Genomic DNA, 115,343 nt, shown 5'->3' on the forward strand with positions numbered 1-115,343 from the left:
TTTCATTTGCACCTTCTGCTGTATTAAGTGCGATTTTCACAGTTTCAGCTGCTATATTACAAGGAATTGATTATCAAAGAAAAACAATGATTGCATTCTCAGTCGGTATTCTCGTTAAAATTGTGGTGAACACACCGCTCTTACATTTATTCGGTGGACATGGTGCTGTACTTGGAACAATTCTTGGATATCTCGTTTCAAATATTATTATGCTGTACTGCATCGTTAAGTTTGCGAAATTCAAAATTGGTGAAACAGCAAAAACAGTATTTCTAATTACGATTTACTCCGCAGCAATGTCTGCTGTTGTAATCGCATTAAGAGCATTTATAAGCTGGATTATTCCTGGACAATCTTATATAGAATCACTGATCATTGTGTTTATATGCGCCGCAGCAGGAGGACTTGTTTATCTTTTATTCGTATTAACGAGTGGACTTGCTTCGCATATTCTCGGTGATAGGATTCAACGATTACCCATACTAGGAAAATTAGTAAAATAAAAAAGGAAGAGATGTAACTCGTTGTTACATCTCTTCCTTTTTTACTTTGCATATTGAATACGTTTTTGTTGTTCAGCAATATTTAATTCTGGAGCATATTGTTCTACTAAATGTAATACCTCTTCGATTAACACTTCTAACTCCTGTACACTATACTCCGGTTCCCCTATCAACGTATTCGCCATACGCTCATATAGATTTTCAGGTTTAATACTCATTCGTTCCACATTATATGGCATCCATTTAAATGCAGGATGATGCACGTACATTCGGTTCATTCCAAACAAGACCCCAAATATATTTCTTTGTACTTCACAAATAACATCATAAAGCATAAGCCAATCTTTTCGTTTCAAAAGAGCCTCTCGATTATGCCAACGATTGCTTAACCAAAGGTTTTCTGAAATCATCCTTTTCGCCAGTTCTTCTGGATATGCTTCAACTCTATCTTTTAGAGCATGTACTTTCACTTCTCCATACAAATTCACACCATCATGAACCGATGATACAATACATTGTTTCTCATAATTTATATCATGCTGCTCTATAACTTCTGAAATAACCTTTTCTACGGTCACTGTTAAAAAATTACTAATCTCTAGTTTAATTCCTTCTTTCGTCAAATATGTTTCCGACCATTCTTCTTCCTCGTAAGGATGATACGACAAAATCGTTCCACCAATATTGTTAATAGGTCCTTGACGATCCTCATCCTCTGGCGGTGCTGACCATAAAATATGTAATTCAATATCAGAATGTTCATCTTCTAACTTTCTTGCTACAGAGCCTGCTAAAATAATAGCTTCGACTTTCGGGTTTTTCCTATAAATTTCCGACATTTCTATCGCTTTCTCTAGTAATCCCATTTCATTTCCCCCTAAAGCTGTAACATCCCTCTCTATTTATATATTTCAATACCACATCTTATAATCCCTTTACAACTTACACCTTTTCAAATCTCACTAATTCATATTTCTACCCAATAACGATGAACAATTTCACCAGTATGAGTAGAAATCACTTCATTTTCTAACACACCTCCAACCTTTTGAACTGTTTTAGCCGAACCAATATTCGCTTTATCACAAGTTATTAACACTTTCTTCAAACCTAACTTTTTCGCCTCAGCTAATGAAAGTTGAAGTTGTTTAGTAGCATATCCTTGGCGACGTTTATTAGGATGCACACTATAACCGATATGACCGCTTTCCAGCAATAATTCTGAATTTAATCGATGTCTAATATTCACAAAACCTATAAGTTCTCCTTTTTCAAAACTTAAAAATTGACTAGATGGTACTCGATTGAGTGGTAAGCTCTCTCCTATTTCTTGTATACTCACTTTTGCAAACCATTCATCAAGAGAATCAAAATTTTGTAAAGAACTACTACCGTGTGGTTGTTCCTCAGCATGTAAAAATGCCTCCCGATACTCCATGATCTCCCCACTATATTTATGTATTGGTTTTAATAGTTTCATTGTGCTTCTCCCCTCTTAATAACCTAAAACAAACACCTTAATAGCTCTATTTCACTATTAAGGTGTTTTCATCACTTTTATTCAAATAGCCCCATACTCAAATAACGTTCCCCTGTATCAGGTGCAATACATAAAACTTTTTTACCAGCACCTAGACGCTTCGCTATCATAATTGCGGCGTAAACAGAAGCTCCTGAAGATGGCCCTACTAGTAATCCTTCTTGCCTTGCTAAGTTCCTCATTGTAGTTAATGCCTCTTCATCCGCAATTTGAATAATTTCGTTATACACTTCTGTATTTAAGTTTTTTGGAATAAAACCAGGACTTGTTCCTACTAGTTTATGAGGGCCTGGAACACCACCAGATAACACTGGTGATCCTTTCGGTTCTACTACTGCAATATATAAGTTTGGTAGTTTTTCTTTTAATGTTTCACCGGTTCCTGTAATTGTCCCACCCGTTCCTGCCGTTGCTACAAATGCATCAAGCTCTCCATCCATTTGTTCATAAATTTCAAGTGCAGTCGTATAACGATGAATATTAGGGTTTGCTGGATTTTCAAATTGCTGTGGAATGAAACTATTTGGAATTTCTTTTTGTAACTCTACCGCCTTCGCAATTGCTCCTGGCATTCTTTGTTCTGCCGGTGTTAAGACCACTTCTGCACCGTATGCTTTCAATAAATTAATACGCTCTTTTGACATATTATCTGGCATAATTAAAATAGCTTTATATCCTTTAGCAGCCGCATTCATCGCTAAACCAATTCCTGTATTTCCACTTGTCGGTTCAATAATTGTATCACCAGGTTTAATGAGACCGTGCTCCTCAGCAATATGAATTAAATTATAAGCAGCACGATCTTTCACACTGCGTGACGGATTAAACATTTCCAGTTTTACATACACATCCGCTGCGTCTTCTGGAATAAATTTAGATAATCGGACGACAGGTGTATCTCCTATTAATTCTGTAACGTTTTCACATAATTTCATAGCGCATCCCCTATTCTATCGTTTTCTTATCATTTGGCAGTAACCATGAAGTAAGCCCAATTAATGGTAAACAACTACATAATAGCATAATAAACTGAAGACTATACATATCAGCCAATTTCCCAAGGACTACAGCACCTAATGCTCCAAGTCCAAACGCAAGGCCGACAATTAAACCAGATACCATTCCAACTTTCCCTGGAACAAGTTCTTGTGCATATACAACGATTACACTAAAACTACTAGAGCTAATAAATCCAATGCATAAAAATAACGGTACAACCCACATAAGAGAAACGTGAGGTAACAATAGTGCTAGCGGCGCTGAACCGAGCATCGAAAAGACAATGATCTTTTTCTTACCGAATCGATCTGCTAACGGACCACCAAAGAAAGTACCTAATACACCAGCAATCATAAAAGCGAAGACGAAATACTGTGCATTTTTTATCGATAAACCGTAATGCTCTATTAAATAAAATTGATAGAAATTCCCAATGCCAGCACCGTACCAAGAACGCACGAATGTTAGAAAAACAAGAAGTATAATAACAAATTTAATGTGCGTACTTACAATCGCATTTTCAGCCTCAAGTGCAGCCCTCTTTTTCCTTCTTACAGCGCCAGTTGCTAATTCGTTTTTATACCAATTTGAAACGAAAATTAACAATACAATCCCTACCGCTGCGAAAGCAGTAAAACCTAGAGAACCAATTTGACCTAGTGGAACGAAAATGAGCGCTGTAAAAATAGGTGCTAGCGAATTCCCTGTATTTCCTCCCACTTGATAAATCGCTTGTGCTAAACCACGTTTGGCACCTGCCGCCATATAAGCAACTCGGGCACCTTCTGGATGAAAGACTGCGGAACCTAATCCAATAAATAAAACAGAAATAATAACAATAAGAAAATTCGGGGCAAACGCGAGCCCAATCATCCCAAGCATGCTCGAAAACATACCGAGTGGTAATAAAAATGGTGACGGCTTCTTATCTGAATACATACCAAAAACCGGTTGCATAATCGATGACGTCATATTTAACGCGAACGCTATCCACCCTACTTGCATGTAGGATAAATTCATCGTTTTTTCCAAAATAGGAAACAACGCTGGCACAACTGCTTGCATCGAATCATTCAAAAAATGTCCGAAACTAATCGCAAATAATATTCGATATATCGTCGGTGTTTCCACTGCACCTTTTTGTGAAACTGCCTGCATATACGAATCTCTCCTTCCTGTACAAAATATATATTTATTACAGTAAGTGTAATAAATTCTGAGTTTTGAAACATTTCTATTCTATACTGGTTTCGTTTCTTTTTCCAGAAATTCAACTTCTAAAAAAATATATTTTTTCTATATGCTTTGTCGGATTTATTTATATGAACTCTCTGTGTTTTCTTTTATACTGGGACAGGACGAAAGGTAGGCTTGCAACTATGAAGAAAAAGACGACCCTAAAGCATATTAGGATCGCCTTTTTTATTAAATAGAAAAACGCTTATACTTCTCGTAATCACTCGTCTTACATTCTAGTGCCATTTTCGTACCTTCGTTTTCATAACTCGTAGATAAAACGTGTGCATGATTGTTGAAATACGAAACTACCTGTCCTTGATCATATGGAATTAACATTTCACACTTCGTATACTCTTTATAAATGTGTGAGCGAACCATTTCTACAAGCTCTTCAATTCCAACATGTTTCTTCGCAGATAGATAAACGCGATCTTCTTGCACTTTCGGAATTTCAACATCTACCATATCTGATTTGTTATATGCATAAATCGTCGGGATATTTTCCACGCCAATTTTCTTTAACGTTTCATTTGTAATATCAATTAATTGCTCATAATTGGGATTTGAGTAATCTACAACGTGAATAAGTAAATCTGCTTCCGCCACTTCCTCTAGCGTTGAACGGAATGCTTTCACAAGATGATGCGGTAGTTTACTTACAAATCCAACTGTATCCGTTAATAAAAATGATTTATTATCTGGCAAATCAATATTTCGTACAGATGTCTCTAACGTCGCAAATAACATATCTTTTTCAAATACTTGTTTCTCTACAGTACCATTAAAAATTTCAAGCATCGTATTCATTATCGTTGATTTACCTGCATTCGTATATCCTACTAATGACACAACTGGAATTTCATTTTTCTTACGTTGTTTACGCTGCGTTTGGCGTTGTGCAACAAGTGCTTCTAATTCTTTATTTAGAGCTGCAATTTGTTCTTCAATTTTACGACGATCTAATTCCAACTTCTTCTCACCGACACCTTTATTTTTCGTGCCAACTCCCCCGCTTTGTCTTCCTAAAGATTCACGAAGACCGATTAAACGAGGCATCATGTACTGAAGATGGGCCACTTCTACTTGTAACTGTGCTTCTTTCGTTTTCGCACGCTGCGCAAAAATATCTAAAATTAAAATGGTACGATCAATTACTTTACAATCTAAATCCTCTTCTAAATTTCGAATTTGTGAAGGAGATAATTCATCATTAAAGATGACCATATTTGCATCTGCTTCTTTCACATACGCTGCTACTTCTTCAATCTTCCCTTTTCCAATATAATACGACGGATTTACTCGTTGTAAATTTTGCGTCACTTGACCGATTACTTCCACATCACAAGCTTCCGTAAGATTTGCTAACTCTTCCATCGAATATGCAAAATCAGCTTCATTACCTAAATTTACTCCAACTAATATTGCTCTTTGTAATAATTCTTCCATATATTTATTCCTCCATTTCGATTACGCAAAATAAAAAACACAGGTCACTGCCTGTGCTTTCGTCCTATAACATGGTCAAAAAGTCCCAAGATAGTATACGTATCCAACAAGTGTTCACCTATACTATCCCATTCTATTTATAAAGGCAAAACAAAAAGAGGGCGTATTCGTCCCTCCCTCTTTTTCACATATAAGCTTAATAAAGGGTTCCTTTAAAATAGGCAGACCAATCCCGTTCACTCTGCACACAGACAGAGCCTTTGAGCGCTATTCAATTATCGGCACAAAGTATTGAGACGTAATCTGATTAAGATCAAAGGAAGCCCCTCCGTTCATTTTAAGTTACATAAAGTGTAGCATAAGTAATTCGCTTTCACAAGATTAAACCACCTATAGAAACAGAAAGAAAATCTTTGTATTTTTACTTTAATCGTCATTTTTTGCGAGTTCTTCTCACAATAAAAATAACAAAAGCAATTATTAATAACACACCTATAGAAATGATAGCAACTTTCCACCAACTTAAACCGTTAGCCATATCCCCTTTTAAATTCACCTTCTTCGATGGAACAGACTCTTTTGCAATATGGCTTAAAGCATTTTTCTCAATCTCTGCCCCATCTAATCTCTTCGTTCTACTGCAGATAGATGTCTCTAACTTTTCTTCTCCTCTGTAAGAAGAAAAGACTAGGTACTCTCCTCCCTTTGCAAAAGGAAATGCACAGCTACTAACACCTGTATATATAATAATTTGCGAAGAACTTGTCCCTTTCCAAATGTTCTTCACTTCAAATAATACTTCAGTTCCAACTCCCTCTTTCCTTCCAATTTCAATTACTTTCCCCTCAAACACCACATCATTTTTTTGAAATGCATCCTCTGGAGATTTTTTAATACAGTCACAAGCATAAGATTTATCTGGAAAAACAATAAGAATAAAGCTACAAATAATGATAACAGGCAACATGTGCAAAATTCTTTTCAAGGAGCTCAACTCCCTTCATTATCAATTTTAGAAGCTTCTCGTATATTATTTTTACGCCACTCGCCAAATTCCTCCATAGTAAATTAAACATTATCGTTTCCATACAATAAAAGTCTTTATCGACATTTCTTATAACCTGGTATTAGTATCAGGTTATAAAAATATGTTAGGAGATGTTCCTATGAATTCTAAATCTCGTATTACCGCAATTGGTACTTATGTTCCAAATCAAATATTGTCTAATAACGATTTAGAAAAGAAGGAAAATTAAATAATGGAGATACACTTTTACTGTACGGATTTGGCGGTGGACTTACGCATTTAGGGCTTATTGTGGAGTGGAGTTTAAACTGAAATTTTCTTTTATACAACTAACATTACGGTAAATGAAATTATATCAACGATTTTTCGAATATATCTATCACGAATTATAATATATCAACGATTCCAGTTAAACTATTAGTTAATCACAAAAAAGCGACATTCAAAGATTGATTATCTCCCTTTGAACGCCGCTTCTTTTATCTAAATTTTATTTACCTATCCGAGACCCTATCACAACAGGAATTAGCAATAATGCTAACACTCCTCCCGCTAATGATAATACGGCATAACTGGAATTAGCTACTACCATTCCTGACATCGCTCCACCTGAAGCTCCGGCTAACGCAATAAAAACATCTATTTTCCCTTGCGTTTTAGCACGTGTAGAAGGAGTTGTGGAATCAACAATTTGTGCTGTACCACTAATCAATCCGAGATTCCATCCTAATCCAAGTAAAGAAAGAGCAACAATTAATAATATTAAAGAATCACTCGGTGCTACCGCAGCTATTACACCCGCTGCTAGTAAAATCACCCCACCAGCTATACTCATCGTAGTTCGGCCAATTTTATCAATTAACATTCCCGTAACGAGAGATGGAAGATACATTGCACCTACATGAAAACCAATCACAAGGCCTACTGCACTTAAACCATGACCGTGGTGTCCCATATGAATTGGAGTCATCGTCATAATCGCAACCATCACTATTTGAGTAAGTATCATAACGATTGCTCCAACAGTAACACCACGCTTATTTTCTATCATTTCTTCTGTTACTGGTTGCCCTTTATATGTATGTTCTTGTTTATATGTTTCTATTATGTTAGCAATAATTAACGGATCTGGACGAAGCATAACAAAAAGGACAAGACCCGCAAGTATAAATGCTGCTGCTGATAATATGAACGGACCTGCAAGGTTAGGAACTCCAATTGAATGGGCAAAATCTCCCATTACGCCTACTAAATTCGGCCCCGCTACCGCACCAAAAGTCGTCATAACCATAGTAATACTAACAGCAGTTGCTCGCTGCTTCTTATCTGCTAAATCGGTACCAGCATAACGAGCTTGTAGATTCGTAGCTGTACCCGCACCATAAACGAGCAAAGAAATAAGTAAAATCATAATACTATTTGTTACAGCTGCTATTACTACTCCAATAGCCCCAAGTCCACCTACTATAAATCCTGTTGCAAGTCCTACTCGGCGTCCATATCGTTGCGAAAGCTTTCCTACTATGAAAGCTGCTACCGCAGATCCCAATGTAAACATAGCAGCCGGCAATCCTGCAAATGCATCTGTTCCAAGCATTTGCTGCGCAAGAAGTGCACCTACTGTAATTCCAGCAGCTAATCCCGCTCCACCAAACATTTGTGAGATGCTTACGATTACTAATGTTCGTTTATATAACTTTTGTTGGTCTTCTCGTGTATACATATGATTACTTATTGAAGCATCTGCTGTATCTATCATTTCCTCACCCTCTCTATAAAACTAATATCTCTTGTTAATGTACTATAGAACAACAAAATCCCCAAATTTAAAATGCTGCAATTTATTTATCCATGTAAAGAACCCCACGGTTTATGTTTCGCCCATTACCGAGGAGTTCCCAAAATAACTATACTAATTTTTTGACAGCCAACGTTCCATCACTAGAACACAATTCATATTTAGCCTATTTCCCTTACAATTCCTCTACCACTCTTTTCCCCTCTTCTCTTACTTAAAGCTTTCCCTTCCCAAAAGAACAAACTTACTAAAGCACAAATTAAAATAACTGGAACACTTGCTTTATATAAATCTGTAAAACTCATAGCCATCTTATTTTGGGCATACTGACTTACATCTTTTGAAAATGCGAGTACTTCTTTCTTTATACTTTCCTCTTCCTTTTCAACTTCTTTTGTTACTTGATTCGTAATTTCTTCTCTTTTTATATCTCTATATTCTACTGGAACGCCACTTAATACTTTATCCACTTTTTGGTGAATTAGTTCGGCTTTTTTCTCTTTACTTAACCCCACCAATGTTTCATTTTGTTTCTTTTCCACATGTGCTTCTATACTTTGTTTCTCTATTTTTTCTTTTGTTACTTGTAATATCTCAGCTTGCTGAGCACTATCCACATGAATATTACGCACTTTTTCTTCTGCATAACGATATACATTCTCTTTATTTACAGATAAGTTGTGTGTTAAGTTAGATACAAATATCGCTACTGCTAATACAATACCTACTTGACGTAACATCGATACGACAGTTTGAGAAGCAGTTAATAATTCCCCTTCAAACGAAGATGCACTTAAAACTGTAATTGGCCCCACTACTAAACCATATCCAACACCTAATATCATACATGGAATAATAACTTCTATATTTGTTGAATTAACGTCAATCATTTGCAACCAATAGTAGGATAGGCCCATAACAAGAAACCCTGACAAAATAATAGTTACTTTTCCAAGTTTTTTAATTAAAGTTGCTGCAACAGGTGAGATGAAAAATATCATCGCTGAAATAGGTGTCACTAGAAAAGCAGCTTCAATTTCCGTTCGGTGCTGTATTTTTGTCAAAAAAGTTGGAAGCAATACAGTAACGCCAATTAAAAATAAATTACTTAATATAACAGCGATAGACGCTCCGACAAACATTCGATCTTTAAATAAATTTAAATTCACCATTGGATTATGAATCTTTCGTTCCACTAAAACAAATAGAATAAGAGAAATAGTGCTAATTACATAACAAGACAAAGCAATATTACTTTGCCATCCCCATGTATTACCTTTTACTAGTATGAGAGTAAAAGAGAAAATCGCTGAACTACTTAATATGAGCCCAATCCAATCAATTTTTGAGATAATGCGTTCTTCATTTTTTATTTGTAGCATGATACTGCATAAAATGATCCCAATAATACAAATTGGAACATTGACGAAGAACACCCATCTCCATCCTAAATTTTGCGTAATAATCCCGCCTATTACTGGACCAATTGCAGCTGACAACCCCTGTGTTACTCCTAAAATGCCAAGTGCAACATGCCTCTTTGCTAATGGCATAGCTGATACACCTATTACCATACTCGTTGGAAATAAAATTGCAGCACCAATACTTTGTATAAAACGAGAAAAAATAAGAAAATCGCCTGTATTAGCAAAAGCACAAAGCACTGATCCACCACCAAAAATAATTAAACCGAGAATATACACCTTTGCTTTCCCAAAAATATCAGCTATCCGTCCTAGCGGGATTGCGAGTACTGCAATCGTCATTGTATAAACATTTAATACCCAAGACATCTTCTCTAATGAAGTATTTACACTCGATTGTATTGCTGGTAAAGCTATATTCATAATCGTTGTATCAATCATACAAAGAAAAATACCTAAGCACATTAAAAAGACAATCTTAATACCCTTCGACTGCTCCATGTTAATCTACCCCTTTATTTATTGTGAACGTGTTTTTCATTCTTCTGTTTTATTGTTTTCTTTCGCTTCTAATTGCTGTAACTTCCTCTTCAACATCTCTACTTGTGCACTATATGATGCAATACCTACATCGAGTGAAATTTCTTCAACGAAAGTAATACCTTCTCTCCATTTTTCATATTTCAAACGAAGATCCGCAATGTACGCTTCTTTCCTTTCAATTTCGTCTTCAATCCATTTTTTTATCGCCTTATCATCACTATAATTACCAAAATACATCCTCATTAAAAAATCTGAACGTAAAACGTCTTTCTCTACATCCGTTTGCATGTATTGATAAAACTCTTCACGCCCTTCATCTGTAATAAAGTACATTTTCTTATTCGGTTTCCCTTCTTGCATGACAATTTCTTTTTTAATTTTCCCCTCCTTTTCCAATTGTCGTAACGTTGGATAAATCATTCCAAAGCTTCCATCAAAAAAGTAAGTAAATACATCCTCAAACACAATTTTAATATCATAACCAGACAATTCTTTTTCCATTAATAAACCTAAAACAACATCTCTTCCCTTCAAAATAAGACCCCCACATAGTATATAATCAATAATCATATTAACGTTGTTAATATGATTATTGATTATATACCTTATTCTGCAAATTGTAAAATGTTTCCAAATAAAAAACCATCCTATAATTCGGTTTCCCAAAGTTACAGCATGGTTCTTCTTTATATTTCATATGTAAACTTTGTACTATTTTATAACTACATCTTGATTAGTTTCAACGTCCTCTGTCTTACCTTCTTTTATTTCATAATAATACGAAGGTAATTCTATATTATGCTCTAAGAAATAGTCCTCAATTAATGTAATAATTACTTTCAATGTTTTCAAACGAGCGTACAATTTATCATTACTCGCAATAATATTCCATTTAGCATTCGGCTTATCTGTTTCTTCAAACATGTCTTCCATTGCTTCGACATACTCATCCCATTTTTCACGATTACGCCAGTCTTCATCTGTAATTTTCCATCTTTTAAGAGGATTGTTCTCTCTTTCTTTAAATCGTTTCAACTGTTCTTCTTTACTAATGTGATAGAAAAACTTTCCTATTATGTAATGATCATCTGTTAATAGCTTCTCGAAATCATTAATTTCACCATATGCCCTCGTCCACTCTTCTTTTGTGGCGAACCCTTCAACACGTTCAACTAATACACGACCATACCATGAACGGTCGAATATAGTAATTTGCCCATATTGAGGAAGTTTCCGCCAAAAACGTTGTAAATAATGATACCGTTTTTCATGAGGAGCAGGCGCTCCGATTGGATTTACTTGGAATCCACGCGGATCAAGATGTTCAGTTACTCGCTTAATCGCTCCGCCTTTACCTGCTGCATCCCAACCTTCCATAACAAGCATAACAGCTATTTTCTCTTCTTTTAAAATTTGCTGTAGTGCTAATAAACGCATTTGATATTTTTCGAGTTTCTTATTGTACTTAGATTTCGAATCAATTCTTTTCGTTAAATCTACTTTAGCAAGATGCTCTTTTTCCATAAAACAAATCCCCCTTATTATATGACAATGTTATTTTAACATATTTATTGGAATTTTTTTCATATTCACATTCCTTTTGATTAATACTCGTACCTCTCCACCTGTATCTATCCTTTGTAAGTTGGACTCTTCTTTATATTGATAAATTAATCCTCCTGATATGCTTTTTAGTATCCATTAGCAAGCACTTATTATTAATCACAAAACAAGGAAACTATGCCGAAAAATCTCTACACAGTTTCCTTGTTTTGTTTTTATATGCGTGTGGCATACTTAGGAAGATTAATAACGAAAAAATAGGGGCTCTATCGAGTTACTTATACTACAAACGAATGACAGGCGGAATACCTCCTTCTGGTAAAAAGTAAGCAAACACTGTAAATCCAATAATTAATATTGAAAATAATGTTATTCCAATTCCACCTGGTAGTGTTAGAAAAATAGTATTCGATCTTCTCTTCATAGAGAAAACAATCGAGTATATTCCTAGAAGAAGACTTATTATAGCAATAGCCACATAAACCACTACCGCATACCATGGATTGAGCTCCAATAATACACCAGAAATAAATATATACAAAAATAACAGTTGTAAAAAAATGCCAATTCCCATATTTACTAGTTCTTTCAATATACCTTCCCCCTAAACTGTATGGTATATTATCTTAAAAAGAGAAGATAATAACAAATAAATCCATTAAAGAATGGGAGCTCTCAAAAATGAAACGAAAAATAATAACTCTCTTTACGCTTATATGTTTAGCACTACCAATGCAAGCTAGTGCCTACACATTTCAATCACTACCAATTGCGTCAAAGTCTAAACAGTGGTATATCGAAATTGACAAATCTCATAACTCAAACAAGCAAGCAGTGCAGCCAAAACAAGGTGTATATGATACGTATAGTTTATTCGTAAAAAACATCGGTAATGATGTATCAAATGTATCGGTGGAAATACTTGATAACACACCTACATCTAAAGCAACTTTTAGTCCTACTACATTAAATAACAACGTTTCAAAAAGTCATACAAGCTTTGACTACATGGTATTCCCATTAGACTTTAATAGCCATAATTTTAAAGTTGTCATTACTTGGGAAGAAAAGAATTTCTCTTACAACGGTCATCCAGTAAATGAGGGTAAAAAAATGAAGCAAACATTTGTGTTTAATGAAGAGTAAGTCCTAATTTGATTAGGGCTTACTCTTTATTTACAAAACCCGATTGAATTGCTTCTGTCACTTCTTTTGCAATATCTATTTTTGTAGCGTCTACACAAATTTTTTTGTCCCAAACATGTACGGAAGGCTCTTCATTAGACAAATGCTTAATTAAGATGAATCGATTATATGTCATTTTATTTTCTATAGGAGTAGCAATATACACCGTAAAATTCTTTGCTTCAAATACCTTTTCTTCCAAAACGTATTTACATCTCAACTCTGCTACTACTAAATCGTTTAGGTTTTCTATAGTCATATACCATATCCCCCTTTTAGCCTACATAATCAATCGAACCGCCGAATACTTGGTACAGACAATGCCATTCCAATTGTTATGAGTACTAAAATAGCTAGCATTATAATTGTTATCTTTCCACCTATTACAGTAGCTAACCAGCCTACAACCACATACCCTAATGGTAATAAAGCAAATGAGCCTAACATATCAAGGCTTGCCACTCTTCCAAAAGCTTCTTCTGGTACAAGCTCTTGTAAACTTGTTTCCCAAATGAGCCCAAATATCATAATACCGAATCCTTCAATTGCCATTAATCCAATTAAGGCGGGTGCCCAAGAAACGAAAGGCATAATTAATAACGCCATTCCACTAATTAAAACACCACCATACGCAAGTAATCCTCTCTTATGCCACTGCTGCTTCCCACCAAAAATTAGTGCAGCAATTACAGCTCCACCACCAGAACAAGCCATTCCCAAGCCATACACGTAAGCTTCAAAATGATGATGAACATTAAACAACCACGGAATTAATACAACTATAATGCCAGCATAACAAATATTAACGAAAGAAAAGACTAGAATTGTAATCCATAACCATGGATGACTTTTGAGAACGAGGAAACCTTCTAGAAAATCCTTTTTATAATTCACATTATTTTTTTCTAGTTTCTGTACTTTATTAAACTTTATTTCTTTTAAAAATAATAAACAAAAAAATGATAGCAAATATGTTACTGCATCCAATCCAAATCCTATTCCAGCCGATGCAACTGAAACGATTAATCCTCCCAGGGCTGGTCCAATTAGTCGTATACCTTGATTACTCATTTGCGTTAATGCGTTAGCTGCATTTCGAATTTCTGGTACAAATACTTTCGCTCTTACAGCTGAATACGCCGGCTGAAATATACCTTCCATAAGTCCATATAATGCAACGAGTACATATAATAGCGTAATCGTTAACAAATCCATAAATATAAGTGTTGCAAGTAATAGCATTAATATGCAGCGGATTATATCTGTAAATAACATTAATTTCACCCGGTCAATCCGATCCACGACTAATCCAGCAAACGGTAACGCAAGAATATTAGGAAGCATGTACATTGCCATAGTCATTCCCATTACAACTGTTGAGCCCGTTAATGAATAAACAACGATAGGAAGAATGACCATCGTTATTGAACTGCCTAAAGTTGAAAGTAATTGTCCGATCCATAAAAACTTAAAGTGTGGTGAAACTTTAACTGGTAATAATAATTTCCCTACATAACCTAACTTTTTCTCTGTTTGTATTTCTCCTTGCATAGCTCTCTCCTCTTTTCAAATTAAGTTAATACCCGAAATTAAATACAGAAAATTCAAACTCCAATAACTTAAATTATATATGAAACAATTAAATTATTGGTAAAAATATCAAAATATAAAAGAGAAAATCATAATGAGTCTATAAATATTACGTGTTGAATATAAATAAAAAAGGTGTTTTCATTTATGAAAACACCTTTTTTATTTATAATTTTAAGTTCTTCTTCAATGTCCAATATTTTTCTGGAGCATTTTCAAGTGAGAATTCTACCCATCCATTTGGATCTTCACGATATACATTTACTTTTTTACCATTTTCTAATTTTCCAACTTCATTTTGTGTAACATTTGGTACACTCTTAATTGGATTGTTAAACGGGAATGGAACTTGATAGTAAGATCCTACCGATTGAACGGTAGCTGTTGCATCTTTTGCATAATCTTTATACGGAATTGCTTCGCCTAATGCATTTACATTTAATGTATTAGGGTTTTTCGGTAATCGTTTTACATTTTGATAATCTTTCTTATTGAAAGGCTTAATACGCTCCATAATATTAGCAATTTTCCCAGCCCATTCTTTATCGGTTGCATACTTAACATTCATATCAGGTAATGTGTAACCATTGAAATGAGCAGCACCTTCTTCTAAGTAGTTCTTTCTTACATAATCAGCATTGTACGAAATACTTTGCCCGTAAGACGGTAAATATTTTGCATTTGCAAATGGATCCCAATCAAATGCCTTTAGCCCAAATAGATTGTGTTTACGATATGCAATTTCTGATTTCCCGTACCCAGATTCTAAGATAGCATGAGCTGCTAAATATAAAGCATTCACACCATACTCATTTTGTGCTTTAATAAAATCTTGTCCAGTCCCGACAAGTGGGCTGTCTGAATGATACTTTCCAATGAAATTATCAATCTCTTGCGCTGTTATATTAGATGGTAATGTTACATCTAAATTAATATACGATGCCATAGCGTTATATAAAAATTGTGCATATTCTTCACGTGTTACAATACCAGATGGATTAAATGCACCTGCTCCGTTACCTGCCGCAATGCCGTTAGATTCTAATGCACTGATTGCATTATTCGCCCAATGCTTGCTCGGTACGTCATTAAACGTATGTTGAGCCTTTACTTTCAATTTAAAAGCATTTTGTATAATTACTGCCATTTCAGCACGAGTTAAAAATTCTTTCGGTCTAAATGTTCCTTTACCATCCCCTACAAAAATCCCCATATCTGTTAAAGCTAAAATTTCATTTGGAAACATCGTTGTCTCTGCAGAAATATCAGAATATGGATTTGTATATTCACTCTTTAACTCTGGTTTAAGTACACGATACATTAATGCAGCTACTTGCTCACGAGTTACAACATCACCAAACCCAAACTTACCGTTATCATATCCAGCAATAATTTCTTTTGACGTTAAATTAGTAATTGCTTCAAATGACCAATGATCTTTCGGAACGTCCGGAAAATCCTTTTTAGCTGCAAATGCAGCTGCTGGAGCCATCACTACTTGAAGTGCGACTGTCGCTGCTAAAACATTAGAAATAACTTTTTTCATATTTTTTTAACACGTTATGTATATGCCTGTCCCGTGTTAACTTGCCTCCCTTTATACTAAACTTTTCCCTATTAAACTAACAAACTCTTAATTAAATTAATTAGTCAACAGTAAAAGTATACGTGATAAAAATGAACTAATCTACCATTATTTTATTTATAATCAGCATAATACGATATATCTTTTTATTTCGATACAAAATTATATAAACTCATATAAAAAGCCCATCTCTATATAAACGATGTGCTTAGCAAACAATGTTTTTTATTTAGCTAAACGATACTTTGAAACATTGAAACCTTTCCACTCATAATAATCTAAAATACCAGCATAAACTGCCTCTGCAGCAATTTGTCTTCCTGATTCAGTAGCTAATTTGCCATTATCTATATTATTATCTATAAAGGCAAGCTCTGTTAAAACTGCTGGTACTGTATTTTTATCTACTACATAAAATGAAGGACTTTCTTTTATATCTCTATCTTTTGTATGTAGTGCTTCTACTACTCGTTTTTGAATTTTTTGTGCTAATACTTTGCTATCCTTTTCAAGCTGTGTCTCTTCCCCAGACTTTGATTTTTTATAATAATATGTTTCCGTTCCGTGACCATCATGATTTTTAGAAGAGTTTGCATGAATGCTTACAAATATATCTCCATTGTTCTCTTGACCAAATTTCACTCGATTCACAAGAGATTCATCCTTATTACTTCCTGGATTTCCATTCTCTTCACGTGTTAACAAAGCTTTTAAAGGTGTATTTTTTTCTAGCAATTGCTGTAATCTTAAAGATGTATCAAATACAATTTCACTTTCCTTTACACCTTGCCCTGGATTCCCTGGATCAAATCCTTCATGACCAGGATCAATAATAACTACCTTTTCCACTAATGGATTTCCAACTTGAATTGAATCAGCCTTTGCAATAAATTGAGCTGCTTCTGCTTTAGTTAGAGTTTTTTCAGGCTCCCATTTGCCACCAGTACCAACAGAAATCCCCAGTTCAACTAGGATGTTAGCTTTTGCTTTCCCCCAGCTTTTTTCTAAATCACTGAATTTAGTTGCTGGAGTACCGTTTACTTTAGAATCTAATTTGTAAGCTTCTACAAGTAGAGATGCCATTGAAACGCGGTCGATTTTTCCGTCTGGATCGAATGTGCCGTTATCTTTACCTTTAACAACGCCAGCTTTTTCTACAGCTGCGATGATTGGAGTAGCCCAGTGTTTTTGAGCATCAGCGTAAGATGGTTTAGCATTTGAATCGATTGGTAAGTTTAAAATTTTAGCAATCATTGTAGCTGCTTCTGCACGCGTGATTTCTTTTCCAGGCTCGAACATTCCTGTATCATTACCTTTAATTGCACCTTTCTCTACTAAATAGTAAATAGAATCTTCTGCCCAGTGCTTCGCTGGGACATCTGGAAATGTTTTTGTTTGTGCGAGACTGCTAGATGAATAAGATAATATACTAGCTGCTAATACTCCTGCTGCGATTATTCTATTTTTCATAGAATATATTCCCCTCTCAATTACAAATAATTTTATATAACAGAATAATTATAGTTCTGAAAATTAGTAATAGTCAATCGTGATTTGTATATTTTTGTATTATTATTGTATTTTTTGGAACAAAAAACTATAGTTAAATTATTAAATACTTATTTTATAAGAGGGAGAGTTTCGTATGAGTACGAATTGGAAAAATATCGAACACCGTATTTATACAATGTGCATGATTCAACGTAATAACGAAGTATTACTAATTCAGCGCCCTGATCATCTAGGATTCCCTGGTTACATCGCTCCTGGCGGCAAAGTAGATTTTCCAGAAAGTATCGTTCAAGCTGCTATACGAGAAGTGAAAGAAGAAACTGGATTACTTGTTTCCAATTTAATTTTTAAAGGATTAGATGAATACGTAAATCCCAGGGGAAATGTTCGTTATATGGTATTCAATTATTGGACAAATTCATTTGAAGGTAACCTTCTTCTCCAGCCTCCAGAAGGAGAATTGGTGTGGGTTCCAATTGACTCCGCGTTACATCTTCCTATGCAAAACTGGTTTAAAGAAAGGTTCCCCTTATTTTTTGAAAAAAGCACTTTCGAAATCCAACGTGTTTGGGATCAAGACTTAGATAAACAAGTTGCTATGACAATTACCCATACGTAAGAAAAGCTTGGAATCTCTCCAAGCCTTTCTTACTTCTCCTCTATTTTCTTAATCTCATAATCAATTTCTAAAAACTTGACTCCGAATATCCACATTCTATGGTTAGCTGTTAACATTTGATCCGTTCCCTCTTTAATGATAAAAGTCTCTGCTAATGGTAAGCGTATTGTAAAGAAGCGAGTATGTAAGTATATCCCTTCATCTCCCTTACCACTATTTCTTCGCTTACTAGTAATAATTAAGCGGTTAGCTTCATTGTACAATTTCAAAATACCAGTCATATTTGCATATGGTAAAGGCAATGCGATATTCATATATGTCTCGTTCTTATATGTATGCCTTGAATATAGAGCTACAAAAATTGTATCTCCTACTTCATTTTTTCGCAGCCAGGCTCTTACGTTATCCCTTCCATCTCTTTCATCTTTTATCCCAATAATAGAGCCTTGCATCGCTTCCCACTTACCGCCCATCCCTAAATGAATTTGGGCTACACACTTACTCATTTTTTCATAAAAAAATGCAAATGGACGGAACCAACGTGACCAGTTAATATTCGCTTGCAACTGATAATCGCTCGTATTCTCATAAAAATGAATAATACTTAAAGGGAGCTTCACTTCATCAAATGTGTCACTATGAAAATCATTCATTTTATCAACTAGACCACTGTATTCCTTGCCATCTACTAAATTTCTACTATGTAAAAATGCCTCACCAATCGACACATTTCCTCTTAATTGACTCATTGGTTTCCCGTAATATTTATAATTCGGAACACTCTTTTCAATCATCCAGCCAACAAATGCTGGTAACGCTACTCCAATTCCATTTACAACACCGTGAATCCAAACCATTTGTGCAATTGTAATCGTCATTACTTGTTTGAAATTTCCGTATGAATATATGAGTGAAAACATTATTGTTACCATAAGTGTGCTAGAAGAAAGAACTAAAAGTACCTTCGCACTCATAGCATTGAATTTCGTTCTCCACACGTAAACTCCATATCCGTAAATGGCACATAAATATATGAACACTGCAAAAAATTCAAATACCCTCGAGTATGTAATTCCTATTGCAACTGTCATTGGAGAAATGACGATAATAAACATTATGGAGTCATAGAGTTTACTTCTCTTTTCTCTTTTCCTTCCAAGCAAACCAGCTGATAACGGCAATAGAAATGCCGAGTAATGAAAGTGTGCCGCTGTGAGCAAAACAATGTCAGAACTAAAGTGCATAATTGAAAGTTTTGCTACAGAAGCAAAAAACCAAAAACCACCTAGGAACAAATAAATAAACGCACTATCTATAGCTGCTTCTTCTAAAGGCTTCCATCCTCTTTCTAGCAATCTACTTATACCAAATAATGCAAGAATCCCAGTATACATAAACCAAAGAAGAGCAAAGACAAAATGATTTGTTACGAAAGCTAGCACCGCACTAACTGCTGCGATTGGATATAAAAACGATACAAATTTATAAAATAATAAATACGATCCATTCCTCGTTTCTTTGTCAATAATGCAAAATGACATTGGTATAAATAACAAAATAGATAATAATATAATTGCTTCAACAGGATTTACATTAGACCACTCAAACATAAGAAAAGTCGTATAGCAAGCAAGGCCAAATATTATATTTTTCATCTCGTTTATTTCCTTTCCACAAATGTTCCCTTATATGAAAATAATGAACCAATTAACGGATTTCGTACTTGTACATGAATCCGAAAACATTGTAGTGCATCATCATAGCTTTCAACAATTTTTGCCTCTCCGTATAAAAATTTAGGTAACGGTATTTTTCTTCCAAACATATAAAACCATTGCTTCTTTGAAGAAATATGCATTCCACCTTTTTCATCAATATAAAAATTCAATGTAGAAACGAGTAAATGTGGTTCACCAAAATAATCAACAATTTCATTTTCTTCTTCATCCAGCTTCATAACAGCGTTAAAATACCTTTTCTTATTATGAAAATAAAAAGTACGATTCCACCTTACAAATTCTTTCCCATGTGCATCTCGCTCAGCGGTATTATGTATCACAAACGGAACTTTTTCCCCACGCTCAGAGAAAAACATACGGAACTTCGATGCAATTTTTAAAATCAATTTAACGAAAAAAGATCCTCCGTAAATTCCATCCATCTCCCCTTCCCCAATAAAACTATTTTCCTTTGTAATCGCATATCGCTTCTGTAATTTTGGATGAAGTTTTTTATAGGATTCACCTAATAATTTTTCATAAATATTAACCATATCCTTATCCCTTTCTCGTCCTCTTGCAATTTTTTGCACTTGGTAAATTAGTGCTATTTATATAACCGACAATCGATAACCCTATTAGAAGAAAATTTAATGTAATCGGATTAAACGGTTGCATAAAACTTGTGATATTCGTAAGTCCTGCCACTATAGTTAAGCCTATTAACATAACAATATGCACTATAAACAACTTTCGTTTTTGAAGTGGCAATAGCCACATAACACCCCATATTATTTCTAAAAATCCAACTAGTTTAAGTATAAAAATACTACTTTCATTCGATCCAATTAACTCAAAAAGCATCTTCACTTCCTCTGGATGAGTAAAAATCACTTTCGGTACAATTCCTTGATATAACCATACGAAAGCAAATAAAAAGCAAATGAGCCAATAGGTCATCGTTCTTCTAATTAACATACTAGGATGAAGTCCCTTTTCTAACCATAATTTTAAAGCATCAAAACTCCATGCTGTCGCCCAACCTAATAAAGGCCGAAAAACATATGAATCTATCACATTCCCTATACGACCAAACCTTGTATCATAATCATATTGCGTTTCAAAATGAATATGTTCTCCATTCGGTGTATACTTCCAATAACCTCGTCCTATTTGTATAAGTGATAGCTTATTGTCTGTCCAAAATTTCAAAGAAGAAATGCGTTCCCCAGTGTCTTTTCTTATTTCACCTATCGATTCCCCTTCTCCGGCTATTTCAAGTCCAAATCCGATCTTTGTTTTATATAAAAACTTCTGTGGTTCTCCTTCTTTTTTCTCCAAATACGAAATTTCAGTAAAACGAACATCCCACTCTGTATGTATATCAGGCTCTTGTGTATATGCCCATAGTTTCTCCATTGTTGTGTTCATCTCTGTTGCTACATAAATAGGCTTTTTCTTCCCCATCCTTCCACCTCCCATGCGCTATATTTTCAATGTACATGCAATGAATTGATTTTGCTACATTTTTCACAAACTAATCTAAATAAAAGATAGAATTTTAAAAATATATACAAAACACTTGATTCCCTGAAAAATTTAAATTATTATAAAACAAATGTTACCAACAACTTCATAAATTATACACTCTCGCCTAAAACGTGAGATAGAGGTTGCAACGCTTATAAGTATTCTAAAGGAGACACAGAGATGTCTATGATCTTAGAGGAAAGGAAGTGTTGCCGAAATTGATAAATTTCTCTGTATTTATCAATTGGGGCTGTTTTCGAATAGAAACAGAACTGTCATATGTACAGACGTGTACGTATGAAGAGCTATCTACAAAAAAGAGATATCATTTTTATGATATTCCTTTTTTGGCGGTTTTTTTATTAGCTCCGTTTTCTGTTTCCCTTTTCCTGTAACAGCACCATCCTCACTTATTTGAGATGGTGTTTTTTATTTTTCTCTCTGGTAACTACAGGAATATTGGGATTTGTATATGTCCTAACCTATTCTTAAAAATGGACGAAAGAAGGAATTCGTAATGGAAACGATTGTACAAAAATTTGGCGGTACTTCTGTCGGAAGCGTCGAGCGCATTCAACATGTAGCAAATTTAATTATTGAAGAATATGAACGAGGACATAGTATTGTCTCTGTCGTTTCAGCAATGGGAAAAAGTACGGATAAACTTGTAGCACTTGCTAACGCTATTACTGAAAATCCAAGTAAACGTGAAATGGATATGCTCCTATCTACAGGAGAACAAGTAACCATTTCATTATTAACAATGACACTACAATCAAAAGGTTATAACGCAATTTCATTAACAGGATGGCAAGCTGGTATTACGACAGAATCTGTACATAGTAGTGCACGGATTACTGACATTAACACCAATCGTATTCAGTCTTATCTTACTGAAGGCACAATTGTTATCGTAGCTGGATTCCAAGGCATAAGTATAGAAAGTGAAATTACAACGCTTGGCCGCGGTGGCTCTGATACGACTGCTGTCGCATTAGCTGCGGCACTAAAAGCAAAAAAATGTGATATTTATACGGATGTGACTGGCGTATATACGACTGATCCACGAGTTGTACAAGATGCTTATAAATTAGATACAATTTCTTATGACGAAATGTTAGAGCTTGCCAATCTCGGTGCTGGCGTATTACACCCACGCGCTGTTGAATTTGCTAAAAATCATAATGTAGTTTTAGAAGTACGATCAAGCATGGAACAAGAAAACGGAACAATTGTAAAAGGAGAATGTAACATGGAACAACAATCAATCGTTAAAGGTATTGCATTTGAAGATAACATTACACGCGTCACAATTAAAGGATTAGAGCAAGGTGCACTTTCAACAGTTTTCTCTACATTAGCAGCAGCACATATTAATGTAGATATTATTATTCAAAGTATTACAAATGAAGGAACTGTTCATCTTTCCTTCTCTATCCATTCTAATGACTTACGAGAAACACTAGAAGTATTGGAACAGAATCAAGAAGCACTTCACTATGAATCTGTAGAGTATGAAAATCATTTAGCAAAAGTATCAATTGTAGGATCTGGTATGGTATCTAATCCAGGTGTTGCAGCGAATATGTTCACTACTTTAAAAGAAGAAGATATTCATATTAAAATGGTAAGTACATCAGAAATTAAAGTATCTGTCGTTATTGACCGCCTTCATTTAGTAACGGGTGTTGAAGCACTTCATCAATCATTTATGGCGAAAATTGAACCTTTAGTGCAAATGGGCTAATTTTATATTTATTATTCAGCAGTAAAGCTCACAAAAAATTTTACTAATCTATTTCTTTCCTATTTAAATAGAAAAAAGCTGTTCACATAGATTTCAATACTCTATGCAGACAGCTTTTTATTATGATTTCTATTCAACATTCTAGATAGAAGAATTAATTTGCTCACTATAGGCTTTTCCTAGGAAATATAACAGACTCTTCTCACTTTTTTCATATATATCCTTTCGCTCTTTCCCTTGAATTCCTTCATAATCGATAAAAGAAACTATTAATACAACTCACTGTAAACCACTCGTTTACACAACAAAAAAGGGAGGGTAGCTCTATTCCTGAGCTACTCTCCCTCATATTTCTATTAAAACAGATGAATGTTTTCTTTCTTGCAAGCTTCACGTAAATCGTCAGGCCATACAGAGGATTGAACTTCACCGATATGCGCTTTACGTAAGAAGTACATACACATTCTTGATTGGCCGATACCACCACCAATTGTTAATGGTAGTACGTCTTCTAAAATTCCTTTATGGAAATCATATTCACGTTTGAAATCGTCACCAGTTTTCGTTAACTGTTCGTCAAGTGATTTACTGTCAACACGAATTCCCATTGATGATAATTCGAATGAAGCTTGTAGTACTGGGTGCCAGAATAAAATGTCACCGTTTAATTTCCAATCGTCATAATCAGCTGCGCGCCCATCGTGTTTTTCACCTGAACGAAGTGCATCACCAATTCCCATAATAAAGACTGCACCGTGTTCTTTTGCAATTGCATGTTCACGATCTTTCGGTGTTAACTCTGGATATTTGTCTTCTAGTTCTTGGGAAGTAATGAAAACTACATCTTCTGGTAAATACTTTCCAAGAAACGGATATTTCTCAAACAAGTGATCTTCTAAATCTTTGAATATTCCATAAATTGTTCGTACTGTTTCTTGTAGGTAATCGACAGTACGCCATTCTTTTTGAACGATTTTTTCCCAATCCCATTGGTCAACGTAAATGGAATGTGTTGCATCAAGTTCTTCGTCACGACGAATCGCGTTCATGTTTGTATATAAACCTTCACCAGCTTCATATCCGTATTCATGTAATGCGGACCTTTTCCACTTCGCTAGTGAATGAACAATTTCTAATTCTTCTCCTGAATGTAACATATCAAATTCAATTGGACGTTCCACACCGTTTAAGTGATCGTTTAGTCCTGATTTTTTCGTTACGAATAATGGTGCAGATACGCGGAATAGTTCAAGGCGTTTCGCTAATTGATCCTCGAAAAATGTTTTAACTTCCTTAATTGCGATTTGAGTCTCTCTTACTGTCATTAATGATTGATACATGGTGGTTTCCCCCTAAAATGTTTGGATGTTGTGGAAAGAAGCCAACAAAAAAAGCCCTTCTTCCCCAAAAAACTGGGACGAAAGGCTTTGGTTCCGCGGTACCACCCAAATTAGCAACAGAGGTTGCTCACTTATACAGTACGGAGATTAAAAATCTCGATACTGTTCTTCTTGTAACGGCGAAGTTCCCGGCTAAGTCTACTTTCCTATAAAGGATTTCGGTTAGCGACTCCAGGAGGTTCTTCATAATAGGCTTCGTATCAGGCTCACACCGTCCCTGACTCGCTTTAACTACATCCTACTACTACTCGTCCTTTCATAGTCGTTTGTTATCACATCTCTGAAACATTTTATTAATGATTATTCTATACAAAAAAATGAGAAAGTCAACAAAAAAAATAAAATATTTTTCAATTCTTTATTTTACGCCTTTACGGACTGTTCATAATATAACATCTTTACTTTCTTTGTCTCTTCAATCCAAAAAACATTTCACTAACTGAAACTAACATATACACAACCAGTAATGTGATCGTTCGAAAAATAGAATCCGCAGTATTTCTTATTATTTTCATTTTATTTGTAATTCCTTTCAGTTTACTCGCCATTTCATGATATACTATAGCATTCAAGCAGTTTGTTTTTACTTAAAACAAACATAGTCATTTATCGAGAGTATTTTTCTAAAACATTGGCTATTATCAAATAAGATTTTTTATATAACGGAGTGATCATATGAGTAAAACGAAAGCGAAACCGAAAAAAGGTGTAGGACAAGGTACAGGAAGTAAGGGATGGAACCGTTGGCAATCTAGTGCAAAGAAAAAGAAAGCTGCAAAACCATACAAAAGTAAAGGCACAAAGAAGTAATCTAAAAAGCATTTGATTTCTTTACTTTGTACAAAACAAAATATAATTATTACAACAAAAAAGCTATGCTCTCATAAATTTGAAAGCATAGCTTTTTCCATATTAAATCATAAGAATATCTCGAATTTCTTCCTCAGTTATAGAGGATAATTTCTCTTCTCCTGGCTCAATTACTTCAGCAATTAAATTTTTCTTAGTTTCTTGTAGTTCATGCATTTTTTCTTCAATTGTTCCGTGGGCTACTAACTTAATAACTTGCACTGTATTTTTTTGTCCCATTCGATACGCTCTATCCGCTGCTTGTCGTTCAACAGCTGGATTCCACCATAAGTCGTACAATATAACTGTATCTGCACCCGTTAAATTTAACCCTGTGCCACCAGCCTTTAAAGAAATCAGGAATAACTCCCCTTCTCCTTCGTTAAACCGATTGCATAGCTCTACACGTTCTTGCGAAGGTGTACTCCCATCTAAATAAAAGTATGGAACTGCTTGACGATTTAATTCACGTCCGATTATCGAAAGCATCTTCGTAAATTGAGAAAATATAAGAATTCTCTTCCCTGTACTTCTGCATTCCTCCAAAATTTCTAGAAGTTGTTCAAATTTAGCTGAACTTCCTTTGTAATCATCAACAAACAAAGCAGGGTGACAACAAATTTGCCTTAGCCTCGTTAAACCAGCTAAAACCCGAATTTTATTTTTACGTAACGTATCTTTATCCAAATGTTTTAATGTTTCTTCTCTTAACTTCGCTAAGTAAGCCGCATAAAGCTTCTTCTGATCTGGTAATAACTCTGATGATTGTAAGTGTTCAATTTTTTCTGGTAGCTCCTGTAATACATCTTCCTTTAACCTTCTTAACACGAAAGGTTTTACCCGCTTCGCAATATCTTCACGCCTTAAATCACCGAACTCTTTTCTTCCTGGTAATAATTCCGGGAAGACGACATGAAAAATCGACCATAGTTCTTCTAATGAATTCTCTACAGGTGTTCCCGTTAATCCAAAACGGTACTCCGCTTGAATCGTTTTTACTGCCTTCGCAGTTTGCGTTGTATGATTTTTAAATGCTTGTGCTTCATCAAGAAATAATGTATGAAAAGGCTGTGCATACAATCTTATATCTCGTCTAAGTAAAGGATATGACGTAATCACTACATCAAATTTCGTTACATCTTTTAAAAATTTCCGGCGCTCTACTTGGTTTCCATCTGCAATAACCGCTCTTATATGTGGTGCGAATTTTTTCAACTCGCTAAGCCAGTTATACACGAGGGAAGACGGAGAAACAACTAATACAGGCAGTTTCTTCTCTCTAATTTCAGGCAAAACAGAATCTATAAAAGCAATGCTTTGCAGCGTTTTCCCAAGTCCCATATCATCTGCTAAAATACCACCAAAACGGTAATAAGCGAGTGTTTTCATCCACCCGAATCCATATACTTGATACTCTCTCATAACAGCATTTACAGTATTTGGCACAGCAAACTTTAATCTTTTCGGATTTTGAATGTTTTCTACTAACTCTTGAACAGACGCATCTAAACTTAAAACATTTCCTTCGTTAAGTCCGTTCATCCATTTCACACTCCGAATAAGCGGAACATTCACTTCTTCCCCATGTAAAAATTCTTTCCGAATACCCGATTCTTTTACAAACTGATTAATTTCATTAAACTCTTTGCTCTCCAGTGATAGTAAAGAACCGTTCGCTAATCGGTAATATTTACGTTTCTCTTCAAGAGCCACTAATACACCTTTAATTTCCGCTTCCGGTATTCCTTTTATATCAAAGCGAAATGACAACCAGTCTATTCTTTCTTTTCTTCTCACTCTAATAAGAGGAGCTGTATCCCCTTTATGAATTCGTAATTTGATTGCTGTCGTCGCATAAATATCAACTAAACCTTTTAACGTTGGAACGACGTGATATAAAAAATTGTACTCAGCTTCTTCATTATGTATAAAGTAACCGCCTTCCGTTTTCGCAAAGGCACTTTCAGTCATAATGTCTAAAATCTCTTTTTCCTTTTTCTCATCACGATTAAAAACAGACGGCTGTCCATCCTCTTCTAGCGGATTAATTACGACGTTTCCATAGTGAAATTCAAGACCTGCTAACAAACGATTTTTCACTCGATCTAAATACAACTTCGCTTTTAGCGAAAGCGTTTCAACACGATCTGATATAACTTCATCAATGCGTACAGTTCCGAGTTTCATTAACCCTGGTACAACTTTCGCTACGAAATGCTCCATCTTATTTTCTGGAATATAAAACTGATTGCTATTTGAACGATTCATCATCTTTTGTAGTTCAATAAGTCGCATACAATCTTCAATAGGTAGATGATATAATTTCCCATCGTAAAGAGCGTTGTTATACATATTCATAACTTGTACACGCTTTAGACCGTCTATATGAAGTGTAAACCCGCCATTATTCCCTTTCGTAAATTCAAAATGTAATGGCAATAAACCTTTTGAAACTTCCAGACCATGAAACAGCTGTTCATTTTGTTTCAGCTGCACATACTCAATTTTAGAAAGTAAAGAAAGCATATCACTCCATGAAGCTGGCGGTATTAATATCATACTTTCATCTTGTTTTGCATGTACTTCTAGCGCATCCTCATACATTTTTTCATTATGATAAATTTTAATAAGCTGCTGAATAATCGCATCAGTTTCTTGTTTAAAACTATGTACATCTGGTGTATATGTAAATTCGTTGGAACAATGAAAAGACTCCCTTTTCTCCACTTTAGAAAGAAATTCTCTAATATGATTTATGAAATATGTTTTCGCCAGTTTCAATTGAATTCCAAGAAGAGCCCCACCATTGTTCGTAGCTACTGGTGTACATATAAACTCAACATAAAGTATTTCACGTGTATCAAAACGGTGTTGCTTACTTTTAGGTCTCAGTGGTTTCTCCGTAAATAACTGAAACATACCACTTGTTAATTGTTCATTTTCGCTCATGTTTCCGCTACTAATAGGTAACATTCCACCGGTTTGCTGATTATAATTTATTTGTATAAGTACTGCTGCAACATGTTGACAGTACGTTTGAAAAGACGCTAACGAAGGACAACTACATCTCGCAACAACATTACCTTTTTTAGCTTTTTCTACTGTAACATAAAAATCTTCATTCCCTTTTACCGTAGCCTCACAAATTTCTTTATTTTCATCATAATGATTCACGATTACTTTATTTGCTTTATAATAAGCTTCGCCTCTTTTATATGAGGTTTCTCCGCATACTTCTTTAATAATTGATTTATTTAATGTAAAACTCATTGTTTTGACACTTCCTTAATGTAAAACCATTTCTCTTACTTAACATTTTACATGCTATAGGCAAAAATATAAAATGTAGATTTAACAAAAAAAGATGATTACTTATAAGCATCTCAGACTGTAGACAAATAGGGTTTCAGCGTGGAGATGTGTGTGCCAAATTTTGAGGTGGGAGTCTTACTGCCCATAAATAGCGAGATAACGTAGGTAATTTATATATTTACGTTGGTACCTTTATACAAAACTGCTATTGCGGTTGCTATAAGGATCATTCCCATAAAAGCGGGTGCGGCATGACCAAGTGATACATAAATTTGTCCTCCAATGATAGGACCAAGCATTCTTGCTAAGGCCTGAATAGATTGGCTACCTCCTTGAATCCTTCCTTGTTCACTAGAATCGACAGACTTTGAGAGCATCCCATTGAATGAAGGTCCAAAGATTGAATCACCAAAACCAAATATAAACATTCCAGCAATAAGAAACGGATAAAATGAGAACAAAGCCGATGCTGCAATAAGACTGTAACCTATAATCTCCGAAACCATTCCGAGAATTGCTATCTGTTTATCAGTAAGTTTTGTCAAAAGTTTTGGCATTATGAAACCTTGTGAAATGATATCTTGGAAGCCCATAATTGAAAACATAAGTCCGATTAACGCAGGCTTCCAACTGAAAGTATCCATTGTAAATTGTGAAAAAATTGCCTGTAAAGATCCGTTTGGTATCCAAAGTAAAAACGCTGAGACAAGTAGCCATTTTAAATTTTTCATGGAAAGTATGTTTGCAAGCTGTGTAAATGGATTCAATCTTACAAAGGTAATCTCTTTCAGTCTATTATTTTTGTCAAGGCTCTCAGGCATATATAAGATTCCATAAACAACATTTAATAAAGTTATTATTGCTCCAAAATACATAGGTACAGAATAACCAAACTTGGCAAGGTATCCGCCTATAGTTGGTCCAATGACAGTGCCTACACCTACAACCGCGCTTACCCATCCAAAGTATTTCGTTCTCTGTTCTGGAGGAATGATGTCTGCAAAATATGCAAAAATAGTACTTATGCTTCCGCCTGTTATACCTTCTATTATGCGCCCAGCAAATAGTACCCATAGAGCTCCTCCTATGCCAAAAACTAAGTAACCGATTGCAGAACCGAAAAGGCATACTAAGAGTAATGGACGACGACCATATTTATCGCTCAAAGCTCCAAGTACGGGGGCCGCAAAAAATACGCAAACTGCATAAACAGAGGTTAGCAGCGTAACAACTATAGCTTGTTCTCCCGAATTACTTGTATAAGGCTGCACTAAGAATGGAACGACAGGTATTATAATACTGAAGCCTATTCCGCAAAGAAACACAGAGATAAGTCCGAATATTAAAGCGTGTTTATCTATGGTTTGTTCCGTACTATGTTCATCATGTGATCTAAATTTGGACATTTAAATTCTCTCCCCAAAAGTTATTGTTTTGTTTCCTTATCAACAAAACAATAACTCTTTTTTGTTTTCTTGGCAACAAAATTACAACAGTAAAAAGGCAGTCCATTCTTGGACTGCCTTTAGTGTCATTTTCATTATTCAAATTTATTACGACTTAATATGTACACCTTGTTTCTTTATTTCTGCATCCAAATGCCTACTATACTTTTCCACGAAGTTAAGTATACTATCAAATTCTTCCTCATTCACCTGCTCAAACACGGCTTTATCCCGCTCTTGAAACTCGTTGTGCAGGTCCTCATGGATTTTATAAATTACTTTCCCTTGTTCAGTAAGCCTAAAATAGATTTCTTTCTTGTTATCCGACTTCTGATAGCTTTTGATAAGGCCTTTTTTTATGAGCTTCTTAGTTATTCTACTTATTGCACCGCGAGTCATATAAAAGGACTCCGCAAGTTTTGTCACGTTGGAATCTACATTTTTTTCAATGTATTCGATGCAATGTACTTCAGAAGAATTATAACCCTTAAGACTCTCTTCCATCTTATCCTTATTAAGCCAAACTATCTTGTTATATAAGTCCCTGAAACCCACTATGACTTGTTCTTCTTTGTTCATGGCCTGTCCTCCTACCCGTTGGTGCATTAACAATATTATATTTATTTTTTGTTTCTATTCCAACAATATTAAAATAATTATTTTAGTAATTGAACTATACGTGAAAAAAGAGAACCAAAGGCGTTTAAACACCGCGTAACTAAACGCCAAGCCGGGCAAGTGTATTGACACTTGAACAAGACTTTGTCTACAGTCTGAGATACTTACTTATACGCACCCTTTTTCACTCTATCTCCATCAACCGTTTCGCTTCAAAATACAACACTTGAATAAACTTTTTCGTGTTAATCCGTGTATGGCCTGAAGCCGCGACTTCTTCCTTTGTCATTTCTGTCATCCGTTTTCTAACTACAGTGAAATCAAAAAATTTCGGAGCATAGCTTTCAAATTTCGGATTTGAAAAGTCCGTTAATCCTAAGGAAGCTAAATGATTTAACGATTGATAAATTGCTCTACGTACCCTTTGCTCAGATGCTTTTTTCTCTTTATCAATATCCGTATCTAAAGCTATAGCCCCTAATTTCTTTATCGTAATATGATGGAAAATATCTTTTAGCGCAGGAAATCCAAATTCAAACGTTTGCTCTTTTTCTTGGCCATATAAATATTCCAACATACTAAGTAAGTCTTTACTTCCATTCTCTCCCGCAATACCAAGTTCTGATAATAAATAGCGTCCTGAATCCGCTATTTTTTTCCCTTCTTGCATTGGCTCATTTCGAACTTGCGGCTGTTCCCACTTGAAAACGTTATTCAATGATTTTTGAATATCATGTATAGAGCGCTCTAAACGAATACGTTCCATTACTTTTCTTACAACAGATACAACCTCAATTTTATTTAATGGTTTTGTAATATAATATTCCACTCCAAGTGTATACGCCTCACCAATAAGCTGTTTCGATTCAACTTGAGAAATCATAATAATTTTCCCTGTAAAAGAGGACGCAATATGGCGAACTGTTTCAATCCCGTCTCGCATCGGCATTAATAAATCAATAAATAATATATCTACTTTTTTAAAATTTAGTTGATCTGCTTCAATAAAAGCTCCATCTTCCGATTCTCCAATTACTTCCCCAAGATCACCATCTTCAATAATTTGCGAAAGCATAGAGCGGAAAACTTCATCATCATCTACGATATAATAAAACAACTTTATTCCCCTTCCCGCTTTAAACTGCACTCCGGTAAACAAACTACAAACTTACACCCTCTGCCAATTTCTCGGTCTTCTAATCTTACTTCTCCTCCGAGTTCTGTTACCATTTCGTTTATGTAAGAAAGTCCAATTCCTGTTGATGGTGTTCCCGTTTGATCATACTTCGAAGTAAATCCAGGTTTAAATACTAATTTCTTATATTTTTGTACAATACCAGGTCCATCATCAATTACTTCAAAGAATATATGTTTTTCAATTTTATATAGCTTAATAATAATAACACCATTATCCTCAATTGCTTCAACTGCATTTGCAACTAAGTTGTTGAAAATTGATAAGACTGTATACACATGATATTCTGCATGTTCACCTTCTATATGCTTTAAAAAACGTATATCTTTTTCCAACATGTCAGCGTACTTCTCATTTATTCTCACAATCATTTCCGCAAGCTCATGACCTTCTACATACTCAGCCACATTTTTATCTAATAACAATTTAGATAATCCTGCAAAAATTCTTTGATTATCCTTTTTTATTTCATGCACTTCTCCCGCTATTTTCAATGCTGTTTTACTATAATTTTCTATACTACTCGAATCATCGTTCGCTTGTAAATTACGATATAATTGATACGCTTCTTGTGTAATTAACTCCGCATTTTGCAGCGTTTTTTTCAAATGAACTGATTCCACATATAAATTAGAAAGGTGCATCAACATTTTTTCATTTTCTTTTCGCACTTGTGATTCTTTTAATTTCGTTTCATACAAATTCATCATATTTAAAAAACCAAGCGCAAAGAAACTACGAAAAATAGCAATAATGATCAGTTTATTCACTTCAGAAACTGTTATCGTTGTACCAAGTACTAACATATGATAAAACGCAAGTTCTGACATACTTGCGATAATTTCAATTGTAATACCGAGGCACCCTATAATAATTGGCTTCTGATGGAATTTGTTCACCCTACAAAGCGAAAAAAGACTTCCATAAATAAAATAATAAAAGAACACAGGATAGCGCAAATAAAATGATTCTGTCATATGAAATGACCCTTGCAATACCCAATCAAGACATACGCGGAATAAGACTACAGATATACCGACAAGAATACCTGCAGCTGCTGCTGGTATTTTTCTTAAAAATAATAACAAAAAGAAGAAAAGCGGTGTCCCGAAGCTAACACGAAACGTATCGTTGAAAGGATGAAAATTCAGCTCTCCAGCAATCGGAACAACAATCATTAAAATAATTAAAAGAGATATGTCTTTCTTCCATAATTGATTCCAATTCAAAGCTGCCACTTCCTATGTATTTTTTCAAAAATGTACAAGTAAAGCCCGCTTATTATAATAAACGGGCTTTTTTTTCTATATTCTAACCTTTTCTACCGCTTTTATTTGACGATACTCAGGCTTCCACATTGCTTCTTTCACTGCAATCTTAATATCGTTATCACTTAAGTTTTCTCTAGCAACACCTTCTGCAACTGCAACTTTCGCTACTTCAATTGCAACCATTTCAGAGATATTACGTAATTCTTCAACTTCTGGTAAGATAGGTGCACCCGGCTGACTTGTATCTACCATACTTGCAACCGCTTCTGCTGCTGCCGCAAACATGCCATCTGTCATTACGCTTGCACGCACAACAATTGTACCAAGACCTAGCCCTGGGAAAATAAGTGCGTTATTTGATTGCCCGATAACATACGTTACACCATTGTATGTAACTGGATCAAACGGACTTCCTGTTGCAACTAACGCTCTTCCTTCTGTCCACTCGATTAAATCTACTGGCTTCGCTTCAGCAAGTGGCGTCGGATTCGACATTGGTAATATAATTGGTCTTTCTACGTGAGAAGCCATCTCTTTAATAATCTCTTCTTTAAATGCGCCAGCAACAGTTGATGTACCGATTAAAATTGTCGGTTTTACATGTTTCACAACTTCAGCAAGTCCGATCACATCATTTTGTTTCCACTCACTTACTTCAGCTTCTTTTCTTGCATATGGCATTTGGAAATCAAGAAGATCTTCCATATTATCTGTAATTAACCCGTTACGGTCAATACACCAGAAACGCTCATGTGCTTCTTGCTCTGATAATCCCACGCGAACCAGCGCATCTCTTACTTGATCTGCGATACCGATTCCCGCCGTACCAGCACCAAACACAACTACTCGGTGTTCATTTAAAGGTACACCAGAAGCTTTCACTGCCGATAATACTGCAGCAAGTGAAACTGCACCTGTACCTTGAATGTCATCATTAAACGTACATACGTCATGACGGTATTTGTCTAAAATTTTTCGTGCATTACGAGAACTGAAATCCTCCCAATGTAAAAGTGCTTTCGGGAACTTATTGCCTACAGCTTGTACAAATGTATCAATAAATTCATCATAAGCTTCACCAGTTACACGTGGATGGCGATTTCCAATATAAAACGGATTGTTTAATAGATCCTCACGGTTTGTACCTACATCTAAAATTACAGGTAATACGCGACTAGGATCGATTCCAACTGCGGCCGTATAAACAGCTAGCTTTCCAATCGCAATGTTAATACCACCAACACCCCAGTCACCAATTCCTAATATACCTTCTCCATCTGTTACAACGACTAAGTCAATATTTTCAGCTGTTGCACCGATATTTGTGAATGCTTCTTCAATACCCGAAGGATCGTTAACTGATAAATAAACACCGCGTGGTTTACGATATTCATGGCTATATCTTTGAATTGCTACACCAACAGTAGGTGTATATACGACTGGTAACATTTCACGTAAATGCTCTGTTAAAATACGATAAAATAATACTTCATTTCGATCATGTAACGCTGTTAAGTATACATTCTTCAATAAATCATCCGGCTGAGAACAAAATTGCTCATACGCTCTACGCGCTTGTTCATCTAGCGTTAAAACTGCTGGCGGTAATAACCCTTTTAAACCTAATTCTTCTCTTTCTTCTTGCGTGAAAGCTACCCCTTTATTTAAAAGTGGTGTTGATAATACTTCTACTCCTCTTAATGTTGTTTCTAATGCACCATTAGAAGCCACTGTAAACTTACTCATAACATCCCTACCTCTATTCGTATATAGCATTTCTATATTGTAAACAAAAAAGAGGGGATTGTCCCCCCTCTTCTTTTAATTTTTCTTTAAAAGAGTTGCTCCTGCAATCCCTGGATGTGTCATTTCAAATGGATCTAGAATTAACTCTAAGTCTTCTTGAGATAATACACCATTTTTCACACATAGTTCTCGAACGGATTGACCTGTTGCAATTGCTTCTTTTGCAACACGAGCTGCTGCTTCATAACCGATATGAGGGTTCACGGCTGTAATAATTCCTACACTCTTCTCAACATACTCTTTTAAGCGATCTTCATTCGCTTCAATTCCTTTTAAGCAATTATCTGTAAAGGCACGGAAACCATTATTCATAATGCTAATAGATTGAAGTAAGTTGAAAACAAGTACTGGTTCCATAACATTTAATTCTAATTGTCCTGCTTCTGAAGCAAGGCAAATTGTATGGTCGTTACCAATTACTTGGAACGCAATTTGGTTAATAACTTCTGGCATAACAGGGTTTACTTTCCCCGGCATAATAGATGAACCTGGTTGACGAGCTGGTAGCATAATTTCCGCTAATCCAACGCGTGGACCTGATGCCATTAGACGAAGGTCGTTCGCAATTTTAGACATATTCATCATACATACTTTAAGTGCTGCAGATACTTCAGTGTACGCATCCGTATTTTGGGTTGCATCTACTAAATCTTCTGCACCAACAAGTGGTAGTTCACTAATTGTAGCTAAATGTTTTACAACTGCTTCAATATATTCTGGATCTGCATTTAAGCCTGTACCTACTGCAGTTGCTCCCATGTTTACTTCATATAAATGTTGACGTGATTGCTGAATTCGTTTCATATCACGCTCAAGTACGCGAGAGTACGCTTTGAATTCTTGTCCAAGACGAATTGGCACAGCATCTTGTAAATGTGTACGACCCATTTTAATAACATGATCGAACTGTTCTGCTTTTAATTCAAATACATCATGCATATAACCCATCGTTTGTAATAAACCTTCTAATGCATTTAATGTTGCAATATGAATCGCTGTTGGGAATGCATCATTAGTTGATTGTGCCATATTAACATGACTGTTTGGACTAATATAATGATAGTCTCCCTTTTCCATTCCTAATAATTCAAGAGCGCGATTGGCAATGACTTCATTTGCGTTCATATTCATTGAAGTACCTGCACCGCCCTGAATTGGATCAACGATGAAATGATCATGCCATTTCCCATCAAGGATTTCTTGTGATGCTTCTGCGATAGCACCACCCTTTTTCAATTCCAATCTTCCTACATCTGTATTAGCAAGTGCTGCTGCTTTTTTTACAATTGCGAATGCTTTAATTAAGCCTTCATGAATTTTATACCCTGTAATTGGGAAGTTTTCTACTGCACGCATTGTCTGTACGCCATAGTACGCATAATTTGGCACTTCTTTTTCACCTAAAAAATCTTTTTCAATTCGTACTCCATTTTTAACTTCAGTTAATGTTGCCATGATTCTTCACTCCTTAACGATTTCTTATGCTGCTTTTGTTTGTTTGACTGTTTCTACATATTGTTTTGCTTTCTCATCATCGAATTCGCCTTCCCACTTCGACATAACAATGGCAGCTAATGCATTCCCTAATACATTGACAGCTGAGCGAATCATATCTAAAATGCGGTCAATTCCCGCAATCAATGCGATGCCTTCTAGCGGTAATCCCATTGATCCTAACGTTGCTAATACAACAACGAATGATGCACCCGGAACTCCCGCCATACCTTTGGATGTTAACATGAGAACGAATAATAGCGTTATTTGCTCCGTCAGTGACATGTGTATACCGTACATTTGTGCAACAAACAATGCCGCTAACGCTTGATAAATAGCTGATCCAGTCAAGTTAAATGTATAACCTGTCGGAATTACGAAAGAGGCAACTGCCTTTGGACAACCGAACTCTTCCATCTTTCTCATTATATTAGGTAAAACAGCTTCTGAACTTGCTGTCGTAAATGAAAGAATAAGTTCTTCTTTTAAAATTTTTATTAATGTAAAAATGTTTACTCCGACCATTCGTGCATTAATACCTAATACAATCACAACGAATAGTATAACAGTTACATATACAGCTAGCACTAGTTTTCCTAAAGGAAGTAGTGTGCCTACACCAAATTTTGCAACCGTAACAGCAATTAATGCGAATACACCAAATGGTGCAAATTTCATAACTTGATTTGTGACCCAAAACATCGCTTCGAGCACACCTTCAAAAAAGTTGAAGACAGGCTTTCCTTTTTCTCCAATTGCCGCAACTCCTAAACCGAATAGTACTGAGAAGAATATAATCGGTAATAAGTCACCTTGTGCGATAGATTCAAATATGTTTTTCGGTACAATATGAACAATCGTTTCAGCAAAACCTTTCTTCTCTGTTGCATCTGCTGTTTGTTTATAAGAAGAAATATCACTTTGCTGCAAATTATTCATATCAACGCCAGTACCTGGCTGGAATATATTCGCCGCAAGTAATCCCATTAAAATAGCAATCGTCGTAATAATTTCGAAATAAAGAATTGTCTTACCGCCCAGTTTCCCAAGCTTTTTCATATCACCTACACCAGCTACCGCAACAATTAATGCTGAAATAACAATCGGTACTACAATCATCTTAATTAAATGAATAAATATATCCCCAACTGGTGTGATATAAGAAATCGCCGTTTTATTACCATAAAAGATTGCCCCTACTACAACCCCTAAAACAAGTGCGACAAAAATTTGTGTTGCCAATCCGAATTTTTTCATTTATGTTCATCCCCTTCATGCGAACGCTTTCATTTCGTATTTATAAAAGCTTACTCACAAATGATATAAGCAAACCTACAAAATCATACAAAAACCTACAAGTTTGTCACAAAAAATTCGAATTTTTTTCTTATAATATTCATTGACACTTTTTATAAAAAAGAAATAAAATAACCTTGATAAAACATCAGATTATTTCGTATAATCTAAAAGATATACGTATTCAAAATAAATGGGGATGAAAAGGAGTGGATGTTATGAAAAATCACGTGAAGAAGTTCATCATATCTATTTCTTTTCTATTTCATTTTCTTACGAAGGAACAAAGGCATTCGCCTTTGTTCCTTTTTTATTGCAATCTATATAGGGGGAATTGTTATGAAGCCATATAAACGTGTCTTAATTAAATTAAGCGGCGGAGCACTTGCCGACCAATCGGGCAATAGCTTTAACTCCAAACGATTAGAACATATTGCAAATGAAATTTTATCGATTGTTGATTTAGGTATCGAGGTCTCCATCGTCATTGGCGGTGGCAATATTTTCAGAGGTCATCTAGCTGAGGAATGGGGAATTGATCGTGTAGAAGCTGATAATATCGGTACGTTAGGTACGATTATTAACAGCTTAATGCTTCGCGGTGTTCTAACAAGTAAAACAAATAAAGAAGTACGCGTAATGACTTCTATCCCTTTTAATGCGGTAGCTGAACCTTATATTCGCCTACGCGCAGTACATCATTTAGATAGCGGTTATGTTGTCATATTCGGTGGTGGTAACGGGCAACCATTCGTTACGACAGATTATCCAAGTGTACAGAGAGCAATTGAAATGAATAGTGACGCCATATTAGTCGCAAAACAAGGAGTAGATGGTGTCTTTACAAGTGATCCAAAACATAATAAATCAGCAAAAATGTATAGAAAACTGAACTATAATGATGTTGTTAGGCAAAACATTCAAGTAATGGATCAAGCGGCTTTATTGCTTGCTCGGGATTACAATTTACCGGCACACGTCTTTAACTTTGATGAGCCTGGAGTGATGAAGAAAATATGTTTAGGGGAGCATGTAGGGACGTTGATTAATGATGATGTTACTATGCTTGTGCATGAACAATAACTATTTCCTCTCAAAAAGGGTGTCTTTATAGACACCCTTTTTGATATTAATCATCACAAATAAAAATCAACCATTCCCGCTACTTTCTCCTTACAACGCTCCCAAAAAGATAACTTCTCAAAAAACTCTTTTGTCATCTCTTTCGAATCATGAAAATCTTGCGCTAACGCCTCATTTACTTGCGCTACGATCGGCCCACCATGAATATAAAAATTCATTTCATCATTTATATAGAAGCTACGTGCAGTAAAGTTTGTTGTACCGATAACAGTTAATTCATTATCAATCAGCATTAACTTTCCATGAAACATCCCTTTTTTATAACCGTATACCGTAATCCCGTTATTAACAGCTTGACGGATGTAAGGGTATGCAGCCTCTTTAATGAGGGGAATATCTGGTTTATATGACCAAAGTATTTTTACTGTAACACCACGTTTTTGCGCTCCAATTAAAGCATTCATTAGTTCTTTATTTTTCACTATAAAATAAGGTGTTGTAATTACAATCGAATGCTTCGCTTGTTTTATTAACTTTATATATTTTTCAGCGACGTGATGCCCATTATAACTAGCCATAGTATGTAATGTATTCCCTTTACTAGCTTTATTCGTACTTCTTTTTATATCCTCTTTCGTGTCTCGTTTCCAATCTAAAGCGAACTGTTCTTCTAAATCTTTTGCTCCTTCTCCTCTGAGTCGTACATGATAATCACGCCAGTATCCAAATTTCTTATCTTTCCCTAAATATTCATCTCCTATATTAAAACCACCCGTATAACCAATCTCTCCATCAATTGTCGTAATACGACGATGGTTACGATGATGAAGTGAATAAAATCCGAATGGCAATTCAGGTTTTCTACTATATGTAAAATGAACACCGCTTTGCTGCAATTCATTTTTCATCTTTCTTTCGAATGACAAATCATTAATTAAATCCACTGATAAATATACAGTTATTCCTTCTTTCGCTTTCTCTTTTAATAAATTTAAAAATGTATGGCTACTTTTATCATCCGACAAAATGAAAAAATAAGTATAAATGGAACTTTTCGCTTCTCTTATATCAGTAAATAACTGTTTATAAAACGACTTCCCTTCTACATATAATTGAAAGTCACTATAATGAGATGCATACTCTGTCGGCATATTTTTCCCGGCTTCCATTTTCCTGCCGAAGGTAACATCAATATGCATCCAAATTAAAATAAAAACGAAAATAGCAATAATAATAGAAGTAACTCGCAATATTTTTTTAATCATTTTGATTTCCTTCCACTTATTTTCTTTCCACCCTTCTATTTTGTCATTCAAATTTAGATTTCATGCTTCATGCAAAAAAGGATGTGACTAAACGTCACACCCTTTTCATTTTAAACAAAGTTCCTCGCATCATTATTTCTTCCAAACTTATAAATCGCAATTAAGAAGAATGCTATCGCGAAAGCGAATAAAATTAAAATGTTTAAATACAACTCAGAAAATGGTATCCCTTGCTGTAATTTTGAAATTGTGTCTAGTAACCAACGCTGCGGAAGAAAATCAGCTACCTTTTGTACTGCTTTCGGCATAATGTCATATGGAAAATAACATCCAGCAAGCAAACATGTTGGTACGATAACTATATTTTGCATTGCATTTGAAGCAGTTGAACTTTTCGAAAAAGACACAATGACTAATGACAAACCAATTGCGATTAAAGCAAATAGCATGAGTACACCAATCATCACTATGAAAGGCATATTTATATTTGTGTGAAAAACATTCGTCATAAATAATACTGCAATTACAATTTGCACTGTTAATATAATCATATTCACCGCGACATTAGATAATATAAATTTCTTCCCATCTATCGGCGTTGATAATAATCTAAAGTACGTTCTATTCTCTTTTTCTTTTAAGATAAATCCTGATAAGTTCACTGCTGAAAATAGCATAAACATGATAAGGTAACCCATAGTTTGATTTGTCATATCCTTATTTTTCGAAGTATCTTCAAGTGTCTCAGCCTTTACTTTAAATGAACTTTTTTGATACCCTGCATACATATTATCAAACGTACTTTGATCCGTCCCTGCCACTTTACTAATTGCGGCAATATTATCAACATAGTTATATAAATATGATTTTATAAACCCCGTTACTTGATCGCCTTTAATCGATGAAATCTCAATATGACTCGGTTTCCCTTCTCGAACACTTTCCGAAAAACCGGACTCTAATGTAATAACACCATCAAGTTTTTTTGAAGTAAGTTTATCTTCTACTTCAGACTCCTTAACTTTACTTACATTTACATGATTTAATCCTTCTAAAAATTTTACTGTATCATTTGCTATTGGCTGATTTTCTTTATTTATAACCCCGATATTTAACGTTCCTTGCCCTACATTTCCGTATATCGAAAAGGAGATGAGTGTTCCTATTATCGGCAAGCTAATAATAATGAGTAACCCTTTTTTATTTTTCAGAAGTACAGATAACGTTTTTTGTATGAGCCATAAAATATCTTTCATACTATAGCCCCTCCCGTCTACGTAATGCAATAATCGCAATTAATAAAAAGAGTGCTGAAATTCCTAGGTTTAAAGATATTACCGGAAGCGCCGCCCCTATGTCATTTGCATAAATAATTTTCATAATGGCTGTGTTGGCCCACGTTAATGGCGATAAATTCGTAACGACATTTTCTTCCACTACGAAATAAGCACCGCCAAAAATAGAAGCTAATTGCACAACAACCATAATAATTGCTCTAGATGCCTCACCTGTCTTTGTAATATATCCGATCCCTAAACCGAAGCTAATTGCTAGAAAGACTTCTGTTAGTAAAATAATAAATATGATTCCAAGATGGTCGCCCCAATTCGCTTGAAAAACAAATTTACTAAATAAAACAACGAGTAATAGACAAAGTGCATTTGCTACAAGACTACCGAGCACTTTCCCAATGAAAATTTCAGCCTTACTTATAGGTGCTGCAATTAAACGATCTCCTGTTTTACGTATTCGTTCTCCTCGAATTAAAAAACTCGCCCCCATTGCAGCATACAGTGCAATCATTGTCGTCATTACAACCGCATAGTAATCCATAGAACCTGGTTTTTTCGCAGCTTGTAAAGATGTTTCTTTAATATAATCATTATGATTTCCATTTGAAATAACTGCGCTAACCTTACTTGGATCTACTTTTGCAACTTCGGCCGCTACATTGTACTTATCAACAAATGTAGTAAGCATTCCTTCAACAATACTTCCTTCAATACTACTTCTGTCACTTCCGTAAAATTTCGCACCATCTTTATTTAATTCTACATAGGCAGCATATTTATTTTGCTTCACTTCCTCTTTCCCATCTATACCTTCGGAAGCTTTTTTAAAATGAATGCCCGCTTTATCGACTTCTTTCGTAAATGCTTCAAATGATTTAGAAAATGCGCTACTTGCTTCATCTTTGTAGAGCACTTGTATATCCTTAATCGATTGACTATCGCTATTAAAAGCGTTACTTAACGCTGTTCCTAACACAAGCATAAGCACAATCGGAAATGCTAACATAAAAACTAAAGTTCTTACGTCCCTGAAATCTCTTTTAATGTGCATCACTGCAATATTAAAGATGTTCAATTGATGAACCTCCCTTTACCTTTTCTTCATTTACCTTTTATTTATCTCGTAAGTTTCTTCCAGTCAACGTAAGGAATACAGTTTCTAAGTTCGGAGCCTGCTCCTCTAACGAACGAATTTCAATGTCATGATTAATAAAGTGTTGAATAATTTTATTTAAATTATTTAATCCTGCATCAGAATTCACTTTAATTACGCTCTCTTCAATTTGAACAGCTTTCACACCGTTTATCTCTTTTAATTTTTCTACGTCTAAATTTTCTACTGACTTCACTTCAATCCAAATATCTTTCGTATCTGTAATAATCGCTTTTAACTGTTCTTTCGTTCCTTCTGCAATCACTTTACCGTGATCTACAATTGCTATTTTCGTACAAATCTCTTCTACTTCTTCCATGTAGTGACTTGTATAAATGATTGTGCTTCCCATTTCATTTAATTTCCGGACAGACTGGAGAATATAGTTTCTTGACTGCGGATCAATTCCAACTGTCGGCTCATCCATAATAATTAATTTCGGTCTATGTGCAATTGCACAAGCTATATTCAATCTTCTTTTCATCCCGCCAGAAAAGTTTTTCGGATAACTTTTATGCTTATCACTAAGCCCTACAAATTGAAGTGCTTCCTCTACTCTCGCTTTTAGTTCAGCGCCTCTTAATCCGTACAATCCGGCAAAGAATTTCACATTTTCATAGGCAGTTAACTCTTCATAAATCGCAATATCTTGCGGAACGATACCGATATTCATCTTCGCAAATCGATTATGTTTCTTTATATTTTTTCCTAGTATGCTGATTTCACCTTCATTACTTCTTAACAACCCAGCAATCATATTTATCGTTGTACTCTTACCAGCACCATTCGATCCTAAAAATCCAAATATTTCTCCTTCTTTAATAGATAAAGACATATTATCTACCGCGATGAAATCACCAAATTTTTTCGTTAAATTTTTAATTTCTAATGTGTTCATCATTTCACCCCTATTTCGGTTTCTCTGCTGTTATCCCGCTATTTGCGGTCAGTAAGACTCCCACCTCAAAATTCAGCTGGAGCGAAGAAGTTAGGTGGGAGATCAACTGCCCGTAAACGCCCGATTGGTTCAACTAATAATCAGCGGGAATGCCCCCCTACTGATTAAAGTTTCACTTTATTATAAACAAAAAGAATGAACCTGCTCAGTGCAGAAGTTCATTCTTTTCACATGAGATTATTCACTTTTTTCATATGAGATGATTCATCCTCGTCCCATTCCCTTATATCGGCAACAACATTGTTACTGAAAAACCACTTGTCCCATCTACAATAATTTTACCGTTTACAGACGCTGTTCGCTCCTCCATCCCCATAATACCAAGACCTTTCTTAACAAGAGCTGCACCTTTACCATTATCCTTCACCTGTACTTTGATCATCTTATTAAGTACATGAATATCTATTGAAATGACTGTCGCATCAGCGTACTTCATCGCATTAGTCAACGCCTCCGTAACATTTTCACCGATAATCTTCCACTGAATTGGAGAGATCATATCTAAGTTCCCTTTATATACGAAAGGAATGTTTACATCATGCTTACCGGCAAATTCCTCTATGAATAATTTCATGCGATGAATGCCAATTTGCTCTGTTGGTGGCTTCATATTTTTTAATGTAATCCGAATGCTTTCAATTCCATCTTTCGAAATATGAATTGCATTTTGTAATAACTCCGCAGATTTTACTTTATCTATTTCCATCAATCTCTTCGCTGCTTCCATTTGAATAAGCGCACCCGTCATCGAGTGACCAATTTTATCATGAATTTCTTGTGATAACCGATTTCTCTCTTCTAACTTAAATGTGTATTCCGATTGCCTTATGTACTCTTTATTTTCATGTAAGCTTTTCGTAAGTCGTTGCATATCTTTTCGCATCTTATCATTTTGTGATTCAAGCTTTAATACACGAGCGATGTAGCGATTTGCCATAGTTAAAATGAGAAAAGAAAATGCAACAATTAATCCATATGTCATTTGAATACTTTCATTTGTAAAAGTAATAGGAAGCATCATAATGAAAAAGAGCTGCCATTTCCTCACGATATAATTTGATGTAATTTCGTATAAGTTCAAAGGCAAAAACAAAATAAAAAACAGATGCACCTTCCATGTAAATAAAATTACTAAACCAATTGACACGCAAATTAAAACCCTTTTATACGTATCGTTTTTTAATATAGAGATCATTACGTTTACAGAAAGATATATAAGTAGCGTAAATATAACCCATGGTAAGTTTGCAACATTTGAGTGAATGTAACTAAACACAATATATATAAATACAATTAATTTACTTACAATTAACCAAAATTCCATAACATTAATCTACTTTCCCTGTTAAGTAATAAATCGCAATTTGCGTGCGATGTTCTAGTCCAGTTTTCCCTAAAACTGATGTAATATAATTTGCTATCGTTCCTTCAGATATGAAAAGTTGCTTCGAAATTTCTTTATTAGAGAAACCTTTCGCAATTAATGCGATAATACTAAGCTCTCTTTCTGTAAAAAGACTCTTATCTATTTTAGATTCTTCCTCTTTGCTTTCCATTAAATTAGACTTAATTTTATCAAGCACTACATCTTGCATAACAGTTTGGCCGTTATATACGCCTTTTATTGCATCACGAATACGCTCTGGATCATTATTTTTTAATAAATAACCTTTCGCTCCGTTTTTTACTGCGTCCAAAATATATTCATCATCATCAAATGTCGTTAAAATGAGAGGCTTCGTTTTTGTCTCTTCACAAATTAACTTCGTCGCCTCTACCCCGTTCATGTTTGGCATACGAACATCTAAAAGAGCAATATCAACTTCATGCTTTTTACAATACGCTACAGCCTCTTTTCCATCATTTACAGTATCTAACACTTCGAACTCTTCGTATGTATTTAAAATAATTTTCATGCCTTCTCTAATAAAAGAATTATCATCGGCTATTAATATTTTAATTTTCATGTTTGTTAGTATGGCCCTTCCCCTACTAACATTCACATCCTTTCTCTGTGTAGCATTTCCTTCTTGCTCATTATATACTTCTCTTTACCATTTTTTCATACCTTTTTCATATAGCCCTCCTGCTAAAAATATATTATTCTTTTTTTATAACATGTGTAGGGTGACTTATCGTTTCTTACGTCTATATAATAGAATGCGTCAAAAAGGAGGGAGAAAGCGATTGAGGAAAAACAATTAATTGAAAAAGCACAGCAAGGAAGTGAGCATGCTTTTCGCATCCTTGTACAAACGTATCGTCATTATATTTTCCAAGTTATATTTTCTATTTTAAGACATGAAGAAGATGCTAAAGATGTGACACAAGAAGTATTCGTAAAAATCCACGCCTCTCTCCCTAATTATCAATTTCGCGGATTAAAAACGTGGATGGCACGTATTGCTACCAATCACGCTATTGATTATAAGAGGAAGAACGCTAGAGAAAACGAAGAACTCTCCTTATGTAAAGAAACTGAAGAAAATATAAAGTCTTCTCATAATATCGAGGCTTTATTATTGACGAAAGAGCAAAAATTATTGATTGCTCAAAAACTAAGAGAACTTCCTGAGAATTACCGTGACGTCGTTCTCGCACATTACTTAGAGGAAAAAAGCTATCAAGAAATTGCATTGCAAGAAAACATCGAAGTGAAAACAGTCGAAATGAAACTGTATAGGGCAAGAAAATGGATTAAAAAACATTGGAAGGAGGAAGAGTTTCTATGATGCATTATTCAAAAGAAGATTGGCGCAATTATACACTAGATTTTATATCAAACAATAAACGTGAATCTATGGAAGAACATCTCTATGAATGTGATCATTGTTTAGCAATTTATATGGAAAGTATTGATGAACAAAATGAAAACCTTCCAATGATAAATGATGATTCATTTACAAACGAAGTTATGGCACAAATTAATTTTGAAACGCTACAATCTAATGAAACTATGAAATCAAACCAGCTAAAGCGCACGATCATTCATTACATAATTGCGACTGCGGCTACAATCATTTTTATGGTAAGTGGTTTATTTCATTATATTTTCACAGCGACATCAAATTTCGAAAAATCTTCGAGACATAATGAGACTTCCATCTCACAACAAATTGTAAACAAAACAGTGCACACATCAAAAAAGGACGGAGGTTTAAAGCATGAATAAAAACCCTTTTTTAGCGCTTGTGTTAGGGCTAATTCCTGGGCTTGGACATCTATATTTAAAGAAGATTGGACGTTTTATTCTATATAGCGGAGGATCTTTATTTCTATTTATCTTTGCAGCATTTTGTACAATAGCATTAGGAGAGCGTAATATTGCTTTTCTTTCTCTATTTTTACTAGCAATGTTATGGGTAATCAACTTAATGGATTTAATTTTCACTATTATAAATCAATCGAAAAAACAAGCAGCCGGACAATTTACAGAGTCCTCTAAAGAGAGCGAACGATTTTATATCATTCTCTTATCCATCATCCCTGGACTTGGCCATTTTCAATTAGGACTTATGCAACGTGGTCTTACATTTTTAGTAGCTTGTACAGGGATAGGAAGTATGATTATATTCGTTGCACTCTTAACATCTCAAGGAAGTTTCCTTATCTTCCTTCTTACGTTACCTGTTTTATGGATTTACAATTTCTTTGATGCTGTTCAACAACTCCAGAAAAAAGAACGTGGTGAGCAATTAGTTGATCGTACTATTTTTGAAGAATTTGAAGAGCACCGTGAACAAGGAAAGAAAAGTAAAACATTCGCTTCTATTTTAGCAATGTTCCCTGGAGCAGGACATATGTATTTAGGCTTACAACGCCGTGGCCTTCAGCTTATGGCAGCCTTTTTACTATCTATTTATTTACTAGATCTATTAAGGTTATCTGCCTTCTTATTTTTAGTACCAATCATTTGGTTTTATAGCTTTTTTGATACGTTACAACAAACTGCAAAATACGGAAAAGAACGCGTAAATGACGAACCTATCATCGATTATTTTATAAATCATCAAAGATGGATCGGCATTGGGTTAATTGCATTAGGTGGTTATTATTTACTGGATCAAACTCTTCTTCCTATTGTAGACAAGTATGTTTCTACTATATTTAATATTCATCTTACTGAGTTATATTATCGCTATTTCCAAACATCTATCGTTGCACTCCTCTTAATTGGTGGCGGCTTTAAATTATTACTTGGAAATAAAGAAAGCAAAGGTGGTACAAAAGAATGAGGACTTGGCGTGTTGGAACCATCTCAATGGGGATTTCCATTATTTTATTAGGTTGCTTTTTACTATTTTCAGTCGTAAAAGGCGTTCAAGCATTAGATACATTAACAGCCTGGTGGCCTGTTTTACTTATCATACTTGGCGCTGAAATTTTGCTATACCTTCTATTTTCTAAGAAGGAACAATCATTTATTAAATATGATATTTTCAGCATTTTCTTTATCGGAGTTTTAGGAAGCGTCGGAATTGCTTTTTACTGTTTATTATCAACTGGATTACTAGAAGAAGTTCGTCATTCTGTTAACACAACTAGGCAAACAAGTAATATTCCAGACGGACAACTTGATATACCTGAATCTATCAAAAAAATCGTAGTGGATGCAGGGCATCATCCTCTAACAATAGAGGGCAATAATACAAATCAAATTCATCTTCTTGGCACATATGAAATGACGACGAAAGCAAATGAAAAACTCAATTTAAAACGAGAGGATTTCCTTTCAGCTCAAACAGCTGGAGAAACGATGTATATAACTTTAAAATCATTACCGGTTCAGCATACGTTATTTAACTCAGCACCACAGGTGACACCGACACTTGTTCTTCCGCAAAATAAAAATGTAGAGATTCGCGCTTCAAATAACGAACTATCTCTTTATCCAGGTCAATTACAAAATAATTGGTTTGTACAAGAAAGTTCAAATGTATCTGTTCATTTAGCAAAAGAAAGTGATGTATCTTTAACCGCAGTAACAAACAAAAAAGAAGCTCACGGAAATACACCTTGGGAACAAGTAGAAGATTTAACGAAAAAAGAAAATAATTCTTCAGAAGAAAATCCAGAATTAAACGAGCAAGAACATTGGTATAAAAATTCGATTAAAACAGGAAATGGTACGTACAAATTAAATATTGAGAAAGCTTATAATTTAAACATGAGTATTATTGAAAAATAAGAAACCTTCCACAATTGTGGAAGGTTTTTCTCATATAATCGCTTTAATTCCTTCTAAAATTAATCCAATCATAAAGCCGCAAATGGCCCCGTTCACTCGGATCCACTGCAAATCTTTACCGACATTATTTTCAATCATTTCGATTAATGTTTTATCATCTAACCTATCAAGATTTTCTTGTACGAGCTTACCAATTTTCGAATGGTTATTTTCAACAAGATTCACAACTTGTTTTTGTAACCAATCTTCTATTTTTTGAACAGTCACTTCGTCTTCTTTTATTTTATTCATTTGTGTTTGTAAAAATGGAATAACATATTTATCAGCAAATTCTTCATTGTTTACAAAGGCAACCGCTCTTTGTTGTACTTGCTCAAGCATCTCTTTTATTTTGTCAGTAGCATTCCAATTCGCAACCCATTTTTCTTTCCAATTTTCTAATTCTTGTAGTAACGCTTCATTTTCTTTCACATTTATAATTTCTTGACGAATCTTCGCTAATATAAGTTGTCTCGTACTATTATCAGCATCTTGTAAGCTGTTAATATTGCTAATGATAAACTTCTGCAAAATGCCCCCAATTTTATCTTCATCTACAATATTCATAAATGATTTCAAAGTAAACTGTAAAAATCCATCTACTTTAATATTTTCCATCGCCTTCATACCTAAGCTTCCGAGCTGATAACGCGCTTCATCTTGAGCTGTCCAATCTTTCACTTTTACTAATATGTAATCAAGTGTTTTTTCATCATATTCTTGCACAACTAATTGATCAACAAGAACTTGTAATATGTTACTTGTGTTAATTGTATGCAAATATGTTTTTAATTCTTTTTCAATAATAACTGCTAATTTTTCCGTATCTATTTGAAGAATCGCTTTCTCAGCAATTGTTACAATTCCTTTTTTCACAGCATCAGACTGCAACTCTTTCTCAGCAATTTGAAGTACCATTTGTGCTAGCTGCATTTCTTTTACTTTACTTGTAATACTTTCTTTCGTCAGCCATTCATTTTCTAACGTAGAAACGAGCCCCTTTGTTACCCGCTTCCGATTTTTAGGTAATAATGCTGTATGTGGAATTGGAATTCCCAACGGATGACGGAATAAAGCTGTAACCGCGAACCAATCCGCTAGTCCACCAACTAACCCTGCTTCAAATCCACCTTGAATAATCTCCCCAGCTACCGTTCCTTGAAAAGGGATTGAAGCCGCAAAACCTACGCCCATAACCCCAAGCGAAATACCCGCTATATATTTTGTCTGTAATGACATCGTATACACACATCCTCTTATTATGTAAAATAAAGCTTTTTTATTATATTTATTTGATATTAGTTCTTTATATCTATACTATAATGAACTAATGCGAAAATAACAAAGAATTTATATTTAGAGGCTACCTTTGGCCAAGATTAGTTGTCTTATTAGGAAAGTTTTTGGGAACATTTCTTACTTGTGCATTTTTCGGAATTGCACATTCATTTATGCCGATTATTTTAGGAGACACTTCTCAAGTACTAGGAGACTGGGTAGGTGCTGGTCTTGCTAGACATTTGCTATACGCTTTTATTTACACTCGTAATAATAATTTATTCATCCCTATTTTCATCCATGCATTTTTAGATATACCATATAAATAAAAAATGAGGCTACAACTAGCCTCATTTTTCTTATATTGTTAATTCCAAACCTTTCTTATAATACCCAGTCATTACTTCTTCTGGAACCATACTCCCACCAGTTCCCCACACGATATGAGTACCTTTCTTCACGTTTTCCGTTAACTGATGATTTTCAGCTTTACATACATTCAACGGCCCTATCATACCCGCTAACGCAGAAGGTTCTAAATAAATGTTTTCCGTATCAACCAGTTCTTTTAACAATCTATATAACTCTTCATCGCTTACTGTATAATTCCCGCTCAAAAATGGTTCCATCGTTTTCCCAACAAACCCTGATGGTCTTCCTACCGCAAGTCCATCCGCATCTGTTACATTATCAATACCGATATCTTGAACAGCAATTTTATCGTGAAGTCCAGTCATTAAGCCGAGTAACATACATGGAGAGTGCGTAGGCTCAGCAAAGAAGCAATGAACGTTGTCTTTATACAATAACTTTAGGCCAAATGCTACCCCGCCAGGGCCCCCACCGACTCCACACGGAAGATAAACGAATAAAGGGTGTTCTTCATCCACAACAATTTCTAACTCTTCTAATTGTTTTTGCAAACGGGATGCCGCTACTGCGTATCCTAAAAATAAATCATGTGAATTTTCATCATCAACAAAATAACAGCTAGGATCAGCATCTGCTTGCCTTCGTCCTTCTTCTACCGCTTTACTATAATCAGCTTCATATTCAATAACGTTTACACCTTTACTTCTTAATAAATCTTTTTTCCATTGTTTTGCGTCTGCCGACATATGAACCGTCACATTGAAACCTAATTTCGCACTCATAATACCGATGCTAAGCCCTAAATTCCCTGTCGAACCTACCGCAATTGAATATTTCGCAAAAAATTCTTTAAATCTATCACTATCTAAAATTGAATAATCATCTTTCTCTGTTAACATTCCATGCTGCAATGCTAATTGCTCAGCATGTTTCAACACCTCATAAATGCCACCTCGTGCCTTTATTGATCCTGATATCGGAAGTTGACTATCACACTTTAATAATAGTTCTCCCAATATTGGCTGCCCGTAATTTTTCTCTAAAGATTGTTTCATAGAAGGTATTTTCACTAAAGGTGATTCTATAATACCGCTCGTTTCTTTTGTTTCAGGAAAAACTTTCGCAATATATGGTGCAAAGCGTTTTAATCTCTCTTCCGCGTCTTTTACATTTTCTTCATTAAGTGGTGAACCTTTTATTGCTGTTTCGTACTTTTCTATATTCGGATTTACCCAAAATACTTCTTCCGTTGCAATAAGGTTGTTTACTAATGGGAATCGTTCTTTTAATACCCCTATCTCCTTCATTCCTCTTCCTCCTCATATCCTTGTAGCTAGCCATACAATAAATTATAATTGAATTAATTTTAATACAGTTTAACATAAAATTTAGTTTTAGTTAATTTTAATTTAATTTATTTAAATATAATTTAATAATTATTAAGGAGAATCTTTTATGGAGAATATAGATATTGGTAAAAAAATTGAAAGACAACGAAAAGAAAAAGGATTAACTAGTAAGGAGCTAGCAAAGTTAGCTGAAATTACACCTTCTATGCTTAGTCAAATTGAACGTGGCTCTGCTAATCCTTCCATTCAAACATTAAAGGTGCTTGCAAAAGCTCTTGATGTTCCAACATTTAGTTTTTTACTTGAAGAGACAAATACAGATGATTTAATCGTACGCTCTAATAAACGTAAGAAAATGATTATCGATAATTTATCATATGAATTGTTATCACCTGATTTCACAGGAAATTTAGCAACAGCAATTATGACTGTACCTCCGAATACTGCTTCATCAGAAAACGTTCTAGAACATAAAGGAGAAGAATTAGCATTTGTATTAGACGGAAAAATCACATTGCACTTAAATGAAGAAGAATACACATTAGAAACTGGTGATAGTGTAAAAATACCAGCTTATTTAAAGCATAAATGGGTGAATCAATTCGAGAAAGATGCGATTGTTTTATTTTCTGTTACTCCGCCGATTTTTTAATTCATGTGATGATACAAAAATAGCCATGCATGGAGGATGCTCTCCGTACATGGCTATTTTTATTTTTTTGGTACTAACAAAATCCCTAAACTAATAACACAAAAACTGAGTACTTGCTGTATTGAAAGACCAAATAGAACTGAATTATGTTCACTAATAAGTGAAATAATGATATGAGCTATGCCCTCACAAATTAGAAAAAAGCTTACATTCTTTCCATTTCCTAATCTTTCATTTTTAATCCATAACGAGCCAATTATACAGAGTGCGAGTATAATCTCATACACGAAAATAGGATGATATAAAAATTTAGATTCATATATTTTCATCCCCCAAGGCAGCGTAGTTTGTACACCTACTGCTCGATGAAATAAAAAATAAAAGATAATACTTACACATATTCCAAAAGGTAATGTATCTAGTAAAATACGCAGCGAAAATTTCTCCTTTTTACTTTTCCATACAATGTATATACTAGCAATCATAAACCCTACTAAAATATGCTGAATACTTCCTACTACTAGTAATGCTTGCAGTGGTGACTCAACAGCCCATATCGGATTAAATATTGCCGGTGCAAATTTCCATACGAATACGACAATGAGAAAACCATTTGTTACTGCATCCATCATTTTTTCATATTGAATATTTTGCTGCTTCATCTTTAGTTTCATTAGCGTAAAGCCAAATAGACTCCCAATTATAAACGATACTGGTTGTAACCTCACCATCCACTCCATCACTATGAAATCCCCTCTTAATTCTCAATTAATTTCTTAAACTTCTCTTCTAATTGATCTGGAGGTAATACACCTCGTGCATGATCTACAATAATTCCATCTTTATTAACAAAAAATGTCGTTGGTAAAGAGAATACTTTATAATCTATTCCAGCTACTCCATCCATATCTAATAGAACAGGAAATTTAAATCCATGGCGATCTGCAAATGCACTCGCTTCTTGTACTGGATCCCCAATAGTTGCATTTACCGCAAAGATTTCAACATCCTTTTTATATTTATCATACAAACGAACTAAGTCAGGAGCCTCCATTTCACATGGGCCACACCATGATGCCCAAAAATTAATAATATATGGTTTTCCCTTTGCATCATTTAACGAATACAGCTTCCCGTCCAATCCTTTTAAGGTTATGTTTGGTGCTTTAAATCCCACTTGTGGCAATACTTCTTTTTCTTGTAACTCCGCTTGTTTCGCTTTTCTTTCTTTTTCTTCTTTTTTTGTATTATAAAAATTAACCCCTGCCCAGATTAGTGCCCCGGCCAGTATAATAGCAATTAGTTTCTTCACTTTTCTTCCTCCTCATTTCTAAACTCCTGTAAATCCACCAAATATACGAATAAAGAATGCTGTAATTTTCGTCATTTGATTTGTATATAATAACCCCCCTGTTAGTATCATCATTCCACCGCCAATTTTCATCATGACATTGGCATATGTAACAATCCATTTTACCTTTCCGATAAAAAATGCCATCACGAAAAACGGAACTGCAAATCCAAGGGTGTACGCTGTAATATACAGAAGCGCACTTTCAGGATTGGTCGCACCGAGCATAAGCACTGCAGAAAATATCGGTCCAACACACGGTGTCCATCCTGCTGCATATGTCATGCCGACCAAAACTGAGCGAATATATCCTGTCGATTTACTTCTATATTGTACTTTTTTCTCTGCCATAAGCCACTTAGGCTGAATCAATCCAGTCATAAATAGCCCCATCACAATAATAAATATCCCACCAATTTGCTGAATCAGCCTTTGATTAGATGAAAAAGTGATTCCAATCCAGCTTACTGATAAACCTAACGCATAAAAAATAACCGAGAAACCGATCATAAAAAATACTGTATGTATAATCGCTGACTTTTGCATAATTCCACGATTTTCTTTTAAATCTTGAATAGAAACACCTGTAATATATGATAAATAAGATGGATATAGCGGTAAAGAACATGGTGATATAAATGAAAGTACCCCAGCCCCTACTACTAGCCAAATTGTTAAATCCGCCGCATTCATTTTATTCCTCCTAAACACACTACAAACCGTAGTGTTAACTATTAAAAAAAAAGAGGCTATATGCACTCTCCAACAATAAGTACAATCGACATACAAAACAGCCCTAACGTTACATATACTGAATTCGTATGTAATGGTATATTCAGCTTAATAACTTTCTCATTCAACACTTGCTCAATCCGTAAATTAATTGCAGTTTTCGCAAACGAAGCTGTAATACATTGATTTTCCATCGTCTTTATTTTAATTAATTTTAATAATGCACTACCTAGCTCAAATGAAGATTTCATTTTTTGCATCGCATATTTATCAGCTGATAGCTCCTGATACACATGATACCGCTGCAGCATTCCTTTTAATATAGGAATGTACATCATTCCTTCAGCTAACAATGTAAAGAAAAATAACTTTAATGGATCTCGATTTTTTTGATGATATTCCTCATGTAATACAATCGCATCAATTTCTTCCTCTGAAAACGCCTGAAACATTCCTTCTGAAATGACAATTTTCGATCGAAATAATCCAATTGTAAATGCCGTAATCTGTAACGTTGATAATACGTACACTTGCTTTCCTTTTCTAGTAATAGACACGAGATTTCTTTTCAACTTTTTACTATAAAAAAACTGCTTCCAAATTCTTTTACTTATAATGATTACAGTAAATAACAGTAATCCGGCTATCATTATACGAAGTATTGATAGTTCCCTCATATGTTTTTGTAATTCAAATAAACAAAATTGTGAAAGAAAAAATGCTTTATTTTGAAAAAGAAATGGGTATGTAACGTAGTATACTAACATACTTAAAAAAAGAACACTAATAGTCACTGCTAACAAAACGATTTTACGCATTTGCCACTTCACTTTATCGGTCCTCTTTTTTTAGCTGACTTAATTTCTCTTCTAATTTTTTTATTAAAGATGGATCAGCTTGTTCTAACTCATCTATCATATGGTTCACAACAAGATCTCCAAATTCACCCATTAATTCCTGTGTCATTTTCTTCGTTTGATTAGATAAAAATTCTTCTTTCATTTGTGTAGTACGATACATACCACTTCTTTTCACGATATGCTTTTCTAAATGTGCTTTCTCTACTAATCTGTTCATAACTGTCATTACAGTATTAAAATTCACCGGGGATTCTTCACTTAATTTCTGTTGCACATCTTTAATGGTAATACCTTGAGTAGCCCAAACAATTTCCATTATTTTCGCTTCAAGCGGTCCGAAAAAGTGATTTAACCCTTGCTCATTTAACTTGTAGTTTTGAGTAAACATCGTATGCCCCCTTTCACACTACAGATTGTAGTATAAAATATATAGAAGGTCAAACATGAATGATATTAACTGATACTTAAATGGATCCTAATCTCCACTAATTAGTTATCTGTACCGCGTTCGATTCATTGTAAGCCTAACTTCTCTCCAAATGTATCATAGAGATAATATTCTAATATTTGCACACTAAATTTCTCATTACGCCCGAGTGCAAATAATTCCCGATTTTTTGCTACGATAGTATCTAATGGAATAACCACATTATCCACTATTTTTGTAATTTCAATTATATTACTTTCTACGTTTACTTCTGTTTTAAATTCAATATTTTCTAATACTATATGTGAACGTCTTCCTGATGCAAAAAAAGTAAAGTTAGGATTTTTAAAAATTCCAATTTCACTCTCTAACGGATATAAATATTTAAAAATTATATCTCTGTGTCCATCTTTTATTATTTTTTCATCTTTTTCATCATCTAAATATTCTTTCACCTTCGCTGCAAACTCAAATCGAAAATCCACTCTTTCACGCTCCCTCATTTCATTCTAGGCTAATAAATATATTGATATAATTTTACCGTATTATAAAATAAGTTCCTATAAAAAGTAAAAACCACTTTTGTAAAACCTCTGGTATTCCCCGCACTTTTTAAATATAAACACTCTTTCAATATTAATTAGTACGTCGTTATATTCATTTAAACATATTGTTTCCATACTTTGAAACAATATTATCCAGTATTATATATCAATAAACTGCTTCTCATTCCTTTCTATCTACAGCTATCGATACCTCATTCTATTTCAATATATTGTTTGCTTTATTTCCCCTTATTCATTAAATCACAGAAGGAATGTAACTCCCCACTATCGAATTTTTACATAACAAATATTATTAGGTGGTGCTTTACTATGAAATTAGCTGTCATTGGTGGCGGTGATTTACAAGATCCAAATCACTTGCATATTAATGAACGACTTATAGAATTAACAAATAAACAATACCCAAAAGTATTATTCATTCCAACAGCTAGTCGTGATGATGAAGGATATATAAAGTTATTTTTAGAAACGTTTGAAAAGCAATTACATTGTGAGGTTCAAATTTTACGCTTTATAACCGAAACACCTACTAAATATGAAATAGATGAGATGATTCATTCTGCCGACTTAATTTATCTTGGCGGTGGGAATTACGTTCATATGCTTGAACAATGGAAAGAACATAAATTAGATGAAAAGTTACTATTTACTTTAAAACGTGGAACACTTATTGCAGGGTATAGTGCCGGTGCGATGTGCTGGTTCACATCTAGCATACGTTCAGATTATGAAGGTTCTGGTTATATAGAAAGTAGTGGCTGGAGTATTGTTAACAAAAGATTTTGCCCCCATTACAATCAATTAAATAGAATGAATGCCTTCCACACGTTTTTACAAACTCACCAAGGTAATATAGAAGGTATTGCATTAGAAGATAATTGCGCTTTATATATTACAGAAGGTTCATTTGAAATTATCGGTGAGCCAGATACAGCTTGGGAATTTTATATGGATAATGGAAAACTCATTAGACAACATTTTGACATAACTTTAAAAAGTTATTTATAAGCATTCATCAAAAAGATGTCCCTAAGTATAATGACTTAGGGACATCTTTTAACTCACTAATCGTGTAATTCGTTTCTTCTGCCATGAAAGCTTATAATATGCATACTGTAATATTAAGCTGACGATGAATGCCGCTGGATATCCAATCCATACTCCTTTTATACCAAGGCTCGTATGGTAAGAAAGATAATACGCTACAGGTACTTCAACAAGCCAGATTGATACAACACTAATCACAGTTGGCCAAAGTACTGTACCACTTGCTCGCATTGTCGCACTAATAATTTGTGCATGACCGAAAATTAAGTAACTCCATAATGTAATCATAACTAAGCTATGAGCAATTTCAATTGTAGTTTGACTTGTCAAAAATAGCGCTAAAATATCTCTTGAGAACAAGTAAATAAGCGATATTAATACACCACCAATGATATAATTCATGATAATTCCGGCCTTAACAACTTTCTGTAATCGATCAAATTGGTTCGCACCAATTGATTGCGCTGCAAAAATTGATACTGTAATGCCGAGGCTAACTGCTGGCATTTGTACATAACTTGCAACTTGGTTCACAACACCGTACGCCGCTGTTGCATCTGATCCATAGCGATTCACAAATGCGATTACCGCAATTTCTGATAATGAAACTAATATCATATTAATACTCGCTGGAATACCAAGTCGTAACAATAACTTTAATAACTCCCAGTCCATACGAAGATATTTTCTTACTGTAGCGTCTAATTGCAGTGGATGATTTTTCTTCTTTAAATACACTAGCATGACAATAAACGTAATAACTGTAGATATAACAGAAGCATAGGCTGCTCCGTAAACATCTAATTTCGGAGCTCCTAACCAGCCAAAAATAAGAATTGGTAATAAGATCATATTTAGCGCTGTACTTACGATTAAAAAGTAAAATGGCGTTTTAGAATCTCCTGTACCTCTCATAAATGTTGTGTATGCAAAATATAAAAATAATACTGGCATAGATATAAATAAAATTCTTGCGTAATGCACACTTATTTCAATAATATTTTCTGGTGTTCCCATAAGGCGCATAATATCCATCGCAAAAATACTACCTATTATCGCCAACACGACTCCGATAATAAAAGTAAACGTAAGCGTCGTACCAACGATAGCTTTTAAGCGCTCTTCATTTTTAGCACCAAATGCCTGACCAATTAAAATTGAACTACCAGAACCAATTCCAATTACAAATGAAACGAGCAGGAAAAATAATGGAAAGAATGCCGATATAGCTGCTAGATCATTTACGCCAAGCCATCTTCCTACTACTACCATTCCAAATAACTGTCCAACTGATTGTAATACATTACTTAAAAGTAACGGCACTAAAAATATGGACATCGATTTCCATATCGGCTTATGTTCCTTTTCTGACTTCTGTGACTCTACACCTTCTTTATTGTTATCTGTAGGTGGTTTCAAATTTCATTTCTCCTTTTATTTAAAATCTGCACGGTTAAATCCGTGCTCAAATAATTGTAATTACTCCAACCATTTCTATACTGTTTGCTCGTTAAAGTAATTGCTTCTTCCACTCACTATTTTCAAATTCATCATAGAACTTTAACATATTTTTCGTATCTGTGATCCTCTATCTCTTTGTATAGTTGTTTTTATTATGTGCTTCTATTCATTTTCTTTGCTTCATTCTTATAACTTCACCCAATATTGGCTTCCATCAGCTGTTCTATCTAAAAAACCATATTCGATTAAGTATCTTCTCAAAGTTACAAAATCCGGATATATATTTTCTAAAACTGTATTTACTTCTTTTTCAGTATACTTTTTATTACTATCGAATTTCCTCACTAAATGACGTAATATAATTAATTTACGCTTTTGCTTTTTCGGAAATTTAGAAAGCGGTCCATCCAAACCTTCTGTAAAATGCGCTGTTAAAACTTCAGCATTTTCTTCCTCTGTAATATTGTATCGATCATCCACCATCGTAGCTGTTCTATGAATCGGTACAAATTTAGTTTGAACTTTTGATTTTTCTTCTGACAATTCCATTAACGCTAAAAATACTTTCGCTTGCTTCATTTTCTCTCGCAATGTAAATCGATGATTGCGAATCGTCGACGTGCTCCCGCCATCCATTTCTTTTACAATCTCTTTATCGTTAAGTCCCATATGGAAAAACTGAACCATTTTCTTTTGCAAATCAGTTAAACCTGTAAACTTCTTATCAAGATTTAATAAATATTCAAACATAGATGTATGCTCATTTTGAATATGCAACTGTACAAACTTCTCTGCTTCATACAAAACTTGATTTTCTTGATAAATAACCCCTTTAATAAACGTTTCTCCACAAGCTAAACAAATATACTCCTCCGCTACCTCGTCAAATACATACCCTTTCTTCAATTCCTCTACCGACGCATCCCAAAACTTCTCTGAAATATCACTCATACTAAACACTCCTTCAAAATGTTTATTTTAAAAACAAACAAATTACAATAACGTTTATTATCACTTCATCATCTTAACACATCAAAAGCAAACGTTTCAATGTTTCGTTTACCTATTTTATAAACCTTTATAAAAATGTTTATCTAACTATGATAAATAGGACTTATCACACCGAAAAACGAATGTATTTTAACAAACTAATTATTATGGGATGCGAAACAAAATATGACTATTCTTCAAGACCCTTCCAACATTCAATTTTAACTACAAAAAAGGTGTTTCCATATACGGAAACACCTTTTACCTTTTATATATTTTATAAACAACCTCTACTAAAACTTTACTTGCTTGTACAAATACATGTTTTCGATTTCCATCCTCAACGAATCTATTTGAACAACCACTAATCATCATCATACAACTAATTATGACTATTACTTTAATGCTTTTTCTGCAAATCATTTTATGCAACTCCACTTTTGAAAAACTTCATTTAAATTTACCCCATCAAAAAAAGTTTACACGAATAATGAAACGTAAAAATATGTAATGTTGCATATTTTTACGCCTCATTACGATATTGTGATTTAATTATTTTAATGACTGGTATACCGAGGTGATTTACTTGAAATTTAAAGCGAAAAAAAATCCATTTCATATCATTTTAATCTCATTATTTTTATTTTTTTTTTTTCATTTCTCTATTCTTTCAAAATGAGAATTCTATTTTTTTCACTCTCATGATACTCTTAAATATCGTGAATCTCTCTTCTTTCTATTTTTCTCATTACAAAATAACGGAATCTGCCCCTGTTGTTAAACATGGTTTCATACTCCGTACTGAAATTCCATTTGAAGATATACGTCACATTAAATACTCTGGTAAAAAGCTTCGTTCAGAAAATTGGACAAGACAGCAAATAGAAATTCATTATAATTTATTCGACTCAGTAACATCTTTCGTACCACAAGAAGAGGAGAAATTTATTTCACTCTTAAAAGAAAACTGGCCAAATGTGAAAATAATCAATAGCACCTCAAATGAATAATTTTGTTTTTAGACAGTTCTATGCTATTAGGATAACTATATAAGAATTGAATATCCTCCCCAAGCAAAACCGCCGTTTACATATTTATTCTCCCCTCAGGCTAACTACCCAATAGTTAGTCTATTTTTTATTACATAAAGATACTCCCCCCCTCCATCACAAACAAACGATACGAACATACACTATTTCTAGAAAAACAAACTACTACACAAAATGAATGAAAGGTGCTTATTATGTATGAGTTAAGTTATGAAGGATTAACAGGTGAAATTATTACAAGATATGATTGTGAGTACGAGGAAGCTAGACAAGAATGGAATCGGGCTATTCAAAAGTTTCCTTTAGCTATCATTTATTGTTTTACGAAATGGGATGTTAGTAATGCGATTATTTGAGCGATAAAAAAGCCAAGATTCTAAATTAAGAACCTTGGCCTCTTCTATTATTCTTTCGGAGCGATCATTTTTTTCGGATCTACAATCTCATCAAATTGCTCTTCTGTTAGTAGTCCAGATTGCAATGCTGCTTCTTTTAAAGTTAATCCATCTTTATGAGCATGCTTCGCAATTTTCGCGGCATTTTCATACCCGATATGTGGGTTTAGTGCGGTTACAAGCATTAATGAACGATTTACATTTTCAATAATTACTTCTTCATCTGCTTCAATACCAACTGCACATTTATCATTAAATGAAACTGTTGCATCAGCTAATAAGTGAGCAGATTGCAGGAAGTTGTAAGCAATAACTGGTTTGAATACGTTTAGCTCAAAATTACCTTGGCTCGCAGCAAATCCAATTGTTGTGTCATTCCCCATAACTTGTGCTACAACCATTGTTAGCGCTTCGCTTTGCGTTGGATTTACTTTACCTGGCATAATAGAGCTTCCTGGTTCATTAGCTGGAATAATAATTTCCCCAAGGCCGCTACGTGGACCACTTGCAAGCCAGCGCACATCGTTTGCAATCTTCATTAAATCAGCAGCTAATGCTTTTAATGCTCCGTGTGCAAATACAACTTCATCATGACTCGTTAGCGCATGGAACTTATTTGGTGCAGAGACAAATTGTTTACCTGTAAACAGACTAATTTCTTCTGCTACCATCTCGCCAAATTTAGGGTGTGCATTAATTCCTGTTCCAACCGCTGTACCACCAATTGCTAATTCTTTCATATATGTATTGCTATCTGCAATCATACGCTCTGTTTTTTCAAGCATACGGTGCCAACCGCTAATTTCTTGCCCTAACGTTAAAGGTGTTGCATCTTGTAAATGCGTACGACCGATTTTAATAATATGCTCAAATGCAGTTACTTTTTCTGCTAAGGTTTCTTTTAATTTCGTAATAGCCGGTAATACATGATTTTCTACCGCGATTACACACGCTACATGAAGCGCTGTTGGGAATGTATCATTTGAACTTTGGGACATGTTCACGTCATCATTCGGATGAATATGTACGTCAGATCCCTTTTCTTTCAAAATTTGATTCCCACGGTTTGCAATTACTTCATTTACATTCATATTCGATTGTGTACCACTACCCGTTTGCCATACGACAAGGGGAAAATGTTCATTCCATTTCCCTGCAATAACTTCATCAGCAGCTTCCACAATTGCTTGCGTCTTCTCTTCTGATAGCTTTCCTAATTTTTGATTACTAAGTGCTGCACTCTTCTTTAAAATCGCAAATGCTTTTACAATTTCAAGTGGCATATGCTCTGTTCCAATTGGAAAGTTTTCCTTACTGCGCTGCGTTTGTGCTGCCCATAATTTATCAGCTGGAACTTTCATTTCTCCTAATGTATCTCTTTCAATTCTGTACTCCATTTTTTCATCCCCTTGAAAATAAAATACCTACATCTTTTATTTTAACAGACTTTCTATCAAATGATAAGAATTCTCATTGATATATATATAAAAAATTACCTTCCGCCACCGCAGAAGGTAATTTTTTATGATGCTTGCTTTCCTTTATCCGCATCATCTACATACCAAATGAACTTGCCTGTATATCCATAAATAACTGCTAAAATGAGTGATACGAAGCTTAGCCACATAAATGGAACGTATGATAACGTTGATACACCTAAAATACCAGCCATAAAAATACCATTATCAGACCATGGAACCATACCAGAAGTCAAAGTTCCACCTACTTCTGAGTTACGTGCTAATACGCGGCGATCTATTTTTAATTTATCATAGCTTTCTTCCATAATTTTTGGCGTTAAAATAAGTGATACGTACATCGCACAACCAAATATGTTTGCTAAAAACGCAACGATTAATGTAGACAATGTTACATTCCCTGCAGAATTTAATTTTTTCTCAAATTTCGATACAATTACCTTTAGAACACCTAACTTTTCAAGTAAGCCACCAAAACCTAAGCCGAAAATAATAACAGCTACTGAACCAAGCATACCATTAATTCCACCACGGTTTAATAACTTATCGACAAACTCGACACCAGATTGAATTGAGAATCCGTTATATGCTGTTCCAATTGCCTCTCCAAAGTGCATTCCTTGGAAAAGAGTTGCCCAAATTGCACCAATTAAAGCTCCCATAGCAATTGTTGGCATAGATGGTTTCTTCATCGCCAATAGCACAATAACAATTACCGCTGGAACAAGCATCCATATTTTAATATCAAAGTGCTTTAATAAAGATTCTTTTAAAAACTCTACTCTATTTAAATCTACATTATCCCCGCCATACATCCATCCAGCAACAGTAAACATAATGCTGGTAATAATATAAGCTGGAACGTCTAATACGAGCATAGCTCGAACGTGAGCAATAACATCTACTTTCGCCATAGAAGCTGCAAGAACTGTGCTATCAGAAAGTGGTGATAACTTGTCTCCGAAATAAGCTCCTGAAAGGACTGCACCCGCAACAAGCGGAAGTGGTAATCCAAGCCCTTCACCTATCGCCATCATAGCAATACCTGCTGTTCCAACTGTTCCCCATGATGTTCCTGTCGCGATAGAAGTGATTGAACAAATAATTAAAGTTGCCAATAAGAATATGCTAGGGTGAATGAATTCTAATCCATAATAAATTAATGTAGGTACAACCCCACCAGCAATCCATGTTCCAATTAAAGCTCCAACTGCAACTAAAATAAGAATTGCTTCTAATCCATTAGAAATCCCTTTCGTAATTGCATCTTGCAATTCTTGATAACGAAATCCTAATCTTAATCCAAGCGCAATAACTAAAAACCATGAAATAAATAGCGCTAATTGAATTGGGAGATCAAAAATCGTTTGGAAGGAAAAGACGACAGCAAGAAATAGGCATAAAAGAATAATAATTTCTAGCATCGATGGTAATCTTACACTTTTCATTTTTTTCTCTCCTTACAAGTCGATAACATGATGTATGTAGTCTTACGTGTATGTAGTATACAATTAGCGAAGACAAAACAAAATTTTCATATTATTTCGATTTATTTTTCCAGTATAATATATTCACAACCCTTTCTATTGTAAAAGTAGATGACTCTTTTCGCAATGAAAAATATAAAAAATGTTGTATTTTTATTTATTTAGATAAAAACACCTAATGAAATAAAACTTTAATCAATGAGGGTTTTATCCATCCCCCACTAATTATTAACCCATAATAACCTTTTTAATATTTGCCTCAACAAAACTTTTTACTACCGCTTTCACCTCATATGTAATAATATATTTCCACATAAAAAAAGCGCACACATCATTTAATCGATGCATGCCCCTCTTTTATTTATACATATTTTGTATCTCTTCTTTATTTTTAAGTATTTCCGAAAATTTATCGCTACAACCTTTCGGAAATAAAACTCCGAGTCCATATGAATGCCCAAACTGAAAATGAGGGTGTTTCACCTTGACCTCATCCCAAAACTTATACACACCGAAATCACCGTTTTTAACTTCGATATCATGAAATAATACAATACCGTTTTTCGCAACTTTAGGTAACCATGTTTTATAATCATGAGAAACAGCTTCATACGTATGATAGCCATCAATATGCAAAAGATTTATCGTTTCATCTTGAAACTGATCCAGAGCCTCATCAAAAGTAGATCGAATTAGATTTCCTATATTAGGGTAACTAATATTCACAACTTTTTCTACTATATGAAAAATCCCTTCTCCATATGGACCTGTATGCTCATCTCCAGCCCAAGTATCTACAGCAAAACACTTAGTTGACAACCCTCCGTCTTTTACCCCCTGGCAAAAACTAAAAAAGGAAGCACCTAAATGTGTGCCTAGCTCAACTAAAGTTCCTGGCTTTTCAAATCGTACTAAAATCATATGCGAAATCCAAATGCCCACTCCAAGCAGATTGCGACCGAATAATATGGCTAAAATTATCAAATTCAAACGATGATTTATGAGTAACCCAGTTCATCTCATATCTCCTTATACGCATATTTTTAACAAACCAAATTACTCTTTTTTATCATTGTAATTATGATTCTATTTCATAAAAAGATTAAGAATTAGCCCTTTATTAATCCAGCGATAGAAAAGCAAGACGAAAAACAAATTTAAAAAATGATGTCTCAAAACTGGCTCCGTCCCATGAAAGAAATAAAAGAGCTAGTTACATTCTCATGTAACTAGCTCTTTCTTTACTACTCTATATGGTTATGCCTGAATGTCTGCATACTCTTCAATGTGTTCGTACTCTTTTTCCAATTCCTCTAAAGAAAGCTCGTATAATTGCCGATCACGAACTTTAAACACCCCTGCTCCAATTAACTCATCAATTAAATGCCTCTTACGATTTTCAACAGCAAAACGGAGTTGACTACTCATCTTTTAAAAAACTCCTTTCTACGATCATTGAAAATGATAATCTTTATCAATTACCACTTTTGATTATAAAAGATGATTCTTTATAAGTAAAGTAATCTTATGAAATATTTACCTTACAAAGTATTTGTGGCCACATTATATATATGTATGCCACGCGAACGATGTTATGACACTTTTTCTTATCCTTTTTCTTTCATACTTTGCAAGTTGTCTCACTATGATTAAATTCACCGTCTATCTCTACTTGAATGGTGACATGTTCGACATGAAACTTCTCCTTTAATATATCCGTTGCCTCTTTTAATACATTTTGCGTTTCATTACCTTTAATAATAAGGTGACATGTTAATACTTGAAAGTCCGATGTGACAGACCATATATGCAAATCATGAACTTCTTTTACAATCGCAATCGTTAATAATGTATTTTTCACTTCATCAACATCGATGTGCTGCGGTGCACCTTCCATTAATATATGAACTGTATCACGTGTTACACGCCACCCACTAATAATGACTAAAATAGACACAAGAATACTAGCAATCGCGTCTGCAACGTTCCAGCCGAAAAATTTAATAAGTAACGCAGCAATAATCGCTCCAACTGACCCTAATAGATCGCCTAGTACGTGTAAGAAAGCACTTCTTAAATTCAAATTACCTTTCACATCTCCGCCTCTCATTAATATCCAAGCTGATAAAATATTAATAAGCAGACCAAGTACAGCAATAATGAGCATTCCATTACTAGCAATCTCAACTGGTTCTTTAAATCGGCGAATTGCTTCAATAAAAATGTATATAGAAATGACAATAAGTACGACACCGTTACATAATGCCGCTAACATTTCGACTCGCTTATACCCGTATGTTTTTGCAGCCGTTGCTGTTTTTTCTCCAAGCTTGAAGGCAAGTAAACTTAAAGCTAAGGATACTGCATCACTTAACATATGCCCCGCGTCAGATAATAGTGCTAAGCTATTTGTTACAAATCCACCAATAACTTCAGCAATCATAAAGCTTGTCGTTAATATGAAGGCAATTAGTAACGCCTTTTTATTTTTTGAATGGCCGTGATCATGTGAATGTCCCATACAAATACCCCTTTATATGAATCTGTCTGTTAGTATGCAACAAACTTCCGGCGTTTATCCCGCTTTCCTTCTATATACAACCTTCGCTTCTTTTCAAACAAGTCCTTTTTCTCAACAAAAAATAAGACTACTTCTTTTTCAGCTTCATATTGTTTACTAATGAAAGAATTTTTAAGGAGGTTACTAAAATGAAACGTTTATTTCTCTGTATGGAGCGTGAACTTGTTGTAGTGAAAGAACAATACGGTCACTATGAAACAGCATATCACTTACAAAATATGCAACCTACTTGTATTGCGGTTGATCCATTTCAAAAGAATCGTGTATATTGTGGAACATTTGGACGAGGTTTATGGTTAAGCGATGATGGTGGGGATTCATGGAGACCAATTGGGGATTCTTATCGTTACTTTGATTTTCCGAAAGAAGATGGTATTTTACATTCTTCGATCACTTCCATAACGATCAGCTCTAATGAACAAGTTAACGGATATGGCGTCGTTTATGTAGGCACAGAACCTAGTGCTTTATTCCGTTCAGAAAATGGTGGTGAAACGTGGACTGAACTTAAAAATATGAAATCATTATTATCTTCCTATACGTGGGCTTTCCCGCCGAGACCTTTTACTCATCACGTACGCTGGATTACAGTTGATCCAAACAATCCAAATACAATCCACGTTTCAATCGAAGCTGGTGCTGTTATTCAAAGCAACGATAAAGGGCATACATGGATTGATAAAAAATTCGGTGCTCCTATCGATGCTCATCAATTACTCATGCATCCTGACGCACCAAATCGCCTATATGCATCATGCGGTGACGGATTTATGGGCGGCCCTGATCGTGCATACCTTGAAAGTTATAACAACGGCAGGAGCTGGATCTCATGTAGCGCAGGGCTAGAGCATCATTATTTATACAGTATGGCCATCGATCCAGCTGATTGTAATACGATTCTCGTCTCCGCCGCACCGAGTGCTGATCTCGCTCATCACCGTATTCCTTATGAATCTTATATATATCGAAAAACGAAAGATACTCCTTTCGAGCAAGTACAGCAAGGACTACCATCTGCAATCGGTACAGTCATTTCGATGTTTGCGACAAACCCGGCAGAACCACATACATTTTACACTTTAAATAACAACGGCATCTTCCAATCTGTAGATAGCGGCGAATCGTGGGAACAACTAAACATTCCGTGGAAAGATGAGTATAAAACGCAGCATCCTCATGCATTACTCGTTACTAGCTCTTAACAAAAAGAGAGACTGCCTATTTATTAATTTCAGGCAGTCTCTCTTTTTATTTCTTTAAATCAATCACAATATCATCTAACACAATATCTTTACTCTTCGCTTCTTTTTTCGGCACTTCAATTTTCTTCTCTTTTCCATTCACATACTCCACTCCACCATGATTTTCAGGTGTATGCACTCGCAAGTTCACATGAGGTGTAACGATAAGCTTTGTAGCATTTTCGTTCAATTTTTGGAATGTGGCACTCCAACTACTTTTATGTGGCTCTGCTACTGTACTACTTCCGCCATTTCCTTTACCTACGTATCGATTTCCTAAATCATCTTTTATTTCTAATTCCACATCAGCACTATCCCATATATTTCTTAATGCCTTAGATTCTTCTTGATTGTAATAAACAATAAATGACATCGGGGTTACTTCCATTTTGTCTATATTCACTTTTATTAATTCATTTTCAGAAACCCCATTAACCTTTGCTTCCTTACTATCCATTGCTTTTAAACTAAGTGCGAAATTCCAGTTCCCCTTTATTGCATTACCTTCATAATCCAACTCAATTGCTTCTATATCCCACCAAACATTTGCAACATCTAGCCTTTCATTACCAATACCACTCATAGTGGTCATACCTACATATTTTCTCTCTCCAATCTTTGTAACTTTCGAACTACCTCCCCCGCCATTAAAGCCCATAACTTGCGGGCTTCCAAATATGAACGGTTTCTCTCCTAAATCTTTATCACTCTCAATAGAATATGTGATTGTGATTGTTCTACCATCGAACACAGCATCATTAATTGTGACCTTAACCCCATTACTCTCCTTTGTCATATTCAACTCAGTCGAAAACTCTTTATAATTTTCGTATAGCCCTGTTCTACCATTATCTAAAAACCGGAATATATCCCCTACTATAGGCAGTCCTCCAGCGTATGTGGGAAATCCAATACCAAGCGTTGCAACTGATAACCCTACTAAAATAGATGCAACAGCGACACCTTTTTTCCAAGTTTTCATCTTTTTCTTCGTACGTATAGATTGTTTTAAGTTACGTTTTACTTTTTCTTTTTCAATTTCAGAAGCCTCTAGTTCCTCTAGTTCTTTTTCATCTATTTCAATATCATTTAATAGCTCATAAATGTCTTTCATATTACACTACCTCCAAAACTAATATTCGTAGCACTTTGTTGTAGTTTCTTTTTCCCGCGATACACACGATTATCTATTGCCGCTCGAGTTAATCCCAGCTTATCTCCTATTTCTTCTGTCTTCATGCCGAGGAGATATTTCATAATGAATACTTTTTGATCTAACGGTTCCAATTGATTAATGAGATTCAATAATTCTTCCCTGTCTTCCATAACGATTAATTCGTCTTCTGCCGATTTTTCTGTACTTATATGAAACTCATCTGAAATGACTTCTATTTTTTTAGTCGCTTTCCGGTAATAATCAATTGCTTTAAACTTTGCAATCGCCGCAATCCATTTTTTAAAATCACTCGGCTCTCCATGAAATTTATTTGAGTTATTCCAAATGGAAAGAAATATATCATTTATACATTCTTCTATCAACCCATCATTTTGAATTGGCCGCAGTACTTTATGCGTGATTCCTTTTATTAACGGTAAATATGTATCAACAACAAACTCTAACGCATCTTCTTTTTGCCGCTGTAATCTTTTTATATAATTTTTCTCATTTGATTTCATGTAGCGATTCCCCTTATTTTTTGTAAAAGCTTTTACACTCTATATAACGTCCAGAAAAAAGTTTTCTCTCATCTTTTTTATTATTTTTTGTATGTAATGGAATACTTTTCCTCATCTATTGTCTCATATAACTATGCATTCGAAGAAAATTTTCTCAAGTCTACAATTTGATTAATGTAGTACACTATTTATGTGGTCGTTCTTTAACTTGGTGTATATTTTATTTTGTTAATCTACTTTCAATTATTTAAAATTAGGAGATGAGATGTGTATGTGTGGAATTACAGGCTGGGTAGATTGGAAAAAGGATCTTTCCAATGAACATGTTATTTTAGAAAAGATGGCAAATAGTATTCAGCATCGCGGTCCGGATGCTGAAGGATTTTGGTTTTCACCTCGTGCGGCTTTTGCACACCGTCGATTAATCGTAATTGACCCCGAAGGCGGGACACAGCCGAAGACATTCCGTGCCGGTGATTATACGTATGCTCTTACTTATAATGGAGAAATTTATAATTTCCGTGAGCTGAGAGAGCAACTCCAAAAATGTGGGCATGCATTTGAAACTCATTCAGACACAGAAGTGCTACTACATGCTTATTTAGAATGGAAAGAAGATTGCGTACAACATTTAAATGGAATTTTCGCTTTTGCTATATGGGATGATCAGAAGCAACAATTGTTTTTAGCACGAGATCATTTAGGGGTAAAACCACTTTTTTATACAGAAAGAGATAACAGTATTATTTTCGGTTCTGAAATAAAAGCCCTATTAGCTCATCCATCTGTTCCTGCTGAACTTGATACGACTGGAATAAATGAAATATTTGGATTAGGCTTATTTCGAACTCCAGGTTGTGGCGTCTTTAAACATATTCAAGAAGTTCGTGCTGGACATTCTATAACGTTCACACGTGATAAAAAAGTAGTTAAGAAGTATTGGAATTTAGAAAGTAAGATCCATACAGATTCTGTTGATGATACATCTTCATACATTTTATCTATTTTACAAGATACAGTAAAAAGACAATTAATTGCCGATGTTCCCCTCGTTTGTATGTTATCAGGCGGATTAGATTCTAGTGGTATTACTGCACTGGCAGGTAAAGAATTTGCAGAGGAACACAAAACACTTCACACGTATTCAATTGATTTTGTAAACAGCGCTAAAGATTTCGAACTTACATTCGCTCGCACTGGTCTAGATGCTCCTTGGGTAAAACGTGTTTCTGAGCACGTAGGGACGTCGCATCATGACATTATTGTCAATGCAGAAGAATTAGCAAATCACTTATTTGTTCCCCTTCATGCGAGAGATTTACCGAGTGCTGGTGAAATGGAAACTTCACTATATTTACTATTTTGCGAAATGAAAAAAGATGCAACCGTGGCTTTATCTGGCGAATCTGCTGATGAAGTATTCGGGGGATATCCTTGGTTTCATCAAGAAGAACTATTATATGTAGATAAGTTTCCGTGGTTAACAAACTGGAAAAATACATCTTCTCTATTATTAAATGACGTAACGACTCAATGTAATCCTGAGCATTATATTAATAAACGATTCCATGAGGCTGCTCTTGAAGTACCTACTCTTGAAGGTGAAAGTAAAAAAGAAGCGAAACAACGTCAAATGTTTTATTTATTTTTAACAAGATTCCTTCCCTTCTTACTCGACCGTAAAGATCGTATGAGTATGGCTGTAGGTTTTGAAGTTCGTGTACCGTTTTGTGATTATAGACTAGTTGAATATTTATGGAATGTACCTTTTAACGTCAAAAGTATTGATAATATTGAAAAAGGTATTTTACGTAGAGCACTGAAACCGGCTTTACCTGATGATGTGCGAAATAGAAGAAAAAGCGCTTATCCTACTTCACAAGATCCACACTATTTACAAACAATCCGTAATTTAACACTTGATATGTGCAGCAATAAAAACAATCCTGTTTTCTCACTTATTAACCATTCCATATTACTTGCAATTGCTGATCAAAGTAATAAAGTGGTTAACAATTTTGAAGCAAGAAGTGCTATGGAGTATATGCTACAAGTAAATGAATGGTTAAAAACGTATCATATTCATATCGCTTAACAAAAAAGAGTTCAAGGACAAAAACCCTTGAACTCCCTTTCATTTATTAATTGGCACATTGTCTATTTTCAGTATCGATGGACCATCCAATAATAGTAGCACAATCTCTACCTTTCCACTGAAGTACATTTGTTAATACAGGCTCAATCTGTAAACAAGTTCCGTCGTGTAATATTTCTACTAAAGATTGATCATCATCAAACTTTCGTTTATCACATTCTAAAATACCATCTGTTGCCATTACAATGTGATTCTGACCTTTTTCTAATCCCCTTATCCCTGATGTAAAGCAAGGTGTATTCGCTGCAAAAACATTTTTTCTTCCTATATATTCATAATTCTTACGCTTATTTAGCCTACCTTTTCCATTTTCCGCTTGCTCTGAATGGAATAAATACGCAAAACAATCACCAACTGATAGCCAATATAAGAACTCGCCTTTTCGTAAACAAATTAAACATGCAAGTTCCTCATCATCTTGGTCACATTTCTCAATAAATAGCTCATCTGTAAATAACGCTAATAAATACATATGTGTATGATGAAAAGCTAAATGTATTGGATATGAAAATAACTCTTTTAGTTTTTCTTCTCTTTCTGAAATAGCTTCTATTATATAATGTATATTTTTCGTTTTATGATGTGTATCAAAAATCATAACAAATTCAAATTCTAATTTCGGATCCCACCAAGCTAGCACTGCATCTCCTCTTTCATATGCATCACTCTCTTGATTCCCTCCATATACGCCGACTGAAAGAGGACCACATTTTTCAACATGTATTTGATCTACATACATCTTTTCATGACTAAGCCATTTAAATGTATTCACAGCTATCATCCTCTCTCTTGCTAAATGTATACCTTTACACATAGATTACCTTATATTTCAATAAAAATAAACTTTTTCAACATTTATTATGAAAATAACAGGATTTTAATTCTTACCAAGCGAATATATCTTATAAGACGATATAAAAAAATAGGGGGATTTATAATATGAAAGATATTAATCCACATTGGGAGACAATTTACTACCACTTACGATATGAGTATGAAGACAATCTTTCTCACCAAGCAATTCGCATTTTACAAATCATTTCTCGTGAGAAAGACATAACAATTGGAAAAGTTGCTTCTGAACTCGGTTTATCTCATAACACAGCGTCCGAACATGTAAAACGCCTTATTCAAAAAGGATTTATCATTAAAGAAAGAAATAAACAAGATGAAAGAGTTGTGAACCTTACATTAACGACAGAAGGAATTGAAGCATTAGAAAAGCATACTTTGCTAGATAAAGAAAAGATACAAATATTAGAATCACAGTTATCAAAAGAAGAGCAACAATTAATAGCAAAAGCCTTTTCGTTATTAGCTAAGGAGGCAAAATATGCATTTCCTCGTTAAGGTCATCGTTTCTGCACTTATTATCGGCGTTATTACTGAAGTCGCTAAACATTATAGTACGATAGGCGGCTTTATTGCTGCCCTTCCTCTTGTGAGTTTACTTAGTTTATTTTGGATTGCTTTCGAAGGTGGGAGTAAACAGGAGTTAAGTCAATTCGCTATGGGCGTATTATATGGATTTCCTGCATCCGCATTACTATTATTTATTGTTTATATCGGTTTAAAAAACTCCTTTTCACTTAGTACATCGATACTCTTTGGCATAGGCGCCTGGTGTATCATCTTTGCTTGTCAAAAAGCATTTCAAGCTTAGGGGGTATTACTATTAATAGATCAGTAGAGATATTTGGACAAAATGTAGAAGTATATATGAGAGGTAGTAGTAAACAAACTGTAGTCATTCAAACAGGAATGGGATGCTCATTTTATGATTGGCTTCCTATTATAGAAAAGCTTTCACAAAACTTTACAGTCATTTCATATCATCGCCCAGGTTACGGAAAAAGTGAGCTAGGAAATACTCCACGTACAGCAAGGCAAGTTACAAAGGAACTACATATGTTACTAAACAAACTAGATATTCACGAGCCAATCATTCTAATCGGCCATTCCTATGGAGGGTTATGTGCACAACATTTTGCAATGTTACATGCAGAGCAACTACAAGCACTTCTTTTAGTTGATTCTACTTCCATGAACTTACACCGATTAGATGAACTTCATTTACCGGTTTCTGATCAAACTGATTCTGATGATATTTGGCTTCAAAAATATAATACGTACTCCAAAATGGATGTAGACACACTTTATAATGAACTAAAACCTATGCTTGTCGATCAACCAAGACAGCAAATTGAATTTTCTACCTCTCCTTCATTATATAAAGCGACAGTCTCTGAACTATCCGTGTGGAAAAATTGCGCTCACTCAATAAAAGAGCTAGATAAAACATTAGAAACACCATTAATTGTTATCAGTAGAGATCCTCATTATTCTATTACTCAAATGATTGAGGGCGGTATGCCAAAAGAGGAAGCAACACAACTTGAAGCAATGTGGCAAGAACTGATTCGTGAACAATTACATATTTCAATAAACAGCCAATATATTCTTGCCGAACATGCTGGTCACGGAATAGAAAATGATCGACCAGATATTATCATTGAAGCTATTCACTCATTACACACAAAAAAAGGAAGCAACTAAAGCTGCTTCCTTACTTATCTATTCATAATCTTCTTCATCATCAACTTCTTCATAATACGAACTCCCATTGCTTACATATATAGGACCATTCGCAACATCAATACGTAGTACCCATGCCCATGGCACAGCTAAACGTTTATGTATTGCTCTCCAAAAATTCATTGATTTTCTTTCGTACTCCTGGAACTCCTGAAGTAACTCTTTATAGGAGGAACCGTCTAACTGAATATTTGCTTCTAATAAACGAGAATGGGCATAGTACTGTAACTCTAGTTCAGCAGCAATCTCCATTTCTTCTTCCGTTGCCATACCTATAATTGCTCCATCTGCTGGTGCGATTTCATATACGTTGTGAACTTCAATAAGCCCTTCTTTCTCTTTCTCAAACATGTAAACAGCCTCCTTTAACCAATATTTTTTATGTTACAAAGTCATACTTCTACAATACCTTCTCTCTTTCCTCTTTTTTTGATAAACTTTTACAAATTATTAATCTGACGAGCGGTATTCTCTATTCTTCCAACAGAAACTAAACTCTCATTATGAAAAGTTAACTTAAATATATCTGGCATATGAAGGGTTTTCCAAAAATGAAAATCATATGTAGAATCAAAATAATTCATCAGTAACACCATAATATTTCCATGAGTACCGATTACAATGTTCTTCCCTTTATATTTTTCCAATATATTTTGCAAACATAATACAGCTCGCTTTTGTGCTACATCATTTGATTCTCCGCCTTCGTATGCAAAATTCCAATCTTCCCACACTTTCCAAAAAGCGTCCTTTGTTTACATAATAAAATTATTTCATTATAATTTATCTTTAAATTCCTCATTTGTTAAAATTTCTTGAATAAAATAATCTACATTATTTCTAAGTTTTTGATATGCAACTTGATCATCTATATCGTTAAACATAATTACAACTTCTACCTTATTCCCCTTCTTATCTGTAGTGTACAAGCTTTTTGTCAATACGAATGCGGTAGAACCACCTTTTTGACCAGCATATTCGAACTTACTATTTTTAACTGTTCCTTTAAAAACATTCTCAATTTCATCTTGCATTAATTTCGGAAAATAATTTCCACTATTTACCTTTTCCATTATACTCATATAATCTTTAGCATTTGCATTCACTAATCGGTCTGACCAAATTCGCTGGAATTCCATATCTACTTTTAATGGGATATCCCGCTTTTTCCATTCTTCTTCGTCTTTCATCCATTCATGTATTTGTAACACATGTTTATTATATTCATCGTTTGACATGTTACGTAGCATTTTTAATGATTGATTTTCTGGTACATGAAGCTCTTTTTCTACATATCCTCTCATATATAGTGAAGCTGTATAGGAAGAGAACTTGTCATGACTAGTAAGCTCTAACTCTTTTATACTTTCATTTACTCTTTCTATTCCAAGCTTCTCTAACAAATATGTTGTATTTGCATTAGAACTATAGTGAATCATCCCTTTAGCGACTTCTTCTAAAGGAATTTGTCCATTTTTCACTAACTCTTTAGCTTTGGCATCTTCTAGCCAGGCAGGATGCGCTCCACCATCAGTGTTTTTTACGTAATATTTTTCTAACTCATGTAATGAAATTTGTTCATCTCGACTTATCTTTCCTTCTGACACTTGTTTAGCAAACTCAACTGCTATTACGATTTTTACCATACTCGCTAATGGCAATTTTTTATTTTCATTTATAGATGTTAATACTTCGCCATTTCTTCTAATAAGTAATGAACAGGTTTCATCACCTTTATGTTCTTTTATGTAATTTAAAACATACTTTGGATCTTCTTTTGACAAATAATATTTCATAATAAAAAAGAACGCTACAATGCCTACTATGATAACTCCCACAATAATCCCTATAATCTTTACTATATTCACAATATGCCCCCTCTAACAAATTCCCTTTCATATAATCATTACACCGAATATAATTACAAAATTATACAAAATAGAATAACTCTTCCTAATAATAGAAAGAGTTATTCTATTTCACATGAAGTTATTTGTCCATTTAACGTAACTACTATATTTGAATCGTCAGCCTGTATATCGCCTTTAGAGCGGGTTACTGTGGGCGGTCCAATTACAACCGACTCTTTAATTGGCGAAAGGTCTTTCGCTAATTTCTCTGCACTTACACCGTAGGCAGCTTGAAATACTTCTGGCGGCGTCAACCTTAATACATCCGATCCTTCGGCTGTTTCAAACTGATCGTTATTGAAGAATAAATGTAATTGTACTTCTTCTGTTATGGCTGTGATCCAGTGCCACCACCCCATTGGAATAAAGACAGTTTGCCCCGCTTTCAAATGATAATTTTGTAATTGATTCGTTTCAGGATTTAGAATAGACGTAACGGCTTCCCCAGAGACAACAACATCTAACTCCCAAGCATTCGGATGCCAATGTGGTTCTCGCATATGCCCCTTCGTCATAAACAAATCAACAAATGCTCCTCCAATCATCGCTGGTAACTGTGTTGACGTTACTTCATACGCAACATTTTTCTCGTCTCTTTTAAAAAAGACATTTGTTCTTGAATCAAAGAAAAGATTTGGCATTCCTGAGCTTTTCTTTAAATTTTTATTATCTGTAACATAACCTGAATTACTCATTTTATCCCTCTTTCCCGCTCCGAACATTTCTGATTTCACACTGTATCGTATGGGAATTTTTTATGCATGTGCCTATTAACAACATAACAAAAAAACATGCTTTCATTATGAGAGCATGTTTTGTGATATTCTTCACATTGTTTAGTTAAAAAATAAACTTTTTACTTACCATGATGTAACATTAAATCACTAAGTTCTTCTTCAATGTGATTTAATTTCGCAACTCCTTCTTTCCATTTATGAATATAACGTGAAACCCCAACGAAAAATAAAATAATAATTGTGGAAAGAATAATACCATACACGATAGCTACAGTACTCATAGTTACACTTCCTTGTAATTAGTTATGTTTTTATTATAAACCTTTTTTTTATAAAATGCTTTGATTTCAACTTTTTGTAACAAAATTGAGTTTTCTAACAATAACAAAAGCGAACTTACCATCTAATTTCCCCCTTACGATTGATAAAAAACCTTAATATTTCCATCATACCAAATACCTCCTTATGAATTGGCAATAGCTCAATTTGTTAAAAAACGTTCAAAAAAGGAAAATTTTTCACAAAATATACAAAACTTCACCATATGTACTATTACCATATGGGTTATATTATTTAATAGAATAAAGGGGATGATATACTATGACGACTTGGTTTATTGTTATGTTAGTTGTATTTGGAGCATTTAAAATTATCGTTTCTAGCCTTCCAAACTCTGTTATTGAATCCATTATTAGCAGGTACGAAACACATCCACAACTTGAAGAAGAGAATGTGACTGTTACAATCAATGGAAGTAACTTAGAAGGCGAAAAGAAATCCAAAATTATTCATGATTTTAACGAAGGTTTATTTTTAGATCGCTATTATGCACCACCGCATAATGAGGGCACTCCTATAATTATCAATGCAAAGCGTGGCAAAAAGGATTTTACATTTTATATTTATAGTCATGAAGAGCATGTTGATATTGTAAAACAACATAAAAAGAAAGTAATTGCTTATAGTTTACGCTCTAAAAACCTACAAAATAGTGATATGTTCGTGTCAGCTGATTTAGCTTAATGCTCATATATTAGAAAAAGGAATCCATGGCCATATGGATTCCTTCTTTCCTATTTACTGAAAAATAAGCTCTGTCTTCAAACTATCTTTCGGTAACAACCATCCTTTTTTCTCTATACTCGCCATTAATAATTCTCTTTGTTTTGTCGCAATACTTTCCTCATTTGTTTTAAATGACACTTCTATTACGAAGTCGTCTTCTATCTTCCCGGTATTACTTAATGGCCAAATTTCAATATTCGTTTTTGTATTTTCAAACTCCCCTGTATACCGTTTCATTAATACAGGACCGTAAATGTGAGAATCGTTGAGCATTTCTTCTCCCCAATTCGTATACAACCATTTGTTCATTTTCCCTGGTAATTTCTCTATTAACATGTTTTGAGCATCCCGTTCATTTGGTAAATCAAGTATCCCATATCCTTTAGCACTATAACTTTTCTTATTTGAAATACTTAATGTTTTCTTCTCAAATCCCCAATCTATTTCTGCCTCATAGTTATCAGTTTTACTATCAAATCCATCCTTCTTAGCTACTTCTAATGCATCTTGAATTATACCATTTTGAATCGGGTATCTCTTTTTATATGTTAGCTCAAAATCTTTACTAAATTCTTTCTTTCGAATTCTAGCAAACCAACCTTCATTACTTAAATTTTTATTCGCCGTATCTAAAAATTGCACTTGTATTCTTTCATAATTTGTACCAGCCTGGAAATGTTCTAGTACCTCTTGCTTTATCTCTTTGTTATAACCTAATACTTGTTCTGGCTTTAATAATAACTTCACTTCAAAACTAGGTTTCATTGGACTAGCAGCAAACCCTTCCTTAACATTATAAAGGAAACAACAAAAGAAAATACTTACGAATACAAATACCTTTTTCATATACCGATCTCCTTTACACTTTAAATTACTTCTATACGTTCCATAGTAAGCGAATATACATTTTCATATCCTGCTGTACTAAGGTTTTGCTGTAATCGATCCGTGTCCTCTTTAAGAGCATGCACTAACACCGTATGTTCTGGTAATAATATATTTAACATCGCCTTAACGTCACTTATACTTTGATGAACCTTATATGGAACTCGCTCTACCCTACATTCTCTACTTACACATTCTTTCATCACCTTTTCTGCGAAACTCCCTTTCGCAATATGTCCAGTAAAGATAATGGAATTTCGTTCTTCATGCCGAAGTTGTTCATAATATAACTGCGCTCGTTTCGTTTGCATATTCGCATCACTCATTACAACTATTCCGTAACTATTTTGCATACAAATGTCATTATCCATAACTATTATGTTTCTTTTTAAACTCTCCAGAGCCCGTTCAAGTTTTTCATTATCTTTTAACCAATCTTTATATATGAACATCTCTTCAAAACCAACCAAAATTTCTTTATCTACTATAAGCGGAAATTTTTTATATCGTTCATATAAATACAATACTATATCTTGCGCCCTACCAAGTGGAGGTAACGGTAGTAACGCTATTCCTTTATTGTGCGCAACTCGTTCAATTTCTGCACATAATTCGTCCACTCGTTCATTTTGCGAAACATCATCAGTGTGATAAGCGGCATCTACAATTGCAATTTTTATATCGCTTCGCAAATTTCCAGGTAAATTAGCTCGTAGTATATTAGATTCTGCTGAATAATCACCAGAATAAAATACGTATGTATTACACATATCCACTAAAAACCAAACAGCTCCTAATACATGCCCACTATACCCCCATTGAAACCGCAACGTTGGTGTAATCTGTATCCATTCATTTGGATTACTAATCTCATCAATACATACATAATTTAAATCTTTAATATTTTGGTCGTTATAAGGTAAATTCCACCCTTGCGTCAGTTTGTAGTTTCTCCATTTTTCAAAATAAGCTGGCAGTTGCTCCTTCGTATAACGAGTCGTCCAAATTTTTTTCTTATATCCATACTTCGTCAATAAAGGTAAACCCATCGTATGATCTTCATGAATATGCGATAAAAATACCGCATCCAAAAATGGAACAACTTCTCTTTCTATTTTTGGATAACTATCCTCATATGATCGATTAATACCACAATCAAATACTATTTTCATCTCTTTATTTTTTACAAAATAGCAGGAACGACCGTATTCTCCCGCTCCTCCCCATACTTCCATCCTCATCATGCTACCCCTTTTCGTTTTTGCTCCATATGTTGCAGAAGTAATAAGCACATTGTTGTAAGCCCCACAGAAACAACAGCCATTGCCATTCCTATAGATACTTCTCCTTGTTCAAATTGAGAAAAAATAAACGTTGCTGACGTTTCTACTGATGGAGGTAGTACGAGAAGCGATGCTACTAACTCTCGTATCGAAATCGTAAATGTCATCGCCCATCCAGCAAGAATGCCCGGAATAATAAGAGGCAATATTATTTTTCTAAAAATATAAATATAATTCCCAGAAAAAACACTTCCTGCCTGTACAAGAGAGTCATCAATTTGTCCGAGCGATGCTTTTACATACTGTACCGTATAAGGTAGAAAAAGAACAACATACGTTACGATAACCATGACAGGTGTATTGTAAATTGATATAGGCATATATGGTGAATTCCAAAATAAAATAAGCCCTACAACCATCACTATTCCTGGTACCATATTCGGTAACATACCGCACATATCAAGCCATTTTTCAGAGGAATTTTTCCCCTTTCGAATCATAAGTGCCAAAAAGACTCCAATAATTACAGCAACAATCGCCGTTACGAGTGAAAAAAGAAAACTGTTCCATAAAGCTTCTAATCCCGGAGAACCAATTGTAAATAATGCTTCATAATGGCTTGTTGTAAAGTTATTAAAATGTAAGCCCCCGCCTCTTAACTTCGATAAAGAAGCTATGAGTATAGAAAAGTATGGGATACCAATTGCTACTATTAGTAAACCAATTACATAAACCCATGCTATAAAACGTGTAACTATAGACAAAGTATATCTTTTAGATTTCACACCTTTTCCACTAACCATTGCATATGAATACTTTCGATTCAATACATTTTGCATATACCAAATGAGCATACACGCACTTAGTAATAAAGAAGATAATGCTGTTGCACTACTAAAATCAATCGGCCAACTCGAAATAAATTTATGAATCTCTGATGTTAACACGTGGAATCCTATTCTACGTCCGAATGTAGCTGGTGTTCCAAATTCAGCAATCGTCTTTACGAAAATGAGTAAAGCACCCATTACATAACTTGATAACAATAACGGCAATATTATTTTTCTTAAACGATAGAAAAAGCTTCCACCATGAACTGCTGCAGCTTCTTCTTTACTACTCCCAATTTGAAGTAACGTGTTTTTCAACATGAAGTAAAGGAATGGGAATAAATGCAGACTCATAATTAAAACCATACCGCCTAAACTAAAAAACGATGATGAAATCGGCTTTAAAGCCGGAAAAAATTGTTCAAAATAACCGTTAGGTTGCATGAACAAAATCCATCCCATCGATCCGATATACGGCGGCGTCATAAATGGGATCATAAAAATAATATCTAACTTACTATACTTTCCTACATCTGTTTTGCTCATAATGAACGCCAATGGAAATGCAAATATTGTAGCTCCTATTACAACGAGTACACCTAGAAGCATCGAATTTAGAAAAATCCCAGCTAATCCACCACTCTTCATGACTTCAAAAGGCTTTAAAAAATTCCAACTGCTATTTTCATATACACTAGAAAATAAAATGAGAAAAAGCGGAATGACGATTAACATCACCACAAGTAACAATGCTACTGTCATTCCAATTTGTCTTACTGATACGAATCGATTTACCATGTAATCACCATCTTATTGAAATACTTTCTTAAATTGTTTTCCTACTTCATCCTGTTCTTTCCCAACTGTTTTCCAATCAACGTTTAGTACCGGAATCTCTTCTACATTCGGTCTATTTTCAGCTTTTATATCTTTTCTACCTGGCAATAAGTACGCTTTAGAAACTTGTTTTTGCACATCATCTGATAATAAATAATCAATAAACTGTTTTGCACCTTCTACATTTTTACTATCCTTCATAATACCTGCTGCACGCGGACTAATAACCGTTCCGCTTTTTGGATATACGATATCAACCGGCTCGCCCTTTGCTTTTGCACTGTACGTCATATAATCAACACCCGCAATTACCATATCTTTCGCACCTGTTACTACTGGATCTAAAGCTTCTTGGTTTGCTCCCGCTACTGTAACTTCATTTTTCTTAAGTTGTTCAAATAAATTCCATCCATCTTGTCCATTCTTTTTCACGTATCCTGTTACAAAGTCTAAAGCTGAACCTGAAAGCGCTGGGTCTGGAAGATTCACTTTCCCTTTCCATTCTCCTTTTGTTATATCGCTCCAATCTTCAGGTGCTGTCTTCACATTTTTTGTGTTATACACAATTCCTAATGCTGAAGCGCTATATCCAAAATAATGTCCTTTATCATCCGACCATTCAGAACGAAGCTTATCAGCTTGTTTCGCTTCTTTATAAGCTAACGTTTTACCATCGTTCTTTAATCCTTCCATCGCTGGTAATGAAGCGAGTACGACAACGTCAACGACTGGATTTTTCTTTTCAGCTTCCATTCTCGCTAAAATCTTACCTGTTGTTCCTTGAAACATTTCCACTTTTATACCTGTTTTCTTTTCAAAGTCCTTTTGAATTTTTTCTGCTAATCCTTTTGGTCCTGCACTATATACAACAATTTTCTTTTCATTAGCGTTTTTATTTTTTACATCTGCACTGCCTGTCTTTGAACTACACCCTGTTACTACTGCAGAAAATAGTAAAGTACATACAAATAAAGACTTAAGCGAACTGAATTTCTTCATACGATTCTCCCCCTATATGATGAATACATTTTTTGGGTACATATAACGATACTGGTTTACCGACGCTTAGCTTACTATTGTGATAAGCTGTCCATACACCTAATGCCCCCATGTTTACTTTCACTTCATAACGTTCTCCTACATATATAACGTGCTGAATTTCACCTGCATATGTATCGCACACTTCATTTTTTGTCCAGCTCACGTGCTCTGGACGAATCATTTGTTTATTCTCTACAAGCCAATTTGCCTTACCAACAAACTTTGCAACAAATTCATGAGACGGTTTCACATAAATATTTTCTGGTGTTCCTTTTTGTAATACTTCCCCTTGTTTCATTACAATAATTTGGTCTGACATTGACATAGCTTCTGTTTGATCGTGTGTTACATACAATGCCGTTAAACCAATGGAATGAACGATATCCATAAGCTCTAAGCGCATTTCTTCTCGTAAAATTGCATCGAGTGCACTTAACGGTTCATCAAACAAAATAAAATGAGGCTTTGTTACAATTGCTCTAGCAAATGCGACACGTTGCTGCTGTCCGCCAGAAAGTTCGTGTGGATATCTTTTCTCCATACCTTGCAGGCGAACTCGCTTTATCGCATCTTCTGCCTTTTCTCGTAAATGATTCGTTTGCTTTGTAGCCCTTAAACCAAATGCAACATTTTCAAATACAGTCATATGCGGCCATAAAGCAAAATCTTGAAATACCATACCGATATTCCGTTCATGAGGAGATGTTTTCACCTTTTTTGTAGACGAATACATGCACTTATCTCCAAAATATATTTCTCCTTTATCCGGTTCTTCAAGTCCTGCAATCATTCTAAGCAAAGTCGTTTTCCCACATCCCGAAGGTCCTAAAAGTGTGGTAAACTCTCCTTTTTTCATTACAATTTGTAACGGTTTTAACGCCTGCATTTTTCCAAATGTCTTTTCTAATCCATGAATTTTAATATCCATCGTTTCACCTCTCTTCCCTCATTCTTAACCTGCTTTCATTCTATCTGGACGATTTATACTGAATGTTAATGTACTGTAAAGATTAAATTAAAAAACTTCTAATAAACTATTTATTTCTATAGATTTTTTCTATAGTTAGAAGAAAAAGGGGTCAACTTATCATGAATCTCTTAAAATTAGAAATTGTAGTGCTTATTAAGAAGTACAAAAAGCTTACTATTGTCGCAGAAAAACTTGGTGTTAAACAACCTACTATTACATTTCACATAAAAAGCTTAGAAGAGGAACTCGGTGTGCCTTTATTTGAATTACGTTCCGGAAGATATTTCTTAACAGAAGCTGGCGAGGCGTTGCATCATTATGCTTGTAAAATAGATGCACTTATGAAAGAAGCTAGACGGGTGACACAAGAATTTAAAGATTTTAATAAAGGAGCTATAACAATTGGCGCTAGTTATGTACCAGCAACTTACCTTTTACCAGAAGTTGTTCACCAATTTCAGTGCGAATTTCCAAATATAAAAATAACACTAATGGTAAAAACAGCTCCTGAAATTCGAACGATGCTACAAAATCACGAAATTGATCTTGGAGTTATTTCAGCCGCACCATTTGACGAACCACTTTTAAAACAAACGAATATAATACCCGATACACTTGTTCTGGCCTTTTCCAAAGAACATCATTTTTCTAAAAGAGCAAATGTATCATTACAAGATATCGAAAAAGAACGTATATTATTGCACCGTAACCCATCTACAACGAGAGACTTACTTACACAATGGACGTTAGCACATAACATTACATTCCAATCTGAAATTGAACTAGATTCATTAGAAATGATGAAACAAATTTTAAAATATGGTAATGGGGTTGCCTTTATTTCTAAACTTGCTATTGAACAAGAAGTACAACGAAATGAGCTCTTATACATACCAATTCCCGAATTTGAATTACAGCGTAATATTTATACAATTCATCATGAGGACAGGTGGAATTCTAAAATCATTTCTTTTTTACTACATAGCATCACTTCTTTTTCAGCCAAAAATTAAAAGGCTGTCGTTATACACGACAGCCTTTTAAACTATAACTCTATTTATTTTTCTTTTCCTCAATTTTTGCTTGCGCCTCTTCGGCCTTATCTAATGCTTCTGAAACTTTCTGTTCTTTTTCTTTTACATCATCTATACTATCAACAGCTTTAATTAATTTATCGATTCCTTCTTCATTTACCTTTTTTCGTTTCGCTACTCTTTCATTTACTTTCTCTTCAACGTCTTTTGCTTTTTGAAGCATATTTTCTGCATTTGATTTCACAGCCTTTTCAAGTGCATCGTCCTTTTTCTTTTGCAACACTTCATTCGCATCGTCTTTCGTTTCTAAATACTTACCATCTTTTAATGCTGTTGCACCGTGATCCATTATTTGAGCGACTTCTTTATATGATTTCGCTTCATTTCCTGATTTTTCTTTTTCCGCTTTTTCAAACCACATAATCGCATCACTATATTTTTCATTTTTCAATGATTGCATACCTGTTTCAATATACGTGTCATAATTACTACATCCAGTCATTACGACTAACAGAAAAAGCATTACAAAACTTAATTTTTTCATGATGTTTTCTCCTTTTCTTTGCCTGCTCACTTTACTGTAACATACATGAAAAAGAGTTTCAAAAACTAAAATACTAATTTAGTCATTTTTTATCGTTAAGTCAAATTTTCTTTTAGGCAGACACATCCACTTGCTTTTTCGCCACATGCTTCTTTACTCCAACTAAAACAACTAACAATAACCCTCCGCCTAATGTCATCATAACAATGCTAGTCGGTAACATATCTAATAATAATCCATATACAATCATACCAAGCGGTGCGATTGCAGTAGAAATTGTTTCAAGTAGGCCGAATACACGCCCTAAATAGTTTGGATCTGTCGTCTTTTGCATATGTACTTGCATCGGGATATTTACAACCATCATTGATATACCAGTTAACATCATAAAAGCGATATAGTAAATAAAACTTGCTACTTTCGGAATGGTAACTAACAATGGAAAGACTGTACATAAACTCAAGCCCGCAAATAAAAACAGCCCAATATAAACAGAGCGAAACGGATTATTCACTTCTTTACGTACTGATAAAACAATTGCACCAATTAGCATCCCGACTGCTAACATTCCCTCTACAACTCCGAGTTGCTTCGAGGATAAGTGCAAATTTTGAATAATAATATATGGAAGTGAAACGAAAAGTGCACTCGCAAAAAAGTTTACCCCTACTGCAATTTTCATTAAACCATATATTTCATGTTGTCGTTTTATATATGAAAAGCCTTCTTTTATACTCTTCAAGAAATGCTCTTTACTTTCAGCCATTTCTTTTTTATATAAATCAAATACGATAAATAATTGTACAATAACCGCTAAAAAGAATGTAATGCTATTTAGCAGGAAAAAGGATTTAATTGAAAAGAAACCAAATACAACTCCACCAATAATTGGTGCTAAAATATTCGATAAAGATGCTGCCGTCTGGTTCAAAGCACTCGCTTTTTGAATACGCTCCTCATCTACTAAATTAGGAATAGACGAAGTTAATGCAACAGAATAAAAACTTGCACAAATTGATAATAATGCTGCTGAAACATAAATAAACAGAAGTGATGGTCCAAATATAGTAGTAAGAATAAACATAATAAGCATCGTTAAACTACTTAATAAATCTGTGCCAATGACAAGCCATCTTCGGTTCACACGGTCAGCTACAGCACCTGCAATTGGTCCACAGATCATTCTTGGTATTGATCCGCAAATAAGAGTAGTTGCAAATCCCATCCCGGAACCAGTTGTCTTTAATACGTATAACCCCATTGCAAACGTATAAATACCCGCCCCTAACAAAGACGTCATTTTTCCAATCATCATTAAAATAATATTTCTCATTGCAATCTTCATTTTCGAATCATTTTGACCTATACTTACATCCCCCATTATGACACTCTCCCCTTAAAAGTTAAATTGTGTTAAACTTATTATATAATCAATTTTCCGATTTTTACAACAAAAAGTTTAATTGTATTTAACTTTTTAATTATAAAGGAGCATGTGATGGCTACTCTCGGTGAAAAAATTAAAACGTTACGAAAAGAAAAAAAGCTTACTCAAACTGAGCTAGCAGGTTCAGAACTGACAAAAAGTATGCTAAGTCAAATTGAAAATGGAAAAGCTACACCTTCCATGAAAACATTACAATATATCGCTGAAAAACTTGGATGCGAAACGAGTTTTTTACTAGAAGAAGATGATGTAGAAATTGTAGAACTCATTCAACAAATGGAACAACTAATAAAGGCAAATAAATGTGATGAAGTATATAACACTTTACTGCCTATCGTTCAAAAAGAGCTACCTCCCACTTTAAATACCGCTCGTTTATATAAACAATTTGTAACAGCTGCGGCGATTATGAAAGATTACAATATTGAATATTACGTTGAAAAGGCTACTTCTATTTTTGAAAAATATACGTTATACCGGGACAGTACGGAAACAAAATTAAAATTATCCTTTACGATATTCACACGTAAAAAATATGCTGAATGTTTACAACTTATAGCTAGTATCCGAAATGACTATGAAGAGAAACATTTGGAAATGGATCTCATTATACATATCGAGTTATGTTTATATGAAGCAATTATTTTTCTTGCATGTGGTGATTATGAACAGTGTGAAAGAGTCATTTTAGATGCACTTGCATTTTCAAAAAAACATCAAGTCTATTATAAAACAGATGAATTTTACCGTATTTTGTCTTACCAAAAAGTCATCACTGCTGATAAAGAACAATATTTACACTACATAAAGAAATCTGAGCAATTTGCCATTTTTACAGAAGATACTTTATCGGCTGCGATTGTTGATCTTTTAAAAGCTTATTACTACAACACAATTACTAATGAATATACAATTGCATTAGTACATCTAGAGCAATTTCGAGAGAAACTAAAAGATGAGCCAATTTTTCAAGACGACGGATTGTATTATCTTGAAAAAGGAAAAGCTTTATACGGATTAAAACGTTACGAGGAGGCTTTAAAAACATTGCAACGTGGTATCATGCCAGATTATATGAACCATCCACTTGATCAAGCGTGGCTTACAACAGCTGGTGCATATCGTGCCCTTTGTTATGTAAAACTTAACGATAAAAAAAGAGCTCTTGAGGAAGTTACAGAAGCCGCTCAAAAGATACAATCCTATCCGGATTCCATCTTTTCTTCTTTTATTAAAGAAACATTACAAATAATACAAAAACTTTAAAAATGTCTCTAAATGGTATATTATTCCTCTTTTTTTGCAAAGATAATAATGATGGGAGGAATATAAATGAATATACAACGCGCAAAAGAGCTTTCCGAGTCATCTGAAGAAGCCAATGTCAGTTTCCAAGGCATGCCTGTTATGATTCAACACGTTGACGAAAGCAACGAAACCGCCCGCATATATGAAGTAACAAATCCAAAACGCGAATTAACAGTTCCAGTTAATAGCTTAGAGGAAATATAAGCAATGCCACTTCAATTTTCTGAAGTGGCATTTTTCTTGTTTTGGATTACTTAATATGTATATATTTCTTCTAACCTCTATTTTTCTTTTTATTACGTGCTAAAATCAAACAATGAACTGATTTTAAAGGGGGAAAATGTATGGGGAATACGCCACAAAAAACTAGTCCTTATTATGCCGTTATCTTTACTTCTAACCTATCAAATGATACAACAGATTATAGTAACGTTGCCGAAAAAATGGAGGACCTTGCGAAACAGCAACCTGGATTTCTAGGTGTAGAAAGCTCACGTGATAATTCGGGACTCGGAATTACAATTTCTTATTGGGAATCACTTGAAGCAATTGAAAACTGGAAAATGAACGCTTTACATATTGAAGCGAAAAAAAGAGGACGCGAACAATGGTATGAAAACTTTCATCTACGAATTTGCCTTGTAGAGAAAGAATATAAGTTTCAGAGAGAGATTTTGTAACTATGAAGAAAAAAATAGCTCTCGTTGTTGTTCACGAAATATACGGTGTGAACGATCATATGCATCATGTTATTGACCACTTCACTTCACTTCACTTCACTTCATCTCATATAGATGTATTCTGCCCTAACCTTCTACAATCACAAAGTGCATTTCATTATAGTGATGAAGAAAAAGCATATCAGCATTTTATGAATCATATTGGATTTAATTATGGAAAAGAGCAAATTGAAGAACTCATCACTAGCCTTTCCAGCAGTTACACACATATAGGGCTTATCGGCTTTAGCGTTGGATCTACCATCTCATGGCTATGTAGTAACAATCCAAAACTAGATTTTATCATTGGATGTTACGGTTCCCGTATACGCGACTATGTTCACATGAAACCTTCGTGTGCAACATTACTTATTTTCCCTGAAAAAGAAACTAATTTTTCAGTATCCTCCTTCATGCAAACATTACAGCAACAAAATAACTCTTTAGTAGAAATAAAGCAACTTTATGGTGAACATGGATTTCTAAATCCGTACTCTGAAAAATATAACGAGCAATCTGCAAAGCAAGTATACAACATAATAGATTCGTTTCTTATGAAAATAATATTGTAAAGGAGGTCCAAATGTCACTTACATTACTCTTACTTATTTTCATAATCATTGCCTTTATATCAGCGCTAACTCTCCTTTTTATAACCGTTAAAAAAAGGAGAGTTTTCAACCGTCCCTACTTACAATCATTCATCGTATGTGCTCTATTTTTTGCGAATTGGATATTATATTTAACAAATTTTTATTCATTACTACCTGAGAAAGTTAGTCGATTTATATTTCTACCTATTTGGTTTTTCCTTTGCGTTTTAGGCTTTATCGTTTTCGTACGCGAATGGAAAAACAATCGTATTTTTTCCATATCTACCGGTTTTCTTTCTTTCATTAGTTTTTTATTTGGATTATTGTTGTTAGTTCTTTCAGGAATGTAAAAATAGAAGAAAGAAAAGCCCAACATCAACTTTTCTTCCTTCTATTTTTATCTTTAGATTTCACTGTTACTGATTCACAAGGTGTGTAATAAATTTGAGGTGTCGCCTTATCAACAACCATCATAAACGTAATAAAACCGATAATAAAGAAAATGAATACCGTTAATAAAATAGAGCCTATCGTTAAAAGTATCATAACACCACCCCTATATATTTCATGTTATTACACCTTTCGCTATTATATGAGCTGAATCCTTTTTAGAAAAATAAACGTAACAAAATAATTACAATGACTCCTGTTAATACTGTTCCTAATAAACTACGAGTATATATTGCGACAAGAAATGTTGGGATTGCTGCGATAAGATAATCCCACTGCATCGTCTCATGCATAAATAATACTTGTGCTAAAAGTGCAGCTAATATCGCAATTGGTATGTAATTTAACCATTTTAAACCCCAGTCTGGAATTTGTAGTTTGCTAAATACGAGTAGAGGTAAAATACGCGGCATTAGTGTGACAGCTCCTGCTGCTAGTAAAAGTAATAATACGTCTAATCTCATTTCCATTTTTCAATCACCACTCCAATCGTCGCAGCTAGTAATGTTGCGATAATAACTGCTATACTATCTGGCATAAATAAGTGTGAAACGTATGCGATAATAATCGCTACAATTGCAACACTTAGATGAATTGCTAGTTTCGGTTTACTACTTATTAGCTGAAGAACAAATAATCCGATAAACATCGCTGGTAATGCATAATCCATCCCGTACGTATGAGGATCTGGTATCCACTCACCAAATAGCCCGCCAATAATTGTAACAATAATCCAATTTAAATAGGCGGTTACATTTAACCCGATCATCCATCTTTCGCCTAAATATCCTTTTTGCGCTGCGTGCTGCACTGCAACGCCGAAAGTTTCATCTGTAATTTGCGAACCGATGATTAAGTTTTTAAATAGAGGAATTTTCGTGAAGTAGGGCGCGAGCGCAGCGCTCATTAAAAGGTGCCGTAGATTAACAAAAAATACGGTAAAAATAATTGCTGAAGCCGGAGCACCGGCAGCATACATACCTGCTAATATAAATTGAGCAGAACCTGCATAAATTAAAGTGGACATAAAAGCAATTTCAATGATGGAGAAACCAGCTGTTTTCGCAATTACACCAGCCGCTATACCGATGCTCAAATATCCAAATACAGTTGGTAAACAATCCTTTACACCTTGTTGAAATGTATCATCGCTCTGCAATGTCATATGTGCCTGAGCTTTATTCACCTTTCTCTCCCTCCATTTCTTCCATACTACGTTTTCCTGTTACGACATGAACTAAATCTATATTTTCTCGCCATAACGTATCTAACTTATCAGTACCAAAGTAATCCCTCACAATCTATATAGCTCTAATTCCATTTTCCGATAGTAGTTATTGTTATACCTACTAATATAGAAAAGAAGCCCCTTATAGCCAACTGATTATTCTGAATTTTTAAACCGAAATAAAAAAGCCTTCTTTTGAAAGGCTTTTTGTGTATAATGTCCTAATTATTTTAACTGCAAAGAATTTGATATATTACTCTCCAAATGCTCACGTAAGGTTGAACCTGTATACTCTTCTCTAAATACACCTGCTCTTACGAATAAAGGAATCACTTCACTAAAGAATAGCTCCAATGATTTAGGAGGTCCGCCTGGAATTACAATGAATCCATCTAGTGCCCCCGCTTCAAATCTTTCCATAATTTTCTTAAAAACGTCTTGTGGTGTGCCAATAGCGACCCAATGAGCAGAACCAACAACTTCTGGTCGTTCTAGTATTTGCTCAACAGTTGGTTCATTTTTAATGATGAAATTCCGTAATAATTCGGCATGCGTTTTACTACGTACAGCTTGACTTCTACTCGGCAGCATATCTTCTGTGATCTTACTCTCTAATGGAATCCCTCTAACGTCTAGTCCAAGATACCTCTTCTCTTTTGTGAGATGTTGATGAGCTTGCCTGTGCATTTCTAACGCTCCTTCATATGTATCACCAATAAAGAAATATAAACCCGGCAATACACGTATCTCATCTGGCTTTCGGTCATGTTTCTCTGCTCTTCTTCTTAAATCTTGACGCAGTTCAATTCCTGCCTCTACATCTGGCGTTGCGGCAAAAATCGCATCAGCAACAGAAGCAGCGAAATTCCGACCAGACTCTGAAGCACCAGCTTGAAATAATGGCATTTCTCCAGAAATATGCTGAGGGACATTAAGTGGACCTTTCACCTCAAAATGCTCACCACGATGCTCAATTGGCTGTACCATCTCTCTAATTACGTCTGCGTTATCTACTTTCAAAACTTCATAAGGATGACTCCTCCAAAGTTTTCTTACTAATTCTGTACATTCTGCCGCTTTCGCGTATCGTTCCTCAGATGGTGGCATCCCTGCCTCACCAAAGTTTTCAGCACCATCAATTGATGTGACAATGTTCCATCCTACTCGGCCGTTACTAATCCAGTTTAAAGATTGTAGTTGCCTCTAAATTGTTAAACTGTTATTTTTTTATATTTATTAATTCAAATTTTCAGTTGAAACTTGATATAGCAAGACTTACAATAAATTCTAAATCTATTTTTTCGTATATTACCGTTTTTCAATTTTCAGAAAAATCAATATAAAAAAATGGGGGTTCTTCACATGAGAATCAATACAAACATTAATAGCATGTGTACGCAAGAATACATGCGCCAAAACCAAGCAAAAATGAGCAACGCTATGGACCGTTTATCAAGCGGTAAACGTATCAATAACGCTTCTGACGATGCAGCAGGTCTTGCTATCGCAACTCGCATGCGTGCTCGTGAAAGCGGATTAGGTGTTGCAGCTGACAACACGCAAAACGGTATGTCTTTAATCCGTACAGCTGACTCAGCTTTAAACTCTGTATCTAACATCTTACTTCGTATGCGTGATATCGCCAACCAATCTGCAACTGGTACAAATACAAAAGAAAACCAAAATGCTTTAAACAAAGAATTCTCTGCGTTAAAAGGGCAAATTGATTACATCGCAAAGAATACTCAGTTTAATGATAAAGCTCTATTAAATGGCGTTGAAGACACACAAACGGGCGATACTGTGATTAAAATCCAAACTTTAGATTCTGATGACGCAGATAAACAACTGGGCATTAAACTAGGAAGTGCTACAAGTAAAGCTCTAGGAATTGACCAATTAAATATCGGTGGAGATGCAGAAGTTAAACCGCCTGTTACTGATTCTCCTGAAGTTACAAACGTAAAAGAGGCAATTACAAAATTAAACGAAGCGCTAGTTGCCGCTACTGGTGATGACGATGGAATTAAAACTGCTGTCGATACATTTAAAGACAAATGGAATACTAATAAATCAGGATATACTGGGGCTTCTGTACAAGAGCTAACAGATTTATTAGATAACTTTAATACAGGCGACGACGTTTCTACAATTACAAATAAAATTAAGGACCTTACTCCGAAAACAACAACGGCAGCTCCAGCAGCTGGCGGTGCAGACAAACCAGCTTCATTACAAGCAGCAACTGCTATTGATAGTGCTCTTGAAATGATTGCAAACAACCGTGCTGAACTTGGTGCTACATTAAACCGTCTTGACTTTAACGTAAATAACCTTAAGAGCCAACAATCAAGCATGGCTTCAGCTGCTTCTCAAATCGAAGACGCTGACATGGCGAAAGAAATGTCTGAAATGACTAAGTTCAAAATCTTGAACGAAGCTGGTATCAGCATGCTTTCTCAAGCAAACCAAACTCCACAAATGGTTTCTAAATTATTACAATAAGCCATTTGAGTTAGCTTCATGAATAAACCTCTCTGCTTGCGGGGAGGTTTGTTTTTTCTATATAAAGTGAAACTTTAATCAGTGGGAGCTTTACCCCACTGATTATTAGTTGAACCAATCGGGCTTTTACGGACGGTTGATTTCCCGCCTAACTTCTTTGCTTCTTCCTAGTTTTCAGGCGGAAATCTTATCGCCGTTAATGCGGGATAAATGAATTATTTGTAAAACCTTTCTTTTTTTAGGTGGAAGAGAGCATCCGCGATGTGTAGAAGTGGTCAGTGCCTATTTCAATCCCCTCCTATGTTAAAACACAAACAGGAAATGAGCATAAGCCCTTTTTCTTTTCGTAGCCGTTTATTAGTTTTAGAACACCGACTCTATATCAATCTATAAGGAGTGTCTATTATGCGTATTAGTACGAATGTTTTGAGTATGAATGCTAGGCAGTCGTTGTATGAGAATGAGAAACGTATGAATGTTGCGATGGAGCATTTGGCGACTGGTAAGAAGTTGAATGATGCTTCTGATAATCCGGCGAACATTGCAATTGTAACTCGTATGCATGCGAGGGCAAGCGGTATGCGTGTTGCGATTCGTAATAATGAAGATGCGATATCAATGCTTCGTACAGCAGAAGCTGCCCTTCAAACTGTTACGAATATTTTGCAGCGCATGCGTGATTTAGCTGTTCAATCTGCGAACGGTACAAATTCAAATAAAAACCGTGATTCACTGAATAAAGAGTTTCAATCTTTAACAGAGCAAATTGGCTATATTGGTGAGACGACTGAATTTAACGATTTATCCATATTTGACGGTCAAAACCGTCCTGTTACGTTAGATGATATCGGTCATACAGTAGATATCACGAAACATATTTCCCCTTCCCCTACACAACATGACATAAAGATTTCAACTGAGCAAGAAGCAAGAGTAGCGATTCGTAAAATTGAAGAAGCTTTGCAAAATGTATCACTTCATCGTGCTGATCTCGGCTCTATGATCAATCGTTTACAATTTAATATAGAAAACTTAAATAGCCAAAGCATGGCATTAACAGATGCTGCTTCTCGAATTGAAGATGCGGATATGGCGCAAGAGATGAGCGATCTTTTTAAAGTTTAAGTTATTAACTGAAGTTGCACTTAGTATGGTTTCACAGGCGGATCAAATTCCGCAAATGGTTTCTAAGCTACTACAATCGTAAATATACCTTCATATTTATTGGAATGATTCATAAAAAAGTAAAAGGGAGATACATAGCGTTTATGTATCTCCCCTTTTACTTTTACACTAGTTTATTCATTATAAATAATATCCTCCGCTAAAGACGTAAAAATCTCCCCAACGAGCGAATCTTCATCATACACACATGAACCATTATTTTCTTCACGTTTTACAAACGGTATTTGGGCGATCACTTCTGTTTGCAGTTGTTCTGCTAACATTTCACCACCGCCTTTTCCGAAGAGATAGTTTCTTGAACCATCTTGTTCTTCGTAATATGCCATATTTTCAACGATACCTAAAATATCGTGTTTCGTATGTTTGGCCATTACTCCTACTCTAGATGCGACAAACGAAGCTACATTATGAGGCGTTGTAACGATAATTTCCTTCGCTTGTGGAATCATCGCAGCAACATCTATCGCAACGTCCCCTGTTCCAGGTGGTAAGTCAAGAAGAAGATAGTCTAGTTCTCCCCAGTGCGTGTTCGCGAGGAAGTTTTGAATCCATTTGTTTAACATTGGTCCGCGCCACATTACTGGGTTATTCCCTTCTGTGAAGAATCCCATCGACATAATTTTAACACCATGACTTACGACTGGAATTGCCGTTTGATCGATCATTGTTGGTTTTTCATTCGTTTCCATCATTGCTGGAATACTGAACCCATATATATCTGCATCTAAAATCCCAACCTTTTTACCCATACGCGCTAACGCAGTAGCAAGGTTAATTGTCACAGTTGATTTTCCGACTCCTCCTTTGCCGCTCGTTACTGTAATAAAACGTACACCTGAATCAGGTCGCAGCATACTAGGCATGCCTGTTTCTGTTCTAGCCTCTTTCTTTAAAGAGGCTGTTAATGCTGCTCGTTCTTCCGGTGTCATCGAGCCGAATGTTAAAGAAACTTTTGATGCCCCAATGTTTCGAAGTGAGTCTTCAATATCTTGTTGAATTTTCGCCTTTAACGGACAACCTTGTATCGTTAAAACTACTTCTAGCCCAACTTCTGTACCATCAATTTTTATATTTCTAACCATGTTTAATTCCACAATACTTTTGTGTAACTCTGGATCTTCTACATGGCTTAAAGCATTCATAATTTGTTCGTGAGTAATCATAAAACTCATTCCTTCCATTATAATCATTTCACTTTATGAAAAAAGTCTCCGCTTTTCCCACCCGTTTTTTGCACTAAATACGTTTCTTTCATGACCATCGTTTTATCAACAGCTTTACACATATCGTAAAAAGTAAGAGCTGCGATTGATACGGCAGTTAATGCTTCCATTTCTACCCCTGTTTTCCCACTGCATGTTACTGTTGCTCTTATGATTAACTCATACCCATCACTTGTCTTTTCATAATGGAACGAAAAATCTGTTCCTTGTATTAATATCGGGTGACACATCGGAATAATATCGGATGTTTTTTTAGCACCGATAATCCCGGCAACTTGCGCCACTTGGAGCGGGTCACCTTTTTTCAATCCGCCACTTTGAATTGCCTCAAATAATTCATTTGATAAAGAAATTGTACTTTGCGCAACAGCTGTACGTGTTGAAATATCCTTTTGAGAAATATCAACCATTTTAGCTCTTCCCTCTTTGTTCCAGTGCGAAAACTCACTCATAATGATCCTCCCTAACGTATGAAAGATAAGATATTCAAATAGAAAGAATTAACCTCCACTTACAGGCGGGATAAACGCCACGGTATCTCCAGCCTTTACAGTATTTTCGTCCGTTACAAATTCTTCGTTAATCGCTACCATAACTTTATGTAGCGTCTGTAATTGATACTTATCTTCCAGCCATTTTTTTAATTGCTGAACATTCATCTCTTGTTTTTCTATTATTACTAACCTCTCTGAGCCGACTTCTTCTCGTAAATTTGCGAACAGTAAAATTGTAATCATTCTCTCATTCTTCTTTCTTTGGTTTTCCTTCTGGATATAGAGTATTTTCAAGTTGATCTCCAATCCACTTCGTCCCATCTTCCCAAAATTCTTTTTTCCAAATTGGGACGATTTTCTTTATACGTTCAATTGCGTATTCATTCGCTTCATATGCCACTTTACGATGTGGTGACGATACTGCAATGACAACGGCAATATCCATTATTTCTAATCGCCCTACTCGGTGCGTGATTGCTATTTTTGCATCCGGCCACTGTTTCTTAATCTCTTCTCCAATTGCAGTAAGCTTTTTTACTGCCATCGGTTTATATGCTTCATACTCAAGATGTAACGTTCGTTTTCCTTTCGTTAATTCTCTAACCGTTCCAATAAAAGCTGTAATCGCTCCTGCTTCTCGTCTTACTACTTTATTCGTTACTTCTTCAACTACAATCGGAGTATCTACAATTTCAAATCGTGCTTGTCCCATCAAAACCTCTCCCTACTTTTCGGAATGCCCAAGGCCATTCACTACCTTCGTTATCTTCTAATAAAAGAATGTCGACAAGCATTCCTTTCTTATATCCTCTCGTACCGCCTAGTAGTACGATAAAAATGTTTGATTCTGCTAATGAAGAAACGGAACTAGATTTATCAAATCCTGATGGATAAGCGACTAGTTGGCCTTCGTTATACTGGAGCTTTGCTCGTACAAATCTTGTAAATGGATTCGGTTTTAGAAAATCTTCTCCAAGTATTGCTTTTTCTCGTTTCACATGTGGTGTTTCACTAAACATATACGTACGAATGCTAGGTTTTACGAATAATTCAAAGCCTACGTAACAAGCAGAAGGATTACCTGATAATCCGAATAATAATTTTCCTTTTAATTGCGCTACGGTCGTGACACTTCCTGGCCTCATTGCAACTTTATTGAAGAGAACTGATGCACCTAACTTTTCATATATCGCTGGCAAATAATCGTAATCTCCGACCGAAACACCACCAGTTGTAATTAACATATCCACTTCACTTAACGCTTTTTTCACTGCTTCGTAGCACGTATTCAAATCGTCGCTAAACTTCCCGAAGTATTTTACTCTTCCACCCGCTCTTCTAATTTGAGACGCTATCATATACGTATTACTATTTCGGATTTTCCCTGGTTGTAATAGTTCATCAACATGAAGAAGCTCACTTCCTGTCGCCAATAGTCCGATTACAGGCTTTTTCGCAACTGGCACTTCACTGTAACCGAATGTAGCAAGAAGAGCCAAAATACCTGGATTAATGCAACAACCCCTTTTTGCGAGAACGGTTCCTTTACGTGCATCTTCACCTTGAAAGGATATATTGTCCCCTTCTTTAAATGAGCGTTTCACTTCCATATAGCTTTTTCCGATATTCTCGTATTGACGATGACGAGTCAGTTCTAGCATGACGACCGCGTTACATCCTTTCGGAATTTGTGCCCCTGTCATAATTCGAACTGTTTGAAACGCTCCTACTTCTTTAGAGAATACGGAACCTGCTCCAATTTCACCGATTACTTCAAATACAATTGGATTCTCATGACTTGCCCATATCGTATCTTCTGCCCTAATAGCGAATCCATCATATGGCGAGCGATCAAAGGAAGGGACATCGTGATCTGCTACTAAATCTTCTGCTAATGTACGCCCGTATGCTAATTCAAGTGGTACTAGTTCTTTTACACCACAATTAGCAAATCCCATTACTTTACAGACAGCCTCTTCAACTGTAATCGGCACTCTTCTTTCCATCATTACCAATCCCTTTCTATTAGCCTAATAACCGATAATATAGTTGTTTCGCTTTTTGAACTTCATTCGTTCCGTGAATAAATACACGACCATCTTGAAAAATGACGATGCGGTAATCTTCTAATTGGCAAGACAGCAAATATGGATTCCGCTCTATTTTTCCGTGTTTTTTTAATACTTTTTCTAAATCGTCAAAGTTGTAATGACTATTATGCGCCGGTCTAATTTGAACTGTATTTCTTCCGCATAAAACAGCTGTCTTCGTTTGGTTTTCGTAAGATAAATAAGGATAAGTTCTATTTGTTCCGCACGAAGGACAGTTTTCCGTTTTTATTTTTCCTAGTTTGATTGAGTGATGTTGATTACTCCATATATCAAACATTAAAAAAGTTTTTCTAATTGCTGCGTAATCTTCTACTAAAATTTTGAATGCTTCTGCTACTTGATAGGCAGCGACGATTTGAACAGCTGGACTAATGATTCCAACTGTGTCACATGTCGCTCCTGTAACAGGAACACTTTTCAACACACAATGTAAGCACGGTGTTTTCTTCGGAATAATTGTATAGCTCATGCCATAACCTCCGACACAAGAACCGTAAATCCAAGGAATGTTATATTTTTGTGATAAGTCATTGATTACGAATCGAATATCAAAATTGTCTGTTGCATCAATGATGACATCGACATCTTCTAATAAAGCTTCCATATTATCCACTCTTGCATCCATCACAAGAGCTTGAATTTGTACTTCTGAATTAATTTGTTTTAACCGATCCTGTGCTGCAATTGCTTTTGGTAACTTTTCTATCGCATCTCGTTCAGCGTATAGTTGTTGCCGCTGTAAATTACTCCATTCTACGTAATCACGATCAATAATCGTTAATTTCCCGATACCAGCACGTACAAAGCTTTCGGCACTTGCACTTCCTAATGCACCTGCCCCCACTATCAGCACATGCTTATTTCTAATCTTCTCTTGTCCTTCTCTTCCAATAGGAGTGAACAACTGTTGCCGTGAATATCGCTCTATCATGAGATAGCCTTCCTTTCATTTGAAAATGTGCTTCCTATTCGATTATTTTTTCAATACATCTTTCTCGATAGCACTTTGTTTCTGATAACAAGAAAAATAAGCGAATCCAACAAATCCCGCTCCGCCAATTACATTTCCGATAAAGACAGGCACAAAGTTTTTCGCAAGATCCATCCACGTAAGATGCCCCGCAAAGATAACGGCTGAAATGACAAACATATTTGCTACTACTTGCTGAAATCCAATTACGACAAACGCCATAATCGGAATCCAAATTCCAACAATCTTTCCGATCAAATCGTTCGTTCCATAAGCTAACCAAATCGCAAGGCAAACGAGCCAGTTACAACCAATTGCCAAAATTAACGTTCTTCCGAAAGATTCATGTAACTTATCTTGAGCTATCGCTATCGTTTTATTTAAATACGCTCCCTCAGTAAGCCCGCCAAGATGACCGAAACAATACGCTACGAAAAGTGCACCTGCGAAATTAGTTAAAGTGACCCACGCCCAATTGTGTAACACATGTTTCAATGAAATTTTCCGTGCATAAAGTGCCATGGCCATTGACATCATATTTCCCGTAATTAATTCTCCTCCTGCTAAAACAACAAGCATAAGTCCGATAGGAAAAACTGCTCCTCCTATAAAATTGACTAAACTTCCCCATTGCTCCGGTACATTACCTAGAACACGAATATTAAGTAAAAATCCTAACGAAATGAATGCTCCTCCTAAAAAGCCAAGAATAAGCATCGCGGATAGCGGTTGCCTTACCTTTTGAACACCGGATTCAATCACAAGTGCCGCGATTTGTTCCGGTTTATGAAATGCCATAATCGATTCCTCCATTTTTCTAATCAAAAAAAGCAGCTTCAAAAAACCTTAACATCGTAAGGATTTTTGAATGCTGCTTAATCTCTCTGCATATCTCTTACAGAAATATCAATCATCATTTTTACTATACTCATAGAAAGTGTACAAAACTTGCACATTTCCCATTATTTACTTTAACAAAGAGAGTCTACATTCATAGTAGTTTCTCAGCCACCGATATGCGACATTTCAATTTTCGGTATTGTTTTTTTATTCGTATCGCTTAACCGTTCATCTGAATAGCGATCTGAACGATTATTCCAAATGTCACGAATAATATCAGTAATTTCCTCATCCGTATATCCGGAGCGAAGTAATTCTTTAAGATCATTTCCTTTAGAAGCAAACAAACATGTATACAATTTTCCTTCTGCGGAAATACGTGCTCTTGTACATGATGAGCAGAACGAATCTGTTACAGATGAAATAATTCCTATTTCTTCATCACTACCGATATAACGATAACGTGTCGCAACTTCACCAGGATAATTCGCTTCCATTTTTTCAAGCGGCATAACTTTATGAATCATTTCTACTATTTCTTGCTTAGAAACTACTTCACCTAATTCCCAGCCGTTATAATTGCCGACATCCATATATTCAATGAATCGAAGGATATGCTTATTCTCTTTAAAGTACTCTGCCATCTGAACGATGTCTTGCTCATTTTTTCCTTTTTGCACAACCATGTTCATTTTAATTTTCATTCCGGCTTCCGCTGCAGCCTGTATTCCCACAAGAACAGTTTTCACTTTACTTCTATTCCCATTTAAATAAGAAAATCTCTCTTCATTTAAAGAATCTAAACTAACTGTCACACGAGATAAACCCGCCTTATATAAATCCGGAGCAAATTTTTTAAGTAATGATCCATTTGTCGTTAAACCAATATCCTCTACTCCGTCAATTTCGTTTAACCGTTGTATGAGTTCAGGTAGGTCTTTTCGAAGTAACGGCTCTCCCCCAGTAATACGTAACTTTCTTACACCTAAAGAAACGAAAATACGTGTAATCCTTTCAATTTCATCAAAAGATAAAATTTTATCATTAGACAAAAAAGAATAATCACGACCAAATATTTCCTCCGGCATACAATATCGACAGCGAAAATTACAACGATCGGTAACAGAAATACGCAAGTCCTTTAAAGGACGATCCAATTTGTCTAATGTAACAGATTTCATATTTATTGCCTCGTTTCTACTTATTTTATATTTACAATCCGCTCTGGATGCGTATATACATTTAAAGATTTATTACGAATGAAGCCTATTGTAGTAATCCCTAACTGCTCCGCTAGCTCTAATGCTAATTCAGTTGGAGCTGATTTTGACAATATTACTTCACAGCCAATTTTCGCAACTTTCAATAGAATTTCAGAAGAGATACGTCCGCTAAAAACAATAATTTTATCACCAATCGAAATGTTATTTTTTAAACAATAGCCGTAAATTTTATCTAAAGCGTTATGTCTTCCTATATCCATGCGGCTTAAAATAATTCCACTCACATCACATAAAGCTGCGTTATGAACGCCGCCTGTATGTTGAAACGTAGACGCAGATTGCTGCATATCATTCATTAACCGAAAACAATCCTCGGCAGAGATCTTTACGCGAATATCATTCATTTCTTTCGCAGTCAGCGCATCGTTTGCGAAAACAAATCCTTGCCTACTCATTCCACAGCAAGAAGTAATATAACGTTTGTTTTGCATGTCACGATAATAAGGATTGATTTTCGTCGTTTTTACATGTACATAGCCTTCTTTTTCTTGCACCCATATTTCATCAATATCTTCATACTTTCGGATAATGCCTTCCGAGGCTAAAAAGCCAATTACCATATCTTCAATATACTCTGGAGTACTAACCATTGTAACAAATTCCTGGCCGTTAATTTTAACCGTAACAGGAAACTCTGTTACAATGCTGTCCTCTATATGTTTAAATTTCCCTTGCTCATATTTAAAAATTTCCCGTTCCACCTGAATCGATTTCACGATGAGCATCCTTCTCTCACGTTATATTTTTATCAAAGACAAAAACTGAAACTGCAATATCTTCATCTACTTTCATATCAGAAAACAGATGAACCAACTTCGCACCAACAAGTTCTTCTAAATGTTCATGAGGATTAGCCGCATACACTTCTTGAATCATTTTCGTTCGAGCCATATGAACCATTTCCGCACCATCCATAGTTCCCGAAATGAATTTCTCTGTAGGTGTCAAATTCCCATAAAGTGTAGCAATCGCCATGTTTTCAGTAAATACAGTATGAATTCGTTCCGGCCCTTTCCCGAACAACTCTTTTCGAAGCTTTCGGATCATATCATTAAATTCATGTACCATTTTTGACATACTCTCATTCCTCCCCAGTTATTCCTTACTATCTTCTCAAATATTATTCCATCACAACTATTTTAACAAAATGACCATTTCGTCTAAACTATTTAATAATGAGACGAAATGGATCATCTTTTACAATTATCTCAAGTACGCAAGCAACATATGAAATACTATTATTGTTGCTTATCTATTCTTCTTTTAATCCTTTACCCATACCTTTTAAGAAATGAAGACCAAATCCGATAGCACGATTAATATCTGGGTCTTTCAGTACTTTCATAAGGTCTAATATTCCTACTTTTTTATTGCTTTGCAAATGCTGGCTTCCTTCATCCATACCTGTTAATACACTACCTACAAGCTTTTTCGTAAGTTCCGGATCAAGTTCTGTTAAAGCTCCTGCCGCGCCCATCATATTATTAATTAAATTTGTAACTGGTTCACGAGTGACTTGGCCTAGAACAATTTTTGCGATTGGTTCTTTCGCTTTCAGCATAGAATTTGCAGCTTCCAGCATCCCGATGTCATTTAATTCACCTACTATATTAAACATTTGATTTAAAGCATCTTCATTATTAGCTAGCAGTTCTTTTAAATCTTCGAGTTTTTGTTGTTTGAGTTCTGCCTCAGTTAACTCCTGCTTTTGAATCGCTTGAATAGGTGCTGCCATATTCTTTTCTCCTCCCTAGTTATCCCGCATTAACGGGCAGTAAGACCCCTACCTCAAAATTCAGCGAAAGCAAAGAAGTTAGGTGGGGGATCAACTGCCCGTAAAAGCCCGATTGGTTCAACTAATAATCAGTGGGAGATAAAGAAAACCCCCACTGATTAAAGTTTCACTTTATCCGTTAAGTGTACGTATCCTGGACGAGCCCACTTGCGATTTACCTCAATACCGTTTTGAGGATGACGCTTTTTATTACGTGGGTTCGTTTTTGGCATCGGATTCTCTCCTTCTACTAGTAACACTTCCATACGCACTTTCGTTTGTTTATATGCAGGCGTATTTGTACGTTGATCGACCGCCGGACCAGTTAAGAAATTAATCGCCGTTTCATTATCTGTCGAGTTCATCGGTAAATACAGCTCATTCGCTTTTACACGATCTGTTACAAGTGCACGTAATTTAAGTGCTCCAAAAGGAGAAACAAGACGTACTAACGAGCCAGTTTTCACTCCACGTTCCCTTGCAAGTTTTGGAGAAACCTCGACGAAAACACCTGGTACTTTCGATTGAATACCAGTTGATTTATTTGTCATGTTCCCTTCATGGAAATGTTCAAGCATACGACCGTTATTAATGTGAAGATCGTATTCTGCTGGGAATTCAGCAGGACGTACCCAATCAGCTATCGCAAAAAGAGCCTTTTTGTCCGGGAAGTTAAATCCATCTTTGAATAGAAGCGGCGTATTCGTTCCGTCAAAACTTCCCCAGTGGAAACTGTTCCACCCTTCAAGCACTTCATAGTTTGCATGTGCGAATAGTGGTGATAAACTCGCCATTTCAGCAAAGATTTCACTTGGATGATTATAGTTCCAGTTTGCGCCTAACTTATTGGCAATTGCCTGCACGATCCACCAGTCTGGTTTCGCATCTCCTAGCGTTGGAAGTACTTGATATAACCTTTGTACACGACGCTCTGTATTTGTAAAAGTACCTTCTTTCTCAAGAGATGGCGCTGCCGGTAATACTACATCTGCATATTGTGCCGTTTTAGAAAGGAACACATCTTGAACGACAAAGAACTCAAGGCTTGATAACACTTCATGTACGTGATTTGCGTTAGAGTCAACAAGAGCCATATCCTCTCCAACAAGATACATAGCTTTCATTTTCCCTTCATCAATTGCGTGAAGCATTTCAATATTATTTAGACCTGGTTTGTTATCAATTTTTACTCCGTAAGCTATTTCAAATTTCGCACGTTCTACGTCGTTAGTAACGTGCTGATATCCTGGTAGCCAGCCTGGAAGAGTTCCCATATCACAAGCACCTTGTACGTTGTTATGACCACGAAGTGGATATGCACCAGCACCTGGGCGACGATAGTTTCCTGTTGCAAGAAGTAAGTTTGAAATCGCAGCGGAAGTGTCTGAACCACCCGTATTTTGCGTTACACCCATACCCCAAAGAATACACGTACCATCTGCATCACGAATCATCTCGGCCATTTGAACGAGAGTTTCTTTTGAAATACCTGTAACCTCTTCTGCATATTCAAGCGTATATTCTTTAAGGCTATCTTTGAAATCTTCAAAGAAGTTCACATTCTCGTCGATGAACTGTCGATCATGCCAACCTTGATCAATCATATATTTCGTAACAGCCATTAACCATACTTGGTCCGTCCCTTGCTTTGGACTAATAAAGATATCTGAACGCTCTGCCATTTCAGTTTTACGAAGATCTGCAACAATTAGCTTTTGACCGTGAAGTTTATGTGCACGTTTCACACGAGTCGCTAACACAGGATGACCTTCTGTTGGATTACAACCGACAATAATAACAAGGCCTGATTGTGCGATATCTTTAATCGTCCCTGCATCTCCGCCCATACCAATTGTACGGAACAATCCATCCGTCGCTGGTGATTGGCAATAACGTGAGCAGTTATCAATATTGTTCGTTTCAAACACTTGTCGTGCTAATTTTTGAATAACATAGTTGTCTTCATTCGTAATTTTAGAAGAAGAGATAAAGCCGATTGAACCTTTACCGTACTCTTCTTTAATAGAGCCCAATTTATTCGCTACTACATGAAGTGCCTCTTCCCAAGTCGATTCAACGAACACTCCATTTTTACGAATTAAAGGTTTCGTAAGTCGTTTTTCAGAATTAACGAAATCCCAACCGAATTTTCCTTTTACACAAGTAGAAATCGCATTAACTGGTGCCTCAGAAGTTGGTTGCACCTTTAAAATTTTGCGCCCTTTCGTCCATACTTCAAATGAACAACCTACACCACAAAACGTACATACTGTTTTCGTCTTTTTCGTACGAGTGTCGCGCATCGCAGCTTCTACTTCTGACACGGCGAAAATACCGCTATATCCAGGTTCAACCTCTTTAATAAGATCAACCATAGGCTCAAGAATATCCGGTTTTAACCCTGTCATAAATCCAGCTTCACCGAGCATCGATTTCTCCATTAATGCATTACAAGGACAAATTGTTACACATTGACCGCAGCTTACACATGAAGAATCATTAATCTCTACTCCTTCATCCCAAATAACACGAGGGCGCTCTGCCTCCCAATCAATAGATAACGTTTCATTTACTTGTAAGTTTTGACACACCTCTACACATTGACCACACGCAATACACTGATTCGGATCATAGCGGTAAAATGGATGAGACATATCAACTTCACTTGCATCAACCTTTGGCTCATAAGGATATTTTTGATGCTCAATTTCCATTAATTCTGCCGTATTATGCAATTTACAATTCCCGTTATTGTTGTCACATACCGTACAGTAAAGTAAATGATTTTCTAATAAGCGGTCCATCGCTTCATGTTGCGCTGCCTTTGCACTAGTAGAGGACAACTCAATATTCATACCGTTCGTCACTACTGTAGAACACGATCGCACAAGCTTTCCATTCACTTCTACAATACAAGTATCACACGTTTGAATCGGATCCACTTCCGGCACGTAACAAATTTGTGGATGTTCAATTCCGTTCTCATTTATAACGCCTAGTATAGTCGAACCAGACTCAGCACTATATTCTTTGCCTTCAATTGTAATATGAACCATGCTGTCGTTCATGGTTACTCCCCCTTTTTGAGAATAAAAAAACTCCACCACGAAAATATACGCACCACATTTTTGGCACGTTATCATCATGGTGGAGTAGTTTATTAGCACATCTTGCTAAAATACCAGTCCATTTATTCATAAATAAAATGATAGATTCATAACAGGTCATATCACGATTCCATCTTTAACACTGTAATTATAGCGTTAAATCCCAAAATACACAATATAAATATCATTACAAAGGACAAAGCACATAATGCTCTGACCTTTTTATTACCTTTCGGGATTATTTTGGGATGACTTATTTCCCGGTGCAAACCAACCAATTAGTGCGATAGCAACTAATACTCCATAGAAGATTAAAGTCCAAGTTGTACTGTGCGGAAAATCATGGTCTAAAATACCAATATCCTCATGAGCCAGTGTAATTACAGCTAATTTGACACCAACCCAAGCAACAATCGCATATGCCGTTGTTTCCAATGCTGGCCGTTTCTCAAGAAGACCAACAAACCAAGTTGCAGCAAATTTAATTAAAATAAGTCCAGCAATCCCACCAAGAAGTACCACAATGAACTGTCCTCCATCCATACCACCGAAATCGTCAAGCGGTGAATCCGGAAGCCCCAGAGCAAGAGCAACTGCGGCTAATATTGAATCAATCGCGAAAGCAAGGTCAGCTAATGCAATCTTTCCTACTGTGAACCAGTAGCTTTTACCTGCCGCTTCCTTTTCATCGTCCTCATGAATATTTTTACTTTCTTTTCCGAATTGCGCCTGAATGACATGCTTCAATCCTAAATAAAGAAGATAGGCTGCTCCTATTGCTTGTATTTGCCAAACATTTGCAATAAATGAAATCGCAAATAGGGCTGCAAATCGAAAAACAAAGGCCATAATGATTCCGTAATTTATAGCTCTTTTTTTCTCTTCTTCAGGTAAATGTTTCGCAATAACCGCTAGGACAAGGGCATTGTCAGCCGATAACAATCCTTCTAATCCAATTAGAATTAATAATGCCCAAGCGTACTCTAGCCATATTGACTCCATCCACTTCTCTCCTTTCTAAAACAAAAATGAGGTAAAGACTTTGCTATCAATAGAATTTCCTATTAAGCCAAATTAAATGCTAAAACTTACGACTAAAACATTTAGACAGTCAATTTTCTGTCCTCTATTTTTTAGAATTTCTACAAAAAAACAGGTTTAGATTGTGCTTTTCATCCGTATCAAAACCGTAAACGAATGACATGGCCTCTTTTTCCAAGCCACGTCGACATTTGATTTATCGTTAATCACACATTATTAATTTCAGTTTCACTACCAATGTTTTTACAAAATACATATTTCTTTTTTTGAATATTTTGTACCCATTTTTATTATGATACAGTCATAACCTGACCACTACTATCAACCAGAATTTTCATTTTTCCGTCTTGATCGTTATATAATCCTAGCTTATGTAAATCTTGTTTACACTCTTTTACGAAGAAAGGCAACGTACGAATTTGATCGATATCAGAGCTCGTAATAAAATGAATTAAATGATGCGTTATTTCTTTAATATCATGTACAAGGTCTTCCTTCTCTCGTTTTAACCTTTCATTTTCAGCTCGTAATGAATGTACTTCACCTTCAAGACCCCGAGCGTTCTTTTCTTCTTTCGAACGCCCTGCAGCCATGCTAGAAAGCTTATAAATCCCCGCCATGAACTGATGCAATTCGTGTTCTTTCTTTTCACTACATTGACTAATTGTTTCAAAGTTATCCACGATGCCAGATATAACTGTTACGAGATTTTTTTCGTCCTCTTCACTTCGGAAATCTTCTTTTACTTCCTGTTTTCTTTCTTGTTTCGCCTCAACAACTATATCCTTTACAGGTGTATATTTGCGTTTTCGACCCGGCTTTTGTTTTTCAATATTTTCAAACGGGATTTCTTGTTTTTTTAATTTATAATACGTGTTCTGTAATTGGCTTTCCGTTTTTGGAAATAAATTCAGTTCATTTTTACTAACATATTTTGAAATATTTGCAATGTTTAAGCCTTGACGCTGACAAAATTGATATACTTCATACAGTAGTTCTAGTTCAGACTTCAACCATGTAATCCCTGATTTTTCATATACTCGCATACCGCCATTTTTTTCTATATCTATTTGAAATAATGCCATTCTATTATATAAATCGATAAGCTCTTCATACTTTATTCGGAATTGTTTCTCTATTTTTTTAAATTCCGCCTCTAATTTCATATCGTTCGTTTTATTATTTGACATGTTTTGTAAAAGACTTAATACGTTGATTGCTGTGTGGTGATACATACTCTGTGTCACTGCCCCTCATCCTTTCACAATTCTCATCTGACTCCCATGTCTTTTAAGAAAATAGAAATTTCCACATATCCATATTATAACATTTCGGAATTATCTGTCAAATAATTGACATACAAAAAGGTATAAAAAGTATGTAAATAATAGTAAAGATTTTTTAAGAAAATAATAAAAAAATCTAACACGATGCTATATTAATAAAATGTGTTTAATTATATTATATGGTATTCCCAATGTAATTTCACCGAAAATTTTTGCGCTATCACGAAATATTACTAACACAATCCAGAGATACATTCTCTTATATTTTCAAATGAAAAAAGCCTACTACTTATTAATTAAACCAAATAATAACCCTTAAATAAAAACAGCTAAATACACGAAAGAGACTTTTGGCATAACACTCCAGAAACATTTGATTTCTCTGCCTGTACATACTAAAAAGGAACTAACCGGTATTATACGGCTAGTTCCTCTCTTTCAGCTAAAAAAAAGTGTATTTTAAACCGATTCTTCAAACTCTTTTTGCGGTCTTTTTATCATCATACCCCCCCTCAAGCTATTAAGCCGCTCGTTTGTCTTTTGTCATCTTCGTTTCATATACGTATGTATCAAGTTTTAACTTTAACTTAGAAGGAATTTGTCCTCGGTAAAGCTCGGTGATTGCTTCTATTACAAAATTCTTTTCTGTATATAAATCTTCAATGCTACGATATACTTTTTCAGATAACGGTATTGCAATCATGTTTGCAATAACAGATCCATACAACGTCGTCAACATAGCGACTGCCATCCCTGTACCAATTTGAGATGTATCTTGCAAGTTTTGAAGCATAATAATAAGACCTATTAACGTTCCTATCATCCCCCATGCTGGAGCGAAATCACCAATTTTATCTAATAATGTTGCTCCTTTTCTTAACTCATACACCTCTGTTTCAACATCTTTCATTAACACTTCTTTTAATTCATCTTCATCATAGCCACTTAGCATTAAACGAATCCCCTTTTGAATAAAAGGATTGTCTACTTGCTCTCCATCAACTTCTAATGAAAGTAAACCATGTTTTTAGATTTTTTCGAAAAATCAACGAATAAATCCGTTAACTGTTCTAAATCTTCCTCTCTTCTATGTAAAACAGTAAAAATACTTTTCGTATATTTTTTTATTTCTCCAAATCTATATGCCACAATTATTGTCGCTGTTGTTCCCCCTATAACAATTAAAATAGATGAAACATCTAAAAAATTTTTAAAACCTTTTATTCCACCACCGCCAAGCATGATCGCCGCTATTACAATGGCGAAACCTACTATAATGCCCACTGGGCTAGAAATATCAAACTTCCTTCTTTTTCTTTCTGGTCTAGCAAATACTTGATTTTCGTCTCCCATATTCCTGCCCTTCCCTTTTCATTTTTATAAAACATTTTTTTATTTTAATAATGCGTTTTCACATATAATGCTCATTATACGCTTATCATCTATTTATCGCAATATACTCATAAAATTGACACATTTCATTTCCATATTAGAATTATAGTATAGAAATATGAGGAGGATCACGATGGAACATAACATTTTGCAAGTCATTGCATTAGCAGAAAAACTAAAATATGAAATGCGACATAGTTGGCTTTCTAACGGACGTCAAGAAAGTGTTGCTGAACATACGTGGCGTATGTCCTTAATGGCTATCTTAGTTGAGCCTTATTTGGATCAAAAAATAAATATTGAAAAATTACTTAAAATGGTCATAATTCACGATCTTGTTGAAGCAGAAGCTGGTGATATTCCTGCCTTTGATACAATGAATAGCCGTGAATTACAATTACAAAAACAAAAAAATGAGCAAAAGGCTATTTTAAATATTAAACATACACTAGAAGGTTCTCTTGGTGAAGAATTATACGATTTATGGATGGAATTCGAAGCGAAAGAAACGTATGAAGCAAAAGTTGCTAACGCACTTGATAAACTTGAAGTGAAAATTCAGCATAACGAAGCTGATATTGATACTTGGTTACCAATTGAGCATAAAATGACTTTCCAAGTTGGTAAACATACAGATTTTGACTCTTTCTTATCTAAATTACAAAAAATCATTGAACAAGACGGAGAAAAAAAATTACTCGCTGCTGGCATTGACGTTGAAGCATGCAAACAGTAACGATTTAATTATGAAATAAGACACTCATTTTGAGTGTCTTATTTCATAATTGTTGATATTGCCTGCTTATAAATAAGTTGTTGTTTTCCATCTACTAACATTAATACTGTAAATCTATCTACTCCAACTACTTCCCCCACTATTCTTACTCCGCTCTTTAAGAATATAGTAACTGCACCTTTTTCTTCTTTTATTTGTTTATACAACTCTTCTTGTAAGTGTTCCATAACTGTTCTCTCCTTTGCAAATAAATAATCCTAATATAAAAAAATAAAGATTAATCACTTATATACTTTGTCTTTTATATTCATAAACTTATTAATTAGTATATCTAAATCTCGACTAAATAACAAAACTTTATCATGATCTAATCCATGCCTAGCAACAAGTTGAATTAACTCTTTCTTTTTGTGTTCTATTTTATTGTGTAATTGTCCCATCTCCATCTCTATACTAAAACTCCCTTTTCCCATAATATTACTTGTAAAATTATAGTACATTTTCACTCATAAAAAAATAAAAAAATGGTTTTTTTTACAAATTTTAATGTAATTGTAAGTTACATACCCCTTTCATTTACAATACATTCACCTATTACTTCCATATTTTTTTACCATTTTCAAAAAAGCGCTATGAAACAAAGTGAATATCATATCTAAATCAGATCACAGGCTCTTGTCTAATTAGAAGTAAGACTTGCTCCTTTTCTAAATAAAAACATATCTTATAAAGTAATCCATTAGTTATATAGATTAATTTACTAAAAAGGAGGAAAAAACATGAGCTTTGGTGGTAGTTGCGCTGGTTTCGGCGGTGGATTTGCTTTACTCATCGTGCTATTCATCCTTCTAATCATTATCGGATGTAGCTGTTGGGGTGGAGGCGGAGGGTTTTAAATATAATACGTATCCTTTTCGCTAAACCCTAAATGAATAAAATATGTTAACTAAAAACTATACGAAAACAGCTCATCTTTGAGCTGTTTTTTCATACTTTCGTATGAATTTATATCCTTCTTTTTAGTGATTTCAACAAACAAAACATCGTTTACTATGGAATAAGAAACATTTTTATTAAGGAGGATTATAATGATTAAAGGTCTTTATGAAGCACATTTACCTGTCTGTAATTTAGAAATTTCGATACCTTTTTATGAATCACTGGGGCTAAAATTATATAAAAGAGACAAAGATACCGCCTTCTTTTGGATTGTAGAAAATGAAAGTTGGATTGGCCTTTGGGAAGGAAAAGAATACAAAGTTACTTATCATCCAGCCTTACGACATATCGCTTTCCAAGTAAGCTTACACGATTTAGAAGACGCGATACACTGGCTCAAACAGAAAGGAATTCCAGCGCGAAAAGACTTTCGAATGGAGCCAATTGAGCCAATCGTTTTTCCAGAATTAGCACACGCCTCCGTATATTTTAACGATCCTGATGGAAATAGTTTAGAATTCATTGCACAATTACCTGTTGGACTACCTAAAGCAGAGAAAATGTATTTAAGTGAATGGAAAAAACAAGTACAGGCATCGCTTATAGATAAGGTTTAATTTTCCATGTCAATTTCTTATTACAGGCTTCTTAAAACAAATAAAAACTTCAAAAAACTATTTTATGGTCAAACGTTAAGTGTACTTGGAGATTGGTTTCATACTGTAGCTTTATTAACATTCGTCTATAGCATAACAGAATCTCCGTTTATGATAGCGCTCACTTTTATGAGTAAAGGATTACCTCAACTCCTTCTCAGCCCTTTCATAGGCGGAATTGTAGACCGTTTTTCAAAAAAAAAGATTATGATTTTCACCGATATTTTACGAGGAATTATCGTCCTCACTTATTTATTAGCGATCTATAAAATTGAGATTATTTTCATTCCTAATATATGTTTATCAGTACTTTCTTGCTTATTTGAGCCTGCTAAGCAATCAACTCTAAAGAATATCGTACATCGAAATCATTTAGTAACCGCTAACTCTCTTTCTAGTACAATCAATGGTTCTATGTCTATTATGGGGGCTTCTTTAGGTGGGGTTATTGCACAATCTTTAAGTATTGAGATCGCTTTTTTAATGAACAGCCTGTCATACTTTATTTCAGCCTTTATTATTCATAAAATGAATATCCCTTCTCGTAGTACTTTTAACACGAAAAAAGCATTTATTACTGATATAAAAGATGGTTATACATACATATTACAAAGAAAAATTATTTTAACATTAATTCTTGTCGGAATTTCATGGGGCATTATTGGAGGCGCTTATCAGCTACTTCTAACAATCTATGCCGAAAGAATTTTCCACACTAACATTGGAATTTTATATACGGTTCAAGGGGCTGGACTTATGATTGGCAGTCTCCTCGTTAATCTTTATATGTCTAAAAATGAAGAAAAAATGAAAAGAGCATTTGGTTGGGCCTATTTACTACAAGGAATTTTCTTTCTCGGATTCATTCTATCCGATCAACTTATTATCGGTATCATTACATTACTCTGTATGCGTATAGCAGGAGGAATCATCGTTCCACTTGATACAACATTGCTACAAACGTATACGCCAGAAGACATGATTGGTAAAGTTTTTTCATTCCACTACTCCATTTACGGATCTCTTATTCAATTATCTATGTTTATTACCGGATGGCTTTTAGAAATACTTTCTCCGCAAATAATCGGTAGTTCGCTAGCTTTATGCTGTATTTCCGTTAGTTTTATATGGCTTTTCTTATTTTATCGCGGGGATCTTAGTGAAGAATCTACTATCACTTAATGAGGTGGACCCAAAAGTAGCTGAATAGCTACTCGGGCTAACCTCTTTTTTATTTGTAGGAAAAACCAAAAACGAGTACTGGGTATAAAACAAACAAAAGAACCTATCGTTGTACAGAATGTTTGGATTGTCCATTTTAAGATAGTCGTGAACTATCTATTCATAAGTTGATATGCATTGTTTTTCCCAAAATTAATTAACCAGATTTTATAGGAGAAGATTTTGATAAAGAATCCATGCATTGTTTTTTAATATAATGGTAAGTTCTGTGAGTATAATAAACTTTTGCAGTAGCAAGATTATCACAAAGAGAACACTTAATTTGATACGAAGCTTTGCTAACATGGGGAGTGTCTAACAATAGTAATGTTTCTTTCATGTGTGAGGTACAGACCCACATAACGTCACCCCTTCATTAATATTTCACAGTAATCTTTACTCTCAAAGCGAAAAATGAAAAAATCTTTACTCTGTGGAGTCACTTTCTTCTTAAGTTTATCTGGCTTTCATTTCTTCAATTGTTCTGCAATTATCTAATCCCAATAGATCGAAATATTTTTTAATTGTTTTATAGGGCTTTTAACTAATTTTTACTGCCTGCCTACAATTATTGTGCTTTCTTTCGGAAAATTTTTTATCAGTTTTATATGATAAAGATGATTTCTAGAAACATCTATTAGACATAAGCTACTACCCAAGTTGCTCCTGTTTGTTTACTTCTGAATATTTTATCATCATAAATTCATTGACCACTAAATCTAAC

At 34.9% G+C, this 115,343-nt stretch carries 114 protein-coding genes, 9 pseudogenes, 1 riboswitch and 1 other annotated feature (2 of these 125 cut by a window edge); of the genes and pseudogenes, 35 read left to right on the forward strand and 88 right to left on the reverse strand.

Going from position 1 to position 115,343, the window contains the following annotated elements; genetic code table 11:
- Positions 1-503: the final stretch of a putative polysaccharide biosynthesis protein gene (locus CQZ94_RS00295; protein WP_105583831.1), read on the forward strand. Its footprint begins 1,132 nt before the window's first position; only the last 503 of its 1,635 coding nucleotides appear in the window; its start codon lies off the left edge, out of view; its stop codon occupies positions 501-503.
- A gap of 41 nt (positions 504-544) precedes the next feature.
- Here the strand turns inward: CQZ94_RS00295 and CQZ94_RS00300 are convergent, their stop codons facing one another.
- From CQZ94_RS00300 to CQZ94_RS00325, 6 genes are all read right to left on the reverse strand, one after another.
- Positions 545-1,369, reverse strand: coding sequence for a DUF4037 domain-containing protein (locus CQZ94_RS00300; RefSeq protein ID WP_105583832.1), 825 nt, complete (start codon positions 1,367-1,369; stop codon positions 545-547).
- A 101-nt stretch (positions 1,370-1,470) separates the two neighbouring features.
- Entirely contained in the window at positions 1,471-1,983 is a 513-nt protein-coding gene (locus CQZ94_RS00305) for a GNAT family N-acetyltransferase (protein ID WP_105583833.1), read from the reverse strand.
- 77 nt (positions 1,984-2,060) lie between these two features.
- Complete coding sequence (gene cysK, locus CQZ94_RS00310) at positions 2,061-2,978, reverse strand: cysteine synthase A (RefSeq protein WP_105583834.1); 918 nt, start codon at positions 2,976-2,978, stop codon at positions 2,061-2,063.
- A gap of 10 nt (positions 2,979-2,988) precedes the next feature.
- On the reverse strand, positions 2,989-4,200 hold the full coding sequence (locus tag CQZ94_RS00315; protein ID WP_105583835.1) for an MFS transporter: 1,212 nt from the start codon (positions 4,198-4,200) through the stop codon (positions 2,989-2,991).
- A gap of 267 nt (positions 4,201-4,467) precedes the next feature.
- Positions 4,468-5,727 carry a GTPase HflX gene (gene hflX / locus CQZ94_RS00320; RefSeq protein ID WP_105583836.1) on the reverse strand — a complete coding sequence of 420 codons (1,260 nt, stop codon included), beginning with the start codon at positions 5,725-5,727 and terminating at the stop codon, positions 4,468-4,470.
- 433 nt (positions 5,728-6,160) lie between these two features.
- Positions 6,161-6,712, reverse strand: a complete 552-nt coding sequence (locus tag CQZ94_RS00325) for a cobalamin biosynthesis protein CbiN (protein WP_105583837.1) — start codon at positions 6,710-6,712, stop codon at positions 6,161-6,163.
- A 181-nt stretch (positions 6,713-6,893) separates the two neighbouring features.
- Between CQZ94_RS00325 and CQZ94_RS00330 the strand changes: the two genes are divergently transcribed.
- Entirely contained in the window at positions 6,894-6,983 is a 90-nt protein-coding gene (locus tag CQZ94_RS00330) for a 3-oxoacyl-ACP synthase (RefSeq protein ID WP_105583838.1), read from the forward strand.
- Positions 6,965-7,066 (forward strand): annotated as a pseudogene (locus CQZ94_RS00335) (3-oxoacyl-[acyl-carrier-protein] synthase III C-terminal domain-containing protein); the annotation flags it as partial. The gene CQZ94_RS00330 and the pseudogene CQZ94_RS00335, both read left to right, overlap by 19 nt.
- Positions 7,067-7,244: 178 nt before the next feature.
- Here CQZ94_RS00335 and CQZ94_RS00340 read toward each other — a convergent pair.
- From CQZ94_RS00340 to CQZ94_RS00360, 5 genes are all read right to left on the reverse strand, one after another.
- On the reverse strand, positions 7,245-8,513 hold the full coding sequence (locus CQZ94_RS00340; protein WP_105583839.1) for an MFS transporter: 1,269 nt from the start codon (positions 8,511-8,513) through the stop codon (positions 7,245-7,247).
- A 200-nt stretch (positions 8,514-8,713) separates the two neighbouring features.
- Positions 8,714-10,477 carry an MFS transporter gene (locus CQZ94_RS00345; RefSeq protein ID WP_105583840.1) on the reverse strand — a complete coding sequence of 588 codons (1,764 nt, stop codon included), beginning with the start codon at positions 10,475-10,477 and terminating at the stop codon, positions 8,714-8,716.
- A gap of 36 nt (positions 10,478-10,513) precedes the next feature.
- Positions 10,514-11,053, reverse strand: a complete 540-nt coding sequence (locus CQZ94_RS00350; protein WP_105583841.1) for a PadR family transcriptional regulator — start codon at positions 11,051-11,053, stop codon at positions 10,514-10,516.
- A 177-nt stretch (positions 11,054-11,230) separates the two neighbouring features.
- Positions 11,231-12,043 (reverse strand): polyphosphate kinase 2 family protein, encoded by an 813-nt coding sequence (locus CQZ94_RS00355; RefSeq protein ID WP_105583842.1) that lies wholly within the window; start codon positions 12,041-12,043, stop codon positions 11,231-11,233.
- A 322-nt stretch (positions 12,044-12,365) separates the two neighbouring features.
- A complete protein-coding gene (locus CQZ94_RS00360; protein WP_105583843.1) occupies positions 12,366-12,674 on the reverse strand; it encodes an alpha/beta hydrolase in 309 nt (102 codons plus the stop codon).
- An 89-nt stretch (positions 12,675-12,763) separates the two neighbouring features.
- On the opposite strand from CQZ94_RS00360, the gene CQZ94_RS00365 reads away from it, so the two are divergent.
- Positions 12,764-13,228 carry a hypothetical protein gene (locus tag CQZ94_RS00365; RefSeq protein ID WP_105583844.1) on the forward strand — a complete coding sequence of 155 codons (465 nt, stop codon included), beginning with the start codon at positions 12,764-12,766 and terminating at the stop codon, positions 13,226-13,228.
- A 19-nt stretch (positions 13,229-13,247) separates the two neighbouring features.
- On the opposite strand, the gene CQZ94_RS00370 is transcribed toward CQZ94_RS00365, so the two are convergent.
- The 4 genes from CQZ94_RS00370 to CQZ94_RS00385 form a co-directional block, all read right to left on the reverse strand.
- Positions 13,248-13,526: a hypothetical protein gene (locus CQZ94_RS00370; RefSeq protein WP_105583845.1), complete on the reverse strand. Its 279-nt coding sequence runs from the start codon at positions 13,524-13,526 to the stop codon at positions 13,248-13,250.
- Between the two features lie 29 nt (positions 13,527-13,555).
- The gene (locus CQZ94_RS00375; protein WP_105583846.1) at positions 13,556-14,818 is read right to left on the reverse strand and encodes an MFS transporter; all 1,263 of its coding nucleotides are present in this window, start codon (positions 14,816-14,818) and stop codon (positions 13,556-13,558) included.
- 205 nt (positions 14,819-15,023) lie between these two features.
- Positions 15,024-16,403 carry an S-layer homology domain-containing protein gene (locus CQZ94_RS00380; protein ID WP_105583847.1) on the reverse strand — a complete coding sequence of 460 codons (1,380 nt, stop codon included), beginning with the start codon at positions 16,401-16,403 and terminating at the stop codon, positions 15,024-15,026.
- A gap of 264 nt (positions 16,404-16,667) precedes the next feature.
- Entirely contained in the window at positions 16,668-17,912 is a 1,245-nt protein-coding gene (locus CQZ94_RS00385; protein ID WP_105583848.1) for an N-acetylmuramoyl-L-alanine amidase, read from the reverse strand.
- A 175-nt stretch (positions 17,913-18,087) separates the two neighbouring features.
- On the opposite strand from CQZ94_RS00385, the gene CQZ94_RS00390 reads away from it, so the two are divergent.
- Positions 18,088-18,573, forward strand: a complete 486-nt coding sequence (locus CQZ94_RS00390) for an 8-oxo-dGTP diphosphatase (protein ID WP_105583849.1) — start codon at positions 18,088-18,090, stop codon at positions 18,571-18,573.
- A gap of 29 nt (positions 18,574-18,602) precedes the next feature.
- On the opposite strand, the gene CQZ94_RS00395 is transcribed toward CQZ94_RS00390, so the two are convergent.
- From CQZ94_RS00395 to CQZ94_RS00405, 3 genes are read right to left on the reverse strand one after another with little or no spacing between them, the layout of a single operon-like run.
- Positions 18,603-20,228 (reverse strand): YndJ family protein, encoded by a 1,626-nt coding sequence (locus CQZ94_RS00395; RefSeq protein ID WP_105583850.1) that lies wholly within the window; start codon positions 20,226-20,228, stop codon positions 18,603-18,605.
- A 5-nt stretch (positions 20,229-20,233) separates the two neighbouring features.
- Positions 20,234-20,845: a DUF4166 domain-containing protein gene (locus tag CQZ94_RS00400; protein WP_105583851.1), complete on the reverse strand. Its 612-nt coding sequence runs from the start codon at positions 20,843-20,845 to the stop codon at positions 20,234-20,236.
- A 4-nt stretch (positions 20,846-20,849) separates the two neighbouring features.
- On the reverse strand, positions 20,850-21,758 hold the full coding sequence (locus tag CQZ94_RS00405) for a DoxX-like family protein (protein ID WP_105583852.1): 909 nt from the start codon (positions 21,756-21,758) through the stop codon (positions 20,850-20,852).
- A gap of 192 nt (positions 21,759-21,950) precedes the next feature.
- Positions 21,951-22,137, forward strand: a riboswitch (Lysine riboswitch).
- A gap of 201 nt (positions 22,138-22,338) precedes the next feature.
- Between CQZ94_RS00405 and CQZ94_RS00415 the strand changes: the two genes are divergently transcribed.
- A complete protein-coding gene (locus CQZ94_RS00415) occupies positions 22,339-23,568 on the forward strand; it encodes an aspartate kinase (RefSeq protein WP_105583853.1) in 1,230 nt (409 codons plus the stop codon).
- A gap of 356 nt (positions 23,569-23,924) precedes the next feature.
- Here the strand turns inward: CQZ94_RS00415 and asnA are convergent, their stop codons facing one another.
- Positions 23,925-24,908, reverse strand: coding sequence for an aspartate--ammonia ligase (gene asnA / locus CQZ94_RS00420; protein ID WP_105583854.1), 984 nt, complete (start codon positions 24,906-24,908; stop codon positions 23,925-23,927).
- A gap of 70 nt (positions 24,909-24,978) precedes the next feature.
- Positions 24,979-25,237 (reverse strand) — a binding site (T-box leader).
- A 406-nt stretch (positions 25,238-25,643) separates the two neighbouring features.
- Here asnA and CQZ94_RS00435 point away from each other — a divergent pair.
- A complete protein-coding gene (locus tag CQZ94_RS00435) occupies positions 25,644-25,778 on the forward strand; it encodes a DUF3934 domain-containing protein (RefSeq protein WP_000047591.1) in 135 nt (44 codons plus the stop codon).
- Between the two features lie 102 nt (positions 25,779-25,880).
- On the opposite strand, the gene CQZ94_RS00440 is transcribed toward CQZ94_RS00435, so the two are convergent.
- The 8 genes from CQZ94_RS00440 to CQZ94_RS00475 form a co-directional block, all read right to left on the reverse strand.
- The gene (locus CQZ94_RS00440) at positions 25,881-29,087 is read right to left on the reverse strand and encodes a DEAD/DEAH box helicase (protein ID WP_105583856.1); all 3,207 of its coding nucleotides are present in this window, start codon (positions 29,085-29,087) and stop codon (positions 25,881-25,883) included.
- Between the two features lie 212 nt (positions 29,088-29,299).
- Entirely contained in the window at positions 29,300-30,535 is a 1,236-nt protein-coding gene (locus tag CQZ94_RS00445) for an MFS transporter (protein ID WP_105583857.1), read from the reverse strand.
- Positions 30,536-30,682: 147 nt separating this feature from the next.
- Positions 30,683-31,153: a MarR family transcriptional regulator gene (locus CQZ94_RS00450; protein WP_105583858.1), complete on the reverse strand. Its 471-nt coding sequence runs from the start codon at positions 31,151-31,153 to the stop codon at positions 30,683-30,685.
- Between the two features lie 223 nt (positions 31,154-31,376).
- Complete coding sequence (locus CQZ94_RS00455) at positions 31,377-32,309, reverse strand: response regulator (RefSeq protein WP_105583859.1); 933 nt, start codon at positions 32,307-32,309, stop codon at positions 31,377-31,379.
- Between the two features lie 2 nt (positions 32,310-32,311).
- On the reverse strand, positions 32,312-33,625 hold the full coding sequence (locus CQZ94_RS00460; RefSeq protein WP_105583860.1) for an ATP-binding protein: 1,314 nt from the start codon (positions 33,623-33,625) through the stop codon (positions 32,312-32,314).
- A 66-nt stretch (positions 33,626-33,691) separates the two neighbouring features.
- Entirely contained in the window at positions 33,692-35,404 is a 1,713-nt protein-coding gene (gene malS / locus CQZ94_RS00465) for an oxaloacetate-decarboxylating malate dehydrogenase (protein WP_105584305.1), read from the reverse strand.
- Between the two features lie 75 nt (positions 35,405-35,479).
- Positions 35,480-36,919 carry an aspartate ammonia-lyase gene (gene aspA, locus CQZ94_RS00470; protein WP_105583861.1) on the reverse strand — a complete coding sequence of 480 codons (1,440 nt, stop codon included), beginning with the start codon at positions 36,917-36,919 and terminating at the stop codon, positions 35,480-35,482.
- A 24-nt stretch (positions 36,920-36,943) separates the two neighbouring features.
- The gene (locus CQZ94_RS00475) at positions 36,944-38,215 is read right to left on the reverse strand and encodes a cation:dicarboxylate symporter family transporter (RefSeq protein WP_105583862.1); all 1,272 of its coding nucleotides are present in this window, start codon (positions 38,213-38,215) and stop codon (positions 36,944-36,946) included.
- Between the two features lie 378 nt (positions 38,216-38,593).
- On the opposite strand from CQZ94_RS00475, the gene pyrH reads away from it, so the two are divergent.
- Positions 38,594-39,337 (forward strand): UMP kinase, encoded by a 744-nt coding sequence (gene pyrH, locus CQZ94_RS00480; RefSeq protein WP_105583863.1) that lies wholly within the window; start codon positions 38,594-38,596, stop codon positions 39,335-39,337.
- 53 nt (positions 39,338-39,390) lie between these two features.
- Here pyrH and cls read toward each other — a convergent pair whose 3' ends face one another.
- The 6 genes from cls to CQZ94_RS00510 form a co-directional block, all read right to left on the reverse strand.
- Positions 39,391-40,602 carry a cardiolipin synthase gene (cls, locus tag CQZ94_RS00485; RefSeq protein WP_142395708.1) on the reverse strand — a complete coding sequence of 404 codons (1,212 nt, stop codon included), beginning with the start codon at positions 40,600-40,602 and terminating at the stop codon, positions 39,391-39,393.
- A 110-nt stretch (positions 40,603-40,712) separates the two neighbouring features.
- A complete protein-coding gene (locus CQZ94_RS00490; protein ID WP_105583864.1) occupies positions 40,713-41,858 on the reverse strand; it encodes an ABC transporter permease in 1,146 nt (381 codons plus the stop codon).
- 1 nt (position 41,859) lies between these two features.
- Entirely contained in the window at positions 41,860-42,969 is a 1,110-nt protein-coding gene (locus CQZ94_RS00495) for an ABC transporter permease (RefSeq protein WP_105583865.1), read from the reverse strand.
- Between the two features lie 37 nt (positions 42,970-43,006).
- Positions 43,007-43,945, reverse strand: coding sequence for an ABC transporter ATP-binding protein (locus CQZ94_RS00500; RefSeq protein ID WP_002158411.1), 939 nt, complete (start codon positions 43,943-43,945; stop codon positions 43,007-43,009).
- Positions 43,946-44,228: 283 nt separating this feature from the next.
- A complete protein-coding gene (locus CQZ94_RS00505; protein ID WP_105583866.1) occupies positions 44,229-45,329 on the reverse strand; it encodes a sensor histidine kinase in 1,101 nt (366 codons plus the stop codon).
- Positions 45,330-45,333: 4 nt separating this feature from the next.
- Positions 45,334-45,972 carry a response regulator transcription factor gene (locus CQZ94_RS00510; protein WP_002064723.1) on the reverse strand — a complete coding sequence of 213 codons (639 nt, stop codon included), beginning with the start codon at positions 45,970-45,972 and terminating at the stop codon, positions 45,334-45,336.
- A 276-nt stretch (positions 45,973-46,248) separates the two neighbouring features.
- On the opposite strand from CQZ94_RS00510, the gene CQZ94_RS00520 reads away from it, so the two are divergent.
- From CQZ94_RS00520 to exsE, 4 genes are read left to right on the forward strand one after another with little or no spacing between them, the layout of a single operon-like run.
- Positions 46,249-46,737: an RNA polymerase sigma factor gene (locus CQZ94_RS00520; protein ID WP_105583868.1), complete on the forward strand. Its 489-nt coding sequence runs from the start codon at positions 46,249-46,251 to the stop codon at positions 46,735-46,737.
- A complete protein-coding gene (locus CQZ94_RS00525; RefSeq protein ID WP_105583869.1) occupies positions 46,734-47,177 on the forward strand; it encodes a hypothetical protein in 444 nt (147 codons plus the stop codon). Before CQZ94_RS00520 ends, CQZ94_RS00525 begins: the two co-directional genes overlap by 4 nt.
- On the forward strand, positions 47,170-48,240 hold the full coding sequence (locus CQZ94_RS00530; RefSeq protein WP_105583870.1) for a hypothetical protein: 1,071 nt from the start codon (positions 47,170-47,172) through the stop codon (positions 48,238-48,240). The genes CQZ94_RS00525 and CQZ94_RS00530 overlap by 8 nt, the downstream gene beginning before the upstream one ends.
- Positions 48,237-49,193, forward strand: coding sequence for an exosporium protein ExsE (gene exsE / locus CQZ94_RS00535; protein ID WP_105583871.1), 957 nt, complete (start codon positions 48,237-48,239; stop codon positions 49,191-49,193). Before CQZ94_RS00530 ends, exsE begins: the two co-directional genes overlap by 4 nt.
- A gap of 30 nt (positions 49,194-49,223) precedes the next feature.
- On the opposite strand, the gene CQZ94_RS00540 is transcribed toward exsE, so the two are convergent.
- A complete protein-coding gene (locus CQZ94_RS00540) occupies positions 49,224-50,471 on the reverse strand; it encodes a DUF445 domain-containing protein (RefSeq protein ID WP_105583872.1) in 1,248 nt (415 codons plus the stop codon).
- Positions 50,472-50,584: 113 nt separating this feature from the next.
- Between CQZ94_RS00540 and CQZ94_RS00545 the strand changes: the two genes are divergently transcribed.
- Entirely contained in the window at positions 50,585-50,839 is a 255-nt protein-coding gene (locus tag CQZ94_RS00545) for a CPBP family intramembrane glutamic endopeptidase (RefSeq protein WP_258166006.1), read from the forward strand.
- Positions 50,840-50,869: 30 nt separating this feature from the next.
- Here CQZ94_RS00545 and CQZ94_RS00550 read toward each other — a convergent pair whose 3' ends face one another.
- Complete coding sequence (locus CQZ94_RS00550) at positions 50,870-52,189, reverse strand: D-serine ammonia-lyase (protein WP_105583873.1); 1,320 nt, start codon at positions 52,187-52,189, stop codon at positions 50,870-50,872.
- A gap of 148 nt (positions 52,190-52,337) precedes the next feature.
- Here CQZ94_RS00550 and CQZ94_RS00555 point away from each other — a divergent pair, with 148 nt between their 5' ends.
- Entirely contained in the window at positions 52,338-52,883 is a 546-nt protein-coding gene (locus CQZ94_RS00555; RefSeq protein WP_105583874.1) for a helix-turn-helix domain-containing protein, read from the forward strand.
- A 59-nt stretch (positions 52,884-52,942) separates the two neighbouring features.
- On the opposite strand, the gene CQZ94_RS00560 is transcribed toward CQZ94_RS00555, so the two are convergent.
- From CQZ94_RS00560 to CQZ94_RS00585, 6 genes are all read right to left on the reverse strand, one after another.
- On the reverse strand, positions 52,943-53,626 hold the full coding sequence (locus CQZ94_RS00560) for a prolipoprotein diacylglyceryl transferase family protein (RefSeq protein WP_142395709.1): 684 nt from the start codon (positions 53,624-53,626) through the stop codon (positions 52,943-52,945).
- 14 nt (positions 53,627-53,640) lie between these two features.
- Positions 53,641-54,195, reverse strand: coding sequence for a TlpA family protein disulfide reductase (locus tag CQZ94_RS00565; protein ID WP_105583876.1), 555 nt, complete (start codon positions 54,193-54,195; stop codon positions 53,641-53,643).
- 18 nt (positions 54,196-54,213) lie between these two features.
- The gene (gene ccdA, locus CQZ94_RS00570) at positions 54,214-54,927 is read right to left on the reverse strand and encodes a cytochrome c-type biogenesis protein CcdA (protein ID WP_105583877.1); all 714 of its coding nucleotides are present in this window, start codon (positions 54,925-54,927) and stop codon (positions 54,214-54,216) included.
- 56 nt (positions 54,928-54,983) lie between these two features.
- Positions 54,984-55,796 carry a M56 family metallopeptidase gene (locus CQZ94_RS00575; RefSeq protein ID WP_105583878.1) on the reverse strand — a complete coding sequence of 271 codons (813 nt, stop codon included), beginning with the start codon at positions 55,794-55,796 and terminating at the stop codon, positions 54,984-54,986.
- 1 nt (position 55,797) lies between these two features.
- Complete coding sequence (locus CQZ94_RS00580) at positions 55,798-56,214, reverse strand: BlaI/MecI/CopY family transcriptional regulator (RefSeq protein ID WP_105583879.1); 417 nt, start codon at positions 56,212-56,214, stop codon at positions 55,798-55,800.
- 125 nt (positions 56,215-56,339) lie between these two features.
- On the reverse strand, positions 56,340-56,738 hold the full coding sequence (locus tag CQZ94_RS00585; protein WP_142395710.1) for a DUF3942 family protein: 399 nt from the start codon (positions 56,736-56,738) through the stop codon (positions 56,340-56,342).
- Between the two features lie 390 nt (positions 56,739-57,128).
- Here CQZ94_RS00585 and CQZ94_RS00590 point away from each other — a divergent pair, with 390 nt between their 5' ends.
- Complete coding sequence (locus CQZ94_RS00590; protein WP_105583881.1) at positions 57,129-57,827, forward strand: peptidase E; 699 nt, start codon at positions 57,129-57,131, stop codon at positions 57,825-57,827.
- Positions 57,828-57,875: 48 nt separating this feature from the next.
- Here the strand turns inward: CQZ94_RS00590 and CQZ94_RS00600 are convergent, their stop codons facing one another.
- The 3 genes from CQZ94_RS00600 to CQZ94_RS31040 all read right to left on the reverse strand — a co-directional run bounded on the left by CQZ94_RS00600 (position 57,876) and on the right by CQZ94_RS31040 (position 60,740).
- Entirely contained in the window at positions 57,876-59,285 is a 1,410-nt protein-coding gene (locus tag CQZ94_RS00600) for an MATE family efflux transporter (RefSeq protein WP_105583882.1), read from the reverse strand.
- Positions 59,286-59,513: 228 nt separating this feature from the next.
- Positions 59,514-60,278, reverse strand: coding sequence for a DUF2087 domain-containing protein (locus CQZ94_RS00605; RefSeq protein WP_105583883.1), 765 nt, complete (start codon positions 60,276-60,278; stop codon positions 59,514-59,516).
- Positions 60,279-60,578: 300 nt separating this feature from the next.
- Entirely contained in the window at positions 60,579-60,740 is a 162-nt protein-coding gene (locus CQZ94_RS31040; protein WP_002118090.1) for a hypothetical protein, read from the reverse strand.
- A 163-nt stretch (positions 60,741-60,903) separates the two neighbouring features.
- Here CQZ94_RS31040 and CQZ94_RS00610 point away from each other — a divergent pair.
- Positions 60,904-61,327, forward strand: a pseudogene (locus CQZ94_RS00610) (PH domain-containing protein).
- 233 nt (positions 61,328-61,560) lie between these two features.
- Positions 61,561-61,719 (forward strand): annotated as a pseudogene (locus CQZ94_RS00615) (FAD-linked oxidase); the annotation flags it as partial.
- A gap of 50 nt (positions 61,720-61,769) precedes the next feature.
- Here the strand turns inward: CQZ94_RS00615 and fumC are convergent.
- From fumC to CQZ94_RS00640, 5 genes and pseudogenes are all read right to left on the reverse strand, one after another.
- On the reverse strand, positions 61,770-63,158 hold the full coding sequence (fumC, locus tag CQZ94_RS00620) for a class II fumarate hydratase (RefSeq protein ID WP_105583884.1): 1,389 nt from the start codon (positions 63,156-63,158) through the stop codon (positions 61,770-61,772).
- Between the two features lie 125 nt (positions 63,159-63,283).
- On the reverse strand, positions 63,284-64,687 hold the full coding sequence (nhaC, locus tag CQZ94_RS00625) for a Na+/H+ antiporter NhaC (protein WP_002086402.1): 1,404 nt from the start codon (positions 64,685-64,687) through the stop codon (positions 63,284-63,286).
- Positions 64,688-65,083: 396 nt separating this feature from the next.
- Positions 65,084-65,744, reverse strand: a pseudogene (locus CQZ94_RS00630) (class I SAM-dependent methyltransferase).
- Between the two features lie 239 nt (positions 65,745-65,983).
- Positions 65,984-66,154: a Fur-regulated basic protein FbpA gene (gene fbpA / locus CQZ94_RS00635; protein WP_105583885.1), complete on the reverse strand. Its 171-nt coding sequence runs from the start codon at positions 66,152-66,154 to the stop codon at positions 65,984-65,986.
- A 193-nt stretch (positions 66,155-66,347) separates the two neighbouring features.
- A complete protein-coding gene (locus CQZ94_RS00640; RefSeq protein ID WP_105583886.1) occupies positions 66,348-67,247 on the reverse strand; it encodes a cation diffusion facilitator family transporter in 900 nt (299 codons plus the stop codon).
- Positions 67,248-67,435: 188 nt separating this feature from the next.
- Between CQZ94_RS00640 and CQZ94_RS00645 the strand changes: the two genes are divergently transcribed.
- Complete coding sequence (locus CQZ94_RS00645; RefSeq protein WP_105583887.1) at positions 67,436-68,509, forward strand: WD40/YVTN/BNR-like repeat-containing protein; 1,074 nt, start codon at positions 67,436-67,438, stop codon at positions 68,507-68,509.
- Between the two features lie 46 nt (positions 68,510-68,555).
- Here the strand turns inward: CQZ94_RS00645 and CQZ94_RS00650 are convergent, their stop codons facing one another.
- Positions 68,556-69,662: a DUF4179 domain-containing protein gene (locus CQZ94_RS00650; RefSeq protein ID WP_105583888.1), complete on the reverse strand. Its 1,107-nt coding sequence runs from the start codon at positions 69,660-69,662 to the stop codon at positions 68,556-68,558.
- The gene (locus tag CQZ94_RS00655; RefSeq protein ID WP_105583889.1) at positions 69,659-70,225 is read right to left on the reverse strand and encodes a sigma-70 family RNA polymerase sigma factor; all 567 of its coding nucleotides are present in this window, start codon (positions 70,223-70,225) and stop codon (positions 69,659-69,661) included. The genes CQZ94_RS00650 and CQZ94_RS00655 overlap by 4 nt, the downstream gene beginning before the upstream one ends.
- 271 nt (positions 70,226-70,496) lie before the next feature.
- On the opposite strand from CQZ94_RS00655, the gene asnB reads away from it, so the two are divergent.
- A complete protein-coding gene (asnB, locus tag CQZ94_RS00660) occupies positions 70,497-72,320 on the forward strand; it encodes an asparagine synthase (glutamine-hydrolyzing) (RefSeq protein WP_105583890.1) in 1,824 nt (607 codons plus the stop codon).
- Between the two features lie 46 nt (positions 72,321-72,366).
- Here asnB and CQZ94_RS00665 read toward each other — a convergent pair whose 3' ends face one another.
- Positions 72,367-73,194, reverse strand: a complete 828-nt coding sequence (locus CQZ94_RS00665; RefSeq protein WP_105583891.1) for a PP2C family serine/threonine-protein phosphatase — start codon at positions 73,192-73,194, stop codon at positions 72,367-72,369.
- Positions 73,195-73,319: 125 nt separating this feature from the next.
- On the opposite strand from CQZ94_RS00665, the gene CQZ94_RS00670 reads away from it, so the two are divergent.
- Genes CQZ94_RS00670 through CQZ94_RS00680 form a run of 3 tightly spaced genes read left to right on the forward strand, consistent with a single transcriptional unit; the run spans position 73,320 to position 74,936 of the window.
- Positions 73,320-73,730 carry a MarR family winged helix-turn-helix transcriptional regulator gene (locus CQZ94_RS00670; protein WP_105583892.1) on the forward strand — a complete coding sequence of 137 codons (411 nt, stop codon included), beginning with the start codon at positions 73,320-73,322 and terminating at the stop codon, positions 73,728-73,730.
- On the forward strand, positions 73,714-74,043 hold the full coding sequence (locus CQZ94_RS00675) for a DUF3147 family protein (RefSeq protein ID WP_105583893.1): 330 nt from the start codon (positions 73,714-73,716) through the stop codon (positions 74,041-74,043). Before CQZ94_RS00670 ends, CQZ94_RS00675 begins: the two co-directional genes overlap by 17 nt.
- The gene (locus tag CQZ94_RS00680; protein ID WP_105583894.1) at positions 74,004-74,936 is read left to right on the forward strand and encodes an alpha/beta fold hydrolase; all 933 of its coding nucleotides are present in this window, start codon (positions 74,004-74,006) and stop codon (positions 74,934-74,936) included. The genes CQZ94_RS00675 and CQZ94_RS00680 overlap by 40 nt, the downstream gene beginning before the upstream one ends.
- Before the next feature lie 18 nt (positions 74,937-74,954).
- Here CQZ94_RS00680 and CQZ94_RS00685 read toward each other — a convergent pair whose 3' ends face one another.
- The 5 genes and pseudogenes from CQZ94_RS00685 to CQZ94_RS00705 all read right to left on the reverse strand — a co-directional run bounded on the left by CQZ94_RS00685 (position 74,955) and on the right by CQZ94_RS00705 (position 77,903).
- Positions 74,955-75,326: a hypothetical protein gene (locus CQZ94_RS00685; RefSeq protein WP_000461762.1), complete on the reverse strand. Its 372-nt coding sequence runs from the start codon at positions 75,324-75,326 to the stop codon at positions 74,955-74,957.
- Positions 75,327-75,415: 89 nt separating this feature from the next.
- Positions 75,416-75,724: pseudogene (locus CQZ94_RS00690) on the reverse strand (histidine phosphatase family protein); the annotation flags it as partial.
- Positions 75,725-75,751: 27 nt separating this feature from the next.
- The gene (locus tag CQZ94_RS00695) at positions 75,752-76,843 is read right to left on the reverse strand and encodes a serine hydrolase (protein WP_105583895.1); all 1,092 of its coding nucleotides are present in this window, start codon (positions 76,841-76,843) and stop codon (positions 75,752-75,754) included.
- Positions 76,844-76,944: 101 nt separating this feature from the next.
- Positions 76,945-77,580 (reverse strand): cupin domain-containing protein, encoded by a 636-nt coding sequence (locus tag CQZ94_RS00700; protein WP_142395711.1) that lies wholly within the window; start codon positions 77,578-77,580, stop codon positions 76,945-76,947.
- Positions 77,581-77,741: 161 nt separating this feature from the next.
- A complete protein-coding gene (locus tag CQZ94_RS00705; protein ID WP_002158451.1) occupies positions 77,742-77,903 on the reverse strand; it encodes a hypothetical protein in 162 nt (53 codons plus the stop codon).
- A gap of 319 nt (positions 77,904-78,222) precedes the next feature.
- On the opposite strand from CQZ94_RS00705, the gene CQZ94_RS00710 reads away from it, so the two are divergent.
- The gene (locus CQZ94_RS00710) at positions 78,223-78,645 is read left to right on the forward strand and encodes a YfmQ family protein (protein WP_105583897.1); all 423 of its coding nucleotides are present in this window, start codon (positions 78,223-78,225) and stop codon (positions 78,643-78,645) included.
- Positions 78,646-78,699: 54 nt separating this feature from the next.
- Here the strand turns inward: CQZ94_RS00710 and CQZ94_RS00715 are convergent, their stop codons facing one another.
- The 5 genes from CQZ94_RS00715 to CQZ94_RS00735 are packed head-to-tail and all read right to left on the reverse strand — an operon-like array spanning position 78,700 to position 84,491.
- The gene (locus CQZ94_RS00715) at positions 78,700-79,533 is read right to left on the reverse strand and encodes a hypothetical protein (protein WP_105583898.1); all 834 of its coding nucleotides are present in this window, start codon (positions 79,531-79,533) and stop codon (positions 78,700-78,702) included.
- 20 nt (positions 79,534-79,553) lie between these two features.
- The gene (locus CQZ94_RS00720) at positions 79,554-80,816 is read right to left on the reverse strand and encodes an MBL fold metallo-hydrolase (protein WP_142395712.1); all 1,263 of its coding nucleotides are present in this window, start codon (positions 80,814-80,816) and stop codon (positions 79,554-79,556) included.
- Positions 80,813-82,483 carry an ABC transporter permease gene (locus CQZ94_RS00725; protein WP_105583900.1) on the reverse strand — a complete coding sequence of 557 codons (1,671 nt, stop codon included), beginning with the start codon at positions 82,481-82,483 and terminating at the stop codon, positions 80,813-80,815. Before CQZ94_RS00725 ends, CQZ94_RS00720 begins: the two co-directional genes overlap by 4 nt.
- A gap of 12 nt (positions 82,484-82,495) precedes the next feature.
- The gene (locus CQZ94_RS00730; protein ID WP_105583901.1) at positions 82,496-83,521 is read right to left on the reverse strand and encodes an ABC transporter substrate-binding protein; all 1,026 of its coding nucleotides are present in this window, start codon (positions 83,519-83,521) and stop codon (positions 82,496-82,498) included.
- Positions 83,499-84,491, reverse strand: a complete 993-nt coding sequence (locus CQZ94_RS00735) for an ABC transporter ATP-binding protein (RefSeq protein WP_105583902.1) — start codon at positions 84,489-84,491, stop codon at positions 83,499-83,501. The genes CQZ94_RS00730 and CQZ94_RS00735 overlap by 23 nt, the downstream gene beginning before the upstream one ends.
- 161 nt (positions 84,492-84,652) lie before the next feature.
- Here CQZ94_RS00735 and CQZ94_RS00740 point away from each other — a divergent pair, with 161 nt between their 5' ends.
- Positions 84,653-85,546: a LysR family transcriptional regulator gene (locus tag CQZ94_RS00740; RefSeq protein WP_105583903.1), complete on the forward strand. Its 894-nt coding sequence runs from the start codon at positions 84,653-84,655 to the stop codon at positions 85,544-85,546.
- 40 nt (positions 85,547-85,586) lie between these two features.
- Here the strand turns inward: CQZ94_RS00740 and CQZ94_RS00745 are convergent, their stop codons facing one another.
- Positions 85,587-86,111 carry a COG3014 family protein gene (locus tag CQZ94_RS00745; protein WP_142395713.1) on the reverse strand — a complete coding sequence of 175 codons (525 nt, stop codon included), beginning with the start codon at positions 86,109-86,111 and terminating at the stop codon, positions 85,587-85,589.
- Between the two features lie 112 nt (positions 86,112-86,223).
- The gene (locus tag CQZ94_RS00750) at positions 86,224-87,492 is read right to left on the reverse strand and encodes an MFS transporter (protein ID WP_105583905.1); all 1,269 of its coding nucleotides are present in this window, start codon (positions 87,490-87,492) and stop codon (positions 86,224-86,226) included.
- A 117-nt stretch (positions 87,493-87,609) separates the two neighbouring features.
- On the opposite strand from CQZ94_RS00750, the gene CQZ94_RS00755 reads away from it, so the two are divergent.
- The 5 genes from CQZ94_RS00755 (at position 87,610) to CQZ94_RS00775 (ending at position 90,528) form a co-directional block, all read left to right on the forward strand.
- Positions 87,610-88,824 (forward strand): transcriptional regulator, encoded by a 1,215-nt coding sequence (locus CQZ94_RS00755; protein ID WP_105583906.1) that lies wholly within the window; start codon positions 87,610-87,612, stop codon positions 88,822-88,824.
- A gap of 66 nt (positions 88,825-88,890) precedes the next feature.
- Positions 88,891-89,070: an H-type small acid-soluble spore protein gene (locus CQZ94_RS00760; RefSeq protein ID WP_001025736.1), complete on the forward strand. Its 180-nt coding sequence runs from the start codon at positions 88,891-88,893 to the stop codon at positions 89,068-89,070.
- A gap of 140 nt (positions 89,071-89,210) precedes the next feature.
- Positions 89,211-89,546 (forward strand): antibiotic biosynthesis monooxygenase family protein, encoded by a 336-nt coding sequence (locus CQZ94_RS00765; protein ID WP_105583907.1) that lies wholly within the window; start codon positions 89,211-89,213, stop codon positions 89,544-89,546.
- Positions 89,547-89,548: 2 nt separating this feature from the next.
- Positions 89,549-90,157: a dienelactone hydrolase family protein gene (locus CQZ94_RS00770; protein ID WP_105583908.1), complete on the forward strand. Its 609-nt coding sequence runs from the start codon at positions 89,549-89,551 to the stop codon at positions 90,155-90,157.
- A gap of 11 nt (positions 90,158-90,168) precedes the next feature.
- Positions 90,169-90,528 carry a hypothetical protein gene (locus tag CQZ94_RS00775; RefSeq protein WP_105583909.1) on the forward strand — a complete coding sequence of 120 codons (360 nt, stop codon included), beginning with the start codon at positions 90,169-90,171 and terminating at the stop codon, positions 90,526-90,528.
- Between the two features lie 25 nt (positions 90,529-90,553).
- Here the strand turns inward: CQZ94_RS00775 and CQZ94_RS00780 are convergent, their stop codons facing one another.
- The 5 genes and pseudogenes from CQZ94_RS00780 to CQZ94_RS00800 form a co-directional block, all read right to left on the reverse strand.
- The gene (locus CQZ94_RS00780) at positions 90,554-90,724 is read right to left on the reverse strand and encodes a DUF3951 domain-containing protein (RefSeq protein ID WP_105583910.1); all 171 of its coding nucleotides are present in this window, start codon (positions 90,722-90,724) and stop codon (positions 90,554-90,556) included.
- Positions 90,725-90,786: 62 nt separating this feature from the next.
- A complete protein-coding gene (locus CQZ94_RS00785) occupies positions 90,787-91,098 on the reverse strand; it encodes an AzlD domain-containing protein (RefSeq protein WP_105583911.1) in 312 nt (103 codons plus the stop codon).
- The gene (locus CQZ94_RS00790; protein WP_374954543.1) at positions 91,089-91,793 is read right to left on the reverse strand and encodes an AzlC family ABC transporter permease; all 705 of its coding nucleotides are present in this window, start codon (positions 91,791-91,793) and stop codon (positions 91,089-91,091) included. Before CQZ94_RS00790 ends, CQZ94_RS00785 begins: the two co-directional genes overlap by 10 nt.
- 13 nt (positions 91,794-91,806) lie before the next feature.
- A pseudogene (locus CQZ94_RS00795) lies at positions 91,807-91,914 on the reverse strand (TrmB family transcriptional regulator); the annotation flags it as partial.
- 167 nt (positions 91,915-92,081) lie between these two features.
- Positions 92,082-93,059, reverse strand: a pseudogene (locus CQZ94_RS00800) (LLM class flavin-dependent oxidoreductase); the annotation flags it as partial.
- Positions 93,060-93,218: 159 nt separating this feature from the next.
- On the opposite strand from CQZ94_RS00800, the gene CQZ94_RS00805 reads away from it, so the two are divergent.
- Both CQZ94_RS00805 and CQZ94_RS00810 read left to right on the forward strand, forming a co-directional pair.
- Positions 93,219-94,361: a flagellin N-terminal helical domain-containing protein gene (locus CQZ94_RS00805; RefSeq protein WP_105583913.1), complete on the forward strand. Its 1,143-nt coding sequence runs from the start codon at positions 93,219-93,221 to the stop codon at positions 94,359-94,361.
- A gap of 405 nt (positions 94,362-94,766) precedes the next feature.
- Positions 94,767-95,568: pseudogene (locus CQZ94_RS00810) on the forward strand (flagellin N-terminal helical domain-containing protein).
- Between the two features lie 91 nt (positions 95,569-95,659).
- Here CQZ94_RS00810 and CQZ94_RS00815 read toward each other — a convergent pair.
- The 16 genes and pseudogenes from CQZ94_RS00815 to CQZ94_RS00890 form a co-directional block, all read right to left on the reverse strand.
- A complete protein-coding gene (locus CQZ94_RS00815; RefSeq protein ID WP_105584308.1) occupies positions 95,660-96,727 on the reverse strand; it encodes a P-loop NTPase in 1,068 nt (355 codons plus the stop codon).
- A 5-nt stretch (positions 96,728-96,732) separates the two neighbouring features.
- A complete protein-coding gene (moaC, locus tag CQZ94_RS00820; protein ID WP_105583914.1) occupies positions 96,733-97,221 on the reverse strand; it encodes a cyclic pyranopterin monophosphate synthase MoaC in 489 nt (162 codons plus the stop codon).
- A gap of 48 nt (positions 97,222-97,269) precedes the next feature.
- Positions 97,270-97,506 (reverse strand): molybdopterin converting factor subunit 1, encoded by a 237-nt coding sequence (gene moaD / locus CQZ94_RS00825; protein WP_105583915.1) that lies wholly within the window; start codon positions 97,504-97,506, stop codon positions 97,270-97,272.
- Between the two features lie 4 nt (positions 97,507-97,510).
- The gene (locus tag CQZ94_RS00830; protein ID WP_105583916.1) at positions 97,511-97,975 is read right to left on the reverse strand and encodes a molybdenum cofactor biosynthesis protein MoaE; all 465 of its coding nucleotides are present in this window, start codon (positions 97,973-97,975) and stop codon (positions 97,511-97,513) included.
- Positions 97,956-99,269: a molybdopterin molybdotransferase MoeA gene (locus CQZ94_RS00835; RefSeq protein ID WP_105584309.1), complete on the reverse strand. Its 1,314-nt coding sequence runs from the start codon at positions 99,267-99,269 to the stop codon at positions 97,956-97,958. The genes CQZ94_RS00830 and CQZ94_RS00835 overlap by 20 nt, the downstream gene beginning before the upstream one ends.
- A 19-nt stretch (positions 99,270-99,288) precedes the next feature.
- Positions 99,289-100,305 carry a molybdopterin-synthase adenylyltransferase MoeB gene (locus tag CQZ94_RS00840; protein WP_105583917.1) on the reverse strand — a complete coding sequence of 339 codons (1,017 nt, stop codon included), beginning with the start codon at positions 100,303-100,305 and terminating at the stop codon, positions 99,289-99,291.
- Between the two features lie 42 nt (positions 100,306-100,347).
- Positions 100,348-101,142, reverse strand: a complete 795-nt coding sequence (locus CQZ94_RS00845; protein WP_142395714.1) for a formate channel — start codon at positions 101,140-101,142, stop codon at positions 100,348-100,350.
- A gap of 206 nt (positions 101,143-101,348) precedes the next feature.
- Positions 101,349-102,365, reverse strand: a complete 1,017-nt coding sequence (moaA, locus tag CQZ94_RS00850; RefSeq protein ID WP_105583918.1) for a GTP 3',8-cyclase MoaA — start codon at positions 102,363-102,365, stop codon at positions 101,349-101,351.
- 20 nt (positions 102,366-102,385) lie between these two features.
- The gene (gene fdhD, locus CQZ94_RS00855) at positions 102,386-103,183 is read right to left on the reverse strand and encodes a formate dehydrogenase accessory sulfurtransferase FdhD (RefSeq protein WP_105583919.1); all 798 of its coding nucleotides are present in this window, start codon (positions 103,181-103,183) and stop codon (positions 102,386-102,388) included.
- A gap of 16 nt (positions 103,184-103,199) precedes the next feature.
- Positions 103,200-103,544: a Na-translocating system protein MpsC family protein gene (locus CQZ94_RS00860; protein WP_000041502.1), complete on the reverse strand. Its 345-nt coding sequence runs from the start codon at positions 103,542-103,544 to the stop codon at positions 103,200-103,202.
- A gap of 175 nt (positions 103,545-103,719) precedes the next feature.
- The gene (locus CQZ94_RS00865) at positions 103,720-104,202 is read right to left on the reverse strand and encodes a helical membrane plugin domain-containing protein (protein ID WP_105583920.1); all 483 of its coding nucleotides are present in this window, start codon (positions 104,200-104,202) and stop codon (positions 103,720-103,722) included.
- Positions 104,203-104,360: 158 nt separating this feature from the next.
- On the reverse strand, positions 104,361-107,309 hold the full coding sequence (fdhF, locus tag CQZ94_RS00870) for a formate dehydrogenase subunit alpha (protein ID WP_105583921.1): 2,949 nt from the start codon (positions 107,307-107,309) through the stop codon (positions 104,361-104,363).
- Positions 107,278-107,469: a hypothetical protein gene (locus tag CQZ94_RS00875; RefSeq protein WP_002149117.1), complete on the reverse strand. Its 192-nt coding sequence runs from the start codon at positions 107,467-107,469 to the stop codon at positions 107,278-107,280. The genes fdhF and CQZ94_RS00875 overlap by 32 nt, the downstream gene beginning before the upstream one ends.
- A 104-nt stretch (positions 107,470-107,573) precedes the next feature.
- Entirely contained in the window at positions 107,574-108,350 is a 777-nt protein-coding gene (locus CQZ94_RS00880) for a TerC family protein (RefSeq protein WP_105583922.1), read from the reverse strand.
- A 329-nt stretch (positions 108,351-108,679) separates the two neighbouring features.
- Positions 108,680-109,624 carry a DNA-binding domain-containing protein gene (locus tag CQZ94_RS00885; protein WP_142395739.1) on the reverse strand — a complete coding sequence of 315 codons (945 nt, stop codon included), beginning with the start codon at positions 109,622-109,624 and terminating at the stop codon, positions 108,680-108,682.
- A 571-nt stretch (positions 109,625-110,195) separates the two neighbouring features.
- Positions 110,196-111,028: pseudogene (locus CQZ94_RS00890) on the reverse strand (flagellar motor protein MotP).
- Between the two features lie 172 nt (positions 111,029-111,200).
- On the opposite strand from CQZ94_RS00890, the gene CQZ94_RS00895 reads away from it, so the two are divergent.
- Complete coding sequence (locus CQZ94_RS00895) at positions 111,201-111,803, forward strand: HD domain-containing protein (RefSeq protein ID WP_105583924.1); 603 nt, start codon at positions 111,201-111,203, stop codon at positions 111,801-111,803.
- 38 nt (positions 111,804-111,841) lie between these two features.
- Here CQZ94_RS00895 and hfq read toward each other — a convergent pair whose 3' ends face one another.
- Both hfq and CQZ94_RS00905 read right to left on the reverse strand, forming a co-directional pair.
- Positions 111,842-112,030 (reverse strand): RNA chaperone Hfq, encoded by a 189-nt coding sequence (gene hfq, locus CQZ94_RS00900; RefSeq protein WP_000400656.1) that lies wholly within the window; start codon positions 112,028-112,030, stop codon positions 111,842-111,844.
- Positions 112,031-112,084: 54 nt separating this feature from the next.
- The gene (locus CQZ94_RS00905; protein ID WP_033658168.1) at positions 112,085-112,303 is read right to left on the reverse strand and encodes an aspartyl-phosphate phosphatase Spo0E family protein; all 219 of its coding nucleotides are present in this window, start codon (positions 112,301-112,303) and stop codon (positions 112,085-112,087) included.
- A gap of 279 nt (positions 112,304-112,582) precedes the next feature.
- Between CQZ94_RS00905 and CQZ94_RS00910 the strand changes: the two genes are divergently transcribed.
- The 3 genes from CQZ94_RS00910 to CQZ94_RS00920 all read left to right on the forward strand — a co-directional run bounded on the left by CQZ94_RS00910 (position 112,583) and on the right by CQZ94_RS00920 (position 114,580).
- The gene (locus CQZ94_RS00910; protein ID WP_000007805.1) at positions 112,583-112,699 is read left to right on the forward strand and encodes a YjcZ family sporulation protein; all 117 of its coding nucleotides are present in this window, start codon (positions 112,583-112,585) and stop codon (positions 112,697-112,699) included.
- 192 nt (positions 112,700-112,891) lie between these two features.
- Complete coding sequence (locus CQZ94_RS00915) at positions 112,892-113,359, forward strand: VOC family protein (RefSeq protein WP_105583925.1); 468 nt, start codon at positions 112,892-112,894, stop codon at positions 113,357-113,359.
- Positions 113,360-113,365: 6 nt separating this feature from the next.
- The gene (locus CQZ94_RS00920) at positions 113,366-114,580 is read left to right on the forward strand and encodes an MFS transporter (protein WP_105583926.1); all 1,215 of its coding nucleotides are present in this window, start codon (positions 113,366-113,368) and stop codon (positions 114,578-114,580) included.
- A 690-nt stretch (positions 114,581-115,270) separates the two neighbouring features.
- On the opposite strand, the gene CQZ94_RS00925 is transcribed toward CQZ94_RS00920, so the two are convergent.
- On the reverse strand, positions 115,271-115,343 hold the 3' portion of the coding sequence (locus tag CQZ94_RS00925) for an aspartyl-phosphate phosphatase Spo0E family protein (protein WP_105583927.1). The gene runs 62 nt beyond the window's last position; 73 of the gene's 135 nt are visible here — the last part of the coding sequence; its start codon lies off the right edge, out of view — the gene reads right to left on this strand; it ends in the stop codon at positions 115,271-115,273.

It is taken from the genome of Bacillus sp. MYb209 (assembly GCF_002975175.1).
In the GTDB taxonomy this organism is placed as follows: Bacteria; Bacillota; Bacilli; order Bacillales; family Bacillaceae_G; genus Bacillus_A.

What these genes read in the sequence shown, in the direction of transcription:
- CQZ94_RS00895 (WP_105583924.1), top strand. Translation starts at nt 111,201, where the DNA reads ATGGAACATAACATTTTGCAAGTCATTGCATTAGCAGAAAAACTAAAA.
- moaA (WP_105583918.1), bottom strand. Translation starts at nt 102,365, where the DNA reads ATGAAATCTGTTACATTAGACAAATTGGATCGTCCTTTAAAGGACTTG.
- fdhF (WP_105583921.1), bottom strand. Translation starts at nt 107,309, where the DNA reads ATGAACGACAGCATGGTTCATATTACAATTGAAGGCAAAGAATATAGT.
- CQZ94_RS00835 (WP_105584309.1), bottom strand. Translation starts at nt 99,269, where the DNA reads ATGGAAAGAAGAGTGCCGATTACAGTTGAAGAGGCTGTCTGTAAAGTA.
- CQZ94_RS00555 (WP_105583874.1), top strand. Translation starts at nt 52,338, where the DNA reads ATGGAGAATATAGATATTGGTAAAAAAATTGAAAGACAACGAAAAGAA.
- CQZ94_RS00915 (WP_105583925.1), top strand. Translation starts at nt 112,892, where the DNA reads ATGATTAAAGGTCTTTATGAAGCACATTTACCTGTCTGTAATTTAGAA.
- CQZ94_RS00305 (WP_105583833.1), bottom strand. Translation starts at nt 1,983, where the DNA reads ATGAAACTATTAAAACCAATACATAAATATAGTGGGGAGATCATGGAG.
- CQZ94_RS00875 (WP_002149117.1), bottom strand. Translation starts at nt 107,469, where the DNA reads ATGACCTGTTATGAATCTATCATTTTATTTATGAATAAATGGACTGGT.
- pyrH (WP_105583863.1), top strand. Translation starts at nt 38,594, where the DNA reads ATGAAGCCATATAAACGTGTCTTAATTAAATTAAGCGGCGGAGCACTT.
- CQZ94_RS00435 (WP_000047591.1), top strand. Translation starts at nt 25,644, where the DNA reads ATGAGTAAAACGAAAGCGAAACCGAAAAAAGGTGTAGGACAAGGTACA.
- CQZ94_RS00365 (WP_105583844.1), top strand. Translation starts at nt 12,764, where the DNA reads ATGAAACGAAAAATAATAACTCTCTTTACGCTTATATGTTTAGCACTA.
- CQZ94_RS00580 (WP_105583879.1), bottom strand. Translation starts at nt 56,214, where the DNA reads ATGTTTACTCAAAACTACAAGTTAAATGAGCAAGGGTTAAATCACTTT.
- hflX (WP_105583836.1), bottom strand. Translation starts at nt 5,727, where the DNA reads ATGGAAGAATTATTACAAAGAGCAATATTAGTTGGAGTAAATTTAGGT.
- CQZ94_RS00685 (WP_000461762.1), bottom strand. Translation starts at nt 75,326, where the DNA reads ATGTTTGAGAAAGAGAAAGAAGGGCTTATTGAAGTTCACAACGTATAT.
- CQZ94_RS00840 (WP_105583917.1), bottom strand. Translation starts at nt 100,305, where the DNA reads ATGATAGAGCGATATTCACGGCAACAGTTGTTCACTCCTATTGGAAGA.
- CQZ94_RS00380 (WP_105583847.1), bottom strand. Translation starts at nt 16,403, where the DNA reads ATGAAAAAAGTTATTTCTAATGTTTTAGCAGCGACAGTCGCACTTCAA.
- CQZ94_RS00750 (WP_105583905.1), bottom strand. Translation starts at nt 87,492, where the DNA reads ATGGGGGATGTAAGTATAGGTCAAAATGATTCGAAAATGAAGATTGCA.
- CQZ94_RS00725 (WP_105583900.1), bottom strand. Translation starts at nt 82,483, where the DNA reads ATGGTAAATCGATTCGTATCAGTAAGACAAATTGGAATGACAGTAGCA.
- CQZ94_RS00330 (WP_105583838.1), top strand. Translation starts at nt 6,894, where the DNA reads ATGAATTCTAAATCTCGTATTACCGCAATTGGTACTTATGTTCCAAAT.
- moaD (WP_105583915.1), bottom strand. Translation starts at nt 97,506, where the DNA reads ATGATTACAATTTTACTGTTCGCAAATTTACGAGAAGAAGTCGGCTCA.
- CQZ94_RS00765 (WP_105583907.1), top strand. Translation starts at nt 89,211, where the DNA reads ATGGGGAATACGCCACAAAAAACTAGTCCTTATTATGCCGTTATCTTT.
- CQZ94_RS00715 (WP_105583898.1), bottom strand. Translation starts at nt 79,533, where the DNA reads ATGAAAAAGGTATTTGTATTCGTAAGTATTTTCTTTTGTTGTTTCCTT.
- CQZ94_RS00415 (WP_105583853.1), top strand. Translation starts at nt 22,339, where the DNA reads ATGGAAACGATTGTACAAAAATTTGGCGGTACTTCTGTCGGAAGCGTC.
- aspA (WP_105583861.1), bottom strand. Translation starts at nt 36,919, where the DNA reads ATGGCAACATTAACTGAAGTTAAAAATGGAGTACGAATTGAAAAAGAT.
- CQZ94_RS00710 (WP_105583897.1), top strand. Translation starts at nt 78,223, where the DNA reads ATGACGACTTGGTTTATTGTTATGTTAGTTGTATTTGGAGCATTTAAA.
- CQZ94_RS00785 (WP_105583911.1), bottom strand. Translation starts at nt 91,098, where the DNA reads ATGGAAATGAGATTAGACGTATTATTACTTTTACTAGCAGCAGGAGCT.
- CQZ94_RS00845 (WP_142395714.1), bottom strand. Translation starts at nt 101,142, where the DNA reads ATGGCATTTCATAAACCGGAACAAATCGCGGCACTTGTGATTGAATCC.
- CQZ94_RS00450 (WP_105583858.1), bottom strand. Translation starts at nt 31,153, where the DNA reads ATGAACAAAGAAGAACAAGTCATAGTGGGTTTCAGGGACTTATATAAC.
- exsE (WP_105583871.1), top strand. Translation starts at nt 48,237, where the DNA reads ATGAGGACTTGGCGTGTTGGAACCATCTCAATGGGGATTTCCATTATT.
- CQZ94_RS00345 (WP_105583840.1), bottom strand. Translation starts at nt 10,477, where the DNA reads ATGGAGCAGTCGAAGGGTATTAAGATTGTCTTTTTAATGTGCTTAGGT.
- CQZ94_RS00815 (WP_105584308.1), bottom strand. Translation starts at nt 96,727, where the DNA reads ATGGAAGGAATGAGTTTTATGATTACTCACGAACAAATTATGAATGCT.
- CQZ94_RS00645 (WP_105583887.1), top strand. Translation starts at nt 67,436, where the DNA reads ATGAAACGTTTATTTCTCTGTATGGAGCGTGAACTTGTTGTAGTGAAA.
- CQZ94_RS00525 (WP_105583869.1), top strand. Translation starts at nt 46,734, where the DNA reads ATGATGCATTATTCAAAAGAAGATTGGCGCAATTATACACTAGATTTT.
- CQZ94_RS00665 (WP_105583891.1), bottom strand. Translation starts at nt 73,194, where the DNA reads ATGTGTAAAGGTATACATTTAGCAAGAGAGAGGATGATAGCTGTGAAT.
- CQZ94_RS00590 (WP_105583881.1), top strand. Translation starts at nt 57,129, where the DNA reads ATGAAATTAGCTGTCATTGGTGGCGGTGATTTACAAGATCCAAATCAC.
- CQZ94_RS00340 (WP_105583839.1), bottom strand. Translation starts at nt 8,513, where the DNA reads ATGATAGATACAGCAGATGCTTCAATAAGTAATCATATGTATACACGA.
- fumC (WP_105583884.1), bottom strand. Translation starts at nt 63,158, where the DNA reads ATGGAGTACAGAATTGAAAGAGATACATTAGGAGAAATGAAAGTTCCA.
- CQZ94_RS00885 (WP_142395739.1), bottom strand. Translation starts at nt 109,624, where the DNA reads ATGTATCACCACACAGCAATCAACGTATTAAGTCTTTTACAAAACATG.
- CQZ94_RS00640 (WP_105583886.1), bottom strand. Translation starts at nt 67,247, where the DNA reads ATGGGACATTCACATGATCACGGCCATTCAAAAAATAAAAAGGCGTTA.
- CQZ94_RS00860 (WP_000041502.1), bottom strand. Translation starts at nt 103,544, where the DNA reads ATGTCAAAAATGGTACATGAATTTAATGATATGATCCGAAAGCTTCGA.
- CQZ94_RS00490 (WP_105583864.1), bottom strand. Translation starts at nt 41,858, where the DNA reads ATGAAAGATATTTTATGGCTCATACAAAAAACGTTATCTGTACTTCTG.
- CQZ94_RS00510 (WP_002064723.1), bottom strand. Translation starts at nt 45,972, where the DNA reads ATGAAAATTAAAATATTAATAGCCGATGATAATTCTTTTATTAGAGAA.
- asnB (WP_105583890.1), top strand. Translation starts at nt 70,497, where the DNA reads ATGTGTGGAATTACAGGCTGGGTAGATTGGAAAAAGGATCTTTCCAAT.
- CQZ94_RS00720 (WP_142395712.1), bottom strand. Translation starts at nt 80,816, where the DNA reads ATGATGAGGATGGAAGTATGGGGAGGAGCGGGAGAATACGGTCGTTCC.
- CQZ94_RS00920 (WP_105583926.1), top strand. Translation starts at nt 113,366, where the DNA reads ATGTCAATTTCTTATTACAGGCTTCTTAAAACAAATAAAAACTTCAAA.
- CQZ94_RS00655 (WP_105583889.1), bottom strand. Translation starts at nt 70,225, where the DNA reads ATGAAATCAAATGAGAAAAATTATATAAAAAGATTACAGCGGCAAAAA.
- CQZ94_RS00670 (WP_105583892.1), top strand. Translation starts at nt 73,320, where the DNA reads ATGAAAGATATTAATCCACATTGGGAGACAATTTACTACCACTTACGA.
- CQZ94_RS00775 (WP_105583909.1), top strand. Translation starts at nt 90,169, where the DNA reads ATGTCACTTACATTACTCTTACTTATTTTCATAATCATTGCCTTTATA.
- CQZ94_RS00905 (WP_033658168.1), bottom strand. Translation starts at nt 112,303, where the DNA reads ATGTACTATAATTTTACAAGTAATATTATGGGAAAAGGGAGTTTTAGT.
- ccdA (WP_105583877.1), bottom strand. Translation starts at nt 54,927, where the DNA reads ATGAATGCGGCGGATTTAACAATTTGGCTAGTAGTAGGGGCTGGGGTA.
- CQZ94_RS00605 (WP_105583883.1), bottom strand. Translation starts at nt 60,278, where the DNA reads ATGAGTGATATTTCAGAGAAGTTTTGGGATGCGTCGGTAGAGGAATTG.
- CQZ94_RS00395 (WP_105583850.1), bottom strand. Translation starts at nt 20,228, where the DNA reads ATGAAAAATATAATATTTGGCCTTGCTTGCTATACGACTTTTCTTATG.
- asnA (WP_105583854.1), bottom strand. Translation starts at nt 24,908, where the DNA reads ATGTATCAATCATTAATGACAGTAAGAGAGACTCAAATCGCAATTAAG.
- CQZ94_RS00385 (WP_105583848.1), bottom strand. Translation starts at nt 17,912, where the DNA reads ATGAAAAATAGAATAATCGCAGCAGGAGTATTAGCAGCTAGTATATTA.
- CQZ94_RS00830 (WP_105583916.1), bottom strand. Translation starts at nt 97,975, where the DNA reads ATGGGACAAGCACGATTTGAAATTGTAGATACTCCGATTGTAGTTGAA.
- CQZ94_RS00405 (WP_105583852.1), bottom strand. Translation starts at nt 21,758, where the DNA reads ATGGGGAAGAAAAAGCCTATTTATGTAGCAACAGAGATGAACACAACA.
- CQZ94_RS00370 (WP_105583845.1), bottom strand. Translation starts at nt 13,526, where the DNA reads ATGACTATAGAAAACCTAAACGATTTAGTAGTAGCAGAGTTGAGATGT.
- CQZ94_RS00505 (WP_105583866.1), bottom strand. Translation starts at nt 45,329, where the DNA reads ATGGAATTTTGGTTAATTGTAAGTAAATTAATTGTATTTATATATATT.
- CQZ94_RS00780 (WP_105583910.1), bottom strand. Translation starts at nt 90,724, where the DNA reads ATGATACTTTTAACGATAGGCTCTATTTTATTAACGGTATTCATTTTC.
- CQZ94_RS00700 (WP_142395711.1), bottom strand. Translation starts at nt 77,580, where the DNA reads ATGAGTAATTCAGGTTATGTTACAGATAATAAAAATTTAAAGAAAAGC.
- CQZ94_RS00705 (WP_002158451.1), bottom strand. Translation starts at nt 77,903, where the DNA reads ATGAGTACTGTAGCTATCGTGTATGGTATTATTCTTTCCACAATTATT.
- CQZ94_RS00475 (WP_105583862.1), bottom strand. Translation starts at nt 38,215, where the DNA reads ATGAAAAAATTCGGATTGGCAACACAAATTTTTGTCGCACTTGTTTTA.
- CQZ94_RS00355 (WP_105583842.1), bottom strand. Translation starts at nt 12,043, where the DNA reads ATGGAAAAAGAGCATCTTGCTAAAGTAGATTTAACGAAAAGAATTGAT.
- CQZ94_RS00865 (WP_105583920.1), bottom strand. Translation starts at nt 104,202, where the DNA reads ATGGCAGCACCTATTCAAGCGATTCAAAAGCAGGAGTTAACTGAGGCA.
- CQZ94_RS00675 (WP_105583893.1), top strand. Translation starts at nt 73,714, where the DNA reads ATGCATTTCCTCGTTAAGGTCATCGTTTCTGCACTTATTATCGGCGTT.
- CQZ94_RS00805 (WP_105583913.1), top strand. Translation starts at nt 93,219, where the DNA reads ATGAGAATCAATACAAACATTAATAGCATGTGTACGCAAGAATACATG.
- cls (WP_142395708.1), bottom strand. Translation starts at nt 40,602, where the DNA reads ATGATTAAAAAAATATTGCGAGTTACTTCTATTATTATTGCTATTTTC.
- CQZ94_RS00760 (WP_001025736.1), top strand. Translation starts at nt 88,891, where the DNA reads ATGAATATACAACGCGCAAAAGAGCTTTCCGAGTCATCTGAAGAAGCC.
- CQZ94_RS00445 (WP_105583857.1), bottom strand. Translation starts at nt 30,535, where the DNA reads ATGTCCAAATTTAGATCACATGATGAACATAGTACGGAACAAACCATA.
- CQZ94_RS00500 (WP_002158411.1), bottom strand. Translation starts at nt 43,945, where the DNA reads ATGAACACATTAGAAATTAAAAATTTAACGAAAAAATTTGGTGATTTC.
- CQZ94_RS00300 (WP_105583832.1), bottom strand. Translation starts at nt 1,369, where the DNA reads ATGGGATTACTAGAGAAAGCGATAGAAATGTCGGAAATTTATAGGAAA.
- CQZ94_RS00540 (WP_105583872.1), bottom strand. Translation starts at nt 50,471, where the DNA reads ATGTCATTACAGACAAAATATATAGCGGGTATTTCGCTTGGGGTTATG.
- hfq (WP_000400656.1), bottom strand. Translation starts at nt 112,030, where the DNA reads ATGGAACACTTACAAGAAGAGTTGTATAAACAAATAAAAGAAGAAAAA.
- CQZ94_RS00910 (WP_000007805.1), top strand. Translation starts at nt 112,583, where the DNA reads ATGAGCTTTGGTGGTAGTTGCGCTGGTTTCGGCGGTGGATTTGCTTTA.
- CQZ94_RS00730 (WP_105583901.1), bottom strand. Translation starts at nt 83,521, where the DNA reads ATGAAGAAATTCAGTTCGCTTAAGTCTTTATTTGTATGTACTTTACTA.
- CQZ94_RS00440 (WP_105583856.1), bottom strand. Translation starts at nt 29,087, where the DNA reads ATGAGTTTTACATTAAATAAATCAATTATTAAAGAAGTATGCGGAGAA.
- CQZ94_RS00735 (WP_105583902.1), bottom strand. Translation starts at nt 84,491, where the DNA reads ATGGATATTAAAATTCATGGATTAGAAAAGACATTTGGAAAAATGCAG.
- CQZ94_RS00880 (WP_105583922.1), bottom strand. Translation starts at nt 108,350, where the DNA reads ATGGAGTCAATATGGCTAGAGTACGCTTGGGCATTATTAATTCTAATT.
- CQZ94_RS00390 (WP_105583849.1), top strand. Translation starts at nt 18,088, where the DNA reads ATGAGTACGAATTGGAAAAATATCGAACACCGTATTTATACAATGTGC.
- CQZ94_RS00650 (WP_105583888.1), bottom strand. Translation starts at nt 69,662, where the DNA reads ATGAAAGACATTTATGAGCTATTAAATGATATTGAAATAGATGAAAAA.
- malS (WP_105584305.1), bottom strand. Translation starts at nt 35,404, where the DNA reads ATGAGTAAGTTTACAGTGGCTTCTAATGGTGCATTAGAAACAACATTA.
- nhaC (WP_002086402.1), bottom strand. Translation starts at nt 64,687, where the DNA reads ATGAAAAGTGTAAGATTACCATCGATGCTAGAAATTATTATTCTTTTA.
- moaC (WP_105583914.1), bottom strand. Translation starts at nt 97,221, where the DNA reads ATGAGTGAGTTTTCGCACTGGAACAAAGAGGGAAGAGCTAAAATGGTT.
- CQZ94_RS00530 (WP_105583870.1), top strand. Translation starts at nt 47,170, where the DNA reads ATGAATAAAAACCCTTTTTTAGCGCTTGTGTTAGGGCTAATTCCTGGG.
- cysK (WP_105583834.1), bottom strand. Translation starts at nt 2,978, where the DNA reads ATGAAATTATGTGAAAACGTTACAGAATTAATAGGAGATACACCTGTC.
- fbpA (WP_105583885.1), bottom strand. Translation starts at nt 66,154, where the DNA reads ATGAGTAGTCAACTCCGTTTTGCTGTTGAAAATCGTAAGAGGCATTTA.
- CQZ94_RS00745 (WP_142395713.1), bottom strand. Translation starts at nt 86,111, where the DNA reads ATGAAAAAATTAAGTTTTGTAATGCTTTTTCTGTTAGTCGTAATGACT.
- CQZ94_RS00770 (WP_105583908.1), top strand. Translation starts at nt 89,549, where the DNA reads ATGAAGAAAAAAATAGCTCTCGTTGTTGTTCACGAAATATACGGTGTG.
- CQZ94_RS31040 (WP_002118090.1), bottom strand. Translation starts at nt 60,740, where the DNA reads ATGATTTGCAGAAAAAGCATTAAAGTAATAGTCATAATTAGTTGTATG.
- CQZ94_RS00740 (WP_105583903.1), top strand. Translation starts at nt 84,653, where the DNA reads ATGAATCTCTTAAAATTAGAAATTGTAGTGCTTATTAAGAAGTACAAA.
- CQZ94_RS00790 (WP_374954543.1), bottom strand. Translation starts at nt 91,793, where the DNA reads ATGACATTGCAGAGCGATGATACATTTCAACAAGGTGTAAAGGATTGT.
- CQZ94_RS00755 (WP_105583906.1), top strand. Translation starts at nt 87,610, where the DNA reads ATGGCTACTCTCGGTGAAAAAATTAAAACGTTACGAAAAGAAAAAAAG.
- CQZ94_RS00550 (WP_105583873.1), bottom strand. Translation starts at nt 52,189, where the DNA reads ATGAAGGAGATAGGGGTATTAAAAGAACGATTCCCATTAGTAAACAAC.
- CQZ94_RS00315 (WP_105583835.1), bottom strand. Translation starts at nt 4,200, where the DNA reads ATGCAGGCAGTTTCACAAAAAGGTGCAGTGGAAACACCGACGATATAT.
- CQZ94_RS00400 (WP_105583851.1), bottom strand. Translation starts at nt 20,845, where the DNA reads ATGGTTAATATTTATGAAAAATTATTAGGTGAATCCTATAAAAAACTT.
- CQZ94_RS00375 (WP_105583846.1), bottom strand. Translation starts at nt 14,818, where the DNA reads ATGCAAGGAGAAATACAAACAGAGAAAAAGTTAGGTTATGTAGGGAAA.